The sequence below is a fragment of the Halogeometricum sp. S3BR5-2 genome, from assembly GCF_031624635.1.
Lineage (GTDB): Archaea > Halobacteriota > Halobacteria > Halobacteriales > Haloferacaceae > Halogeometricum > Halogeometricum luteum.
This window is the reverse complement of record NZ_JAMQOQ010000006.1, coordinates 1-109,478: the sequence shown is the minus strand read 5'-3', so window position 1 is coordinate 109,478 and position 109,478 is coordinate 1. Positions and strand designations below refer to the sequence as shown.

At 68.8% G+C, this 109,478-nt stretch carries 109 protein-coding genes, 6 tRNA genes and 1 pseudogene (1 of these 116 running past the window's edge); 57 read left to right on the top strand and 59 right to left on the bottom strand.

Going from position 1 to position 109,478, the window contains the following annotated elements; translation table 11 throughout:
- Positions 1-629, bottom strand: partial view of an aminopeptidase gene (locus NDI79_RS19335; RefSeq protein ID WP_310930333.1) — the 5' portion only. The gene continues 331 nt to the left of window position 1, outside the view; 629 of the gene's 960 nt are visible here — the first part of the coding sequence; the start codon lies at positions 627-629; the stop codon falls past the left edge of the window.
- 190 nt (positions 630-819) lie between these two features.
- On the opposite strand from NDI79_RS19335, the gene NDI79_RS19330 reads away from it, so the two are divergent.
- Complete coding sequence (locus tag NDI79_RS19330) at positions 820-1,905, top strand: type II glyceraldehyde-3-phosphate dehydrogenase (protein WP_310930331.1); 1,086 nt, start codon at positions 820-822, stop codon at positions 1,903-1,905.
- 10 nt (positions 1,906-1,915) lie between these two features.
- Here NDI79_RS19330 and NDI79_RS19325 read toward each other — a convergent pair whose 3' ends face one another.
- The 3 genes from NDI79_RS19325 to gap all read right to left on the bottom strand — a co-directional run bounded on the left by NDI79_RS19325 (position 1,916) and on the right by gap (position 4,828).
- Positions 1,916-2,404: a metallophosphoesterase family protein gene (locus NDI79_RS19325; protein ID WP_310930330.1), complete on the bottom strand. Its 489-nt coding sequence runs from the start codon at positions 2,402-2,404 to the stop codon at positions 1,916-1,918.
- 90 nt (positions 2,405-2,494) lie between these two features.
- Positions 2,495-3,706, bottom strand: coding sequence for a phosphoglycerate kinase (locus tag NDI79_RS19320; protein ID WP_310930329.1), 1,212 nt, complete (start codon positions 3,704-3,706; stop codon positions 2,495-2,497).
- Between the two features lie 75 nt (positions 3,707-3,781).
- Positions 3,782-4,828 carry a type I glyceraldehyde-3-phosphate dehydrogenase gene (gap, locus tag NDI79_RS19315; protein ID WP_310930328.1) on the bottom strand — a complete coding sequence of 349 codons (1,047 nt, stop codon included), beginning with the start codon at positions 4,826-4,828 and terminating at the stop codon, positions 3,782-3,784.
- A gap of 284 nt (positions 4,829-5,112) precedes the next feature.
- Here gap and NDI79_RS19310 point away from each other — a divergent pair, with 284 nt between their 5' ends.
- Positions 5,113-5,475 (top strand): Hsp20/alpha crystallin family protein, encoded by a 363-nt coding sequence (locus tag NDI79_RS19310; protein WP_310930327.1) that lies wholly within the window; start codon positions 5,113-5,115, stop codon positions 5,473-5,475.
- Positions 5,476-5,532: 57 nt separating this feature from the next.
- On the opposite strand, the gene NDI79_RS19305 is transcribed toward NDI79_RS19310, so the two are convergent.
- Positions 5,533-6,396, bottom strand: coding sequence for an ATP-grasp domain-containing protein (locus NDI79_RS19305; RefSeq protein WP_310930326.1), 864 nt, complete (start codon positions 6,394-6,396; stop codon positions 5,533-5,535).
- An 89-nt stretch (positions 6,397-6,485) separates the two neighbouring features.
- Complete coding sequence (locus tag NDI79_RS19300; protein ID WP_310930325.1) at positions 6,486-7,016, bottom strand: 50S ribosomal protein L16; 531 nt, start codon at positions 7,014-7,016, stop codon at positions 6,486-6,488.
- Between the two features lie 136 nt (positions 7,017-7,152).
- On the opposite strand from NDI79_RS19300, the gene NDI79_RS19295 reads away from it, so the two are divergent.
- Positions 7,153-7,815, top strand: coding sequence for a type 1 glutamine amidotransferase (locus tag NDI79_RS19295; protein WP_310930324.1), 663 nt, complete (start codon positions 7,153-7,155; stop codon positions 7,813-7,815).
- Between the two features lie 14 nt (positions 7,816-7,829).
- Here NDI79_RS19295 and nucS read toward each other — a convergent pair whose 3' ends face one another.
- The gene (gene nucS, locus NDI79_RS19290; RefSeq protein ID WP_310930559.1) at positions 7,830-8,582 is read right to left on the bottom strand and encodes an endonuclease NucS; all 753 of its coding nucleotides are present in this window, start codon (positions 8,580-8,582) and stop codon (positions 7,830-7,832) included.
- 115 nt (positions 8,583-8,697) lie between these two features.
- On the opposite strand from nucS, the gene NDI79_RS19285 reads away from it, so the two are divergent.
- A complete protein-coding gene (locus NDI79_RS19285) occupies positions 8,698-9,153 on the top strand; it encodes a pyridoxamine 5'-phosphate oxidase family protein (protein ID WP_310930323.1) in 456 nt (151 codons plus the stop codon).
- Between the two features lie 66 nt (positions 9,154-9,219).
- Here NDI79_RS19285 and NDI79_RS19280 read toward each other — a convergent pair whose 3' ends face one another.
- The 4 genes from NDI79_RS19280 to gvpH form a co-directional block, all read right to left on the bottom strand.
- Positions 9,220-9,600 (bottom strand): VanZ family protein, encoded by a 381-nt coding sequence (locus tag NDI79_RS19280; protein WP_310930322.1) that lies wholly within the window; start codon positions 9,598-9,600, stop codon positions 9,220-9,222.
- A 54-nt stretch (positions 9,601-9,654) separates the two neighbouring features.
- Positions 9,655-10,470 (bottom strand): aldo/keto reductase, encoded by an 816-nt coding sequence (locus tag NDI79_RS19275; RefSeq protein WP_425499637.1) that lies wholly within the window; start codon positions 10,468-10,470, stop codon positions 9,655-9,657.
- A gap of 180 nt (positions 10,471-10,650) precedes the next feature.
- On the bottom strand, positions 10,651-10,845 hold the full coding sequence (locus NDI79_RS19270) for a cold-shock protein (RefSeq protein ID WP_008387196.1): 195 nt from the start codon (positions 10,843-10,845) through the stop codon (positions 10,651-10,653).
- Between the two features lie 184 nt (positions 10,846-11,029).
- Positions 11,030-11,515 (bottom strand): gas vesicle protein GvpH, encoded by a 486-nt coding sequence (gvpH, locus tag NDI79_RS19265; RefSeq protein ID WP_310930320.1) that lies wholly within the window; start codon positions 11,513-11,515, stop codon positions 11,030-11,032.
- 498 nt (positions 11,516-12,013) lie between these two features.
- On the opposite strand from gvpH, the gene NDI79_RS19260 reads away from it, so the two are divergent.
- On the top strand, positions 12,014-13,168 hold the full coding sequence (locus NDI79_RS19260) for an MBL fold metallo-hydrolase (RefSeq protein ID WP_310930319.1): 1,155 nt from the start codon (positions 12,014-12,016) through the stop codon (positions 13,166-13,168).
- Positions 13,169-13,178: 10 nt separating this feature from the next.
- On the opposite strand, the gene NDI79_RS19255 is transcribed toward NDI79_RS19260, so the two are convergent.
- Positions 13,179-15,167 carry an alpha-amylase family glycosyl hydrolase gene (locus NDI79_RS19255; RefSeq protein ID WP_310930318.1) on the bottom strand — a complete coding sequence of 663 codons (1,989 nt, stop codon included), beginning with the start codon at positions 15,165-15,167 and terminating at the stop codon, positions 13,179-13,181.
- 250 nt (positions 15,168-15,417) lie between these two features.
- On the opposite strand from NDI79_RS19255, the gene NDI79_RS19250 reads away from it, so the two are divergent.
- The 4 genes from NDI79_RS19250 (at position 15,418) to NDI79_RS19235 (ending at position 20,056) form a co-directional block, all read left to right on the top strand.
- Complete coding sequence (locus NDI79_RS19250; protein WP_310930317.1) at positions 15,418-16,341, top strand: UbiA family prenyltransferase; 924 nt, start codon at positions 15,418-15,420, stop codon at positions 16,339-16,341.
- Positions 16,342-16,451: 110 nt separating this feature from the next.
- Positions 16,452-18,143, top strand: coding sequence for a histidine kinase N-terminal 7TM domain-containing protein (locus NDI79_RS19245; RefSeq protein WP_310930316.1), 1,692 nt, complete (start codon positions 16,452-16,454; stop codon positions 18,141-18,143).
- 34 nt (positions 18,144-18,177) lie between these two features.
- Entirely contained in the window at positions 18,178-19,050 is an 873-nt protein-coding gene (locus tag NDI79_RS19240; RefSeq protein WP_310930315.1) for a DUF5995 family protein, read from the top strand.
- Positions 19,051-19,153: 103 nt separating this feature from the next.
- Positions 19,154-20,056, top strand: coding sequence for a DUF502 domain-containing protein (locus NDI79_RS19235; RefSeq protein WP_425499635.1), 903 nt, complete (start codon positions 19,154-19,156; stop codon positions 20,054-20,056).
- 126 nt (positions 20,057-20,182) lie between these two features.
- Here the strand turns inward: NDI79_RS19235 and NDI79_RS19230 are convergent, their stop codons facing one another.
- The 4 genes from NDI79_RS19230 to NDI79_RS19215 form a co-directional block, all read right to left on the bottom strand.
- Complete coding sequence (locus NDI79_RS19230; protein WP_310930314.1) at positions 20,183-20,605, bottom strand: DoxX family protein; 423 nt, start codon at positions 20,603-20,605, stop codon at positions 20,183-20,185.
- A gap of 317 nt (positions 20,606-20,922) precedes the next feature.
- A tRNA-Phe gene (locus NDI79_RS19225) sits at positions 20,923-20,996 on the bottom strand.
- A 57-nt stretch (positions 20,997-21,053) separates the two neighbouring features.
- Positions 21,054-21,560: a hypothetical protein gene (locus tag NDI79_RS19220; protein WP_310930313.1), complete on the bottom strand. Its 507-nt coding sequence runs from the start codon at positions 21,558-21,560 to the stop codon at positions 21,054-21,056.
- Positions 21,561-21,912: 352 nt separating this feature from the next.
- Positions 21,913-21,985 (bottom strand) — tRNA-Val (locus NDI79_RS19215).
- Between the two features lie 90 nt (positions 21,986-22,075).
- Here NDI79_RS19215 and NDI79_RS19210 point away from each other — a divergent pair.
- From NDI79_RS19210 to NDI79_RS19200, 3 genes are all read left to right on the top strand, one after another.
- A complete protein-coding gene (locus NDI79_RS19210) occupies positions 22,076-22,576 on the top strand; it encodes a DUF192 domain-containing protein (protein WP_310930312.1) in 501 nt (166 codons plus the stop codon).
- An 87-nt stretch (positions 22,577-22,663) separates the two neighbouring features.
- Positions 22,664-22,939: a DUF7538 family protein gene (locus NDI79_RS19205; RefSeq protein WP_310930310.1), complete on the top strand. Its 276-nt coding sequence runs from the start codon at positions 22,664-22,666 to the stop codon at positions 22,937-22,939.
- Positions 22,940-23,071: 132 nt separating this feature from the next.
- Positions 23,072-25,018: an ABC transporter ATP-binding protein gene (locus NDI79_RS19200; RefSeq protein ID WP_310930308.1), complete on the top strand. Its 1,947-nt coding sequence runs from the start codon at positions 23,072-23,074 to the stop codon at positions 25,016-25,018.
- A gap of 41 nt (positions 25,019-25,059) precedes the next feature.
- Here NDI79_RS19200 and NDI79_RS19195 read toward each other — a convergent pair whose 3' ends face one another.
- Entirely contained in the window at positions 25,060-25,359 is a 300-nt protein-coding gene (locus tag NDI79_RS19195) for a DUF5789 family protein (RefSeq protein ID WP_310930307.1), read from the bottom strand.
- A 125-nt stretch (positions 25,360-25,484) separates the two neighbouring features.
- On the opposite strand from NDI79_RS19195, the gene NDI79_RS19190 reads away from it, so the two are divergent.
- Entirely contained in the window at positions 25,485-26,231 is a 747-nt protein-coding gene (locus NDI79_RS19190; protein ID WP_310930306.1) for a creatininase family protein, read from the top strand.
- A 47-nt stretch (positions 26,232-26,278) separates the two neighbouring features.
- Here NDI79_RS19190 and NDI79_RS19185 read toward each other — a convergent pair whose 3' ends face one another.
- Together NDI79_RS19185 and NDI79_RS19180 are read right to left on the bottom strand one after the other, a co-directional pair.
- On the bottom strand, positions 26,279-26,809 hold the full coding sequence (locus tag NDI79_RS19185; RefSeq protein WP_310930305.1) for a DUF5790 family protein: 531 nt from the start codon (positions 26,807-26,809) through the stop codon (positions 26,279-26,281).
- Positions 26,810-26,893: 84 nt separating this feature from the next.
- Complete coding sequence (locus NDI79_RS19180) at positions 26,894-27,238, bottom strand: dihydroneopterin aldolase family protein (protein WP_310930304.1); 345 nt, start codon at positions 27,236-27,238, stop codon at positions 26,894-26,896.
- A 93-nt stretch (positions 27,239-27,331) separates the two neighbouring features.
- Between NDI79_RS19180 and azf the strand changes: the two genes are divergently transcribed.
- Positions 27,332-28,132 carry an NAD-dependent glucose-6-phosphate dehydrogenase gene (gene azf / locus NDI79_RS19175; protein ID WP_310930303.1) on the top strand — a complete coding sequence of 267 codons (801 nt, stop codon included), beginning with the start codon at positions 27,332-27,334 and terminating at the stop codon, positions 28,130-28,132.
- A gap of 4 nt (positions 28,133-28,136) precedes the next feature.
- Here azf and NDI79_RS19170 read toward each other — a convergent pair whose 3' ends face one another.
- Positions 28,137-28,757, bottom strand: coding sequence for a DUF309 domain-containing protein (locus NDI79_RS19170; protein ID WP_310930302.1), 621 nt, complete (start codon positions 28,755-28,757; stop codon positions 28,137-28,139).
- 147 nt (positions 28,758-28,904) lie between these two features.
- On the opposite strand from NDI79_RS19170, the gene NDI79_RS19165 reads away from it, so the two are divergent.
- Positions 28,905-29,126, top strand: coding sequence for a DUF7564 family protein (locus NDI79_RS19165; protein WP_310930301.1), 222 nt, complete (start codon positions 28,905-28,907; stop codon positions 29,124-29,126).
- Positions 29,127-29,239: 113 nt separating this feature from the next.
- On the opposite strand, the gene NDI79_RS19160 is transcribed toward NDI79_RS19165, so the two are convergent.
- Positions 29,240-29,312 (bottom strand) — tRNA-Arg (locus NDI79_RS19160).
- A 628-nt stretch (positions 29,313-29,940) separates the two neighbouring features.
- On the opposite strand from NDI79_RS19160, the gene NDI79_RS19155 reads away from it, so the two are divergent.
- Together NDI79_RS19155 and NDI79_RS19150 are read left to right on the top strand one after the other, a co-directional pair.
- Entirely contained in the window at positions 29,941-30,207 is a 267-nt protein-coding gene (locus tag NDI79_RS19155) for a hypothetical protein (RefSeq protein ID WP_310930300.1), read from the top strand.
- Complete coding sequence (locus NDI79_RS19150; RefSeq protein WP_310930298.1) at positions 30,204-30,869, top strand: helix-turn-helix domain-containing protein; 666 nt, start codon at positions 30,204-30,206, stop codon at positions 30,867-30,869. Before NDI79_RS19155 ends, NDI79_RS19150 begins: the two co-directional genes overlap by 4 nt.
- A 249-nt stretch (positions 30,870-31,118) precedes the next feature.
- Here the strand turns inward: NDI79_RS19150 and NDI79_RS19145 are convergent.
- A tRNA-Arg gene (locus tag NDI79_RS19145) sits at positions 31,119-31,191 on the bottom strand.
- A gap of 161 nt (positions 31,192-31,352) precedes the next feature.
- On the opposite strand from NDI79_RS19145, the gene NDI79_RS19140 reads away from it, so the two are divergent.
- From NDI79_RS19140 to NDI79_RS19125, 4 genes are all read left to right on the top strand, one after another.
- The gene (locus tag NDI79_RS19140) at positions 31,353-31,727 is read left to right on the top strand and encodes a hypothetical protein (protein WP_310930297.1); all 375 of its coding nucleotides are present in this window, start codon (positions 31,353-31,355) and stop codon (positions 31,725-31,727) included.
- A gap of 222 nt (positions 31,728-31,949) precedes the next feature.
- On the top strand, positions 31,950-33,440 hold the full coding sequence (locus tag NDI79_RS19135; RefSeq protein WP_310930296.1) for a single-stranded DNA binding protein: 1,491 nt from the start codon (positions 31,950-31,952) through the stop codon (positions 33,438-33,440).
- A gap of 159 nt (positions 33,441-33,599) precedes the next feature.
- On the top strand, positions 33,600-34,031 hold the full coding sequence (locus NDI79_RS19130) for a histone family protein (RefSeq protein ID WP_310930295.1): 432 nt from the start codon (positions 33,600-33,602) through the stop codon (positions 34,029-34,031).
- Entirely contained in the window at positions 34,032-35,048 is a 1,017-nt protein-coding gene (locus NDI79_RS19125; protein WP_310930294.1) for a histone deacetylase family protein, read from the top strand.
- Positions 35,049-35,057: 9 nt separating this feature from the next.
- On the opposite strand, the gene cca is transcribed toward NDI79_RS19125, so the two are convergent.
- On the bottom strand, positions 35,058-36,461 hold the full coding sequence (cca, locus tag NDI79_RS19120) for a CCA tRNA nucleotidyltransferase (RefSeq protein WP_310930293.1): 1,404 nt from the start codon (positions 36,459-36,461) through the stop codon (positions 35,058-35,060).
- A 145-nt stretch (positions 36,462-36,606) separates the two neighbouring features.
- On the opposite strand from cca, the gene NDI79_RS19115 reads away from it, so the two are divergent.
- Positions 36,607-36,679, top strand: a tRNA-Asn gene (locus tag NDI79_RS19115).
- Between the two features lie 104 nt (positions 36,680-36,783).
- Positions 36,784-36,858: transfer RNA gene (locus NDI79_RS19110), tRNA-Ile, on the top strand.
- Between the two features lie 101 nt (positions 36,859-36,959).
- Here NDI79_RS19110 and NDI79_RS19105 read toward each other — a convergent pair.
- The 9 genes from NDI79_RS19105 to NDI79_RS19065 form a co-directional block, all read right to left on the bottom strand.
- The gene (locus tag NDI79_RS19105; protein WP_310930557.1) at positions 36,960-37,766 is read right to left on the bottom strand and encodes an energy-coupling factor ABC transporter ATP-binding protein; all 807 of its coding nucleotides are present in this window, start codon (positions 37,764-37,766) and stop codon (positions 36,960-36,962) included.
- 68 nt (positions 37,767-37,834) lie between these two features.
- On the bottom strand, positions 37,835-38,647 hold the full coding sequence (locus NDI79_RS19100) for an energy-coupling factor transporter transmembrane component T family protein (RefSeq protein ID WP_310930556.1): 813 nt from the start codon (positions 38,645-38,647) through the stop codon (positions 37,835-37,837).
- A gap of 2 nt (positions 38,648-38,649) precedes the next feature.
- Positions 38,650-38,973, bottom strand: a complete 324-nt coding sequence (locus NDI79_RS19095; protein WP_310930292.1) for a cobalamin transport operon protein — start codon at positions 38,971-38,973, stop codon at positions 38,650-38,652.
- The gene (locus tag NDI79_RS19090) at positions 38,973-39,653 is read right to left on the bottom strand and encodes an energy-coupling factor ABC transporter permease (protein ID WP_310930291.1); all 681 of its coding nucleotides are present in this window, start codon (positions 39,651-39,653) and stop codon (positions 38,973-38,975) included. Before NDI79_RS19090 ends, NDI79_RS19095 begins: the two co-directional genes overlap by 1 nt.
- A gap of 262 nt (positions 39,654-39,915) precedes the next feature.
- The gene (locus NDI79_RS19085; protein WP_310930290.1) at positions 39,916-40,716 is read right to left on the bottom strand and encodes an ABC transporter ATP-binding protein; all 801 of its coding nucleotides are present in this window, start codon (positions 40,714-40,716) and stop codon (positions 39,916-39,918) included.
- A complete protein-coding gene (locus tag NDI79_RS19080) occupies positions 40,713-41,552 on the bottom strand; it encodes an ABC transporter permease (RefSeq protein WP_310930289.1) in 840 nt (279 codons plus the stop codon). Before NDI79_RS19080 ends, NDI79_RS19085 begins: the two co-directional genes overlap by 4 nt.
- Positions 41,549-42,619, bottom strand: a complete 1,071-nt coding sequence (locus NDI79_RS19075; protein ID WP_310930288.1) for an ABC transporter substrate-binding protein — start codon at positions 42,617-42,619, stop codon at positions 41,549-41,551. Before NDI79_RS19075 ends, NDI79_RS19080 begins: the two co-directional genes overlap by 4 nt.
- A gap of 273 nt (positions 42,620-42,892) precedes the next feature.
- Positions 42,893-43,321, bottom strand: coding sequence for a CopG family ribbon-helix-helix protein (locus tag NDI79_RS19070; protein WP_310930287.1), 429 nt, complete (start codon positions 43,319-43,321; stop codon positions 42,893-42,895).
- A gap of 236 nt (positions 43,322-43,557) precedes the next feature.
- Positions 43,558-43,818, bottom strand: a complete 261-nt coding sequence (locus tag NDI79_RS19065) for a HalOD1 output domain-containing protein (RefSeq protein ID WP_310930286.1) — start codon at positions 43,816-43,818, stop codon at positions 43,558-43,560.
- Between the two features lie 220 nt (positions 43,819-44,038).
- On the opposite strand from NDI79_RS19065, the gene NDI79_RS19060 reads away from it, so the two are divergent.
- Complete coding sequence (locus tag NDI79_RS19060) at positions 44,039-45,970, top strand: ABC transporter ATP-binding protein (protein ID WP_310930285.1); 1,932 nt, start codon at positions 44,039-44,041, stop codon at positions 45,968-45,970.
- 51 nt (positions 45,971-46,021) lie between these two features.
- Here NDI79_RS19060 and NDI79_RS19055 read toward each other — a convergent pair whose 3' ends face one another.
- Complete coding sequence (locus NDI79_RS19055; protein WP_310930284.1) at positions 46,022-47,272, bottom strand: molybdopterin molybdotransferase MoeA; 1,251 nt, start codon at positions 47,270-47,272, stop codon at positions 46,022-46,024.
- A gap of 193 nt (positions 47,273-47,465) precedes the next feature.
- On the opposite strand from NDI79_RS19055, the gene NDI79_RS19050 reads away from it, so the two are divergent.
- The 7 genes from NDI79_RS19050 to NDI79_RS19020 all read left to right on the top strand — a co-directional run bounded on the left by NDI79_RS19050 (position 47,466) and on the right by NDI79_RS19020 (position 55,835).
- On the top strand, positions 47,466-48,113 hold the full coding sequence (locus NDI79_RS19050) for an SRPBCC family protein (protein ID WP_310930283.1): 648 nt from the start codon (positions 47,466-47,468) through the stop codon (positions 48,111-48,113).
- Positions 48,114-48,115: 2 nt separating this feature from the next.
- A complete protein-coding gene (locus NDI79_RS19045) occupies positions 48,116-48,721 on the top strand; it encodes a (2Fe-2S)-binding protein (RefSeq protein WP_310930282.1) in 606 nt (201 codons plus the stop codon).
- Positions 48,718-51,174, top strand: coding sequence for a xanthine dehydrogenase family protein molybdopterin-binding subunit (locus NDI79_RS19040; protein ID WP_310930281.1), 2,457 nt, complete (start codon positions 48,718-48,720; stop codon positions 51,172-51,174). The genes NDI79_RS19045 and NDI79_RS19040 overlap by 4 nt, the downstream gene beginning before the upstream one ends.
- Entirely contained in the window at positions 51,174-52,064 is an 891-nt protein-coding gene (locus NDI79_RS19035) for an FAD binding domain-containing protein (RefSeq protein WP_310930280.1), read from the top strand. Before NDI79_RS19040 ends, NDI79_RS19035 begins: the two co-directional genes overlap by 1 nt.
- Positions 52,065-52,273: 209 nt before the next feature.
- On the top strand, positions 52,274-53,305 hold the full coding sequence (locus tag NDI79_RS19030) for an AAA family ATPase (protein WP_310930279.1): 1,032 nt from the start codon (positions 52,274-52,276) through the stop codon (positions 53,303-53,305).
- Positions 53,302-54,678, top strand: a complete 1,377-nt coding sequence (locus NDI79_RS19025) for a VWA domain-containing protein (protein WP_310930278.1) — start codon at positions 53,302-53,304, stop codon at positions 54,676-54,678. The genes NDI79_RS19030 and NDI79_RS19025 overlap by 4 nt, the downstream gene beginning before the upstream one ends.
- Complete coding sequence (locus tag NDI79_RS19020; RefSeq protein WP_310930277.1) at positions 54,675-55,835, top strand: XdhC family protein; 1,161 nt, start codon at positions 54,675-54,677, stop codon at positions 55,833-55,835. The genes NDI79_RS19025 and NDI79_RS19020 overlap by 4 nt, the downstream gene beginning before the upstream one ends.
- A gap of 27 nt (positions 55,836-55,862) precedes the next feature.
- Here NDI79_RS19020 and NDI79_RS19015 read toward each other — a convergent pair whose 3' ends face one another.
- Positions 55,863-56,288 carry a Tfx family DNA-binding protein gene (locus NDI79_RS19015; protein ID WP_310930276.1) on the bottom strand — a complete coding sequence of 142 codons (426 nt, stop codon included), beginning with the start codon at positions 56,286-56,288 and terminating at the stop codon, positions 55,863-55,865.
- Positions 56,289-56,348: 60 nt separating this feature from the next.
- Between NDI79_RS19015 and NDI79_RS19010 the strand changes: the two genes are divergently transcribed.
- The 8 genes from NDI79_RS19010 to NDI79_RS18975 all read left to right on the top strand — a co-directional run bounded on the left by NDI79_RS19010 (position 56,349) and on the right by NDI79_RS18975 (position 62,428).
- A complete protein-coding gene (locus tag NDI79_RS19010; protein WP_310930275.1) occupies positions 56,349-57,323 on the top strand; it encodes an extracellular solute-binding protein in 975 nt (324 codons plus the stop codon).
- Positions 57,298-58,104, top strand: a complete 807-nt coding sequence (locus NDI79_RS19005; protein WP_310930274.1) for an ABC transporter permease — start codon at positions 57,298-57,300, stop codon at positions 58,102-58,104. The genes NDI79_RS19010 and NDI79_RS19005 overlap by 26 nt, the downstream gene beginning before the upstream one ends.
- Position 58,105: 1 nt before the next feature.
- Positions 58,106-59,188: an ABC transporter ATP-binding protein gene (locus NDI79_RS19000; RefSeq protein WP_310930273.1), complete on the top strand. Its 1,083-nt coding sequence runs from the start codon at positions 58,106-58,108 to the stop codon at positions 59,186-59,188.
- Positions 59,189-59,327: 139 nt separating this feature from the next.
- Complete coding sequence (locus tag NDI79_RS18995) at positions 59,328-60,608, top strand: L-lactate MFS transporter (RefSeq protein ID WP_310930272.1); 1,281 nt, start codon at positions 59,328-59,330, stop codon at positions 60,606-60,608.
- 113 nt (positions 60,609-60,721) lie between these two features.
- Complete coding sequence (locus tag NDI79_RS18990) at positions 60,722-61,720, top strand: DUF7551 domain-containing protein (protein ID WP_310930271.1); 999 nt, start codon at positions 60,722-60,724, stop codon at positions 61,718-61,720.
- Positions 61,717-61,887: a hypothetical protein gene (locus tag NDI79_RS18985; protein WP_310930270.1), complete on the top strand. Its 171-nt coding sequence runs from the start codon at positions 61,717-61,719 to the stop codon at positions 61,885-61,887. Before NDI79_RS18990 ends, NDI79_RS18985 begins: the two co-directional genes overlap by 4 nt.
- A gap of 77 nt (positions 61,888-61,964) precedes the next feature.
- Positions 61,965-62,138 carry a hypothetical protein gene (locus NDI79_RS18980; RefSeq protein ID WP_310930269.1) on the top strand — a complete coding sequence of 58 codons (174 nt, stop codon included), beginning with the start codon at positions 61,965-61,967 and terminating at the stop codon, positions 62,136-62,138.
- Entirely contained in the window at positions 62,135-62,428 is a 294-nt protein-coding gene (locus tag NDI79_RS18975; protein WP_310930268.1) for an amphi-Trp domain-containing protein, read from the top strand. The genes NDI79_RS18980 and NDI79_RS18975 overlap by 4 nt, the downstream gene beginning before the upstream one ends.
- Before the next feature lie 11 nt (positions 62,429-62,439).
- On the opposite strand, the gene NDI79_RS18970 is transcribed toward NDI79_RS18975, so the two are convergent.
- The 4 genes from NDI79_RS18970 to NDI79_RS18955 all read right to left on the bottom strand — a co-directional run bounded on the left by NDI79_RS18970 (position 62,440) and on the right by NDI79_RS18955 (position 68,314).
- Positions 62,440-63,468 (bottom strand): halocyanin domain-containing protein, encoded by a 1,029-nt coding sequence (locus NDI79_RS18970; RefSeq protein ID WP_310930267.1) that lies wholly within the window; start codon positions 63,466-63,468, stop codon positions 62,440-62,442.
- A gap of 2 nt (positions 63,469-63,470) precedes the next feature.
- Positions 63,471-64,619, bottom strand: a complete 1,149-nt coding sequence (locus NDI79_RS18965; RefSeq protein WP_310930266.1) for a multicopper oxidase domain-containing protein — start codon at positions 64,617-64,619, stop codon at positions 63,471-63,473.
- Between the two features lie 164 nt (positions 64,620-64,783).
- Complete coding sequence (locus NDI79_RS18960; RefSeq protein WP_310930265.1) at positions 64,784-66,604, bottom strand: thermonuclease family protein; 1,821 nt, start codon at positions 66,602-66,604, stop codon at positions 64,784-64,786.
- A 627-nt stretch (positions 66,605-67,231) separates the two neighbouring features.
- The gene (locus NDI79_RS18955; RefSeq protein WP_310930264.1) at positions 67,232-68,314 is read right to left on the bottom strand and encodes an iron transporter; all 1,083 of its coding nucleotides are present in this window, start codon (positions 68,312-68,314) and stop codon (positions 67,232-67,234) included.
- A 94-nt stretch (positions 68,315-68,408) separates the two neighbouring features.
- On the opposite strand from NDI79_RS18955, the gene NDI79_RS18950 reads away from it, so the two are divergent.
- Entirely contained in the window at positions 68,409-68,591 is a 183-nt protein-coding gene (locus tag NDI79_RS18950) for a hypothetical protein (RefSeq protein ID WP_310930263.1), read from the top strand.
- A 48-nt stretch (positions 68,592-68,639) separates the two neighbouring features.
- On the opposite strand, the gene NDI79_RS18945 is transcribed toward NDI79_RS18950, so the two are convergent.
- The 3 genes from NDI79_RS18945 to NDI79_RS18935 all read right to left on the bottom strand — a co-directional run bounded on the left by NDI79_RS18945 (position 68,640) and on the right by NDI79_RS18935 (position 72,399).
- Positions 68,640-69,872 (bottom strand): outer membrane protein assembly factor BamB family protein, encoded by a 1,233-nt coding sequence (locus tag NDI79_RS18945; protein ID WP_310930262.1) that lies wholly within the window; start codon positions 69,870-69,872, stop codon positions 68,640-68,642.
- Positions 69,873-69,973: 101 nt separating this feature from the next.
- Positions 69,974-71,446: a hypothetical protein gene (locus tag NDI79_RS18940; protein ID WP_310930261.1), complete on the bottom strand. Its 1,473-nt coding sequence runs from the start codon at positions 71,444-71,446 to the stop codon at positions 69,974-69,976.
- Positions 71,447-71,508: 62 nt separating this feature from the next.
- Positions 71,509-72,399: a ZIP family metal transporter gene (locus NDI79_RS18935; RefSeq protein WP_310930260.1), complete on the bottom strand. Its 891-nt coding sequence runs from the start codon at positions 72,397-72,399 to the stop codon at positions 71,509-71,511.
- 172 nt (positions 72,400-72,571) lie between these two features.
- Here NDI79_RS18935 and NDI79_RS18930 point away from each other — a divergent pair, with 172 nt between their 5' ends.
- Entirely contained in the window at positions 72,572-73,015 is a 444-nt protein-coding gene (locus tag NDI79_RS18930) for a DUF7575 domain-containing protein (RefSeq protein WP_310930259.1), read from the top strand.
- 69 nt (positions 73,016-73,084) lie between these two features.
- Here the strand turns inward: NDI79_RS18930 and NDI79_RS18925 are convergent, their stop codons facing one another.
- Positions 73,085-73,915 carry a winged helix-turn-helix transcriptional regulator gene (locus tag NDI79_RS18925; RefSeq protein ID WP_310930258.1) on the bottom strand — a complete coding sequence of 277 codons (831 nt, stop codon included), beginning with the start codon at positions 73,913-73,915 and terminating at the stop codon, positions 73,085-73,087.
- A gap of 352 nt (positions 73,916-74,267) precedes the next feature.
- On the bottom strand, positions 74,268-75,374 hold the full coding sequence (locus tag NDI79_RS18920) for a response regulator (protein ID WP_310930257.1): 1,107 nt from the start codon (positions 75,372-75,374) through the stop codon (positions 74,268-74,270).
- Positions 75,375-75,630: 256 nt separating this feature from the next.
- Between NDI79_RS18920 and NDI79_RS18915 the strand changes: the two genes are divergently transcribed.
- The gene (locus NDI79_RS18915) at positions 75,631-76,605 is read left to right on the top strand and encodes a C-terminal binding protein (RefSeq protein ID WP_310930256.1); all 975 of its coding nucleotides are present in this window, start codon (positions 75,631-75,633) and stop codon (positions 76,603-76,605) included.
- A gap of 1 nt (position 76,606) precedes the next feature.
- Here the strand turns inward: NDI79_RS18915 and NDI79_RS18910 are convergent, their stop codons facing one another.
- From NDI79_RS18910 to NDI79_RS18885, 6 genes are all read right to left on the bottom strand, one after another.
- Complete coding sequence (locus NDI79_RS18910; RefSeq protein ID WP_310930255.1) at positions 76,607-77,269, bottom strand: DUF6663 family protein; 663 nt, start codon at positions 77,267-77,269, stop codon at positions 76,607-76,609.
- A gap of 164 nt (positions 77,270-77,433) precedes the next feature.
- The gene (gene arcD, locus NDI79_RS18905) at positions 77,434-78,912 is read right to left on the bottom strand and encodes an arginine/ornithine antiporter ArcD (RefSeq protein WP_310930254.1); all 1,479 of its coding nucleotides are present in this window, start codon (positions 78,910-78,912) and stop codon (positions 77,434-77,436) included.
- 142 nt (positions 78,913-79,054) lie between these two features.
- Entirely contained in the window at positions 79,055-80,458 is a 1,404-nt protein-coding gene (locus tag NDI79_RS18900) for a dihydrolipoyl dehydrogenase family protein (protein WP_310930253.1), read from the bottom strand.
- Between the two features lie 68 nt (positions 80,459-80,526).
- Positions 80,527-81,486 carry a bifunctional 2-dehydro-3-deoxygluconokinase/2-dehydro-3-deoxygalactonokinase gene (gene kdgK1, locus NDI79_RS18895; protein ID WP_310930252.1) on the bottom strand — a complete coding sequence of 320 codons (960 nt, stop codon included), beginning with the start codon at positions 81,484-81,486 and terminating at the stop codon, positions 80,527-80,529.
- An 81-nt stretch (positions 81,487-81,567) separates the two neighbouring features.
- Positions 81,568-83,871, bottom strand: a complete 2,304-nt coding sequence (gene mutL / locus NDI79_RS18890; protein ID WP_310930251.1) for a DNA mismatch repair endonuclease MutL — start codon at positions 83,869-83,871, stop codon at positions 81,568-81,570.
- Complete coding sequence (locus NDI79_RS18885; RefSeq protein WP_310930250.1) at positions 83,868-84,272, bottom strand: NUDIX hydrolase; 405 nt, start codon at positions 84,270-84,272, stop codon at positions 83,868-83,870. The genes mutL and NDI79_RS18885 overlap by 4 nt, the downstream gene beginning before the upstream one ends.
- A gap of 214 nt (positions 84,273-84,486) precedes the next feature.
- On the opposite strand from NDI79_RS18885, the gene NDI79_RS18880 reads away from it, so the two are divergent.
- Positions 84,487-85,494 carry a metallophosphoesterase family protein gene (locus NDI79_RS18880; RefSeq protein ID WP_310930249.1) on the top strand — a complete coding sequence of 336 codons (1,008 nt, stop codon included), beginning with the start codon at positions 84,487-84,489 and terminating at the stop codon, positions 85,492-85,494.
- Positions 85,495-85,540: 46 nt separating this feature from the next.
- Here the strand turns inward: NDI79_RS18880 and NDI79_RS18875 are convergent, their stop codons facing one another.
- Together NDI79_RS18875 and mutS are read right to left on the bottom strand one after the other, a co-directional pair.
- A complete protein-coding gene (locus NDI79_RS18875; RefSeq protein ID WP_310930248.1) occupies positions 85,541-86,296 on the bottom strand; it encodes an ATP-grasp domain-containing protein in 756 nt (251 codons plus the stop codon).
- Positions 86,297-86,446: 150 nt separating this feature from the next.
- Positions 86,447-89,182 (bottom strand): DNA mismatch repair protein MutS, encoded by a 2,736-nt coding sequence (gene mutS / locus NDI79_RS18870; RefSeq protein WP_310930247.1) that lies wholly within the window; start codon positions 89,180-89,182, stop codon positions 86,447-86,449.
- A gap of 344 nt (positions 89,183-89,526) precedes the next feature.
- Here mutS and NDI79_RS18865 point away from each other — a divergent pair, with 344 nt between their 5' ends.
- Positions 89,527-91,179 carry a methyl-accepting chemotaxis protein gene (locus NDI79_RS18865; RefSeq protein WP_310930246.1) on the top strand — a complete coding sequence of 551 codons (1,653 nt, stop codon included), beginning with the start codon at positions 89,527-89,529 and terminating at the stop codon, positions 91,177-91,179.
- 37 nt (positions 91,180-91,216) lie between these two features.
- On the opposite strand, the gene ubaA is transcribed toward NDI79_RS18865, so the two are convergent.
- Positions 91,217-92,026: an SAMP-activating enzyme E1 gene (gene ubaA / locus NDI79_RS18860; RefSeq protein WP_310930245.1), complete on the bottom strand. Its 810-nt coding sequence runs from the start codon at positions 92,024-92,026 to the stop codon at positions 91,217-91,219.
- 138 nt (positions 92,027-92,164) lie between these two features.
- On the opposite strand from ubaA, the gene NDI79_RS18855 reads away from it, so the two are divergent.
- On the top strand, positions 92,165-92,485 hold the full coding sequence (locus NDI79_RS18855) for a rhodanese-like domain-containing protein (protein WP_310930244.1): 321 nt from the start codon (positions 92,165-92,167) through the stop codon (positions 92,483-92,485).
- A 162-nt stretch (positions 92,486-92,647) separates the two neighbouring features.
- Here the strand turns inward: NDI79_RS18855 and NDI79_RS18850 are convergent, their stop codons facing one another.
- Together NDI79_RS18850 and NDI79_RS18845 are read right to left on the bottom strand one after the other, a co-directional pair.
- Positions 92,648-93,238 carry a 50S ribosomal protein L15e gene (locus NDI79_RS18850; protein WP_310930243.1) on the bottom strand — a complete coding sequence of 197 codons (591 nt, stop codon included), beginning with the start codon at positions 93,236-93,238 and terminating at the stop codon, positions 92,648-92,650.
- Between the two features lie 190 nt (positions 93,239-93,428).
- The gene (locus NDI79_RS18845; protein ID WP_310930242.1) at positions 93,429-93,941 is read right to left on the bottom strand and encodes a quercetin 2,3-dioxygenase; all 513 of its coding nucleotides are present in this window, start codon (positions 93,939-93,941) and stop codon (positions 93,429-93,431) included.
- A 216-nt stretch (positions 93,942-94,157) separates the two neighbouring features.
- Here NDI79_RS18845 and NDI79_RS18840 point away from each other — a divergent pair, with 216 nt between their 5' ends.
- From NDI79_RS18840 to NDI79_RS18815, 6 genes are all read left to right on the top strand, one after another.
- Positions 94,158-95,210, top strand: a complete 1,053-nt coding sequence (locus tag NDI79_RS18840; RefSeq protein ID WP_310930241.1) for a TrmB family transcriptional regulator — start codon at positions 94,158-94,160, stop codon at positions 95,208-95,210.
- 80 nt (positions 95,211-95,290) lie between these two features.
- A complete protein-coding gene (locus NDI79_RS18835; protein WP_310930240.1) occupies positions 95,291-96,307 on the top strand; it encodes a zinc-dependent alcohol dehydrogenase family protein in 1,017 nt (338 codons plus the stop codon).
- A 214-nt stretch (positions 96,308-96,521) separates the two neighbouring features.
- Positions 96,522-97,460, top strand: coding sequence for a glycine betaine ABC transporter substrate-binding protein (locus tag NDI79_RS18830; protein ID WP_310930239.1), 939 nt, complete (start codon positions 96,522-96,524; stop codon positions 97,458-97,460).
- Position 97,461: 1 nt separating this feature from the next.
- Positions 97,462-98,175 (top strand): ABC transporter permease, encoded by a 714-nt coding sequence (locus NDI79_RS18825; protein WP_310930238.1) that lies wholly within the window; start codon positions 97,462-97,464, stop codon positions 98,173-98,175.
- Positions 98,172-99,164: an ABC transporter ATP-binding protein gene (locus NDI79_RS18820; RefSeq protein WP_310930237.1), complete on the top strand. Its 993-nt coding sequence runs from the start codon at positions 98,172-98,174 to the stop codon at positions 99,162-99,164. The genes NDI79_RS18825 and NDI79_RS18820 overlap by 4 nt, the downstream gene beginning before the upstream one ends.
- Entirely contained in the window at positions 99,161-99,835 is a 675-nt protein-coding gene (locus NDI79_RS18815; RefSeq protein ID WP_310930236.1) for an ABC transporter permease, read from the top strand. Before NDI79_RS18820 ends, NDI79_RS18815 begins: the two co-directional genes overlap by 4 nt.
- A 208-nt stretch (positions 99,836-100,043) precedes the next feature.
- Here the strand turns inward: NDI79_RS18815 and NDI79_RS18810 are convergent, their stop codons facing one another.
- A complete protein-coding gene (locus NDI79_RS18810; protein WP_310930235.1) occupies positions 100,044-101,411 on the bottom strand; it encodes a RimK family alpha-L-glutamate ligase in 1,368 nt (455 codons plus the stop codon).
- 295 nt (positions 101,412-101,706) lie between these two features.
- Positions 101,707-102,618, bottom strand: a complete 912-nt coding sequence (locus tag NDI79_RS18805; protein WP_310930234.1) for a serine/threonine-protein kinase RIO2 — start codon at positions 102,616-102,618, stop codon at positions 101,707-101,709.
- Positions 102,619-102,850: 232 nt separating this feature from the next.
- Here NDI79_RS18805 and NDI79_RS18800 point away from each other — a divergent pair, with 232 nt between their 5' ends.
- Together NDI79_RS18800 and NDI79_RS18795 are read left to right on the top strand one after the other, a co-directional pair.
- Positions 102,851-103,579: a hypothetical protein gene (locus tag NDI79_RS18800; RefSeq protein WP_310930233.1), complete on the top strand. Its 729-nt coding sequence runs from the start codon at positions 102,851-102,853 to the stop codon at positions 103,577-103,579.
- The gene (locus NDI79_RS18795) at positions 103,576-104,958 is read left to right on the top strand and encodes a hypothetical protein (RefSeq protein ID WP_310930232.1); all 1,383 of its coding nucleotides are present in this window, start codon (positions 103,576-103,578) and stop codon (positions 104,956-104,958) included. The genes NDI79_RS18800 and NDI79_RS18795 overlap by 4 nt, the downstream gene beginning before the upstream one ends.
- Positions 104,959-104,971: 13 nt before the next feature.
- On the opposite strand, the gene NDI79_RS18790 is transcribed toward NDI79_RS18795, so the two are convergent.
- Positions 104,972-105,457, bottom strand: coding sequence for a DUF4112 domain-containing protein (locus NDI79_RS18790; RefSeq protein WP_310930231.1), 486 nt, complete (start codon positions 105,455-105,457; stop codon positions 104,972-104,974).
- 190 nt (positions 105,458-105,647) lie between these two features.
- Here NDI79_RS18790 and NDI79_RS18785 point away from each other — a divergent pair, with 190 nt between their 5' ends.
- On the top strand, positions 105,648-106,007 hold the full coding sequence (locus NDI79_RS18785; RefSeq protein ID WP_310930230.1) for a hypothetical protein: 360 nt from the start codon (positions 105,648-105,650) through the stop codon (positions 106,005-106,007).
- A 63-nt stretch (positions 106,008-106,070) separates the two neighbouring features.
- On the top strand, positions 106,071-106,943 hold the full coding sequence (locus NDI79_RS18780) for a lipoate--protein ligase family protein (RefSeq protein ID WP_310930229.1): 873 nt from the start codon (positions 106,071-106,073) through the stop codon (positions 106,941-106,943).
- Positions 106,944-106,945: 2 nt separating this feature from the next.
- Here the strand turns inward: NDI79_RS18780 and NDI79_RS18775 are convergent, their stop codons facing one another.
- Positions 106,946-107,476 (bottom strand): redoxin domain-containing protein, encoded by a 531-nt coding sequence (locus NDI79_RS18775; RefSeq protein ID WP_310930228.1) that lies wholly within the window; start codon positions 107,474-107,476, stop codon positions 106,946-106,948.
- A gap of 119 nt (positions 107,477-107,595) precedes the next feature.
- On the opposite strand from NDI79_RS18775, the gene NDI79_RS18770 reads away from it, so the two are divergent.
- Positions 107,596-108,468, top strand: a complete 873-nt coding sequence (locus NDI79_RS18770) for a deoxyribonuclease IV (protein ID WP_310930227.1) — start codon at positions 107,596-107,598, stop codon at positions 108,466-108,468.
- An 88-nt stretch (positions 108,469-108,556) separates the two neighbouring features.
- Positions 108,557-109,357 carry a hypothetical protein gene (locus tag NDI79_RS18765; RefSeq protein ID WP_310930226.1) on the top strand — a complete coding sequence of 267 codons (801 nt, stop codon included), beginning with the start codon at positions 108,557-108,559 and terminating at the stop codon, positions 109,355-109,357.
- A 6-nt stretch (positions 109,358-109,363) separates the two neighbouring features.
- Here NDI79_RS18765 and NDI79_RS18760 read toward each other — a convergent pair.
- Positions 109,364-109,478 (bottom strand): annotated as a pseudogene (locus NDI79_RS18760) (IS630 family transposase); the annotation flags it as partial.

Genomic DNA, 109,478 nt, shown 5'->3' with positions numbered 1-109,478 from the left:
CCCCCCTCCAACAGGCCGTGCGGCATCATCGTCCCGTCGACGACGTAGGTGCCGTCTGCCGTCACGGGCGAGACGAACACCTCGCCCGCCGGGAGGTTCGAGAACCCGCCCGCCTCGTGGACGATGCCGGTGTCGGCGCGCCACTCGCGCGCGCCGGGTTCGAAGGTGATGTCGGTACCCGACGGCGTCTCCACGCGGATGACGCTGGCCTCGGTCACCTGTTGGAGCACGTCCAGACAGTGCTGGGAGATGGCGTCGTAGTCGGCGTCCAACCCGGCGAGGAACACGTCCTCGGTGATACCGGGGAGCGTCGCGCCGCGCGCGCCGCCCTCGCAGGCGTCGCTGCGGGCGCGGGTGTGGCTCAGGCTCTTCGTCGTCGGCGCGAGGAACACGTCCGCCGCGGCCATCGCGGCGGCGACGGCGGCGGGCGGTTCCTCGCCGTGCTGGTTCCCCGGCGGGTAGCGCAGGAGCGTCGCGTCGTCGGTCACGTCCGAGGCGGCGTCGTAGAGCGCCTCGCCGATGCTGAGACGCTTGTCGTCGGTGACGACGACGCAGGACTCGTCCGGTTCGATGGCCATGCACTGGCCGACGGCCGTCTCCGCGGCGTCGCGCAACTCGTCGTCCGTCATGCCGCGAACTGGGTCGGCCGACCGGTTAGGCGTTCCCATCCGCCCCCAGTCTCGCGGTACCGTCCGATTCGACGAACGCGCGAGTAGTAACTCGCGCGCGTGCGAATCCTCCGCGTTACTCGCCGCAGAGTTAATTTCCGCCAAAAAATCCCCGAAATAACTATTGTCCTCGGCCGTCGAGACCCCACCGATGATACGAGTGGGTGTCAACGGCTACGGCACGATCGGCAAGCGAGTGGCCGACGCCGTCGACGCACAACCGGACATGGAACTCGTCGGTGTGGCGAAGACCCAACCGAACTTCGAGGCCCACACCGCCGTTCAGCGAGGATACTCGATGTACGCCGCGATTCCGGAGCGGATGCCGCTGTTCTCCGAGGCGGGTATCGACGTCGAGGGCGCCGTCGACGAGATGGTCGCCGACGCCGACGTCGTCGTCGACTGCACGCCGTCGGGCATCGGCGCGAGCAACAAGTCCCTCTACGAGTCGCACGACACGCCCGCCATCTTCCAGGGCGGCGAGGACGCCGACATCGGCGACGTGAGTTTCGTCGCCCGCGCGAACTACGACGACGCTCTCGGCGCCGACTACGTCCGCGCCGTCTCCTGCAACACGACGGGGCTCTCGCGCATCATCGCCCCCCTCAAAGAGGAGTACGGGGTCGAGAAGGTGCGCGCGACGCTCGTCCGCCGGGGCGGCGACCCCGGGCAGAACTCCCGCGGCCCCATCAACGACATCCTCCCGGACCCGATCCACATCCCGAGTCACCACGGCCCCGACGTGCGGACCATCTTCTCCGATCTGAAGATAGACACGCTGGGGCTGAAGGTGCCGGCGACGCTGATGCACGTTCACAGCCTCAACGTCACCCTTGAGGACGACGTGACGGCGGCGCACGTCCGCCAACTGCTGGAGGACGAGTCGCGCGTCTTCGTCGTCTCCGAGGGGATGGGCATCGACGGCGCGGGCAAACTGAAAGACTTCGCGCACGACGCCGGCCGCCCGCGCGGGGACCTCTGGGAGAACTGCGTGTGGGGTGAGTCCATCGCCGTCGAGGGCCGCGACCTCTATCTGTTCCAGGCCATCCACCAGGAGTCCGACGTCATCCCCGAGAACGTCGACGCCGTCCGCGCGATGACCGAGTCGGCCAGCAAGGCCGAGAGCGTGGCGACGACCGACGAGTACCTCGGCGTCGGCATCACGGGCGACCCCTCCGGGTTCGACGGCGAGGACCGCTCCGACCGCGTCCCCGGCACGGAGACGGCGGACGACTGAGAACCGGGACTCACACCTCGTAGAACGCTACTTCCCTCTCTTCGGTGTCCAACAACGCCACGTGGTAGGTGTCGTCCGCGCCCGGAATCGGGAGTCCACCGGGGTTGACGTGGACGGTCTCGCCTCGCTCCTCGTACGTCCGCTGATGGGTGTGTCCGCGGAAGACGTAGTCGTACGTTCCCGAATCGACGAGTCCGTCGACCAGCGTCTCGTTCGTCCCGTGGTACACCGCGACCGATGTCCCGTCGAACTCGAACGTCGCGCACTCGCCGTGGTAGGTGCCGAACGACTCGATTATCGACTGGAGATTCCACTCGCCGTCGTTGTTGCCGCGGACGGCGTGAAAGTCGAAGTCGGCGTCGAAGACGTTCGCCGTGAACGGCGAGACCACGTCGCCGCAGTGAAGCACGGCGTCGACGCCGGCCTCCTCGAACGTCTCGACGGCGCCGCGGGCGAGGTCCAGGTTGTCGTGCGTGTCCGAACAGATGCCGACTCTCATGGCTCCGTGTTCGGCGGACGCGGGCAAGAAGGTTGGAGGTCGTTGGCAGTCGACGCGGCGGAGGCGTCGTCGGTCCCCGCTCCCCGTCACTCAGTTCCGTTCGAGCACCTCGACGCCGACCAGCGACGCGCCGGTCAGCGCGCGGATGTAGGCGCCGCCGGCGATGGAGACGTGGCCGAAGTCGTCCTCGTCGAGGCCGTACATCTCGATGGCGCGGGAGGTGTCGCCGCCGCCGACGACGGAGAAGCACTCCGTCTCCGCGATGGCGCGCAGGACGCCCACCGTCCCGTTCGAGAACCGCTCGTCCTCGAACAGTCCCAGCGCGCCCTTCACGAAGACGGCCTCGGAGTCGTGGATGACGGGTTCGTACTCGGCGACGGTGTCCGAGCCGATATCGAGGTACGAGCGGTCCTTCTCGTCGATGTCCTCGACGCTCACTTCCGCGCGACCGCCTTCGGGACCTTCGTAGGCGAGGTCCGCCGCAAGGGAAATCTGGTCGCCGCGTTCCTCGATGAGCGACTCGATGGTCTCGTGGTTCTCCTCCCACTGGTCGTCGAAGAGGTCCGCGTCGTCCACGTCGAAGCCGACGTCGTGGCCGGCGGCGCGGAGGAACAGTTCGCCCGCGATGCCGCCGAGGAGGAACCGGTCGACTTTCTCCCCGAGATTGTTCATCACGTCGATGACGTCCGTCGCCTTCGTCCCGCCGACGACCATCGTCACCTGCCCGTCGAACTCCCGCGTCGCGATGGCGGAGTTGGCCTCGTACTCCGTCTGCATCACGCGCCCGGCGTAGGCGGGCAGTTCGAGGGGGAAGCCGACGAGCGAGGCGTGCGAGCGGTGCGCCGCCGAGTAGGCGTCGTTGACGTAGGCGTCGAACAGGGGGGCCAGCGTCTGGACGAACTCGGTCTTGGCCTTGTCGTCGGGGTGCTCCTCCGGCAGTTCGTCCTCGCACATCCGGGTGTTCTCCAAGAGGAGTATCTCCCCGGACGCCAGCGATTCGATGGCTTCTATCGCGTCGTCGCCGTCGGTGTCGGCGACGAACGACACGTCGCGGCCGACGTGCTCCGCGAGGATGTCGGCGTGCTGGTCGAGCGAGACGAAGTCGTCGTCGCCGGGTCGTCCCTGGTGGGCCATCAGGACGACGCGGTGGCCGGCCTCCGCGAGTTCGCGGACGGTCTCGGCGTGGCGCTCGAAGCGGCGGTTGTCCTGCACCTCGCCGTCTTCGACGGGCGAGTTCAGGTCGAGGCGGACGAGGACGCGCTGGTCGGGGTCGAGGTCGTCGAGGGTCTTGAACGTGGACATGGGTGTGGGTGTGTCGGGTCGAAAGACGGCGAGGTGTTACTTAGTGGTGGTTGGACCGCGAGTCGCTCCGGACGTTCACTCGTAGGTGACGTACTGCGCCACGTCGAGCATCCGGTTCGAGAAGCCGTACTCGTTGTCGTACCACGTGAGAATCTTGTACAGGCCGCCGTCGTTGACCATGTTGGTCGACTGGAGGTCGACCGTCGAGGAGAACGGCAGGCCGACGATGTCCGAGGAGACGACTTCGTCGTCGGTGTAGCCGAGGACGCCCGCGAGGGGGCCGGAGTCGGCGGCGTCACGGAAGGCGTTGTTTACCTCCTCGGTCGAGGGCGTCTCGTCGAGGGAGACGACGAGTTCGGTGATGGAGCCGTTGGGGACGGGGACGCGCATCGCCATCCCGTCGAGTTTGCCCTCCAACTGCGGCAGAATCTGTGTGGCGGCCTGCGCGGCGCCGGTGGAGGTGGGGACGATGTTCTCGGCGGCGGCGCGGCCGCGGCGCTTCTTCGATTTGGGGCCGTCGATGAGGTTCTGCGACCCGGTGTAAGCGTGGACCGTCGTCAGGAGACCGGAGTCGATGCCGAACTCCTCGTCGAGCACCTTCGCGACCGGCGTGACGGAGTTCGTCGTACAGGAGGCGTTCGAGACGACGTCCTCGCCGTCGTACTCGTCGTGGTTGACGCCGTAGACGATCTGTTTTATCGGGTCGTCGCCCTTCGGCGGCGCGGAGATGAGCACCTTGTCGGCGCCGGCTTCGAGGTGCGCGGAGGCGTCCTCTTTCGTGCGGAAGATGCCCGTACACTCCAGCGCCACGTCGACGTCGAGTTCGTCCCACGGCAGTTCGGCGGGGCTCTGGACGTTGTAGAGGGGGACGGAGCTATCGCCGGCGACGAGTTCCTCACCGTCGAGCGACACGTCGTCCATCCGACCCATCACGGTGTCGTATTTCGCGAGGTACTCCATGTCCTCGAAGTCCATCACGTCGTTGACGCCGACGAGTTCGACGCTCGGATTCTCCATCACCGCGCGGAACACGTTCCGCCCGATTCGGCCGAACCCGTTCAGTCCGACGCGGACCACGTCGTCCGCGTCCTCAGCCGAGTCGAAGTACGACTTTTCACTCATATCCGAGTATCGGCGGCCGAGCTACTTGAATCCCTGTGTCTCCCCCCAGGGGCGGAAACCCTCGAAATCGGTGTCGTAGGTCGTCGCCACTGTCGTTTTAGCCTGAACGATGATTGAGGACGCGACGCGGGAGGGCGCGGCGACACGAACAGAGACGAACACCGGCGTTCATCTTCGTGCAGCGGTTCGACCCGATGCGTTTCGAGGCGGACCGCGCGTCGACGCGGCCCGCGCCGCCGCCGGGGGAGAAGGCTTTTGATGAGAACACACTAAAGAACTCCTGCATGAGAGATGAGCGCGACGATCCGTTCGACAACATCTTCGACGAGATCGAACGGATGATGAGCGAGATGACCGGTGGCGACACCACCGGATTCGCCTCGGAGACCCACATCGACGTCTACGATGAGGGCGAGGCGGTTCGACTCGTCGCGGACCTGCCGGGAGTGGAGAAAGACGCCATCGACCTGAAGTGCGACGGCGAGACGCTCACCGTGAGCGCGGCGAGCGACCGGCGCGAGTACGACGAGCGGATTCGTCTCCCCGTTCGTGTAGACGAACACTCCGCGTCGGCGTCGTTCAAGAACGGCGTCCTCCAAGTCACGTTCCAGAAGGCCGAGGACTCCGCCGCCATCGACGTCGAGTAGCGCGTCCCGCGCGAGGACCGACCGGACTCGGATTTTCGCGGTTTCGGTTTCTGGCGCCTACCGGTCGGGCCGCCCGGCGGCCCGCCGTATCAGCGCCGCCAGTCGGTCCCAGAAGTCGTCGTCGTACTTCTCGTGGTCTATCGTCGCCCGAGCGTTCGTCTCCGAGACGAGCGTCCGGTCGGGCGAGACGAGCAGGTCGACGCCGAGGTAGTCGATTCCGAGCGTCTCGGCCACCGAAACGGCCAGTTCGCGGTGTTCTTCGGAGACGTCCACCGCCGTCGCTGTCGCGCCCCGGTGGACGTTGTGTTTCCACCGCCCCTCGCCGAGCGACTCGGGGAGTCGGCGCTCGACGCCGCCGACCACCTCGCCGTCGACGACCATCACCCGGTAGTCGCGCGCGTCGGCGACGAACTCCTGTACCAGGTAGGATTTGTCGCCCGTCGACCGGAAGTCGTGGACGAGGTTCAGGTAGTCGACGACGCCGAGTAGCGAGTCCGCGTCGGCCACCTTGGCGACGCCGACGCCGCGCGTCGCGGAGTTGGGTTTGACGACCAGTGGGTAGGAGAGGTCCGCGACGGCGTCGAGGACGACGCCCTCGTCGACGGGGTTCGAGAGCATCCGCGTCTCCGGCACCGGCAGGCCCGCCCGCGAGAGGGCGGCGACGACGCCCGCCTTGTTCCGGGATGTCAGTACCGCATCGCGTCCGTTCACCCACGGTATCGGCGCGCGGGCGTCCAGCGCGCCGCCCTCCATCAGCCGCGTCGGGTAGACGAAGCCGACGTCGAACGACTCGCCCGTCCCGGCCAGCCGAATCGACCGCTCCTTCGCCGGGAGGTGTTCGACGGCGATTCCGCGCGCTTCCAGCGGGTCGCGCATCCGCTCGAACGTCTCGCTGTCCGTCGTCACCGCCAGTCGGAGCATCCGCTCCGAAGTCGGCGCGTCGAGAGTAAAAGTGGGCCGGGTCCCGGTTGGGTCGGACCGACCCTGACCCGCGTTCGCGTGTTACTCAGTTACGAGACGAGCAGTTCTTCGCCCTTCTCCACGTCGATGCGGCAGGGCGGCGACATCTTGTTGTAGGCGCGGCGAAGCGCGTCCTTCGCGATGGCCGCGTCGTCGACGCTGCAGTAGATGGTGAACACGCGCTCGTTCTTGTGGATTCGCGCGGCGGTCCCGACGACCTTTCCGAACGACTGGCGCATCCCGTCGGAGACGCGGTCCGCGCCCGCCCCGGTCGCCTGCTTGTTCTCGCGCAGGACCTGGTGGGGGAACTTGCGGAGCACCATCTTGTAGTTCTCCTGTCCGACCTGCTTGAGCATCACGCGGTTGGCGGACAGACGCGCCGATTCGAGCGACCCGTGGCGGACCTGACAGTCCTCTTCGAGGCGGAGACTGATCTGGACGGGGTAGTCCTGCGGACCCGTCTGCAGGTTGCCCATGTTGTGCTGTGCGATCTTCGAACCGGGGATTCCGGTGATGTACTCGCGTCGGGTGTACGACGGCTTGTCGATGTTGCGGTACATCGAGGCGGGTTTGTCTGCCATGGTTACTTGTGCAGAAGAACGGTCATGCGGCCTAAAAGCGCTTCGAACATCGACCGCCTCGGCGGCCGTGTGCTCCGTTCGCACTCGTCGCCGTCGCCACCGACGGATTCTCCTCGCGCGCCGACGAGTGTCGCGCATGATACTCGTCCTGGAGAACGAGGTGGACCCGCCCACGCGCTACTTCGTCCCCGAGATTCGCCGCCTGCTCGAAGCGGCCGGCGCGACGGTCCGCGTCTACCCCTACGCCGACCGCGGGGGCCGGCCGGACCTGCTGGACGAGGCGGACGCCGTCGTCCTCTCCGGAAGCACCGCGGGCGTCTACGAGACGGAGACGTACCCGTGGATGGACGAGTTACGGGACCTCGTGCGCGAACTCGTAGAGGCGAGAACGCCGACGCTCGGCGTCTGCTTCGGCCACCAACTCGTCAACGACGCCCTCGGCGGAGAGGTGGAGCACCGCGGCCTGCACGCCGGCCTCGACCCGGTCCGCTTCGCCGACGACCCCCTGTTCGACGGCGTCGGGACGCGCGTCCCCCTCGTCCACGGCGACTTCGTCACCGAACTCGGCGAGGAGATGGAGGCCGTCGCCTCGGCCGACTACTACCCGAACCTCGCTAGCCGGCACCGCGACGCGCCGCTGTGGACCGTCCAGTACCACCCCGAGTTCACGGAGCGCCTGCTTCCGAACATCGAGGAGGACCTCGAGTGGCCCGACGACCCCGCCCACCGCGACTTCGGCGGCGTGACCGCCGCGCGGACGTTCGAGAACTTCGTCCGCCTCGTCGACGCGGAGCGGTAGGCGACAGAGTCCGCTCAGGTCGCTTCGTCGCCGCCTTCCTCCTCGTCCGCCTCCGCCACGGGTTCGGCGGCGACGAACGACAGGCCCTTCTCGTCCAGTAGCTCTCTCGTCCGGTCGGTCACCGACGGCGCGACGAGTATCCCGCGCACGCCCTCGTCGGGGAACTCGGCGTCGACGGCCTCCACGTAGCGCCGGAGTTGGCTGGCCGCCGAGGGACCGACCCGTCGTCGCTTCAACTCCACGACGAGGGGACGGCCCTCGGCGTCCTCGCCGAAGATGTCGACCGGCCCCGCCGCCGTCTCCCGTTCGGTCGCCCGCGGGACGAACCCCTCTTCGACCAAGGCGGGGTCGTCCAGAATCCGCTGCCGCAGGTCCTCCTCGCTCCCCGTGAGGCGCAGGTCGCTCCGGTCCGTCACCTCGTAGGCCGACACCTGTTCGAGTCGCTCGAACCGCACGTCGAGGCGCTCCGTCGGCGTCGAGCGCTCGCTCCTGACCCGCAGGCGACCGTCGCGGACGCTCGCGCGGTGGGTACACCCCGGCGGCTGCCAGTTCACCGGCTTGCGCTGCGAGTCGGTGTGCACGAGGATGGTCCCGTCGGGTTTGCAGACGACGAGTCGGTCGCCCGGCCCGAGACTCGACTCGGCCCGGCCGTCGTACTCGACGGTGCAACGCCCGAACATCGTCACCATCCGCCCGTCGCCGAACGCCTCCTCTAACAAGGCGAGGGCGTCGCGGTGCGTCGGGCGGTGGAGCGTCGTGACCGTCATCGGTGCTGTCTGCCCGAGGTTCGCCGTCGCCGCGTAAAAAGAGCGCGTCGGCGGCGACGGTTCGAGAATCGGAAAGAAGCGACAATATTTGCTGGTTCGGGTCGTAGCGTGACGCATGGTGGTGAGAGATGCGGACGAGTTCGAACCGCTTCAGGGCGACCCGATGGACGACGAGGAGGTGGACGCGTTCCTGCGCGAACACGGCGTCGGCGTCCTCTCGCTCGCGGACGGGGGCGACGCGTACGGGGTGCCGATATCGTTCGGCTACGACGGCGAGCGCCTGTACTTCGTGTTCCTCCGCGGGGAGACGAGTCGGAAGGAGTCGTTCGCCGAGGCGACGGGGAGAGCGACCCTGACGGCGTTCGACGTGGCGGGGCGCCACGAGTGGGAGAGCGTCGTCGTCGCGGGACGTCTCGAAGCGGTCGAAGAGGGCGAGTGGGGTGCGCTCGTCGACGCGATGGAGGACAACGCGTGGTTCCCGAGCCTGTTCTCCGAGTCCGAACCGATGCGGGGCATCGCCGGGTGGACGCTGGAGATAGACGCGGCGACGGGACTCCGCAATCGGTCGTGAGCGCCCCTCGACGGTCGGTTGAGGGGTCGACGCCGTTCGCTCCGTCCGGTCCGGATGCGGGGTCCGTCAGCCGCGCTCGCTCGTCCGGAAGCGCCCGAGGACGGCGTACGCCGCCGCGCCGATGACCGCCCCGACGGCGTTCGCCGCGGCGTCCGCGAGGCCGGCGTGACGCGCCGGGAGCGTCGCCTGCAGGAGTTCCACGCCGCCGCCGAGGGCGACGGCGACGAAGGTGGCGAGCGCCAGTCCGCGGGCCGTCCGCGCGCGGAGGGCGAACGCCGCGAGATACGCCGTCACCGCGTACGCTCCGAGGTGGACCCACTTGTCGACGCCGAGTCCGAGCGGTGCGGCGCTCAGTCCGTCGCCGGGCGGCGTCGCGGCGGAGGCGACGACGACGCAGAGGCTCCAGAGGAGGAGGGGCGCGACGCGGCGGCGCCGTTCTGCGACCATGGGTTCCCTCGTCGCCGCGGCCGCCTCAGCGTTTCTCTTTTCTTTTCCTCTCGACTACCGCAGCATCCCCTTCACCATCGACGCCCCCGTCTTCAGCAGCGAGGGGCGGGTCACCTCGTCCACCTCCTCGCGAGTGAGTTTGAAATCGAAGATGGCGAGGTTGTCCGCGAGGTGCTCGCGGCTCGTGGACTTCGGGACGACGGCGACGTTCCGGTGCTGGGTAGCCCAGCGCAGGGCGACCTGCGCGGGCGTCTTGTCGTACCGCTCGCCTATCTCGCGGAGCGTCCCGTCGTCGACGAGTTCGCCCTGCGCCAGCGGACTGTACCCCGTGAGTAGCAGGTCCTCGGCCTGACAGTACCGGAGGAGTTTCCGCTGGGGTCGGTGCGGGTGGAACTGCACCTGGTTCGTGAGTACCGGAACGTCGGACACCTCGCGGGCCTTCTTCAGCATCGGCACCGGGAAGTTGCTCACGCCGACGTGGTGGACGCGCCCCTCGTCGACCAGTCGCTTCATCGCGTCCATCGTCTCCTCGATTCGGACCAGCGGGTTCGGCCAGTGGAGGAGCAACAGGTCGACGTACGGCGTGTCGAGACGGTCGAGGCTCGCCTTCGTCGACTCGACGACGCCCTCCCGGTCGGCGTTCCGCGGGTTCACCTTCGTCGTCAGGAACACGTCCCGCCGGTCGACGTCGGCGTCGGCCAGCGCTCGACCCACCTCGGTCTCGTTGTCGTACATCTGCGCGGTGTCGACGTGGCGGTAGCCGAGTTCCAGCGCCGTCGACACGGCGTCGTAACACTCCTCGCCCTCCATCCGCCACGTCCCGAGGCCGACTTTCGGGACGCGCACGCCGCGCACCTCGCAGTACTCCATCTCGTCGGACATACCCGAGTCTACGTCAGAGGGGGGCCTGAACGTACTGGCTGGCGGCGCGACGACCGAACCGCACGGCTCAGAAAGATAGGTAGTTCAGAGAACTGCCGCATACGGACCGAACTCAATCGACCGCGGCGTCGTCAGCCTCCGTCCGCTACGTTTGATGTCTGCGTCGACTTACAGGCGGGTGACGTTCTTCGCTCGGGGACCCTTGGGGGCGTCCTCGATCTCGAACTCGATCTCCGTACCCTCTTCGAGGTCCGGGCCGCCGACGTCTTCCATGTGGAAGAAAACGTCCTCGTCGTGGTCCTCGGTCTCTATGAATCCGTAGCCGCCCGTGTCGTTGAAGAAGTCGACTTTGCCTTTTGCCATAGCCTCTGGATTAAGCCGCGCCCCACTGATAACCCTTCCGAGACCGAACGCTCGCTCGAGAAAACCCGAATCGGTGCCGTTCGGGTCCGTAGGGCCGGATAACGGGCGAATCGAGTCTCTGTAGTGTGGTGTCCGACCGCACGGTCCGCGGCGGTCGCGTCGTCGGCGGACGGTCCCGCCCGCCTCAGGCCGCGCCGTCGACCGGACCGAGTCGGACCTGCAGGACGCCGTTGTTGAACGTCGTCTCGGTCACCTCGACGGGGTCCCACGGGAGGGGCACCCGCCCGGCGACGCGCCCGTCGACGGCGACGACGAACTCGCCGCGGTCGGGGTCGATGCCGGCGGTCACGTCGTCGCGCGCAGCGTCCGCGAGGTCGGCGACGACGGTCAGTTCGTCCCCCTCGCGGTGGTGGTCGACGCGGTAGTCGGCCCGCGCGTCCGCCCCCTCGGGGTCGGCGCTCCCGTCGGGCTGTCGCTGCGCGCCGGGTCTCCCGCGACTCGGCCGACCGCCCGGTCGTTCGCTCAGCGACCGGCGGTCCGAATCCCGCTTCGCCTCGCTCAGCAGGTCGCTCAGCAGGTCGGTCACTGAGAGGTTGATGTCGATGCGCGTCCGCGGTCGCTCGTCGTCGGGTCCGTGCTGGTCGTCGTCGTCTCGGTGTGAACGTGTCATAATGTCGAACCTCGCCGACCGCGCTTCGAACGGTCGTAGACCCCGCGGGCGGATAAGCGCGATGCCCGTTGACGAGGGGCGCGGACGACCGCGCGGAAACGCCGGGCGGCGCGCCCGCCTCCCTCTCGCCTCCGCCCGCACCCGACGTGTGTAGCCCCAACGGCTACTCGCCGAGGACCGGTACCGACGCCTATGCTCGGAACCATCCGCTCGGCGCTCCGCGGCGTCATCAATCTGATTATTGCCATCGTCACGTTCCCCCTCCGACTGCTCCGGTCGCTCCTGTAGTTCCCGTCGTCCCCGAAGCCGCGGCGACCGGGCTTTCGTAAGTAGTATTCGAACGGTATCCCACGTCTATTGCACCCGGAATCACTACATCACCCGCCCAGACGGCACTATCTTCACATCCTCTCTATCTCGAACTGCCCGTATTTCTCATAGAATTGCGCAATTCTCACAAGTCTTATTCCGTTCGGAGACGAATCGTGGGGACGAACGATGTACGCGAAGATCACCGCTCGCGAACTCGCGGACGCAATCGACCGAGGGGAAGCGGGGACGATACTCGACACGCGCCCGGCGGACAGTTACGAGGCGTGGCGCGTCCCCGGCGCGGTGAACGTCCCGTTCGGACTGAACGAGACGCTCGACGACGAGCGGAAGTCCGAGATAGACGGCCTCACCGACGGCGGACCGATAACCGTCATCTGCGGGAAGGCCGCCACCTCGGCGGCGCTCGCCGCCGAACTCGACGCGGCCGGCTACGAGGACGTGCGGGTCGTCAAGGGCGGGATGCGAGACTGGAACGGCCTGTACGAACGCGCCGACGTGGCCGTCGGCAACGGTGCCGAGAACGCCGACGTCGACGTGGTCCAGTTCCAGCGGCGCGGCAAGGGCTGTCTGAGCTACCTCGTCGGGTCGGACGGCGAGGCGGCCGTCGTCGACCCGACGCGGCACGTCGAGCAGTACGTCGTCGCCGCCGCGGAACGGGGGTGGGAGATAACGCGCGTCCTCGACACGCACGTGCACGCCGACCACATCTCCGGCGGGCGCGAACTCGCCGACCGGTTGGACGTGCCGTACCACCTCGGCGCCCGCGCGGCGGACCGCGACCTGGCGTTCGACTTCGACGCCGTCGAGGAGGGCGACGCCCTCCCCGTCGGCGGCGTCGACCTGACGGTCCTCGCGGCGCCCGGCCACACCTCGGAGATGGTCGCCTACCGCGTCGGCGACAGGGCGGTGCTCACGGGCGACGCCCTGTTCCTCGATTCCGTCGGTCGGACCGAACTGGAGTTCGGCGAGGAGGGGGCCGAGGAGGGCGCGCGGATGGCGTACGACACGCTCCACGATACGCTGTTGGACCTGCCCGAGGACCTGACGGTCTTGCCGGGTCACGTTACCGTCGAGAGCGACGGGGAGTACGCCAACGGGTCGCCCGGGGAACCGGTCGCCGCGTCGCTCGGCGAGGTGGCGTCGCGCCTCGACCTCCTCGGACTCGACCGCGAGGCGTTCGTCGAGCGCATGGTCGAGAACGTCCCGGAGAAACCCGCGAACTACGAGACGGTCATCGCCATCAACACCGGTCGCGAGGGGTACGAGAACGACCGGAAAGCGACGGAGCTGGAGACCGGCGCGAACAACTGCGCGGCTTAGCTGGCCGAACTCAGGTCTCGAACACGCGCACCTGGAACGGCGCCAGCGACATCGTCGCCTCGCCCGCCTCGGGGTCGAACTCGGGGGCCGACCCGCGGATGGACGCGCCGCGTTCGGTCGCGTCGTCCCACTCCCACGGCAGTTCGTACCCGTCGAACTCCTGCGGGCCGAGGTTGGCGACGACGACCACCTGCCCCTCGCCGCCGAGTTCGCGGCCGGCGGTCCGGCAGTAGGCGAACACGCGGGACGCGTCCGGGTCGTCGAACTCGTGGTGGGTGTAGAAGAGGTCGGTCTCCTCCCGTTGGAGCGCCTCGGTCGAGGTCCGCAGGTGGATGAGGTCGCGGACGGCCGACAGCAGGTCGTCGTGTCCGGGGTACTCCCGGCGGTGCCACCGGATGGGGTCCTCCATCTGGCGCTGCCAGTGGCCGTAGTCGAGGTCGTGTATCTCCCCGAACTCCTCGCCCGCGAGGAACATCGGTACGCCGACGGACGTGAGGAGGAGCGCGAACGACCCGCGAACCCGGTCGAGCGCCTCCGTGTGAGCGTCCATCCGCACGCTCGGTCCGGCGGTGGCGACGTCGTCGAGGAGGTACCGGACGTTCTCGACGGAGCCGTCTCCCAACCCCTCGGATTCGATGAGGTCGCCGAAGAAGAGGTTCATCAACCGCCGCTCGTGCGGTTCGCCGATGTCGTGCGAGGTGAGGTAGTTGACCGCCTTCGAGAGGTCGCCGAACCCGTCCTCGAACGCCCGTTCGCGGTCGTCCCACGTCCGGTCGCCCGTCACGAGGGCGCGGACGCGGTCGGTCCGCGTCGCCTCCTCGGGTTCGCTCTCCACGTCGTCGCGGAGGAACCGGCGGGCCTCGTCACGGTAGTCGAAGTTCCACATCCCGTCGACCACGTCCCGGTCGTCGGGGTTGGCCTCGTCGTCGCGGACGATTTCGGTCCGACCCCACGAGTCCTCCGCGACCACGAAGAACGGGCGGTCCGGAAACGCCTCCTCGTGGACCGCCCGCGCCCGGTCGCGGAACTTCTGGACGAACGCGCGGTGGTCCATCCCCTTGAACTCGTCAATCCGGAAGCCGTCGACGTGGTACTCCTCGATCCAGAAGGCGGCCATCCGGTGGCAGAACTCCCGCGCGGGGTGGTAGCCGTCGACGGACGCCTCGAAGTCGAACCGGCGGCCGCCCCACTGGGGCCGGTCGGGTTTCTCCTCGGGGTCGAGGAAGAATCGGTCGCCGGCCAGCGTCACCAGGGGCGTCTCGGTGGCGTGGTTCATCACCACGTCCATCAGCACGCGGATGCCGCGCCGGTGGCACTCCTTTATCAGGAACTTGGCGTCGACGGGACCGCCGAAGTCGAGGTCGGGCGCGAAGAAGAAGCGCGTCCCGTACCCCCAGTTGATGCTGACGGGGGCGTCCTGTATCGGCAGCAGTTCGATGGCGTTGACGCCGAGGTCCGCGAGTCGGTCGAGGTGGTCGGTCAGGAGCGTCTGGAAGTCGCCGTCGGGCACGTCCCGCCGGTGCTCCCCGGAGGCCGACGCCGCCCACCGGAGCGGCAGTTCGTAGACGACCAGTTCCTCGTTCGCCGGTAGCGAGCGCTCCTCGCTCTCCTCGCCGTCCGGCGGGGTCAGTTCGTCCTCCCAGGAGAACGGCGGCCGGAACCGCTCGCCGTCCCGGATGCGGAACGCGCCGCGGTGTCCGCGGAAGCGGGTTATCTCCTCGGCGAACGGGTCCGCCGCGACGACCGGTTCGTCCTCGCCGTCGCGGTGGACGACGAACTCGTACTCGTAGCGCCCGTCCGGGAGGTCGAGGTCGGCGAGGTCGATTCGGTACCACTCGTCCGCGTCGGGGTCGGCCGAGAGCGCCTCGCGCCGCCACTCGCCGGGGTCGAACCGGTCGCGCGCGAGTATCGGGGCGAACCGCATCTCGACCCGCTCGGCGTCCAGCGCCGGCACACGGAGGACGCTTCCCTCTCGAACGTCGGGAAATCCACTGCTCATGTAATCAGTCACTCCCGACTACCCGGAAACGAGGAAAAAGCGTGCCGGCCGATTTCCTCGCCGTAGACGCGCTGACGCCGCATCTGACACGTTCTTTCGGGTCAAACGTCTCGTTGAGCGGCCTAAACTAACAGTTAAGGATTGTGTCCGTTCGGATATGTAACCAGTAACTAACCGGTCATGTCATCGCGGTTAGGGCAGCGGTAACCGGGCCGGGTCGACCCGCGCGGTTCCCGAACCAACCCAACCCATGTCCAACGAACCCTACCACGCGTCCGCCCCCGCGGACGGCGTCGACCGCCTGCGTCGCACGGTGTCGGAACGCTACCGACAACTGAAAGACCTCCTCGTCTACGGCTCCCTCTACCTCGTCGTCGTCGCGGTGGCGGAGGTGCTGACCGCGATGGTCGCGCTCTCGCTTCCCCTGTCTCTCGCACCGGTCGTCGTCGGCCTCGTCACGTTCGCCGTCTACGTGGGCGACCGAATCGCCGACGCGGACACCGACGAACTGTCGAACCCCGAGCAGTCGGCGTTCGTGCGCCGACACGGACGGACGCTCTCGACGCTCTCGGCGGCGGCGTACGGCCTCGCGCTGGCGCTCTCGCTGACGGGCGGACCGCTCGCCCTCGCCATCGCCGTCCTTCCCGGCGCGTTCTGGGTGCTGTACGCCTCCGATTGGCTCCCCTCCGCGGGCGCCCGTCTCACCCGACTGAAGGACGTCCTCCTCGTCAACTCCGCCGTCGTCGCCGGGGCGTGGGCCGTCGCGCTTCTCGGCCTCCCCCTCGCCTTCGCCGACGCGGCGCTCACCCCGACGGTCGCCGTCGTGTTCGTCTACTTCTTCGTCGACACGTTCGTCAACACGGAGATTCCGAACGTCGGCGACAGGCACGCCGACGCGGCCATCGGCGTCTCGACGCTCCCGGTGGTGTTCGGCGTCGTCCGCACCCGGCGAATCCTCTACGTCGTCGTGGCGTCGCTGGGCGCGTTCGTCGCGTGGGCGTTCTCCGAGGGACTGCTCTCCGGCCCCCTCGCCGGCGGCGTCCTCGCGGGTCTGGCGTACACACTCGTCGTCACCGCGTTCGTCGGCCGCACGGAGAACTACGGGCGCCTCGCCATCGCCGGCGAACTGAAGGCGCTCGTCGTCCTGACCGTCGCCGTCGCCCTCGCCGTCTGAGTCCCGGCGGAACTGTCGGCGGACAGCCATTTTAGATCGTTCGCGTGAATTTCCCTCCTCGCCGGATACTTCATATGGCCTGAACGGGATGTGTGCGGTATCGAGTTCCCGTGAACCCGCTCGTCCCCCTCCTGTTCGTCTCCGTGGCCGTCGGCGCAGCGGCGGCGGTGCTCGCGTGGCGAGAGCGACCGGAACCGGGTGCGACGCCGCTCGCCGGACTGCTGCTCGGCCAGTGCGTCTGGTCGGTGTCGATAGTGTTCCAACTCCAGGCGACCGACATCGCCTCGAAACTGTTCTGGTCGCGCTTCAGTTGGGTCGGCGTCGTCGTCATCCCCGTCGCGTGGCTCCTGTTCGCCCTGGAGTACACCGGCCGCGACCAGTTCGCCCGTCCCCGCTACGTCGTCCTCCTCTCTCTCGTCCCCGCCGCCACCGTCCTCCTGGCCGCCACCGGCGGCGTCCACGACCTGCTGTACGCGCGCGTGTACACCACCGCTTCCGGCGCCGTTGAGATTCGAGAAGGGGGGGTCTGGTACTGGTTCATCGCGGGGTACACCTACCTCCTGGGGCTCTCCGGCGTCATCCTGCTCGTCGACCTCCTCGCCAGCGAGGCGGTCACGTTCCGCACACAGGGGTTCGCCCTCGTGGTCGGTCTGCTCGCCCCGTGGGTCACCAACGCCCTCTTCATCGTCGGAGTCCTCCCCGTCGGCGCCGTCGACCCGACGCCCGTCGCGTTCTCGCTGTCCGGCGTCATCTACCTCGGCGCGCTCACCCGGTTCCGCCTGCTCGGGACGAGTCCGGCCCCGAAGAAGCGCGCCCGCCAGTTCCTCTTCGACCGGATGCAGGCGGGGGCCGTCGTCGTCGACATCAACGACCACGTCGTCGACATCAACGACAGCGGCATCGAAATCCTCGGCGTGGACGCCTGCGAGGCGCTCGGCTCCCCCGCGGAAACCGTCATCCCCGAGTACGAGCGCTTCCCCGAGGAGGGGGCGCTCTCCGGACACCTCACCGTCGGCGACGCGGCCGGCGGCCACCCGTACGACGTGACGGTGACGCGCATCACCAACGTCCGTGGCGTCCCCATCGGCCGGGTCGTCACGTTCCACGACGTCGGCAAACACCTGCGCCAACAGCAGCGACTCGAAGTGCTGAACCGCATTCTTCGCCACAACATCCGCACGGAGACGAACGTCATCCACGGCTACGTCGACCGCTTCGCCGACGACGGGGACGCCCGCGTGGTCAAGCGCCGGGCGCTCCGGATCGAGGAGATCAGTCGGAAGGGACGGGAGGCCATCGAACTGTTCGACGAGGGGCGCGAGGACGGCGAACCGAAACCGCTCGCCGACCTGCTCGAACGCTGCGTCGACGGCGTCCGCGAGTCCCATCCCGACGCCGTCGTCGACTGCGACACGCCCGACGGGGACGTCGTCGTCGCCGGACTGCTCAAGTCCGTCTTCTCGAACGTCCTCGCTAACGCCGTCGAGCACAACCCCCGCGACCGCCCGCACGTGTGGGTGACGACCCGTATCGAGGGCGACCGCGTCCTCGTTTCGGTCGCGGACGACGGTCCAGGCATCGACGACTACGAACTCCGGGTGCTCGAGGAGGGCACCGAGAGCGCACTGGTGCACGGGAGCGGCCTCGGACTCTGGATCGTCAAGTGGGGCGCCGAGATAGCGGGCGGGGAGGTCCGATTCGCCGAGAACGACCCGGACGGGTCGGTCGTCACCGTCGACGTCCCCCGTCTCGACCGGAGCGCCGACGGCCGGTCCGCCGGGGACGCGCCGCCGGAGGTGTGAACGGTTATGCCGTCCGGCGGAGATGCTCTACGGTATGCAACCGACCGCGCGGTCGTCCGGCCCCGCGCGGCGCCGCAGACGGGTCCGCGCCGCCGCCGAGGGCGTCCGCAGGCGCCCGCCGACGCCGTCCGCCCGGCAGAGTGACCCCGAACTGCTGGCGCTCTCGGCCGAACCCTACGCCGACGCCGACGAGGCGCACGACCGACTGCGGGCGCTCTGCGCGGCGTTCGAGGCGCGCGGGGACCGCCGGGCCGCGTTCCTCTCGGTGTACGTGCGGATGACCGGCGCCGTCGCGGAGCGCATCCGACGCGGAGCGTTCGAGGACCCCGAGTGGGTCCACGACTACCTCGTCGCCTTCGCGAACCTCTATCGAGTCGCCGTCCACGACTACGAGTCGGGGAACTTCGCGTCGCTGGCCGACCCGTGGCTGCTGGCGTTCGACGCCGCCGAACGCGGCGACTCGCTCGTCGTTCAGGACGCGGCGCTCGGCGTGAACGCCCACATCAACTACGACCTCTCGCTGGCCGTGGCCGCCGTCGACGTCGACCCCGACCGGGCGATCAAGCGCGCCGACCACCGCGCCGTCACCGACGTCATCCGCGACGTCGTCGACGCGACGCAGGACGCCCTGGCGGCGCGGGACGCCGCCGGACTCCGGGCGCTCGACGAGTCGCTCGGACCGTTCGACGAGCGGTTTCTCGTCTTCACCGTCGACGAGTGCCGCGACAGCGCGTGGCGGACGGCCGTCGCGCTCCGGTCGCGTTCGCGCCTGCGGCGGCGACTGGCGCGCTGGACGAACGCCGTCACTTCGACGGGCGCCGCGCATCTCATCCTCTCCTCGCGGGCGAACGACCGGGTCCACGAGTCGCTGCGGGCGCTCGAACGCGCCGCCGAGGAGGAGCGCTGACCCCCCGCCGCGTTCGGGTCCCCGCGACGGTGTGGTACTGGTGCTCTCGGCGGCCGGTGGCCGAGCCGTTGATATGAGTGCGGTGTTATGGACCGATACTTGAATGTCTGGTTCGGACTCATCCACCCCGTCCCATCCGAGTGCGAAGGAGGCCGGCGAATCCCTCTACGAAGGAACGCTTGACGTGTTGATGCGAGGTATCGGTATCATCATTCCGTTCATCGTCACGCTGTACATCCTCAACGTCGCCCTCGAGTTCGTCACGAACGCTCTCCGTCCGGTCATCGACCTGCTGCAGTGGCTCGGCGTCATCTCGTTCGTCAAGAGCGCCGGGTTCATCCAGTTGCTCATCGAACTGGAGATATACTCGGTAGTCATCGACTTCTTCACGGAACTGGTCGCGATTCTGGTTCTCCTCGGCGTCATCGTCCTCGTCGGCTCCGTCGGTCGGAACCGCTACGGCGAACGCGTCATCAGTTTCGTCGACCTCGCCATCTCCTCTATCCCCGGTCTCGGAACCGTCTACAAGAGTTTCCGGCGGATGGGCGACGTGATGCTCGACCAGGAGGCGGAGAACTTCCAAGAGATAAAACTCGTCCAACTGCTCGGCGACGACGTCTACGTCATCGGCTTCGAGACGGCCCAGTCGCCGACGACGGTCGAGGAGACGACGGGTCACGACGAGATGGTGACGATGTTCGTCCCCCTCGCACCGAACCCCGTCACCGGCGGCTTCCTCACGCACGTCCCGCGAAGTCAGGTGTACGACGTGGACATGACCATCGAGGAGGGCGTCCGGAGCATCCTCACGAGCGGCGTCGCCACCGGCGACAACAGCCAGCAGAAGACCGAACTGACGATGGGCGACTTAGATAAGATCACCGACATCGACAACCTCCAGAACGCCATCGCGCGCGACGAGGAGGATACCGAGCGCGAGAACGAGAGCGAAGATACAACCGGAGACGAACCCCGTCGAGACGGTACCGACTCGAACGGTTCGTAACTCTGCGGAGTTCTTTTCCACCGACGCACTTTGTGTGCCGAGTGGCAACTCAAACCACGGGGGTACTCGGCATCGTTCGGGACGTGCTCTTCCCGGGCACCCGAGTCGTCGGGTTCGAACGGGAGGTTACGACGACTCGCCCGTCGGGTCGGACGCCGGGCGCGCGTACCGCAACGCCCACAGCATCAGGACGCCCTGTAGCGGGAGCCGAACCCACGCCGCGACGCGGGCGACCCCCCGGAAGCGGTCGGGAACCACGTCGCCCAGCGTGTCGTTCGTCGCCATGTAGACGTTCGCCGGAAAGACGGCGAACAACAGGGCCACGAGACCCCACGCCGACGGGCGGCGCGTCCGTCGGAAGAGGACGCCGACGCCGAGAACCACCTCCGCGACGCCGGAGACGTAGACGAGGGCGCGCCGCCGGGGGAACTGCGGCGGGACGATTCGCTCGTACGTCTCCGGGACGACGAAGTGCATCACGCCGGCGAACGCGTAGAAGGCGCTCATCAGGTACAACAGCGGCCGCTCGATCCGAGAGGACGTGGACATTCGTCCGGGGGTCGGAGCCGCGGGTGAAGAGTGTTGTTCTCGCGGTGGTGACTCGGGAGGAGTCGCACGCTCGCCGCGTCCGCTTCGCTCGTTCGCGTCGTCGCCTCCCGGATTCGTATCTCGCTCGTTCACTGCGTTCGCGGCGACGGGGACAGCTCGGCCAGCTCTCAAGTGCAGATCGCGTAGAATCGTGATGTCGCCCCGGATTTGAACCTCACTCGCTCCTTTCAGTCGCTCGCTGGTTCAGAATCCGCTCGGGGAACATTTTCACTGCTCACGACTCGGTCGCTCCGCTCCCTCGGTAGTTCGCAGGAAAATGCCGCCTCCCGGATTTGAACCGGGGACAGCTCGATCTTCAGTCGAGTGCTCTCCCAGTCTGAGCTAAGGCGGCGCGTTTCGAGAGAGGCCGATGATTCAAAAAAGCGTTTCGATGTGCTACCGCCGCGCCCTACGCGACTTTTCGACGTTCGGTGAACGTCTCGCTCCCGCCGTTCCAAGTCACCGTCGTGACCGCGGCCACCGTCCCGCCGTTCCGCTGGATTCGGTAGGCGTCGAGCGGTCCCACTCGCACGCGCTTCGTCACCGTCTTCGACTCGCCGGGTTCCAGCGCCCGGGCGGCGTCGTTCCCCTGCCAGACGACGCTGTTTCCGGCTTTCAGACGCGAGTTGACGCGCACGTTCCGCACCGGGTCGTCTCCGATATTGGTCACCCGGACGGTCACGTCCCGGCAGGCGATTCCGCAGTTCGACGTCCGGACGAGGTCGAAGTCGAACTGCTGTTCGCTCCCCTTCGCCGCCGCGGCGTTCGTACCGCCCGGCTGTCGGGGGGCCTGCTGTGCCGCGAGCGTGGAGGCGTCACTCGACGGGGCGGGAGACGCCGCCGCCACGGACGCGACGCCGCCGACGCCCGACGCGACGAGGAGAAGCGCGATTCCGAGGGCGAGTGATCGGTGCATACGCATCCGGCTACGACCCCGCGACGGGTGTAGTTGTCGGCTGTGTGTCAGAAACGGCGAATGTAGCGCGTCTCCGTAAGTCGCGTCGCTCGTGGATTCTGATCGGCTCGGGCGGAGTCGAACCTCGGTCGCTCCGTTCGCTTCGCTCACTTCGTTCCCTGATTCGACTCGCCCTCGATATACGGATTTGTGACTCACCGTTCGATTCGTCACAAAATCCAATGGGCTCGGGCGGAGTCGAACTATCCTCGTTCCGCTCACTTCGTTCGCTCCACTCCCGAGTTCGACTCCACGTCGCCCATTTCGACTCCACGGACGACTCGCTTCGCTCGTCGCTGCGTGTCGTCAGAAATGGGCTCGGGCGGAGTCGAACCACCGATCTCTTCCTTGTAAGGGAAGCGTCATAACCACTAGACCACGAGCCCGCAACACGAACGAATCCGCACACGCGGATAACCGTTTCCAATCGCCGCGCGCGGGGGAACCGTTAGGTCGGCCGCGTCCGTTCCTCCGGTATGGTCTCGCGGTACTCGCTCGGGTCGGCCGTCCTCGTCGTCCTCGTCCTCGTCTCGGCGGGCGCACTCGCCGTCGCCTCGAATCCGACGCTGCTCCCCGGCGACGGCGGCGACTACAACCGAACCTCCGTCTCCGTCGTCTCCGACGGCGAGGTCCTGACCGAAGTCGACGTGCGCGTCGCCGACACCTACGAGAAGCGTTACACGGGTCTCAGCGACACCGAATCGCTCGGACCCGACGAGGGGATGCTGTTCGTCCACGACTCCGAGGGCGAACACGCCTACGTGATGCGGGAGATGGCCTTCCCGCTCGACATCGTCTTTATCGACGCCAACGGAACTATCACGCGGATACACCACGCCGAACTCCCGCCCGAGGGCTCCGAGGGCGACCTGACGCGCTACCGCGGCACCGGGAAGTACGTGCTCGAAGTGCCGTACGGCTACACCAACGAGACGGGCGTCAGCGCGGGCGACACGGTCAGAATCGACGGTTACTGACGTCCGACCGCATCGCTCCGACCGTACTCCCGCCCGACCATCGCCCGGAAGCGAAACACCGAGGGCCGAGGAGGGACCAGTCTACGTATGAGTGACGCCGCAGACGCCGCCGCACTGGCCGACTTGGAGGGGTGGCGCGCCGAGGGGTTCGCCGCCCGCGTCCACTACCGCGGCGCCGACGACCGATACAGCATCGAGTACTACGAACCCTCCGCGTGCGTCCTCTACTGGAAGGTGAAAGGCGACGGCGAGACGGCGGTTCCCGTCGGCCGGGAGACGGTTCCCGACCCCCTCCGCGCCCGCGTCAGAGAGGACCTCTCCGAGGCCGGTATCGACCCCGAGGTGGAGTCGCGGCAGCTTTGAGGTGCGAAGCGTGGTCCGGGGTCCGAGTACGAGTCGACATCCGGCCCCGTCGGACCCTCCGGGACGCGCCGGATTCCGGAGTGTTTCGGTTCGTAACGAACGCTTTAGTGCGACCGTCCCCTGAGAACTCCAATGGCTCCTCCTGTAGACGAAGACGACCCCTTCGAGGACCAACGGGCGAACGTCGACAACCCGATGGGGCGGCTGTTCGCCGAGTACGGGCGGGAGAACTCGTTCGCGTTCGTCGTCGGTCTGCTCTCCAGCGTCCTCGCCCGCCTCCTCGACCTCATCCCGCCGGTGTTGCTCACCGTCGCCGTCGACGCCATCTTCCTCGACGAGCGGGCGTTCGACCTCTGGCTCGTCCCCGACGCGTGGATTCCGAGCACGCAGACGGGACAGCTCTACCTCTCGACGGCGCTCATCGCCGGCGCCTTCTTCGGCGGCGCGGCGTTCCACTGGTCCCGCAACTGGGGCTGGAACTCCTTCTCTCAGCACATCCAACACGCCGTTCGGACCGATACCTACGACAAGATGCAGCGGCTCAACATGGACTTCTTCGCCGACAAGCAGACCGGCGAGATGATGTCCATCCTCTCGAACGACGTCAACCGGTTGGAGCGATTCCTCAACGACGGGATGAACTCCGCGTTCCGCCTCGGCGTGATGGTCGTCGGCATCGCCGCCATCCTCCTCTACTGGAACTGGCAGTTGGCCGTCGTCACCCTGCTGGTCGTCCCCCTCATCGGCTACTTCACCTACCGGTTCATCCAGACCATCCAGCCGAAGTACGCCGACGTCCGCTCGTCGGTCGGCCGCGTCAACTCCCGACTGGAGAACAACCTCGGCGGCATCCAGGTCATCAAAACCTCGAACACCGAGAGCTTCGAGTCAGACCGCGTCGAGGACGTCTCGGGCGACTACTTCGACGCCAACTGGGACGCCATCGGCACGCGCATCAAGTTCTTCCCGGCCCTCCGCGTCATGGCGGGTGCCGGCTTCGTACTCACCTTCCTCGTCGGCGGCGTCTGGGTGCTCACCTACCAGGCGACCGAGTCCGCGCCGCTCTTCTTCAGCGGGGCGCTCACCCCCGGCGAGTTCGTCGGCTTCATCATCTTCACCCAGCGGTTCATCTGGCCGATGGCCCAATTCGGTCAAATTATTAACATGTATCAGCGGGCGAAGGCCTCCAGCGCCCGCATCTTCGGGCTGATGGACGAACCCTCCCGCATCACCGAGGACCCGAACGCCGACGAACTCGCCGTCGGCGAGGGCGGTGTCGTCTACGACGACGTGACGTTCGGCTACGACGAGGGCGAGACCATCGTCGAGGACGTCTCCTTCGAGGTCGGCGGCGGCGAGACGCTCGCCCTCGTGGGTCCAACGGGCGCCGGGAAGTCGACGGTCCTCAAGTTGCTCCTCCGGATGTACGACGTGGACGAGGGCGCCATCGAAATCGACGGCACCGACGTCCGCGACGTGACCATTCCGAGCCTCCGGCGGGCCATCGGCTACGTGAGTCAGGACACGTTCATGTTCTACGGCACCGTCGCCGAGAACATCAAGTACGGGTCGTTCGGCGCCGACGACGAGGAAGTCGTCGAGGCCGCGAAGGCCGCCGAGGCCCACGGCTTCATCTCGAACCTCCCCGAGGGCTACGACACCGAAATCGGCGAGCGCGGCGTGAAGCTCTCGGGCGGGCAGCGCCAGCGACTCTCCATCGCCCGCGCCATCCTCAAAGACCCCGAAATCCTCGTCCTCGACGAGGCCACCTCCGACGTCGACACGGAGACGGAGATGCTCATCCAGCGCTCCTTGGACCGCCTCACGGAGGACCGGACGACGTTCAGCATCGCCCACCGTCTCTCGACCATCAAGGACGCCGACACCATCCTCGTCCTCGAGGACGGCCGGGTGGTCGAGCGCGGCGGACACGACGAACTGCTCGCCGAGGACGGCCTCTACGCGCACCTGTGGGGCGTGCAGGCCGGCGAGATAGACGAACTGCCGGAGGAGTTCGTCGAACGCGCCAGTCGCCGCGCCTCGCGGACGGCGGTGGAGTCCGAGTCCGGCGGCGACTGACAGCGAAAAGAGTCCGGGACCGCGCGAATCGGGCCGACCGCTCAGAACGAGTCGGTGTCTTCGTCGGGGGCGGTACCGGCGCCGCGTCCGCTGTGACCCTCGTCGGTGGCCTCTTCGCCGACCATCATCATCACCGTCTCGAACACTTCCTCGGCCGACTGGAACTCGTCGACGCCGACGCCTTCGAGGGCGTTCGAGAGGGTCTCCTCGCCGTCGTTGTACTCGACGGTCCAGTCGCCGTACTCCTCGGTCAGTTCCTCGGCGGTCGCGGGGTAGTCGTGATTCTCCAGTTCGTCGCCCAACTCGCCGAAGTCGACGCCTTGGCTTCGTTCGTCGCTCATACTTCCGCGTTCTCGGGCCCGCTTGAATGGTCTTTGGGCCGCCCCGTCTCTCGGTCTCACCTCGCATACGGGGTCGACTCCAAGGCTCCGCCGGTTACAAGCGACTCCGACGCGGACGGCGAAGCATGCGACTCACGGAGGCGACGTGGACGGACGTATCGGACCTCGCGGGCGAGACGGACATCGCCTACCTGCCGGTCGGCAGCACCGAACAACACGGCCCGCACGCGCCGCTCGGAACCGACGCGTTCACCGCCGAAGCCGTCGCCGAGGCGGGGGCGGAGGCGTACGACGGCGAGGTGGTCGTCGCGCCGACGCTCCCCGTCGGCGTCGCCGCCGAGCACCGGCAGTTCCCCGGGACGCTGTGGCTCTCGCCGGACACGTTCCGCGATACCGTCCGCGAGACGGCGACCAGCCTCGCCTCCCACGGCTTCGACCGCGTGGTCGTCGTCAACGGTCACGGCGGGAACGTCGACGCCCTGCGCGAGGTGACGGGGACGATAACGCGAGAGGACGACGCCTACGCCGTCGCGTTCACCTGGTTCGAGGCCGTCGGCGACTACGGCGCGGAGATGGGACACGGCGGCAAACTGGAGACGGCGCTGCTCCGACGGGTCGCGCCCGAACTGGTCCGCGAGGACCGCATCGAGGAGGCGCGCGACGGCGGGAGTCCGCGCTGGGGCGACTGGACCGCCGGGGTCAACCTGGCCCACGACTCCGCGGAGTTCACGGAGAACGGCGTCGTCGGGGACCCCTCGGCGGGGAGCGCCGAGGTGGGCGAGGAACTGCTCGAACTGGCGGCGTCGTCGCTGTCGCGACTCACCTCGGCCGTCGCCGAACGGGACGTCTCGCGACCCGAACGGCGCGAGTGATGCGAGCGAGGCCGCGCGTCCGCGCCCCCGGAGGGACGACTCCGGCGTCAGTCGTCCGCTTCGGCCTCGTCCGCCGACTCCTCGTCGGCGTCGACGTCAGCCTCCGCTTCCTCCTCTTCTTCTGCTTCTTCGTCGTCGGCGTCGGCTTCCTCTTCTTCCTCCTCCCCGGCGTCCGCCTCCGAGGCGTCCTCGGCCTCCTGCAACTGACTCCGCAGTTGCGGCATCGCGCTCGTGAGTTCGCCCACGAGTTCGCCCGTCTCGCGGACGGAGTCGAGCAGTTCCGTCATTGACTCTATCTCCTCTTCTAAGTCGTCGGCGTCCTCGAACGCCTCGGCTCGCTGGCCGATGATGAACGTCTTCTTGGCCTGTCGCAGGTGGTCGTCGGCGTCGCCCACGTCCAGCGAGGAGCGCAGGCCGTTGAGAACGCCGAGAACGTTGTCGGCCTCGGCGTCCCAGACGTCGTCGGCGGCGGGAAGCGCGCTTCGGGCGGCGTCGAGATGGTCTTCGACCTCCGCGCGCATCTCCTCAGCAGCCTCTCCGAACAGGTCGTCATCAGCGAGTGTGCTCTGGCTACTCATACCTCCGCTTCGCGTCCGAGCGGTTTAAATACACGCCCGAAAGTGAAAGTGAAATCCGGTTCGAGGGGGCGTCTCGACACCGATTCACTCTTCGACGGAGACGAGTTTCATCAGCGGGTAGCCGTCCTCCATCTCCATTCGCGTCTCCGCGGTCAGTCCCTCGTACTCGATTTCCATCTCGACTTCGAGGAACCGGCCCGTCAGTTCCGTGTAGTCGGCCGTCGACGCGGCGAGTTCGGCCGCCAGTTCGTCCTCGAGCATCGTCACGCGCACGTCCTCGCAGTGGGGCTGGTTCTCTATCGACTCCTCCATCGCTCGCGCGAGGCTGTCGGCGCTGTCGGGACTGACGGGCGTCCCGGCGAACTGGTGGTACAGCGACCCGAACTTGATTCCCGCCTCGAAGCAGGCGTTCTCGGCGTCGGTGGGCATGCCGGTGGCTTCCGGGGAGCGGGCATAGGTGTGTCGCCTCGCGGCGGCGCGAATCGGATATTTCTTAGCCGTCCTTCGCAGAGTACGTATCGAATGGACGAACCGGTTCTGCTGACAGGGGCTGGCGGGCGTGTCGGACAGGCCATTCTCCGGCACATCGGGGACCGATTCGAGTGGCGACTGCTGGACCGCGAACAGTTGGGGGAGGAGAAACGACCGGACTCGGTCGCCGAGGACGACGTGTTCGCGACGGACATCACCGACGAGGCGGGCGTCCGCGAGGCGATGGACGGCGTCTACGCCGTCGTCCACCTCGCCGGCGACCCGCGTCCGGAGGCGCCGTGGGACAGCGTCCTCCGGAACAACATCGACGGCACGCACGCGCTGTTTCAGGCGGCGGTGGACGCGGGCGTCGAGAAGTTCGCCTTCGCGTCGTCGAACCACGCCGTCGGCGCCTACGAGACGACCGACCGGAAGCCGGACCTCTACCGGCCCGAGGACGAGTTCCGCCTCGACGGCACCGAACTCCCCCGCCCGAGCAACCTCTACGGCGTGAGCAAGGCGACCGGCGAGATTCTCGGTCGCTACTACCACGACCACTACGACCTCTCCGTCGTCAACGTCCGCATCGGCAACCTGACGGAGGGACATCCGCCCATCGACTACGAACGCGGGCAGGCGATGTGGCTCTCCTACCGCGACTGCGCGCACCTGTTCGAGCGCTGCGTCCTCGCCGACTACGACTACGAAATCGTCTACGGAATCAGCGGCAACGACCGCAGGTACTACTCCATCGACCGCGCGCGGTCCGTCCTCGGCTACGAACCCACCGACAACTCCGCCGAGTACGAGGGCGAAGGCGAGAACGAACCCGAGTCCGCCGACGAGGCGTGACGTTTCACTCGAACAGCCCGGACACGTCTTCTTCCCGCCCGCGCCGCCGTTCCGTGTGCTCTCGCAACCGCTGGTAGACGAGGCCGCGCCGTTCCCCGCCGCCGACGAACTCGAACAGCAGGGCGACGAACCGCGTCGTGGAGGCGTCCGCTTCGACCTCTTCGCGCCCGTAGCGCGCGGCGTCTTCGACCACGCCCTCGTCCCACCGCTCTCCGTCCGCCGCGAGGAGTCGCGCCGCCTCGGCGACGCCCTCGAACGAGAGGTCCTCGGCGCGCACGGCGACGCCGCCGACGGTCAGCGGGACGGGCGACGCTCGCTCGGCGAACTCCGGGTCGGCGGCGAGGCGGCCGAGGTACGCTCGAACCGCCCCGACGTTCACCTCGCGGTAGTCGGGCGCCACTCCGCCGAGGTACTCGCCGGCGCTCTCGGCCAGTCCCCGCGCGCCGCTCCAGTTGCGGTTCCGCGCGTGGTACACCGCGGCGGTGTACTGGATGAGTCCGTGCAGCAGTCGCTCGTCGGCGGTCCCCGCTTCGAGCGGAAGCCACTCCTCTTCCCACGCGTCGTGGGCGGCGTGGTGGTCCCCCTCGTTGAACACCGCCGCGCCGACGCGGAGCGCTCGTTCCATGCGTTTTCGAGGGCCTTCCGAACCCAAATACCTCACGCGACCGCCTGCTCGTTCGTTCTCGGTGACAAGCTTATCTACTCCCGGAACATATGTGGCTTGATAGCATATGAACAGACTCCAACTCTCGACTCCCGCGGAGGACGTTGGATGAAACGACTCGCCACCTCCACTTGCATCGGGTGCGGCGACCCGTACCTGTTCACGGGCACGTACAAGGGCAACTACTGCGGCGACTGCCACGAGGCGTGGTCGAACCGGCGGTCCGGTCGCGGGCGGCCGAAACCGCGCCCGATGCGCTCGCGCGTCGTCTCCTCGGTCCGACGCATCGTCGACGAGGACGACGCGCCGTCGCGGTACGACCGGGAGTAGTCGGCGTCGACTTCGTCCGTTCCCGTTCGTCGTGCCCCGCTTCGTAGACTCGCCTCACACCGTGTGAGCCTTGCGTCCGGTCGCTACGCTCGTCGGGTTGCGGTGCAGAGAAGCGTCCTGACGGAGATTTGAACTCCGGTCCCTGGCTCCGCAAGCCAGGAGGATAGTCCACTACCCTATCAGGACTCACTCTTCGATACAGCGCATCCACTTAAGACGGTTACGATGTCGTTGGTCGGTCGTCGAGACGACGAGATACCAAGTCATCCCGTAGAACGCTATGCGGCGGAGTGAGCCCTCACTATCTTGCGGGCCGATTGTTCGGAATTACGAGAGAGATGCACTGCGGGAGACGGTCGTCTGTAACGATGGGGTACTGCCCTGTGGGCCCGCAAGAAAGTGACCGCTGGGGGAACCAACAGGCACGCGGCTCAGCAGGGCCGCCGGCACGCTGATTCGGAACGAAGGTGGACGCGCATCGAACTCCCCGCGCGGCGCTCTTTGCGACGACTGCCGTCCTCGATTCGCGTTGCTCGCGCTTACCGCCTCCATCGGGCGACGTGCGGGGCCCCCGGAGAGCACGAACCACCGCGGACGCGGTATAAGTGGGTTATACGGTTAAGATACAAACCGATGCGGTTACGGGCCGTCCTTCGAACTGTATGACACCGCGAACCCGCGCCGACGAGCGGACCGGAGAGACCGAACCGGAAATTTACCTCCCCGCCGGCTCCGACCCGTCGTTCGTGACTAGTCGACTGGAGAGGATGTGGAAGATACTTTTCACCCGCGGAACTGAGATATAGACGTAGCCGTGGACGAACGCGTCGAAACGGTCGGCTCGGAGGGAGACTACGCTACCTCCCGGCCGACGAACCCGAACCGCTCGACAGATCCGAGACGCGGAGCGTCGACGAAGAGCCTCGTGTTCACGACTCGCGGCCGGCCGGTGCAGGTAAGCCGTTTCACGCCCGGTGCTACGACCCCGGTAGCGAGCACCGCGATGTCGAGTGCCGTCGAGCGTCTCGAAAACCTCCGCGCGACATTCGACACGGTGAAATCGAGACTCCAGAGACCATGACCGACGTCAAAGCGGTCGTCCGAGCCGAGCATCCGGATATCGTCCTCACACAGACCGTCGCACACGACAGAAGCTCGAAGGTCAGGTCGGTGTCCGAGGCGGGAACCGACCCGACGTCGGGGAAGTTCTTCTATCAGATAGAGTCCTCCGACTTCTCCCGGTTCGAGGACGGGTTGCGGGACGACAGCACCGTTCGCGGGTACGAGCGAGTCATCGAAACGAGAGGCGAGAAGGCTATCTACAGCTTCGAGTACACCGACGAAGCGAAGGTTCTCTCGCCGGTAATCTCGGCCGCCAACGGCGTCGTCCTCGACATGGAGAACGACGGAAGCGCTTGGATCCTCACGGTGTGGATTCCCGAGCGAACGGATCTAGTGCACCTCTGGGACTACGCGCAACAGAACGGCATCGACCTCGACCTCCTGCGCGTGAACGAGTACGATAGTTTAGGTAGCACGGACGCCGGATTGACCGACAGCCAACGAGACGCGCTTCTCGTCGCACTCGAAACCGGGTACTTCGAGGAACCCCGGGACGCGACGCTCGGCGAGGTCGCCGCCGACCTGAACATCTCTCAACCCGCAGCCAGCGGTCTCCTCCGACGCGGAATCAGACGACTCATCGTGTCGTCTCTGATGGACGACGGCGAAGCGCCGGAGTGACCGACGGCTACCGGCGCAGTGGCGGCGGCGTATCCCCGATGGCTCGACCTGTGTCGCTTCCGGTGACGAAGTGAGCGTCCTGACGGAGTCTCACACGAGCGAAGCGAGTGTGAGGCACGTCGGGCCGATGGCCCAACGGAGATTTGAACTCACTCGCTCACTTCGTTCGCTCGCTGCTCAAATCTCCGCTGCGTCCGTTCCTGTAGCGCGGCCGACTCGCTACGCTCGTCGGGTTGCGCTGCAGAGAAGCGTCCTGACGGAGATTTGAACTCCGGTCCCTGGCTCCGCAAGCCAGGAGGATAGTCCACTACCCTATCAGGACTCACTCGACTGTAACCGCCACCCCTTGAAATCGGTTCCGATACGGCGCCCCCGCGGGCCGTGCCACCCCGCCGCGCGGCGTCCGTCGAGCGTCTCTCCCGGCGAGCGGTCGTCCGCCGAACGCGCGGTGGCTCTAACTCCGCGGAGCGCGTTAGGTCGCCCATGACCGATAACTCGACGGACGGCGCGGGCGACGCGCCGACGGTTCGGTCCGCGACGCTCTCCGCCCGCGAGGACCGTCCCGACGCGACGATAGAATCGCACGACGACACCGTCGTCTGCCGCGGACACGTCCGCGGGCGCGACGGCGCCGCGATGGCCGCCCTCGGCGGCGCGACGTACGACGCGGAGGCGGACGAACTCCGGGTGGTCGTCGTGACCGAACGGGACCCCGACGCCGGTCCGATGAGCATCCAAGCTATCGCGGAGTTGGGATACGATGTCGCCGTCGAGTTCGCCGGCGGGCTACCGGGGACGGTGACGCTCGTCGAAGACGACGCCGACGGGCGACGGGAGGCGTTCGTCGCGTCGCTCTGAGCGGGCCGGCGAACGTTTTTGTCGGGTGAGGAGGCCAGCCTCGACGTGCCAGACCGAGACGCCGAAATCGGGGGACTGCGGCCGGATACTCCCGACAAGACAACGCTTAAGCGCGGGCCTACCTTGAACCCGTGTATGATTGTGGTCGCTCCGCTCCGAACCCCGGACAGTCCCGTCCGGACCGAAGCGCGTCGCCGGAACCGCGACGGGGGTGCCGCGTAGATGGGTGCCATCGAGGAGGTGTACGACGACCTCGACACCGACGTCCCGTTCGAAGAGTTCGAGGCCGCCGTGAACGACAAGGTCGAACAGATGGGCGGCCTCGCCGACGAGGAGACGGCGGCGATGCTCATCGCCCACGAACTCCGCGACGAGGAAGTCGAGGGCGTCGCCGACATCGAACCCGGCATGGACGACGTGAAGTTCCTCGCGAAGGTGATGAGTATCGGGGAACTCCGCACGTTCGAACGCGACGGCGAGGACGAGGACGGCCGCGTCGTCAACGTCGAAGTCGCCGACGAGACGGGCCGCATCCGCATCTCGCTGTGGGACCAGATGGCCGAGCAGGCCTTGGAGAACCTCGAAGTGGGACAGGTGCTCCGCGTCGCCGGTCGGCCGAAGGACGGTTACAACGGCGTCGAGGTCAGCGTCGACAAGGTCGAACCCGACTCCGAGGCCGAGATAGACGTGCAGACGCAGGACAGTTACCGCGTCGAGGACCTCTCGCTCGGTCTCTCGGACGTGAACCTGAAGGGTCGCGTCCTCAGCACCGACACCGTCCGCACGTTCGACCGCGACGACGGTTCCGAGGGTCGCGTCGCCAACCTTACGCTGGGCGACCCGACGGGTCGCATCCGCGTGACGCTGTGGGACGAGAAAGCCGACCTCGCGGAGGCGTTCGACGCCGGCGTCACCGTCGAAGTCGTCGACGGCTACGTCCGCGAACGCGACGGCGACCTCGAACTCCACGTCGGCAACCGCGGAACCGTCGAAGAACTCGACGAGGACGTGGAGTACGTCCCGGAGACGACCGACATCGCGTCGCTCGAACTCGACCAGACGGTCGACATCGCCGGCGGCGTCATCGAGACGGACCCCAAGCGGACGTTCGACCGCGACGACGGGTCGGAGGGACAGGTCCGCAACGTCCGCGTGAAAGACGGCACCGGCGACATCCGCGTCGCGATGTGGGGCGAGAAGGCCGACGCCGACATCGACCTCGCGGACTACGTCGTCTTCACCGACGTGGAGATACAGGACGGCTGGCAGGACGACCTCGAAGCCTCCGCCGGATGGCGCTCGACGGTCTCGGTGATGGACGAGGCCCCCGAGGGGGCGACCGGCGCCAGCGCTGGCGCCGGCGCCGACAGCGACGCCGGGAGCGGCGGACGGCAGTCGCAGTCGCGCGGCCTCGACGCGTTCGAGAATGGCGCGTCGTCCGCCGACGCGTCGAACGGCGGCGACGCGGGAACGAAGGCGGACGCGACGGAGACGGACGCGGAAGGCGCGGCCGTCGACGCCGGAGACGGCGCCGTCGAGGAGTTCACCGGCACCGTCGTGCAGTCGGGCAGTCCCGTCGTCCTCGACGACGGGACGGAGACGCGGAGCGTCGAGACGACCGAGAGCCTCCAACTGGGCGCCGAGGTGACCGTCCGCGGACCGGTCCGCGAGGGTCGCATCGACGCCACCGACGTCAAGTCGGTCACGCGCTGACCGCCGTCGTCTCCTCCGACCGTCAGTTCGGTGTTCGACCTGTCGTGCGTCCGAGCGTTCGGCCGCGCCCCCGCGAGCGTCCGCGCCGCCACGCCCGCGGAGAGACGCCGAGAGCCGTTACGGAAAGGATTATACGCCGCACGCCCGGCATATGTGGGTATGAGTGTCGAGCTACCGTTCGCACCGGTCGACACGATCATCCGCCGCAACGCCGGTGACCTTCGGGTCAGCGCCGACGCGGCGGAGGAACTCGCCCGCCGCATCCAGCGGCGCGGCTCGGAGCTCGCCATCGACGCGGCCGAACGCGCCCGCGCGGACGGTCGGAAGACCCTGATGGCGTCGGACTTCGGCGTCGAACAGGTCGTCCGGCGGAACGAACTCGAACTCCCCATCGCCCCCATCGACCGCATCGCACGCCTCGACGTCGACGACCGCTACCGCGTCTCGATGGACGCCCGCATCGCCCTCGCGGACATCCTCGAAGACTACGCCGACAACGTCGCCGGCGCCGCGGCGAAACTCGCTCGACACGCCGACCGCCGGACGATACAGGCGGAAGACATCGAGACGTACTTCTCCCTCTTCGAGTAGATGCAGTTCGGCTACAGCGAGACCTGCCTCGCACACGACACCGGCAAGCGGCACCCCGAGACGGCCGACCGTCTCCGGGCCATCCGCCGGGCGCTGGCGAAGCGGCACGGCGCGGAGTACGTCGACGCCTCGCCCGCAACCGACGAGGACGTCGCGTCGGTCCACGACGACGACTACGTGGCGGAGATTCGGGAGTTCTGCGAGTCCGGCGGCGGCAACTGGGACCCCGACACCGTCGCCTCCGAGGAGACGTGGGACGCCGCTCTCGCCTCGGCCGGCCTCTCCCAGTGGGCCGCCCGCACGGCCGTTGAGGGCGCCGACGCCCGTGAGACGCCGTTCGCGCTCGGCCGCCCGCCGGGACACCACGCCGTCGAAGACGACGCCATGGGTTTCTGTTTCGTCAACAACGCCGCCGTCGCCGCCCAGACGGTCCTCGACGCCGACGGGGTGGACGTCGACCGAGTCGCCATCTTCGACTGGGACGTCCACCACGGCAACGGCACGCAGGACATCTTCTACGACCGCGGCGACGTGTTCTACGCCTCGGTACACGAAGACGGCCTCTACCCCGGCACCGGCGAGGTGGACGAACGCGGCGCGGGCGACGGCGAGGGGGCGACGCTGAACGCCCCGCTGGCGGCCGGCGCGGGCGACGCCGACTACCAACTGCTCGTCGAGGACGTGCTCCGACCGACGGTCGAACGGTTCGACCCCGACCTGTTCATCGTCAGCGCCGGGTTCGACGCGCACCGGCACGACCCCATCTCGCGGATGCGCGTCTCCACTGAGGGGTACGCGCGGATGACCGGCGGCGTCCGGAGCATTGCGGACGACGTCGACGCCGGCCTCGCGTTCGTCCTCGAAGGCGGCTACGGCCTCGACACGCTCTCGGAGGGCGTCGCCATCGTCCACGAGACGTTCGACGGCCGGACGCCGTTGGAGTTAGAGGAAGAGCCCGACGAGGAGACTGTGTCGCTGGCCGACGAACTGCGCGACGCGCACGGCCTAGACGACTGAGTTCTCGAATCAGGGCCGCGGGTCGAAGTACCGCGCGAGTTCGACGCCGAACTCGTCGGCGAGTTCTCCGACGTCTTCGTCGGCCAGTATCTCGTATCCGTCCGCCAGCGACGACTCGACGTGCGAACCGAGCCCCACCTCGAACAGCGCCTCGCTCTCCAGCAGGTCGACGGCGTCGGTGAACTCGCGTTCGCGTTCGACGGCGTAGCGGTCGCCGTCGAGGAACGGGCCGTAGGTGTTACTGTCGTCGTCACCGTCTCTTTCTCCGTTACCGTCAGCGTCGCCCGCGTAGGCGTCGTAGAATCCCTCGGCGTGCTCCCGGACGTGCACCGGCGGGCCGCCGTGGCGCTCGACGTTCGGGAGCGTCCGGTGGGCGAGTTCGACGAACAGGACGGCCCGGTCGTCCGCGAACGTCGCCGTCCGCAGGGGGTCGAACCCCCTTCGACCCAGTTCCGATTCGACGCCCGCGATGGACTTGTACAGTTGCGGGTAGAGTTGGTCTTCGACCACGTCGGGGGCGTCGAACGCTATCGCCAGCGGTTCGGTCCCCCGTCGGCGGACGTGTTCGCGCACCTCCTCCGCCGAGAGCGGGTCGGGGTCATCGCTGAAGAACACCTCGACGCGCGGGTCGGCGAGGAACTCGCGCGCGTAGTGTTGCAGGCGGGCGACGTTCTCGGCCGTACAGACGGCGGCGACGTTCCGCGTCGGGTCCGTCGGGTCGACGACGACGAGGGGGTCGTCGAACGACCGCGTGCCGTGTCTCTCGGGGTCGAACTCGACCGGCGGATGCCAGTCGGCGGCGGCCCGAAGCAGCGACTCGAACCCCCCGTGTTCGAGGACGAGCAACTCCGTGAGGTAGCCGGAGAACCCCCGCGTTCGTAGGTCGCTGCCGTACGCGCCGATGCCTTTCAGGAACCGCTTGAACACGCGCACCTCGGCGGCGAGTTCGTCGTCCAAGCGAGCCTCAAGATACCGGTTGTGGTGCGGCGTCCGGTCGACCGCCGACCGGAGCGACGCGCCGTCCTCGACGTCGAAACAGGGGACGAGGTCCACGTCGAACCCCTCGAACTCGCCGGTCACGTACGGGTGCTCGGCGTACTCCTCCCGCCCGTTCGGAAGGACTTCGTTGCCGAGGGCCAACCCGTAGCGCTCTAGCGACTCGCGGTCCGTCTCCTCCGGAAAGCGCACGAACAGGTCGATATCCCTGTCACCGGAGACCCACGTCCCGCGCGCCGTCGACCCCACCTGCACGACGTCGGCCGCGACGCCCAACTCGTCGAGCGCCTCCTCGACGCGAGCGGAGAGCGCGTCGACGGCTTCGGAGAGCGCCGCCCGTTCGGTCGCGTCCGGGTCGATCCGCTCGCGAACGCGGGCGACGACGCGCGAGAGTTCCTCGGTGTCCGACTCGGGCATGTCGCTCGCCGGTTGTCCGCCGGCGGGCGAAAGCGTGTCGGTGCGAATCGCACCGGTCGTACGCTCACACCCCGCATCCGTCGGGTAAAAACGAAAGCCCTATCAAACTTCCTCGGTGTACAACTGAGTGCAGACGCACGCCCGAGCCGTCGTAGCTCAGTTGGTAGAGCACCTCGCTGTTAACGAGGTGGTCCCAGGTTCGAGTCCTGGCGACGGCGTCGTTTCCTCCCGAACCCGCCTCCGAAGCGGTCGCTCCGTCCTGCGGTCGGCCGATGGCAACGGTAACGCTAAAGAGGCGCCCCCGGGAACGTGAGGACGAATCGGGCCCTTAGCTCAGTCTGGTTAGAGCGCTCGGCTCATAACCGAGTGGTCGATGGTTCGAATCCGTCAGGGCCCACTTCTCGACTGTACTCTTCGAATCCGCCGTACTTCTCGACCCCCGTCTTCGGCGCGAGTTTACGGAACGGCTGTCGACAGCGCCGGGGAAGCAGGCTGGGGTCATTCACTCGCCTCACTTCCACCGGCCGGGGTGGCCTGTAGGGTCTCCACTTCGCCGGTTCCCGCGAGCAGAGCCACGAGTTCGGCTTCCGTCACGGGCCGCGCGGCGGCATCCAGTCCGGCGTCGCGGGCCACTCGGACGGCGGTCGGCGGGTGAAGATTCGCTTCCGCCAACAGCGCGTCGTCGTAGAACACCTCCCGCGGCGTGCCGCTCCCGACGACGTTGCCGTCGGCCATCACGCACACGCGGTCCGCGACCTCGGTGACGAAATCGAGGTCGTGGGTCGAGAGGACGACGCTGATTCCGTCCCGGTGAATCTGCCGGATGCGGTCGGCGACCAGCCGGGAGCGCTCGGGGTCGAGTCCCGCGAGGGGTTCGTCGAGTACGACTACGCTCGGGTCTAAGACGAGCACGCCGGCGAGGCCGACGAGGCGTTTCTCGCCGCCGCTCAGGTAGTGCGGAATCCGCTCTTCGAGGTGGCTCGCGTCGACGGTCGCGAGCGCCTCGCGAGCGCGCTGCTTCGCTTCGTCAGCGGGGACGCCGTAGTTCCGGAGACCGAACATCACGTCGTCGAGGACCGTGGGCGCGACGAGTTGCGTGTCGGCGTCCTGAAACACGAAGCCGACTTCCTTCCGCGCGTGAGCCCTGTTGTCCCCGGTAATCGGCGTGCCGTCGACGACCAGTTCGCCGTCGTCGGGGACGAGCGTCGCGTTCAGATGTTCGAGGAGCGTCGATTTCCCCGCGCCGTTACCGCCGACGAGGGCGACGACCTCGTCGGGGTGGATGTCGAACTCGACGTCGTGCATCCCGACCGTTCCGTCGGGATACGTGTGCGCCTCACACCGGAGGCGGACGAGCGGCGTCTCGTCTCGGCTCACACTCCCACCCCGTAGACCGCGACCGCCGCGTAGCCGACGACGGCGACGTACGAACCGACCACGACGAACAGTTCGCGGGCCGGCGGCCGGGGGACGTCGCCGTACAGCGTGATGTCGCCGTTGTATCCTCTGGCTTCCATCGACTTGACGAGCCGTTCGGACTGCTCGATGGCCGACAGCATGGTCATCCCGAGGATCCTCGCGTACAGCCGTTTGTTCGACCAGAACTCCGAGAGGTTCGCTCCCCGAGAGCTGACGGCCTTCACCAGGTCTTCGAGCGTCTCGATCATGACGAACGTGAATCGATAGGTGAGAAGCGCGATCTGGTCGATCGGTCGGGGCAGCAATCGCCCGAGCAGGTACGCGACGTCGGTGTACTTCGTGGTCATCGACGCCGTCAGCGTGAACGTGACGACGACGAGCGACCGACAGCCGAGTTCCGCGAAGAGCGCGAGGCCCGCCCACGTGACCGAGAGTTCGCCGAGCGGCGTCGAGAGCGCGCCGCCGATCGGTACGCCCGGTTCGAGGAACGCCAGCGGTCCGGCGACGGAGACGATGAACAGGAGCGGAAGCGTGTACCAGCCGATCAGGCGGCGGTACGGGAGTCCAGCGAGGCCGTAGACGAAGAGCACCGTGCCGTACAGTCCGGCCAGGAGCGCGAGGCGGTCGAACACCGTGACCGCGAGGACGAGTGCGCCGACGACCCCGACCTTCGTCCACGGGTTGACGCGGTGCAGCGGTCCGTCCCGACGCTCCGCGAACGCGGTGATGAGGCGGGGGTCCGGAACGTGATTCGAGAGTGCCGTCACGGTCACCGGGACGGGCGTTCCCCGTCGTCGAGGCCGCCGTATCGGTCGACGTAGACGTACAGCCCGGCGCCGAGAACGACCAGAACGGCGATGAGTGCCCCGTACTCGAACATCATGCCGCCCTTCCGAATCGGCCCGGCGACGACGACGCCGCGACCGAGGTCGACGAGTGCGCCGCCGCTCTCCTGCACGCCGCGCTGTAGGGCCTGCGCGGAACGCTTCGCCCACGGGAGCGCGCCGCCGGTCGACGTGAAGCCCCACAGTCCGGCGGCGAAACAGGCCGCGAACAGCCCGAGGAGGCCGCCGTACTGCTTCCAGCGCTGCATCAGGCCGTCACCCCGCTCGATTCCTCGCGGGCGCCGCGGTCCGCGAGGCCGACGAGATCGGGACGAACCGACGCGAGGAACTGGACGATGAATCCGGTCAGGATCCCCTCGACGACGGCGACGCCGAGATTGAGTCCGACGAGACCGGCGACCGCGATGGCCAGATCACCGCGAGGCAGCGCGCTCCCGTTCACGCCGCTGACGACGATGATTGCCCCCATCAGGAACGCGCCCGCCGAGAGGCCGAGCGTCGCGGCGCCGGCGCTCGCGGGGAAGACGTCCCAGTCCTGTCGCATCAGCGTCTTGAAGGCGTAGTAGGCGACGACGGCTTCGGTGGCGTTGACGAGCGTGTTCGCGCCGAGGAGACCGACCGCGCCGTGTCCGAGTGCGGCCGAGAAGATGTTCACGACCAGCGCGATGAGCGTGCCGAGCAGCGGACCGGCGAGGATTCCCACGAGACCGGTGAGGTTCATGTGGATGCCGCCCCAGACGGGGATGTTCAACTGGAAGATGGCGAAACTCGCCGCCGCACCGATTCCCGCGAGCGCGATCTGGTGCGTCTTGAGACCGCCCTTCCGGACCCGGTAGACGACGGCACCGACCAATCCGACGCCCAAAAGCGTCCAGAGAATCAGTGCCCAGAGCGGGAACGCCCCTTCTCCGAGATGGATGTGTGCCATGGGTACTTGCTAATAATCCGAGATAGCATAATAAGGTTACCATGGGCTCTTTTAGAAGATAACAACTATGATGGACAACTGGGAATATACTTGGCAGGAAGACCGCCGCCTCTTCGATCGGCCGACTGCTATCGGACACGGTTCACCGATTTCCGCATTCGCCGCGTCGACGGCGCGTCTCGACCGGAATTGACTCGCTTGTCTCCCGACGGTCTCGATACATCGCACGATATCGCCGTGGAAAGCCTCGACGACGACCGGATCAGTCGCCAAGACGGCGCTTGCCGCCGACGTCTGCCGGGCCCCCGAGTTCGTCCCTGATCCTCGCCACGTAGTCGACGAACTCGTGCGCCGTCCGTTCGCGGGGGCGTTCTACGTCGATAGAGAGGGTCGACCGCACGGTCCCCGGGTCGGCGTCCATGACCACGACGCGGTCCGCCAACGTCACCGCCTCGTCGATGTCGTGCGTGACGAACACGACGGTCTGTTCGGTCTGCGCCCAGATGTCGAGCAGTTCGGCGTGCAGACGGTCGCGCGTCCGCGCGTCGACGCTCCCGAACGGCTCGTCCATCAGGAGAATCTCCGGGTCGACGGCGAGGGCACGGGCGATTCCGACGCGCTGTTTCATGCCGCCCGATAGCTCCTTCGGGTACGCGTCCTCGAACCCGTCGAGACCGACGAGGTCGACCAACTCCCGGACCCGCGCCTCGCAGTCCGCACACTCGCAGGCGGGCCGGTCCAGACCGAATCGGACGTTCCCCCGGACGGTTCGCCAGGGGAACAGCGCGTACTCCTGAAAGACCATCCCTCGGTCTAGGCCCGGGTCGGTGACCGGGTTCCCGTCGACGAGGATCGAACCGCTGTCCGGGTCGTCGAGACCGGCGATGGCACGCAACAGGGTCGTCTTTCCGCACCCGGACGGGCCGACGATGCAGCAGAACTCTCCCTCCGAGACCGACAGTGAGACGTCTTCGAGCGCCCGCGTCGACCCGTAGGACTTGCCGATGTCTCGAACGCGTATCTTCCCACCGGACTCCCGGTCTGCGGTCGCTCGCTCGCTCATCGCCACGCGAGCACCCTCCGTTCGACGAGTCGGAAGCCGACGTCCATACAGAGGAACGCGAGGCTGATGAGGAACATGTACGCGACGCTGGTCGCCATCGCGAGGTTGTTCGACGCGTTGATGATTTCGTAGCCGACGCCGGGCGCGCCGAACAACTCGGCGCCGACGACGATCATCCAGCAACGACCGATGCTCGTTCGGAACCCCGTCAGTACCTGGGGGGCCGCACTCGGAAGCGCGACGAGTTTCAGCATCGAGAGGTCGCGTTCCACGCCGAGCGTCGACGCGGCGTCGGTCAGGTCGCTCGAGACGCCTTCGACGCCGCCGTACGCCCCGTAGAAGTTGATCCAAAACGCGCCCACGAAGACGATGAACGCCGCGCCAGTGTGGCCGATGCCGAACCAGACGATGGCGAAGACGACCCAGGCCAACGGCGGAATCGGCCGCAGCACCCGGACCAGCGGGCGTAACCAGTCGTCGAGCGCGCCGTTCCAGCCCATCGTCAAGCCGAGACCGATTCCGCACCCGGCGCCGACGAGGAGGCCGGGGACGTAGTGAAACAGCGTCTCCGCGAGGTGCGCGAGCCCCGTCGGGAGGGTCAGACTCGAGCCCCAGACCGGGACTACGACGGCGGTCGAAGTCGCGAACAGGTCGAGAAACGCGCGCGCGGAACCGAGCGGACTCGGAACCAGATACGACGGCTGGGTCGTCGTCGCGCCGACCCACCAGACGAGGAGGAACGCCAGGAGACCGCCGCATCCGCGGAGGTACCGTTTCGCGTCTCCCTCCGCGGCGGCGACCAGGGCGTCCGAGTCGGTGTCGGTTCCGAGGCTCATCGCTGGAGTGCGTCGTAAGGCCCGAACGCGAACAGGTCCTCGGTCGCGACCGGTTCCTCGATGTTCCCGACGCTCGCGACGAACTCGCCCATCGTCGCGGTCTGGCCGGTGATCGCGTGCGGGTCGGAGATGAACTCGGACGCCCGCGAGTCCATGGCGGCCCTCGCGAGTTGCTCGCTCACTCCGGACCCGATTACGGACGCGGCGTGCGCGGCGGCCGCGTCCGGCGAGTCCGCCGCGAACTCGGTCGCCGCGGCGTGCTGTTCGACGAGCGACCGGGAGAGGTCGCTATCGTCGAGCACCCGGCGGTTCGCGAACAGCACCGTGACCGGGTGATTCTCGAGGACGTCGCCGGACCAGACGAGTTCCTCGAAGCCCTCCTGCCGGCCGATAATCGTCGCGAACGGCTCCTGAACGATCGTCGCGTCGATATCGCCCGACCGAACCGTCTGGACCGCCTTCGCCGGCGGGACGTTCGATTTGCTGACGACGCGCTCCATCTCGCCCGCGCCGAGGTCCTCCTGAATCCAGTATCGAAGCACGACGTCGGGCACGCTCCCGTCCGGAGGGGCGCCGAACCGCACCTTCCGACCGTGTTCGCTCTCGAACGCCTCGAACGCGGTCTCGCCTTCCCGCTCGTACAGGTCGGCGAGTTCGCTCGTCCCCATGATTTTGAACCCGTTCCGCGAGTTCGCCGCGAGGATGCCGGCGTCCGTGCCCTTGTCGGCGAGGACCATCGCGGGAGAGATTCCGAAGAACGCGGCGTCGACGTCGCCGCTGGCGAACGCCTTGACGACGCTCGGCCCCGAACTGAACCGCTCTACCGTGACGTCCGCCGGGACGTTCTCGTAGTAGCCCTCCTCCGTCATCACGTACTGCTGCATGTTCGGATAGATCGGAACGTACGCGACGGTCAGAGAGTCGACTGACCCGTTCCCGGCATCCGACGATTCGCCCGTCGTGCGAGACGACTCGTTCGCTCCGCCGACGCAACCGGCGATTCCCGCGGTCGCGACCGCACTCGCACCCGCCCTCCGGAGCAGCTTTCGGCGCGTAAATCGAACCATCGTGTTGGTAACACTAAGCTAAGAAATAATAACAGTTGTGATTTAGAGGGTAGATTTTAATATTTCACGCTCTACCGCGATTGCCGTCTGGCGGATTAATAATAGAGTTCGACCGTCACTACGACCCGTCAGACGAGAGAGAACCGACCGCTCCGTCGCCTGCCTATCCCGGCGGCCTCCCCCGTCGCTCGTCGGACAGTCGGCGCTCCCGTGCGGAAGCCGCCTACGCGTCCGTCCGGGGTCGCACCGAGGCGCTCGGATGCTCGGGCGAACTCAGTCCATGCCCGCGAGCGGTCCGAAGTCGTCCACGGGCAGCACCGAGTAGTCTATCGTGAGCGTGTCCTTCGTCGCTCTGATCTTCCCGACGAACGTCGATATCTCCTCGAGTGAGCCCTCCAACACGAACAGTTCCATGCAGTGGTGGCCGCCGACGTGGCTGTGGAAGTTCGAGGCGACGATGTCCTCGTGTTCGTGACGGAGGTGCATCATCTTCTCCTCGACGCTCGTCGTTTCGTAATCGAAGACGACCGTGACGATTCCCATCAGTTCGCGGTCCTCCAGTTTCTTGTCCTCGAACTCGCCGAGGAGATTTCGGCTCGCCTCGCGGAGGACTTCGCTCCGCCCGGTGTAGCCGTGGTCGTCCGCGAACTGGTCGATTCGGTTGAGAAGCTCCTCAGGCATCGAAACGCTGACGACCGTCATATAACAACCGAGTCGCCACGATATATTAAAGATTAGTACACGGCCGTTTTCCACCGCGTCTATCGACACCGCACGCCGACGCTCGAACGTCGGGACGGGTTCGCCGCGTCCGTCCGTCCGTCCGAGGCCGTTTCCGGACGGTAGGCGGACAAGGAGTCGACGGAAAGAAAAATGGCGTGGTGCCGCATACCACTGGCTTCGATTATCTCCCCGCCCGCGAGACGGACCCCGGCGCGCTACTCGTCGGTCACTTCGTACTCGACGCCCGCCTCGCTCACCCGCACGAGGCCGCCCTCGTACTCGAAGCCGAGGGAGATGGTGACCTCCGGGTTCGAGAGCACGGTCTCGACGGCCTCGGTGTTCATCACCTCGGCGATGGGGCGCAGGGTCGTCGGGTCGCAGCCCTTCGCCTCGGCGACCGTCGCGACGATTTCGTACATGATGTTCTCGCTGGCGCTTCGCGGACTGGGCGTGACCGTCGAGTGTGTGTCGGACATCGGGAGGGGTGCGGCGGGACCGGGTACGTCTCCGAACGCGTCGCGGGGGGTAGTCCGTGAGGGCTAAAGTGATAGGTGCGGCAAAGCGCTTGGGGCCCCCGGGGATGGGTCCCGAGCGACGAACGGGACCGGTCGTCCGTCCGCGCTCGGACCGCTCCCGTCCGCAGACCGCTTCGCCGGAGCCACCGGATACTTGAGCGCGCGTCCGATACGGACGGCAATGCCACCGGACCACGGCGGTTTCGAACGCGTCCGCGACAACGTCGACGGTCACCCGATGGTGAGCCTCCTCGCCTACGCGCGGACGTACTGGGTCCGGCTGACGTTCGGCGTCCTCGCCGCGTTCCTGACGCGGTTCGCTCGACTCGTCCCGCCCATCGTCGTCGCGGCGGCCATCGACCGGGCCATCCGCCAGTCGGGGGAGACGGGGATGCTGACCGACCTCGGGGTTCTGCCGGCGGCGCAGATAACCACGCAGGCGGCGCGGCTCGCCCTCCTCGAACGCCTCGTCGCCGTCGCCGTCCTCGCGTATCTCGTCCGGTCGGTGACGCGGTTCGTCTCCCGATACCTCCTGCAGGCGACGGCGCAGAAGGTCCAACGGGACCTCCGGAACGACACCTACGACCACATCCAACACCTCTCGATGTCCTTCTTCGTCGACCACCAGACCGGCGGGCTGATGTCCATCCTCAACAGCGACATCAACCGGCTGGAGCAGTTCCTCAACACGGAGTTCCGTCAGCTCATCCGCGTCATCGCCACGGTCGGCGGCATCGCGTTCGTGCTGTGGACGTACTCGCCGAAACTCGCTCTGGTGGCGCTGGCGCCCGTCCCGATAATCGGCGTGGCGAGCGGTCGCTTCCTCACGTGGATCGAACCGCGGTACAAATCCATCCGCGAGACGGTCGCGCGGCTGAATACCCGGCTGGAGAACAACCTCGGCGGCGCGGCGGTCATCAAGGCGTTCGACCGCTACGGCTTCGAGCGCGAACGCGTCGCCGAGCAGAGTCAGGCCTACCACGACGAGAAGGTCTCGGCGCTGCGGATTCGCCGCGGGTTCTTCGCGGCGCTTCGACTGCTCACCGGCGTCGTCTTCGTCGTCGTCCTGTTCGTCGGCGGCACCGACATCATCACCGGCGTGCCGGGCGAGAACGGCGCGCTGACGCTCGGGGGATTCACGCTCTTTTTCCTCCTGCTCCGTCGTCTGTACTCGCCGATGCGCCGGGTCGGCAAGTCCGCCAACAAGTACCAACTCGCGATGTCCAGCGCCGAGCGAGTGTTCGGCCTCCTCGGGCGCGACCCCGAGGTGACGAGCCCCGAGTCGCCGCACCGCCCCGAGACGGTCGCGGGCGACGTCGAGTTCGACTCGGTCACGTTCTCCTACGGCGACCGCGACCCCGTCCTCCGAAACGTCTCCCTCGACGTGCCCGCCGGCGACACCGTCGGCCTCGCGGGGCCGACGGGCGCGGGGAAGTCGACGCTCCTGAAACTCATCGCCCGCTTCCACGACGTCGACGGCGACGGCCCCGCCGACGGCGCCGTCCGCGTCGACGGCGTCGACGTCCGCGACTACGACCTCCAGGCGCTCCGCGACGAAATCGGCATCGTCGAGCAGGACCCGTACCTGTTCTCCGGGACGGTGGCCGAGAACATCGCCTACGGCGACGCCGACGCCTTGGAGGCCGAGTGGTACGGCGAGGACGACGAGGCGACCCGCGAGCGAGTCGTCGCGGCGGCGGAGGCGGCGGAGGCCGACGCCTTCGTCCGCGACCTCCCCGAGGGCTACGACACGCGCGTCGGCGAGCGAGGGGTGAAGCTCTCGGGCGGCCAGCGCCAGCGCATCGCCATCGCTCGAGCCCTGTTGAACGACCCCGCCATCATCGTCTTCGACGAGGCCACCTCCGACGTCGACACCGAGACGGAGGAACTCATCCAGGAGAGCCTCGACCGACTTGTCGAAGAGCGGACCGCGTTCGTCATCGCCCACCGCCTCTCGACCATCCGCGACGCCGACCAGATAATCGTGCTGGAGGAGGGCGAAATCACCGAGCGGGGTACGCACGACGACCTCGTCGCCGCCGACGGCGCGTACGCCGACCTCTGGGGTCGGCAGGCCGACGCGGCGGCGCCGGAGGCGACGGCGGACGACTGAACGCGGCGACGCCGGCGGTCTCTCATCGGAACGAGCGACGGCCTGCCTCGCTCACTCCACGACGCCGTACGGGACGACGGCGACCCGTTCCCCCTTCTCGACGGCCGCGCGGGTCAGGACCACGCCGTCGGCCAGCGCGATTCGCGTGCTCGACGCGACCCGTCCCGGCGCGAACCGCTCCCCGTACAGCGGAAACGACGAGGCGGCGTGTCCGAGGGGGGTCGCCGTCGGCGGGTCCGTCAACTCCGACCCCGCCCCCGGCCCCACCGCCGGACCTGAGCCGTCTTCCAGCGTCACCGGAATGGCGTACTCGTATTCGTTCTCGCCCCCCGGCAGGGTCACTCGCGCCGCGCACGTCGCCTCGACGGTCGGCAGTCGGTCGCGTCCGACGAAGTAGGGCCGGAGCACCAGCGTCGCCGCCGCGTGGGCGGCCATCGGTTTCCCCGGCAGGGCGAACACGGGCGTTCCCCTCACCGTCGCCGCGGCGACCGGTCGGCCGGGCCTGAGCGCGACGCCGCGAAACAGCGTCTCGTGTTCGGCGAGCACCCCGACGACGTGGTCCGCGTGCCCGACGCTCGTGCCGCCGGTCGTCAGCACGGCGTCGTGGTCCGCCGCGGCGGCCTCGATTCCCTCGCGGACCGCCGCCTCCTCGTCGGGGACGGCGTCGAGAATCGCCGCGCGGTGACCCCACCGGCGGACGAGGTTCGCCAGCATCTCCGAGTCGCGGTCCGGTTGCCGCCCCTCGCGAATCTCCGTTCCTGTGGCGAGGACGCCGACGCTCAGGCGTCGCTCTGCGGTCACGGCGTCGGCGCCGACGTCCCGGAGGAGCGCCGCGTGTCGCGGGTCGACGGTCTCGCCCGCCGAGAGCAGACGCTCGCCGGCCGCCGCCGTCGCGCCCGCCGGGTAGACGTTCGTCCCCGACGCGAGCGAGGGACCGGACAGGCGGCCGTCCCCGACGGTCGCGTCCTCGCGCATCAGCACCGCGTCCGCCTCGGGGGGAAGCGGCGCGCCGGTGGCTATCTCGACGGCTTCTCCCCGCCGTATCGTCGGCGCGTCGTCCTCGGGAAACACCTCGCCGACGACGGTCAGCGGGTAGTCGTCGTCGGCCGCGAGGGCGAACCCGTCCATCGTCGCCCGGTCGCGTTCGGGCACGTCACGCCCGGCGACGACCGGTTCGGCCAGCGTCCGACCGGCGGCCGCGGCGAGTTCGACCCGTTCCGTCGGCGCGTCGGGCCGCGCGGCGCGCAGTTCGAGCAGGCGTTCGACCGCGGCCGCCCGCCGAATCGGCTCGGCGTCGCTCACGCTCGCCGCCCGCGCCCGCCGCGCGTCCGCACGGACGCGACTCGTTCGCGGGAGCCTCGCTCGCTCGCGTCGCCGCCGTGTCGTCGAATCGGGGAGTGCATATGACCTTATATAATCATAAGGGCAAAGCATTATAAATACACGCTCGAACCGTTTTCGTGGACTATGATGACACGTGCCAAGAGGTGGCGGTATGGAGTTTAGCGGGACGTTCGAGCTGGAGGGTTCGTCCGTCGAGGAGGTGTGGCTCGCCCTCTCGGACCCCGTCCTGGTCGAGGAGTCGCTCCCCGGCTGTCAGTTCTTGGTCGAAGTCGACGACCCGGACCCCGACTTCGACGCCCTGCGCGAACGGACGGCCGACCGGGACGTCGAACTGACCGGCGACCCGGAGGTCATCGCCGGGCGAGCGTTCGAGGAGGGCAACCACTACGCCGCCCTGATGCAGATAAGCGTCGGTCCGGTGAACCCGACGTTCGAGACGGTGGTCACCATCGACGAGCGCGACTACCCGGAGATGTCCGCCGTCGGCGAGGGCTCCTCCAGCAACAGTTCCTTCGAGATGTCCTCCGGAATGACGCTCTCGGAGACCGAGGACGGAACCGCCGTCGACTGGGAGACGGAGGCCGACGTGTTCGGCAAGGTGGCGCAGATGGGCCAACGGGTCGTCAACCCCGTCGCCAACCGCGTCGTCAAGCGGTTCTTCTCGTCGGTCGAGGACAAATTGGACGAACAGCGGCTCTCGGACGTCGATACCGAGGGCGACGCGGCGGAGTCGGACGGGGCGGAGAGCGACCGCGGACTCGTCGACCGGGTGCTCGGTCGGTCGAGCGATTCGGACTAACCATGGCAGAACACGACATCACGCTGACGGTCAACGGGACAGAACACGAACTCGAAGTCGAGTCGCGGACGCTGCTCGTCCACGCCCTGCGGGACCAACTCGGCTACACCGGCGCGAACGTCGGTTGTGAGACCAGCACGTGCGGCGCGTGTACGGTCCACCTCGACGGCGACGCGGTCAAGTCGTGCACGCTCTTGGCCGTTCAGGCCGACGGCGCGACGCTGGACACCGTCGAGGGACTCGCGGACCACGGCGAGTTCCACCCTATCCAGACCGGCTTCCAACAGGAGCACGGCCTCCAGTGCGGCTACTGCACGCCCGGGATGATGATGACGGCGACGGACCTCCTCGAAGAGAATCCCGACCCCTCCCGCGAGGAGATTCGGGAGGGCCTCGAAGGCAACCTCTGCCGCTGCACGGGCTATCAGAACATCGTCAACGCCGTCGAGAACGCCGCCGAGACGATGGGTTCCGGCGCCGTCGCCGACGGCGGGTCCGTCGAGGAACGCGCGGAGGGCGACGCCGGATGCGCCTCGGGACCGAGTCCCGGCGCGGAGACGGCCGACCGCTGCGAGGTCCGCTGGCCCGACGAGGGTGAGAGCCGATGAGCATCGACTCGCTTGACCCCGACGACGTCGACGCCGCGGACATCCTCGGCTCGGCCATCGAACGCCGGGAGGACCCCTCGCTCCTCACGGGCGACGCGGAGTACACCGACGACATCCAACTGCCGGAGATGCTCCACATGGCGATTCTCCGGAGCCAGCACGGCCACGCGGAAATCGAGGACGTGGACGCGAGCGCCGCCGAGGAGATGGACGGCGTCGTCGCCGTCTACACCCACGACGACGTGGCCGACGAGGCGGTGTCGCGCGACGGGTCGCTGCTCATCCCGACGGGGTGGCTCCTCGAAAGCCTCCGGCAGGTCGACCATCCGGTGCTGGCGAAGGACCGCGTCCGCTATCAGGGCGACGCCATCGCCGTCGTCGTCGCCGAGGACCGCTACGTCGCCCACGACGCGACGAACGCCGTCGACGTGAGCTACGACCGCCTCGACGCCTCGGCCGACCCGGCGGCGGCGCTCGACGGCGAGGCGGGGCAACTCCACGACGACGCAGAGGGCAACGTCGCCTTCGACTGGGAGATCGGCGACGAGGAGCGAACGGCAGAAGCGTTCGACGACGCGGCCCACACCGTCTCGCTCGAACTGGAGAACCAACTGCTCATCGCCAACGCGATGGAACCCCGCGCCGCGGTGGCCGACTACCACCCCGGGTCCGACGAACTGGACGTGTTCATGACCTCGCAGAACCCCCACCTGCACCGCCTGCTCATGTCGGGGGTCATCGGTCACCCCGAGCACAAACTGCGGGTGAAGGCGCCCGACGTGGGCGGCGGGTTCGGCTGTAAGATACACCACTACGCCGACGAGGCCCTCGTCGCCCTCGTCGCGCGGGACCTCGAACGCCCCGTCAAGTGGACCTCGCGGCGGACGGAGGGGTACAAGACCGACGCCCCCGGCCGCGGCCACATCACGACGGCGGAGTTGGCGATGGACGACGACGCGAACATCACGGGCCTGCGCGTGGACACGAAGGCGAACCTCGGCGCGTACCTCTCGACGTTCGCGCCCGCCGTCCCGACGTATCTGTACGGGACGCTCCTCTCCGGGCAGTACGACATCCCGGCCATCCACGCTTCGGTGACGGGTGCGTACACGAACGTCCCGCCGGTCGACGCCTACCGCGGCGCCGGCCGCCCCGAGGCGTCGTTCCTCGTCGAGCGACTCGCCTCCTTGGGGGCGCGCGAGGCGGGGGTCGACCCTGCGGAGTTTAGACAGAAGAACTTCGTCCCCGACGACGCCTTCCCCTACCAGACGCAGGTGGCCGTCGAGTACGACAGCGGCGAGTACGGCAAGCCGATGGCGAAGGCCTTGGAGGCGGTGGACTACGACGCCTTCCGCGAACGGCAGAAGGAGGCCCGCGAGGAGGGCCGATATCTCGGTATCGGCTTCTCCTGTTACATCGAGGCGTGCGGCCTCGCCCCCTCGGAACTCGCCGGGCAACTCGGCGCGCAGGCCGGCCTCTGGGAGTCCAGTCTGGTCCGGTTCCACCCCTCCGGCACCGTCACCGCCTTCTGCGGGACGTCCGGGCACGGGCAGGGCCACGGGACGACCTACGCCCAAATCGTCGCCAACGAACTCGGCATCCCGTACGAGGACGTCGAAGTCGTCGAGGGCGACACCGACGAGATACCGCAGGGGATGGGCACCTACGGCTCTCGCTCCGCCGCGGTCGGCGGCAGCGCCCTCGTGAAGAGTTCGCAGAAACTGGTCGAGAAGGCCCGCGAGATAGCGGCTCACCAACTCGAGGCCGACCCGGCCGACGTGGAGTTCGCGGGCGGGGAGTTCGCCGTCTCCGGCACCGACCGCTCGCTCGGCATCAAGGAGATAGCCCAGCAGTCCTACCTCGCGCACGATATGCCCGACGACATGGAACCGGGGCTGGAGGCCACCTCCTTCTACGACCCGGACAACTTCGTCTTCCCGTTCGGCACGCACGTCGCAGTCGTGGAGGTCGACCCCGAGTCGGGCGAAATCGAGTTCGAGAACTACGTCGCCGTCGACGACGTGGGCAACCAGATCAACCCCAAAATCGTCGAGGGGCAGATTCACGGCGGCGTCGCGCAGGGCATCGGACAGGCGCTCTACGAGGGCGCCGTCTACGACGACAACGCGCAGTTGCTGACGGGGTCGATGCAGGACTACGCGGTGCCGAAGTCGCTGCACATCCCCGACATGGAGACCGAATCGACCGTCACGCCGTGCCCGCACAATCCTCTGGGCGTGAAAGGGGTCGGCGAGGCGGGCACCATCGCCGCGCCGCAGGCCGTCGTCAACGCCGTCACCGACGCCCTCGAACCGTTCGGCGTCGACACCGTCGAGATGCCGATGACCGCCGAACGCGTGTGGACGGCCGTCAACGAGCAGGCGACGGCGGACGGCGGCGACGGGGCGAGAGATGCCGACGCCGCGACCACCGAAGAGGGAGGTGAGAACTGATGTTCCCCGACGAGTTCGACTACTACGAGGCCGAGTCGGTCTCGGAGGCGGTCGACCTGCTCGAAGAGCACGCGATGGAAGAGACCGAACTGCTGGCGGGGGGACACAGCCTGCTCCCGGCGATGAAGACGGGGCTGTCCAGCCCCGACGTCCTGATAGACATCAGCGGCGTCGAGGAGTTGCGAGGGGTCTCCGGCGACGGGGACACGCTGACCATCGGGGCGATGACGCGCTACAGCGAGGTGCTCGACGCCGACGACGCGCACGAGCACGCGCCGGCGCTGACGGCGGCCATCGAGCAGTTGGGGGACAGACAGGTCCGGAACAGAGGAACAGTCGGCGGAAACCTCTCGCACGCCGACCCGGCGTCGGACCTGCCGGGGCCGGCGCTCGTCTCGGACGCGACGCTCGTCGTCCACGGTCCGGACGGCGAGCGCTCGGTCCCCGCCGAGGAGTTCTTCTTCGGCATGTACGCGACGGACCTCGGCCCGAGCGAACTGCTGGTGCGCGTGGAACTGCCGTCGGCGGACGGCGCCGTCGGGACGTACGCGAAGAAACCGAGTCCGGCGTCGGGCTACCCGATGGTCGGCGTCTCGGCGCTCGTCGCGACGGACGGCGACGCCGTCTCCTCCGTCAAGGTGGCCGCCAACGGCGTGATGGACCACGGCGTCCGACTCGAACCCGTCGAGGACGCCCTGACGGGCGAAACCCTCGGCGACGACGCCATCGAGGCGGCCGCGAGTCGCGCGGCGGACGACCTTGACGAGGCGATGATGATGGACGACCTGCAGGCCTCGGCGGCGTTCCGCGCCCAACTGCTGGAGGTGTACACGAAGCGGGCGTTGCAGGACGCGAGCGAACGCGTCTCGGCGTCCGCCGCGGCCGACTGAGCAGACGGACGGGACCCGGACCGTCGCGGGCGAAGGCGGGGACGCTCCCCCGAATCGCTCGCGGCCGCCGCGACGACTCACCTCTCGCGGGGAGCGCCGCCGCGGTTCGACCCCCGACTCGGACGCAGACTCAGACTCCGACGCGAACCGCGGACGAACGACCGACGAACCTACTATCACGCCACGACTATGACCACCCGACCGACGAGATGACGGACCGACCGACGACGGCGTTCGCCGACGTGACCGAGGCGGAGATACGCGCGGCGTTCGACGCGGAGGACTACGTCGCCGAGGACGACATCGTCACGACGGTGCTGTTGGCGCTCCGTCTCGGCAAACCCCTCCTCGTCGAGGGCGAACCCGGTGCGGGGAAGACGGAACTCGCCAAGGTGCTGGCCGCGCGCTTCGGCTCCGAACTGGTTCGACTCCAGTGCTACGAGGGACTCACGGCCGAACACGCCCTCTACGAGTGGAACTACGCGAAGCAGTTACTCGCGGTCCAGTCGGGCGGCAGTCCGGTCGACCGGGCTGACGGCGGTTCTCCCACGACGGACGCCGACGCCGACCCGCGGGACCCGTCCGTCTTCACCGAGGAGTATCTGCTCGAACGCCCCCTCTTGCGGGCGCTCCGCGCCGACGCCGACCGCCCGCCGGTGCTCCTCGTCGACGAGATAGACCGCGCGGACGACGAGTTCGAGGCGCTCCTCCTCGAAGTCCTCTCGGACTTTCAGGTGTCGGTGCCGGAACTCGGCACCGTCCGAGCGGAGCGCCCGCCCGTCGTCGTCGTCACCTCCAACCGCACCCGGGCGCTGAGCGACGCGCTCAAGCGCCGCTGTCTGTACCTGCACGTCTCGCCGCCGTCCTTCGAGAAGGAGACGGCCATCCTCGAACGGAAGGTGCCCGAACTGGACGGACTGGTGGCGAGCGAACTCGCGGCGATGGCCGCGCGACTCCGCGAGGAACCGCTCCGGAAGCCGCCGGGGGCGGCAGAGACCATCGACTGGGCGCGGGCCGTCGCCGCCCTCCGCGACGGAGGCGGGGACGGCGCCGTCGGTACCGCCGACGCCGGTTCCGCCGCGGACGCCGACGGACCCGGAACCGACGGCGAACTGGCCCCCGAGACGGTCCGCAACACGCTCGGCTGTCTGCTGAAGGAGGTCGAGGACGTCGAACGGGTGGACGACCGCCTCTTGGAGGAACTGCTGGCGGCGGCCGAGCGAGCGAGGTCGGAGGCGTGACCCGACCCGACGGCGGCCCCGACATCGACGCCGCCGGCGCGGACGGGAACGGTCGACTCGAAGACGCGGTGGCCGACCACCTCCGCGTCGAACTCGTCCGGTTCGTCAGGGCGCTTCGGCGCGCGGGGGCGTCCGTCCCGGCGAACGCGGCGACGACGGCGGGTCGCTCGCTGACCGTCGTCGGCCTCGGGGACCGCGACCGGGTCCGCTCGGCGCTCCGGGCGGGCCTCCTCGCCGACCGCGCGGACTTCGAGGCGTTCGACCGTCTGTTCGAGGAGTTCTGGCGGCGACTCGCCGCCGGCCCCGACGACGGGGCCTCGCCGCTCGACGACGTGGACGGGGCGCTCGCGCCGTTCGCCGACTCGGCCGACGAGGCGGGTGAATCCGACGACGCCGCGGACGGCGACGACGGCGGCGGCGCGGACGACTCCGCGCGCTCGCTGACCGAGTCGTTCGCCGCGGCGGTCACCGACGAGAGTTCCGACGACGGCGACGGGGACGAGAACGAGGAGGCGGCGGCGCGGTACAGTCCCGCCGGCGCGGCCGAGGCCGTCGCCGGCGGCTTCCCCCTCGGCTCGACCGACCTCGACGACGCGTTCGCCGACCTGACGCGCGCGCTGGCCGACGTGCAGGGGCGCCGGTTCGGCCCCGGCGACGACCACCCGAACGTCCGTCGCGCGCTCAGAACCAGCGTCGCCGCCGGCGGCGCCGTCCTCTCGATGCCGCGGCGGGAGCGACGCCGGACGGCGGTCAGGGCGCTGCTTCTGGTCGACGTGAGCCGGTCGGTGCTGGACGCCGTCGACCGGGGGTTCCTCGTCGAGTTCCTCCGCCGCGCCCGCGCGGCGTGGGGCGACAACCGGGTGTTCTTCTTCGACGAGGACCTCCGCGAGGTGACCGACGCGGTGGACGCCCCCACCGCCGCGGAAGCGACGGACGCCCTCGACGCGGCGGAGGCGAGGTGGGGCGGCGGCACGCGCATCGGCGACTCGCTCTCGCGCCTGCGCGAGACGGCCCCGGAGGCCGTCGACCGCAACACCGTCGTCTTCGTCGTCAGCGACGGCCTGGAGATGGGCGACGTGGCGGGCCTCGAACGCGAACTGTCGTGGCTGCGCCGCCGCGCCGACCGGCTGCTGTGGCTGAACCCGCTGGCGACGGCGGCGGCGTACGAACCGACCGCGCGGGGGATGGCCGCCGCCCTCCCGTTCGTCGACGGCCTGTTCGCGTTCGCCGGCCCGGACGACGTGCGCGAGATGGCGCGGCAACTGCGCCGGCAGGGCGCGGGCGGCCGCGTCGGCTACGAGTTCGACCCGAGACGGACGGAGACGCAGCGGCGGACGACCGAATCACCGGCACACACCACGAACGACCCATGAGCACGACCGACTGGAGCCTCCCGGAGACCGACGTTTTCGACCAGATACGCGCAGCGCTCGACGACGACGCGGACGCCGTTCTGTCGACCGTCATCGACGTCGAGGGGAGCGCCTACCGCAGACCGGGCGCGAAGATGATACTCAGACCCGACGGTAGCGGCGCGGGCAGCATCACCGCGGGCTGTCTGGAGGACGAGGTGCGCGCCCTCGCGGCGGACGTGCTGTCCGACGGCGACCCGCGCGTGGAGACGTGGGACCTCACCGGCGAGGACGACGTGTGGGGCCTCGGCGTCGGCTGCAACGGCGTGATAACCGTCCTGTTGGAACCGCTCGACGACTCCTATCGCCCCGTGGTCGAGGCCCGACTCGGCGGGGACCCAATCGGCGTCGCCACCGCCGTCGGCGGCGAGAGCGCGGGCCTCGAACCCGGCGCCCGCGCGTACTACGACGGGGAGGGCTTCTCGGACGCCGCCGACGGCGCCCTCTCGGACCCGGACGTCCTCGCCGAACTCGAACCCGCGATGGCGACGCTGTACGAGGGCGGCAAGGCCGAGACGGTCACCGCCGAGACGGACGGCGGGACCGTCGAGGTGTTTCTGGAGGGCGTCCGCCCGCCGCCGGAACTCGTCGTCTTCGGCTCCGGACCGGACGTCGCGCCCGTCGTGGAGTTGGCGAAACTCGTCGACTTCCGCGTGACCGTCGTCTCGTTCCGCGGCGGGAAGGCGGGCGGAGAGCGGTTCCCCCGCGCCGACGAGGTGGTCTCCGCCTCGCCGGCCGACGTGGGCGAGATGCGCGAGTGGGACGGGGACACCTACGCCGTCGTGATGACGCACAACTTCCTCGACGACCGCATCGCGCTCGAAGCGCTGTTGGAGACGCCCGTGCCCTACGTCGGCCTGATGGGTCCGCACGACCGCTTCGAGGAGATGCGCGAGGACCTGGCCGCGGACGGCCGGACGCTCACCGAGGCCGAACGCGAGCGAATCTACACGCCCATCGGGCTGAGCCTCGGCGGCGACTCGCCGTACCAGATCGGCTACAGCATCGTCGCCGAACTGCTGGCCGTCGCGAACGACCGGACGCCCCAGCATCTCAGTCGGCGCGCCGGTCCCATCCACGACCGAGTCGACGTGGACGCAGACGGAAGGACGGACTGAGGGCCGCGTCGCCCCGGCGCGACCGGGTCAGGGGGCGGCCGTGAACACCTTCGCCTCGCCGCTCTCGGTGAGGCCCATCTCGACGGCGGTGTCGAGGTGGTTCTGACTGGAGTGCCCTTCGAGCATCCCGTACAGGTGCGCGTACAGTTCCGGGCGGCAGTAGGCCACCTTGACGCCGGCGTCGTCACCGCGGGCGTACACCTCGTCCACGAGGGCGTCGAACGACGTCCCCGACGGGACGGTGAAGCGCACGGGCGCGCGGAGCGTCCGCACGAGTTCGAGCGTCCGGCGCGCCTTCTCGACGTTCGTCTCCGCGGCGCGTTCGACGGCGCTCACGTTCGCGTCCGTCGTCCCCAACCGCTCGGCCACCTCCTTCTGCGTGTACCCTTTCTCGCGGAGTTCGAGCACCTCTCGCTGGCGGTCGGTCAGTATCGTCGCCTCGGTCGCCACCATGCGGACTCAAACAGAACCGTTTGAGATAGTCTTATTGGTCGAACGACTCTCTTTGACCGCATGCCTGACGCTGACTCGTCGGTCCGTCGCCGGTCCGTCCTCGCCGGCGCGGCGGCGGCGATGGGCGGCCTCGCCGGGTGTGCCCGCGTTCTCGGCCACGCCGGCGACGGCGCGGGCGGCGCCGAAAGCGGGGACGCGACGGTCGGCGGAACGGGCGACGGCGGGTCGGCGACGGTGTCGATGCTCGCGGCCGGGAGTCTGAACAACGCCCTCGAACACGGGCTCAAACCCGCCGTCGACGCGAATCTGGAGGTGGAGGCGCACGGCTCCGCCCGCGTCGCCCGCCTCGTCGCCGAGGGGCAGAAGGACCCCGACCTCGTCTCCGTCGCGGACGTGGCGCTGTTCGACTCGCCGCTTCGCCCCGAGTGGTACGCCGAGTTCGCCACGAACTCCCTCGTCGTCGCCTACAACGCCGACACCGAGGGGGGCCGGCGCGTCGCGGACGCCGGCGCCGACGGCTGGTACCGGCCGCTTCTCTCCGAGGAGGTATCGCTCGGCCGGACCGACCCGGACCTCGACCCCCTCGGCTACCGGACGCTGTTCGCCCTCGAACTCGCCACCGACCACTACGGCACGGAGGCGGACCTCCGCGCGGCGATACCCGAGAGGAGACAGATATACCCGGAGACGCAACTCGTCAGCCAGTTCGAGACGGGGGCGATAGACGCCGCGTTCACCTACCGGAACATGGCCGTCGAGCGCGGGTACGACTACGTCGAACTCCCGCCCGAAATCGACCTGAGCGACCCCGACCGCACGGAGGCGTACGCGGCGGCCGACTACGAACTGCCGAGCGGCAAGGTGGTCGAAGGCGGCCTCATCAGCTACGGGTCGACGCTCCGGCGACCCTCGCCGGCGGCCCGCGCGGTGTTCGACGCGCACGTCGCCGGCGACTACTTGGCCGATTTCGGGTTCGTTATCCCCGACGAGTACCCGCGGTACACCGGAGATGTTCCCGACGCCGTCGCGGACTGACGCCGCCGGCCGGTTCGACTGGCTGTCAGCGACGCTCCTCCTCGGCGCGGTGCTCTTGTGCTACTACCTCGTCCCCCTGCTCTCGCTCTTCGTCGCCCAGTCGCCCGCGACGGTCCTCCGCCGCCTGTCCGACCCCGTCGTCGTCTCCGCGGCGACCACGTCTCTCGCCGCCTCGACGGTCAGCGCGGCCGTCGCCACCGTCTTCGGCCTCCCCCTCGCCTACTGGCTGGCGCGGGCCGAGGGGCGCGCCGCGACGCTCGTCACCGCCGTGGTGGTTCTCCCCCTCGTCCTCCCGCCCATCGTCAGCGGCATGGTGCTTCTCACCGTCGTCGGCCCCGGCACCGTCCTCGGAAGCCTCGGCGCGTCCGTCGGCGTTCCGCTCACCCGCTCGCTCGCCGGCGTCGTGCTGGCGCAGACGTTCGTGGCCTCGCCGTTCGTCGTCGTCACGGCGAAGTCGGCGTTCGAGGGGGTCGACCGGAGCCTCGAACACGCCTCGCGGTCGCTCGGAAAGAGTCGCCTGTCGACCGTTCGGCGCGTGACGCTCCCGATGGCCTGGCCGGGCGTCGTCGCGGGAATCACGCTCGCGTTCGCCCGCTCGATGGGCGAGTTCGGCGCCACCATCATGCTCGCGTACTACCCGCGGACGATGCCGGTCCAGATATGGGTCTCCTTCTCGACGCTCGGTCTGGAGAACGCCTTCCCCGTCGCCGTCGTCCTCCTCGGCGTCGCCGTCGCCACGCTCGTCGCGCTGAACGCCCTCGGCACCAATCCATTGGAGTGAGATGCTGGAACTGACCGGACTGCGGAAGTCCTACGCCGGGTTCGCGTTCGGACCGACGGACCTCTCCGTCGGCTCCGAGGTGCTCTGCGTGCTCGGCCCGTCCGGGAGCGGGAAGACGACGCTCCTCTCCCTCGTCGCCGGCATCCTCTCGCCCGACGCGGGGTGCGTCTCGCTCGACGGCAGGCGACTCGACGGCCTGCCGCCTGAGCGGCGCGGCGCGGGAATCGTATTTCAGGACGGCGCGCTGTTCCCCCACATGACCGCCCGCGAGAACGTCGCCTACGCGGCGGACGACGACGCCCGCGTCGAGGAACTTGCGGCCCGCTTCGAGATACGCGACGCGCTGGACCGCAAGCCGGCGGCGCTCTCGGGCGGGGAGCGACAGCGCGTCGCCCTCGCTCGCACCCTCGCCGCCGACCCGGACGCCCTCCTCTTGGACGAACCGCTGTCGAGCCTCGACGCCCCCATCCGCAACCGCCTCCGCGACGAACTCCGCGACCTGTTCGACTCGCTCGACATCCCCGTCGTCTACGTCACGCACGACCAGCGCACGGCGACGGCGCTCGGCGACCGAATCGCTGTCCTCCGCGACGGGACCGTCGAGCAGGTGGGGACGCCCGCGGACGTGCTCGACCGCCCGAAGAGCGAGTTCGTCGCCCGGTTCACCGGCACCGACAACCTGTTCGACGCGACGGTGGTCGGGGGCGCGAACGGCCGGACGGGCGACCCGAGCGACGGGGTCACACTCCGCGTCGGCGACCTCCGACTGCGAGCGGCGGTCCCGGCCGACGCGCCGGTCGCCGGCGACGTCACGGCGTGCGTCCGCCCGTCGCGGGTCCGACTTCGGTCACCGTCCGGGGCTCCCCCCGACGAGGCCCACCCCGGCGACGAGAACGTCCTCCGGGGGACCGTCCGCCGATGGCTGAACGAGGGCGACGGCTACCGGGTCGTCGTCGACGTCCGCGGCGCCCCCGCCTCGCTGACGGCGCGGGCGACGCCGCACCGCTTCGAGCAGGCGGAAATACGAGACGGCGCCGGCGTGGCGGCCGTCGTTCCGGCGGCGGCGATTCACTTGATTCGGTAAAACGCCCTCGTTCCCGTCCGCCCCGACCGGCTTCGGGCGAACAATTCTCGCTCAAGCGGCAACATTATCTCCAATACGTCTAACATCCTTTTTCTGACTGCCAGCAGGCTTTTGAATTAACAAATTATTATTATAGAGCATGTCTCGAACGACGGCGGACAAAAACCGGTGGCTCATCGCCCTCTCGGCGGTGGCGATTCACCTGTCCATCGGGAGTATCTACGCGTACAGTATCTACCAGATACCGCTGAACGAGACGCAGGGGTGGGGGACGTCGAGCGTCACGCTCGCGTTCTCCATCGCCATCTTCGTGCTCGGAATCACGGCCGCCTTCCTCGGCAAGTACGTCGAGGAGTACGGACCGCGGCTGGCCGGGTTGTCCGCGGCCGTCCTGTACGGTCTCGGGATGGTCGGGTCGGGCGTCAGCGTCCTCCTCGGAAGCCTCCCGCTGTTTCTCGCCACGTTCGGCGTCGTCGGCGGGATGGGACTCGGCCTCGGCTACATCTCCCCCATCGGAACGCTCGTCGAGTGGTTCCCCGACCGCCGCGGGATGGCGACGGGCCTCGCGGTCATGGGCTTCGGCGCCGGCGCCCTCCTGACCGGTCCGCTCGGGAACTTCCTTATCCAGAGCACCGACGTCGCGACGACGTTCTTCGCCCTCGGCGTGCTGTACTTCGTTCTGATGTCGCTCGGCGCGAGTTACCTCGCGAAGCCGCCGGAAGGGTGGCTTCCGGCGGGGATGGAGGACGAGGAGAACGCCCACGAGAAGGCCAAGAGCGCGCTGTCGGGACTGGACAACCTCACCGCGAAGCAGGCGCGGACGACGCCGCGCTTCTGGATGGTGTGGCTCATCGTCTTCATCAACGTCTCCGCGGGCATCATGCTGCTCGCGTTCGCCTCGCCCATGCTCCAGCAGGTCGGCGGCGCGACGGCGACGACGGCGGCGTTCATCACCGGCTACATCGGCATCTTCAACGGCGGCGGCCGCATCTTCTGGTCGACGCTCTCCGACTACGTCGGCCGGACGACCACGTACGGGGCGTTCATGGTCATCCAGATAGTCGCCTTCTTCGTGATGCCGGCGATAACGGCCGTCTGGACGCTCGCGGCGGTCATGTTCCTCGTCATCACCTGCTACGGCGGCGGGTTCGCCTGTCTCCCGGCGTACCTCAGCGACCTCTTCGGCACCGACGAGGTCAGCGCCATCCACGGCTACGCCCTCACCGCGTGGGGCGTCGCGGGCGTCGCCGGCCCGCAACTCGCCTCGTTCGTCCTCGAGGCGACGGGCAACTACACGAGCGCGCTGTACGTCATGAACGCGGCCCTCGTCCTCGGACTCGTCACGGTCCTCGTCCTCCGCTGGCGCATCGGACGCGTCCAGTCGTCGAATCGGACGAGCGAGACGGCCGCGAGCGACTGACTCGCCGAGCGAAAACGTTTTGATGTTTTAGGCTAGCCTAAAGAGTATGCTCGGCGAGGCGACGAACGGAGCGGAACCGACGCGGCGTTCCGACGCGGGGCGGAGGTAGCCGGATGGTCGGAACGACGCTGGTCGAGATACGCGAACACGTCGAAGCGCTGGCGGACGACGAGGGGGAGTTCGCCCTCGTCTGCGGGCGCACCGGCGAGCGGCCGGTTCCGGTCGCGGGCCGGCGTTTCGAGAGCCGCGCCGTCGCGCGGAACGCCGCGCGGGCGGCCGAACAGTACCGCACGGCGCTCCGCCGGTACGACCCGCAACTCCCCTTCTACGACCTCGTCGTCTGCCAGCGCGTCGGCGCACCCGGCCGTCCGCGAACCGACGCCGCGAACGGGAAGCGGACGCCGTTCGACGCCGCGGGTTCCGCCCCGCGGGAAGCGGCCGCGGGCGACGCCGTCCGGTCGCGGCGCGTCGAATTCTGTCACGGCGTCGCGGCGGCGGTGTTCGAGACGCTCTCCGACGCGGGGTACGGCGCCGTCGAGACGGCGGTGATGGACGCTTACTTCGAACTCGCCGAGTGCGTCCCCGACCCCGACGACCTCTGTCTGTGCCTCCTCGAGAGCATGGCGACGGAACTCGACGGACGGCTCTCGCCCGCCGAGCAGGCGGACGTGCTCGCGCGCGCCGCCGACCGACTCGCCCCCGACGTTCCGACCGACCGGGCCGGCGCCGCGGCGCCCGCGCCGGCGGAGGGGGACGAGACACGCGACGGAACCGACGCGTCGGTGACGGCGACGCTCGCCCGCCTCCGCGAGTTGGGCCTCGTCGGCGACTACAGCCGTCCGTCGGCGCCCCCGGCATCCGCGGCGTCGACCGACGGCGCGCGGACCGTGGTGGCGGACGTCTCCGGCTACGCGCTCTCGGCGCGGGACGGCCGACTCCCCGTGCTCCCGGTCGTCCTCGAACTCTCGCGTCGCCGGCCCGACCGCCCGCCGTCGGCGCTCCGCGTGACCGAGACGGACGAGGGCTGGCGGGTCGCGTTCGCGTTCTCCGCGACGGACGAACCGGCGGGGCTGACGTGCGCTCGGATTCGACCGGCGGGTGAGAGCCGATGACGAGCGACGCGCGGCGGACCCGCGGCGACGCGTGGGCGTGGGCGTTGCTCTCGCTGTTCGGGTTCTCCGCCGGGGGCGAGGCGACCGACGGCGGAGGCGACGACAGCGCCGACGGGGAGGAATCCGACACCGACCTCGACACCGGCACCGACACGGACGCTCGGTGACCGTCCTCTCGGCCCCGCCCATTCCCGCCGACTCGAACCGCTTCCTTTTTCACTTTAGGCCCGCCTAAACACTCGCGATGAGCGTCGAACGACGACTGTCAGAGGAGGGGACGACCGAGTCCGAATCGGCCGCTGCGCCCCAGGTATCCGTCTGCGAGAGCCGTCCCGGTCGGTCGGTGTTCCTCGAATCGGGGAACGCCGACGGCTGGATAGCCAGCGACCTCACGCTCGACGTGGGTGAAAAACGATGAGCGACGACCCCGAGACCGACTCCGAGCGGACCGTCATCCGGTCGGGACGCGACTTTGAACAGGAGTTCCGACTCGACGCCATCGAGGCGGGAGAGTTCCTCGTCGCACTCGGCGAACAACTCCGCGACGGCGACGAACTCACCCTCTCGACCGACGAGTGGGAGCTTCCCTTCGCGTTCGGCGAACCCGTCGAACTGGAGATAGACTTCGAGGGCGTCGGCGAACCGGAGCTCGAAATCGAGATAGAGCTGCCGGGTCGGACCGACGAAAAAGCGCCGAACGTCGACTGAGCCGACGCCGCTCAGCGGTCGCCGGCGTCGGCGTTCGGGTCGTACTGCGACGACGTCTGTAGGTGCAGTCTGAGTCCCGCGGCCCCGACGGCCGCGAGCAGTCCGGTCGCGCCGGCGACGGCGGCGACGCCCCGCGGCGTGAGCGTGTCCACCGGCCCCTCGCCGACGATGACGACGCCGCGCATCCCGCGGTCGGCGTACGTCGTGCACTCGTACTTCGAGAGGCCGTCGCCGTCGAACGCGAGGGCGAACTCGTGGCCCGTCCCGCGGACCCGTTCGCTCGCGTAGCCGAGTTCCTCGTCAACCACGTCGTAGGCGCCGGCGGTCCCCGTCCACGCCCAGACGACGGTCGTGCCCGGGTCGACGCGTATCGCCGCGGGTTCGAAGGCGAACTCGCCGCCGTTACCCATCGCGCCGACTTCGACGGTCACCTCCGACTCGCCGCGGCGGTCCGCGACGCCGTCGTAGTTGTCCGTGCCGTCCAACCAGCCGTCGAACGACGGTTTCTCCGCGTTACCGTCTCCGCCGCCAGCGCCGGCATCGGACCCGCTCTCCCCTCCGGCTCCGCCGGGAAGCGTCACCGCGGCGTCGCCGACGACGAGGGCTCCCCGCATCCCCATCGCCGAGTGGGGTACGCAAGCGTAAGGGACGACGCCCGACGAGGGGGCGTCCGCCGAGAACGTCGCGCCCGCTTCGGAGTGGTACGCCGACTCGAAGGACCCGTCCTCGGCGACGACGTTGTGGCTGCCGCCCGCCCCCGTCCACTCCCACGTCACGGTCGCGCCGGGGTCGACGCGGACGACGGGGGGCGAAAACCCGAAGTCGCCGCCGTTGCCGGGCGAGCCCACTTCTACCGCGACTTCGCTCTCGCCGGTAGCGTCGACGACGGCGTCGGCGCCGTCGGTCTTCGCGAACCACTCGGTCAGGTCCGTCTCCTCCGCGGCGCGGACCGGACGCGCGAGGAACGGTCCGCCGACGAGTCCCGCCCCGACCAGCGCGCCGGTGCCGGCGAGCACGTCCCGCCGCGTGCAGTCGGTCATGGCTACGCCTCGTACCCCGCGTACGCCATCACCCGCTTGAACAGGTCGGTGTCCATGACGGGCGTGTAGACGACGGCCGTGAGCATCCCGCCGGGGTACGACGACCCGTTGCGGACGTGGTCGACCTTGTGGCAGTGGACGAGGTAGATGCCGGGGTCGGCGTCCGCCTCGAACTCTATCGTGTAGCGCTCCGCGGGCGCGACGTTCACCACGTCCTGTTCGATCTGCATCGCTTCGGGGATGGGCGACCCGTCCTTCTCGACGACGCGGAAGCGGTGGTTGTGCAGATGCATCGGGTGCGCCTGGAAGCCGCCGTTCACCCAGTGGATGCGGACCGTGTCGCCGGGGTCGACGATGAGGGGCGACCCCGTCTCGGGGTGGAACGTCGCCGGCGCCGACTTCCCGTTGACGGTGAACGTGTCCATCTGTCGACCGGTGATGTCGTAGACGACGTCCTCGCCGCCGTACTGCCGCGAGAGGCGCGTGTCCCACTCCTTGACCGTCATGTAGTACTCCTTGTCGGCGCGCTCGTACCCCTCGGGTTCGACCCGCAGGACGCCGTACATCCCCATGTCCATGTGCCGCGGCGTCTGGTAGTGGCAGTGGTACAGGTGCGTCCCCGCCACGTTGGCCGTGAACTCGTAGGTGTGCTTCTGCCCGGGTTCGACGGTGACGCCCGTCGTCGTCGGCACGCCGTCGTTCTCCCACGTCTTCCGCAGGCCGTGGACGTGGAACGTGTGCGGCATGTCCATCCCCGTGTTGTCGAGGGTGACGCTGAACTCCTGTCCCTCCGTGACCCGGAGGATGGGTCCCGGCACCGACGGCGTCCCGTCGTCGGCCTGCCACGCCCACACGACGGGGAGTGTGATGGGTCCGTTCATCGTCTCGCCCGGGTGCACGTGGTGCACCGCGTTCACCGCTCTCAGCGTCACGTGGTTGCCCCGTTCTTCGAGGTCGACCACCTCCGGCCGTCCGGTCGTCGGGAGGTCGCTCGCGACCTGCGCCGCGGCCCCCGCCGGGTCCACCTTCGTGACCGTCGGCGTCGAACTGGTCAGACACCCGGCCGCGGCGGCCACGCCCGTCGACCCCGTCGCGGCGAGGAACTGTCGTCGCGAGATTCCGTCCCCGGGAGCACCGATTTCACCCTTCATCACTTCACCCTCGTCGCCGCCGCTACATATCGGATACCGGTAACTCCCGCCTGCCGAGAACGATGTGTGCGAATCACACGCACACTCCGAACAGAGACGCCGCTCGCGGGGCGTCGGTGCCGTAAAAATCGAATTCGTTCTTCGGCCGGACGCCGTCCGCGTCCTCACGCGCTCGCGTTCGTCGGCGCCTCGGTCTCGGACGGGGTCGACTCCGCGGCGGTCGCCGTCGCCGTCTCGTCGCTCTCCGTCTCGCTCTCGGTGACGGTTTCGGTTTCGACTGCCGTCTCGGTCGCGGTCTCGGTGGCGGTCTCGGTCTCGACCGCGGTCTCCGTCGTGGTCTCACTCGCCGTTTCGGTTTCGGTCGTCGATTCGACCTCGGGTTCCGTCTCGGTCTCTGTTTCCGTCTCCGTCACCGTCTCCTCGCTCGTCTCTTCGTCCGACTCGGGAAGACCGGCGAGCGGGTTCGGTTCGTAGAAGCGCCAGAGGCCGTTGTAACCCTGATACGCGTTCTGCTCTTCCTGCTCGAACTCGTCCTCCTTCGAGAACGGGTAGTCGGCGACTTGGGCGTAGCCGCGTTCGACCAAGTCGGCGTTGAGCGTAGCGGTGTCGCCGTCGTCGACGTACACCTGAAGGGTGCCGGAGTCGTCGCGGCGGTCCGCGACCGAGTCCACGTAGATGGTGACTTCTCGGCCCTCGACCTCGCGGGCGACGAATCCGGTCGCCTGTCCGCCCCAGTCGTTCAGCCACGCCTCGCCGCCCTCTTCGGTGGCCATGCCGCGGTAGTCGTCTTCGCTGTAGTCGCCGTCGGGGGCGTCGACGCCGACGAGGTCAACTTTCTCTAGGCGACCGTCGGGGAACTCCACGAGGAGACTGTCGCCCGTGGCGGCCATCGTGACCGTCACGGTCCACTCGGTCTGCGGTTCGGGTTCAGTTTCGGTCTCAGTCTCAGTCTCAGTCGGCGTTTCGGTCTCGGTCTCAGTCTCAGTCTCAGTCGGCGTTTCGGTCTCGGTCTCGTCGTCCGCGTCGGGGAGGCCCGCGAGGGGGTCCGACTCGTAGAAGCGCCAGAGGCCGTCGTAGCCGTGACGGGCGTTCTGCTCTTCCTGCTCGAACTCGGTCTTCTTCGAGAACTGGTAGTCGGCGACTTCCGCGTAACCGCGCTCTATCAGGTCGGCGTTTAGCGTGGCGGTGTCGCCATCGTCGACGTACACTTGGAGGGTGCCGGAGTCGTCGCGGCGGTCCGCGACCGAATCCACGTGGATTCGCACCTCTCGCCCGCCGATTTCGTCGCTCACGAAGCCGGTGGTCTTGCCGCCCCAGTCGTTCAGCCACGCTTCGCCGCCGTCCTTCGTCACCATCCCGTTGAAGTCGTCTTCGCTGTAGTCGCCGTCGGGGGCGTCGACGCCGACGAGGTCAACTTTCTCCAGGCGACCGTCGGGGAACTCCACGAGGAGGCTGTCGCCGTCGGCGACCGTCGTGACAGTCACGTTCCACTCGGTCCGCACTTCGGTCTCGGCTTCGAGGGCGCTCGCGGACGACGCAGCCGTCTCGTCGCCGGTAGTCGCCGTTTCACTCTCGGACGTGTCGTCGGTTTCGGCGTCAGCGTCCGACGTGCCGTCGGAGGTGGAGGAGTCCGACGCGCCGCCGTTCGACGCACTCGACTCGTCGTCGGAGGAGGACTCGTCGTCCGAGTCCGAGGAGGGGTCCTCGTTCGACTGCGACTGCGTCTGCGTCGTCGTCTCCGCGTCATCGCTCGCCGTCGTTTCGCCCGCGTCCGTCGCGGGAGCGGTCGCGGACCGAGCGTCCGTCGCCGTCGCGGAGGCCGCGGAGGCGGCGGCCTCCTCGCCCGCCGATTCGGCCGCCGTGCTGTCTACCGATTCGTTGCTCCTCACGATATCGCGGTCGGAGGATGCCGATTGCGTACCCGCAGCGGTGCAGCCCGCCGTGACGAGCAGGAGGGCGACCACGAGTGTTGCCAGCCGGGACATTCTGTCTGAAATCACTTCGTCACGGGACATATAATTCAGCATAATTCTCCGTGATATAATATCGTGTAAGACAGAGTTTCACTATTTACTACTATTTTAACCGCGGTTGTAAGCGGCTAACTCCGGGGAATACGGGCGTTAGGACGAAACTTCCCACCGAACCGACGGAACGGCTCCGGCCCGGTGTTCGCCCCGGTCGAGGGCCCTATCCGGTCAGCGATGTTTCAGATACGTTCTCTCGAGGGTCGGATTAACGGTTCGGACGTGGTACGGTTTCCGAGGCGTATCTCGCTCCCCGCCTCCGCTGAACGACCCCGCGAACCCCCGGTTACGAACCCCATTCCACGCTTGTTCCGTCAAATCTGTCCGTGCAGTAAGGTCAATATTCGCGTCGAAAAAAGGCCGCGCGCACCGTCGCGCGCGGAACCGTCGCGGAGGGCGAGAATCGGTAGTACGAGGCCCCAGAATCCCGTTCGTTCGCTTCGGTGTCGATTCGGACGCGACGGGGGCCTCGCGCGTGCGCACGCTCGAATCGAACAACGAGCGACGCGCCCGGAGAAGCCGAGGCAGTGGTTCCTCCGTCTCTCCCGGTCTTCCGTCGCTTCACTCGGGCGAGTCTCGGAACCGCTACGTCAGCGTGACCGGCGGCATGTCGAGGAACGCCGTCTCGTAACCCTCGTGTCGGGCCACCTGCGGCGGCACGTCGACCGCGATTTCGAGGGTCTCCGACCCCGTCAGACCGGGCGCCGGGGCGCCGTAGTGAAAGCCGACGTCGGGGTCCAACCCCGCCGTCAGCGACCCGGAGAACGACGCGCCGCCGTCGGCGGAGGCACTGAGCGCCATGCCCGGTATCACGAGTCGGTTGTACGGCGTCCGCGGCGAGACGGCGAGATAGGGGTCCTCTCCGAACCGTTCGTCCGTCACGACGGACGCGAGGAACACCGCGTCGCCCGTGCTCCCCCGCTCGAACGACGAACCCGGGAGTCGCTCCGGCGCCCGCCCGACCGGCATCGCCTCCATCTCCATCGGTTTCACGGCGGCGCGTTCGCCTTTTCGCTCGTCGAGCGTTCGGTAGCTGAGGTCGTTCAGCGCCCGCGAGGAGAACTCGAAGCGGACGGTTCCCTCCGCCGGGGAGCCGAACTTCCCCTCGTAGGCGCCGAACCGGTTCGCGTCGAGGCCGCCGACGCTCACCGACACGTCGTACGTCCCGTCGCCCGGCAGGGGGAAGTTCGCGCCGTAGTGAAAGCCCATCCGCTGGGAGAGCATCGGATAGACGACTTCCTGACTTACGAGCGCTCCGTCCCGCGAAATCTCTATGGACAGCCCGGTGTTCGGGACCACGCGGCCCGTCTCCGGGTCCCAGACCGAGGCCATGAGGTGGACGCTGTCCGCCTCGGTTATCGCCGTCTTCCGGGCGACGAACGCGTCGTCGTCGCCCTTCTCGACGACCCAGAAGCGGTGCGGGTAGGAGTACATCACCCCCACTTTCAGGTCGCCCACGTCCGCCGCGCCGGCCATCTCCGTCCCCTCGACGTGCGTCGGGACGTACACCGCGTCCGGGCGGTTCTCCACTAGCGGCGGTTCGCCGCCCGCCCCCGTGGCCGCCGGTCTCGTCTCGAACAGGTCCGACCCGCCGAGACAGCCGCTCACCCCGGCTACTCCGCAGACGCCCGCGGTTCTCGCGGCGGCGAGGAACCGTCGTCGTTCCATGTCCGAGAGAGCCGGCCGGCGCGGATACCAGTTCTGGTGTGCCCTGCGAACGCGCGTCGGATAGGCTCTTACCCGCGGAGCGCCGACCCGTCGCATGGACGAACTGGACGGGCCACCGCTGGATGCGGTCGTCGCGGGTGCGGGCCTCTCGCTGCTCCCCGTCGGCGTCGGCGCGGTGACGGGCGACCTCCTCTTGGGCGTCGGCGCGGCGTGCTGTCTCCTCCTCGCGTTCGGACTCGCGTACCCGTTCGCGAAGTTCGCCGCCGAGGCGGACTGACCGCGCGTCCTCCGGACGGTTCGCCGCTCTTCGCCGCTCTTCGCCGCCTTACGCCCCGTAATCCAGTCGCACTACCCGGCCGTCGCCGTACATCACGAACGCCTCCGCCCGCCCGTCGTCGTCCGCGTCGGCCAGCGTCGCGTGGGTGTAGATGGGCGACTCGCGCGCGTACGAACCCGCGACCGACCCGTCCTCGGCGTTCAGGAGCGTCACGCCGCCGTCGTTGCCGGCGACGACGAGTTCGAGTCCGTCGTCGCCGTCCACCTCGCCGAGGGTCGGCGGCGGCATCATCTGGACGCGTTCGGTGACCACGTCGGTGGTCCACTCCTCGGTCCCGGCGGCGGCGTCGAGGGCGCGGAATCGCCCGTCGCGCGTCGTCACGTACACCTCCGCGTCGCCGTCGCCGTCGCCGTCGCCGAGGGCGTGGACGGCGGCGAACTCGTCGTGGGAGTCCCGCCACTCCACCTCGCCGGACGCCCCGTCGACGGCGACGACGGCGCCGTCGACCGTGCTGAAGACGGCCTCCAGCGCGGGGTCCCCGTCGGTCTGCCCGGTCGCGCCCCACGTGATGGCGTCGTTCGTCACGACCTCCGAGCGCCACTCGACGGTCCCGTCCCCCGCGAACAGGACGGCGCCGCCGCTCCGACCGGCCGCCAGCAGTTCGGGTCGCCCGTCGCCGTCGAAGTCCGCGACGGCGGGTTGCGCCCACACCTCCTCGCCGAACTCGTGCGTCCAGAGCGTCTCGCCGTCGGCGGAGAAGACGAACGCGGTCCCCCTCACGTCGACCACGACGAGTTCGCGTCCGGGCGACGCCGCGAGGTCGGCGACGACGGGTTTCGTGTAGCCGTACGCCGAGAGGTCGTAACGGAACTCCTCCTCGCCGCCGGCGGCGTCGAAGCCGAGGACGACCCGCTCCGTGGAGGTGGCGACGACTTCGGTCGTCCCGTCGCCGTCGACGTCGGCCAGCGTCGGGTCGGCGACGGAGTGGAGCGTGCAGTTGGCCGCCGGGACGCCGTCGCTCCACAGGGTCGACCCGTCCGCGGCGTCGAGGGCCACCAGCGCGCAGTTCCCGCTCCGGTCCTCGCCGCTGATCGGCGCGTAGACGCTCCCCCCGCCGACCGCGACCGCGTGGTGGTTCGCGGCGATGTCGCGACCCGTGTCGCTCGTCCACGTCGCCGAGAACCCCTCGCCACCGAGGCCGTCGCCGAGCAGACCGTAGCCGACGACGCCGAGGAGGGCGGCCGCGACGGCGAGAATCACCAGCACCGTCGCCGTTCTCATCGCTCGCAGTTTCCGACCCCGTCGAGATAAGCCGTCCGTTCCGCGCGCGGGTTCGACGCGCGCTCGGTTCGGTTCTTCGGGGACGGACTCCCCCGACCCGCTCAGGTCGCGACCGGCAGCGAGACGACCCACAGCGACAGGACGGTGTAGCCGACCATGAGGAGGACCAGCGGCGCGTGCGACGCCAGCGCCCACCGCCGCGTCGGCGTCCGCCGCCGGGCGACGGCCTCCGCGGCGACGACGGCGACGACGTGCCCGAGGACGACGAGGAGGACCTGCGTCCCCCAGTACGTCGGCGTCGACAGCCACCAGAGCGGGTCGACGCTCGGCCACCCGACGACGGTCGGCAGTCGCCCCAGCGTCGTCGCCACGTACGCGAGGTTGTGCGCGACTTCGTAGCCCGCGGCGATGGGCACCAGCGTCGCGGCGAACGCGAGCGTCCCCGGCGTCGTCGGAGCGCTCCCGTCTCCGGTACACCCCGACTCCGCTCCGCCGTCCGTCTCCGCCGGCGAGGGGCGCCCCGCCGTTCCGACGCGTCTCCGTCCCGCCGCCGCGACGCGTTCCGCGACGGCGACGACGGCGGCGTACCCGAGGAGGAACCCGAGCAGGCCCGCCTCGTAGAGGACGACGCTCACCGACGCGCCGACGCCGAACGCCTCCCGAACGCCGAAGTAGGCGTCCCAGTACGGCGGCGACTCGGCGAACCCGTCGAACGTCACCGTGTACACCGCCGCCACGACGAACGCGGCGGCGGTCCGGGTCGGCACCGGCGCCGAGCACGCCGACCACGGCGCGCGCAGGCGGACGACCCACCGCCCCGCCTCGCTCCGAGTCGCCGAGAGCGGCGCCGCGCGACCCAACAGGTCGTAGAGAACGTGGAAGGCGTCGCCTCGCTCGAACCACTCCCGGCCGAAGAGGAGGGCGCCGACCAGCATCGAGAGGGCGTAGCCGGCGACGAGGACGGCCGTCGCCCGCGGGAGCGTCGGCACGCGCGTGAGATTCTCCGCGACGCCGACGAGGAGGAGGAAGCCGACGAGGGCGGGCCAGTGGCCGAGGGCGGCGGGGTACGCCCGGAGGCGAATCTCCCCGCCCTCCACACGACAGAGCGCGTCGTACAGCGTCCGCCACGGCGACAGCGTCCGCCAGGGGCTGCCGGCGACGACGCTGACGAGGGCGAGGCCCTTCAGCCACGGCGACCACGCGAACAGGGTGGCGAAGTTCTCCGCGGGGGCGCGCGGACCGCTCACGCCGTCGGCGAGGACGGCGACGAACGCGAGGAGGAAGCCGACGCGGGCGACGGCGGCGAGGGCGTCGCCGGCGGCCGCCGGAACGGAACCCAGTCGGCGGTCGACGGCCGGTATCTCGGGCGCCCGCGCGAGGAGGAGCGCCGTCGCCGCCACCGTCGCGCCCGCGCCGGCGAAGAGCAAGGAGAGGGGGACGGGCGAGTCGAACCGGGAGGTGAACTGGTGGGCGGCCGCGGGACGGGCCGCGAGGGCGAGAACCGCACAGGGGACGGACGCGGCGAGGAGCGTCCGTCGGACGCTCGGCCGCGCGGGGGTCGCTCCCGGACGCATACCCGTCGGTTCGCGCGACGGCACAAAACGGAGTCGGAACGACCGCCGGGTTCGACGCGCGACTACCCGAGCACCACGTCGAGCGTCAGCATGACGATGGCGCCGGCCATCATCCCGAGCGTCGCGAGTCGCTCGTGGCCGTGCATGTGCGTCTCGGGGATTATCTCGTCGCCGATGACGTACAGCATCCCGCCGGCGGCGAACCCCATCGCGTAAGGGAGGACGGGGGCGGCGACGACGACGGCCCACGCGCCGACGAACGCCAGCGGAATCTCGACGGCACCCGCGCGGATGCCGGCGACAGCGGCGTAGTAGCGCCGACCCATTCCGGCGTTGACGGCGGCCACGGAGACGGCCAACCCCTCCGGGATGTTCTGGATGCCGATTGCGAGCATGAGGGCGATGGCGTTGCTCACGTCGCCCGACCCGAACCCGACGCCGACGGCCAGCCCCTCCGGCATGTTGTGGAGCGTGATGGCGACGGTAAAGAGGAGGACGCCGAGGACGCGCGAGTCGGCGTCGCGCGCCATCTCCTCGGCCCGCTTTATGCCGCCGTCCGTCTCGGCGCGCTCGGACAACCGCCCGCTGACGAGGGGGCCGACGTACCGAACCCAGTGTTCGGCCTGGTCGAGGAGGGCGACGCCGAGGACGAACCCGACGAGCACCGGGACGATGCCGGCGAACTCGAATCCGCCGAGAGAGAAGGGACGGTAGGAGGGGTCGGAGGCGAACTCGATGCCGGGCAGAAGGAGGCTCGTGAAACTCGCCGACAGCATCACGCCCGCGGCGACGCCCAGCGCGCCGTCCAACGCGCGCTCGGTCGGGTTCCGCCACACCAGCACCAACACCGCCCCGAGCAGGTTCATCCCGGCGATGACGACGCCGCCCGCGAGGCCCTGCACCACCGGGTCGGTTCCCACCAACTCGACGAACGTCTGCTCTACGGACGCCACGCCCGATATCCTCCGGAGGCGACGAAAGTCGACATACCCTCTCTGTGGCCGAGCGGAACGTAAAACTATAGCGGGTGTACCGGCGATTCCGGTCGAGCCCGCCGGATTCGGGCGGTTCGGCCCTCCGAACGACCCCGCAAGAGTTATCCTGACCGAACGTTCACGTTTCCGTATGGAGCGGAACTCGCGGAAGCGGCCGTGGCTCGCGGCCCTCTTCGGACTCATCACGGGCGGCGGCCACCTCTATCTCCGCCGGTGGAAACGGGCGGTGGGATGGATCGGTCTCTCGTTCGCCACGTCGCTGCTGGTCGTCGACCCCGCCGCGCTACGGGCGTTCTACGAGGGGACGGGCCCCATCGAACCCGTCCTGCCGGTGCTCATCGTCGGGTTCGCCAGCCTGTTCGACGCCTACTTCCTCGCGCGCGCGCAGAACGAGGCGGCGCGTCGCGCCGTCGGCGCGGACGGCACCGTCACGCACTGTCCGCACTGCGGGAAGGAACTCGACGGCGACATCGACTTCTGTCCGTGGTGTACGACCGAACTCGACGGGTTCCGGGTCGCCTCGCCCTCCGCCGCCGACGGCACCGATTCCGACCGCGCCGACGCGCGCGAGTAACTCTCACTTTCTTCTCTTTTCTCTTCGCTTCCCTCCGATTCGACCGTCCGACGGCCGTTCTTCCGCGCGTCACTCCCCGCCGCCGAGTCCGGCGTCGGCGGCGGCGCTCTCGGGGTCCTGCAGTTCCTCGGCCAACTCGTCACGTCGACGCGCGAGTTCCCGATAGGCGTCGAGGCTCGTGTCGCCGTTGAACGCCGCGGTCTTCGCGAGCGTCGAGAGATATCGACGGACCGTCTCCTCGCGGGGGGTCAACAGGTCCTCGACCGTCTCCGTCAACCCCGTCGCCGTCACCGGCTTCCGGAGGTAGCGGTCGAACGGGACGGTCAGCGCCGCCTCGTCCAGTCGGTCCGACGCGAGCAGCACCACGCGGACCGACGGGTACTCCTCGGCGATGCGGCGGGCGACCCGTTCTCCGGCGACTTCCGGCATCTTCCGGTCGAGGAGGACCACGTCCACGGTGTCGTCGACCATCGCCAACCCCTCGCTCCCGTCGTTGGCCGCGCGGACCTCGTACCCCTCCAGCATCGACGCGTAGAGTTCGGTCAGGCGCGCGTCGTCGTCGACGACCAACACGACGGGCGCGCCCTCCGCGCGGTAGCGCTCGGACCACCGGCCGAGGTCCGACAGCACCTCGGCCAGAGAGCGTCCGGCCTCCGTCGGGGCGTACTCGACGCGGAGCGGTCGCTCCTGTAGTTCGCGTCGTTCGACCACGCCGGACTCGGTGAGGTCGGCGAGAGTTTCGTTGAGCACCTTCGAGGACACGTCCAGTCGCCGTTCGAGTTCGGAGAACCCCGCCGGCCCCTCGGCCACCAGCGAGTAGACGACGGCCGGATGCCACTTCTTCCCGACGACGGTCGCTCCGTCGAGGACGGCGCGAAGCGGCGGTTCTCGGTCGCTCATCGTCGGCACATCTGCCAGCCCGACTGATAACGATTTCTCTCGTCGGTCGTAGCGTCGGGAAAAGCGCCGCGCGGCGGAACGTGGCGGAGGGGGGATGGATGGGGGTGCGCCGGTGAAGGCGCGTCGCCGTCGCAGCCACCGAAAGGGGGGGAGACACCGCGCGAACGCGGTGTCGGATGACCGGTGGATGCGAGTCCCGCCGTGTCGAACGCTTCGTGTGCCGGACGACACAGTGACGCTTCGCAGTGGGGGTCCGTTCGACGGGACCCGGTCGCCCTGGCGACTACCGCTACTCTCGGCAGATAAAAGACTCTTAGCTAACCCTCCGGTCTGCGTCCCACTTACCTCTAGGTTAGTCCAGCGCGCGGAGTTCGACGACGAACGCGCCGTCGTCGGCTTTCACCGTCCCACCGTAGGCGCCCACGAGTCGTTCGACGAGGTACCGGTGGACGTCGGCGTCGGAGCGTTCGAGGTCGGTTCCCCTCCCGAACGGCGGTTCCGCGCGGACGCCCGCGCCGTCCGGGTCCGCGTCCGCCACCCGGACGCGGACGGTTTCGCCGTCGCGTTCGGCCGAGACGCGGAGCGACGGGACGTCGCCGCGGTAGTCCGACACCGCCTCGTTCAACAGGCTCCGAAACACCGCCCCGAGGAGGTGATTGGCGGCGACGCGGCACCCCGGCACCGCGCCGAGTTCGATGCTCGCCTCGGGGAACGCCTCGCGCCGCGACTGCACCGCCTCCCGAAGCGCCTCGCCGAGGTCGGTCGGTTCGACGGCGGTCGCCGCCTCGTCGGTGACCGTCGCCGCCGCGTCCCCCGCGGCGTCGGTCAGTTCCAGCGTCTCCCGGCCGTTGTCGAGGATTCTGTCGAGGATGTCCTCCCCCTCCTCGGTGACATGGTCGCGGAGGACGTCCGCCCACCCGACGATGACGGCCATGTCGTTGCGGATGTCGTGCCGGAAGAGGCGGTCGAGCGCCGCCAACTCCGCCACCCGTTCGGTCGGCGTGAGTTCCCCGACGACCCGGTCGGCCTCCGAGACGGCCGCGCGGACGCGGCTTTCGAGCGTCGCCGCCTCTCGCTCCGCGACCGCTTCCGGGTCCGCCTCGCCCGATTCCTCGGTCTCGTCGTCGGACCGGCCGTCGGTCCCGCGGGCGACGACGTAGTCCGCCGCGCCGGCGCGGAGGGCCGCCCGCGCCGTTCGCTCGTCGCCGACGGCCGTGTACAGCACCACCGGCACCCGCGGCGCCGCGGCGCCGACCGCTCGCACCACCTCGACGCCGTCGCCGTCGCTCAGCGCGTGGTTCGTGACGACGCAGTCGTACGCCTCGGCGTCGCGTCCGGCGGCCGCCCACTCCGCGACCCGTTCCACCTCGATTCCGTCCCGGCCCGCGAACCGCGCCGCCGACACCGGCGTCGGATCGCCGTCACCCTCGACGAACAGCACCCGCACCCGTCTCTCCATATGTCATAGATGGTGAAGGAGTACAAAAGTCCTCGCGCCGTTCGCTCGCGGCGGGCGGCGGTCCGGGATATCGAAGCGAGTGTCGACGCCGCCGTCGCCTCCGAGCACGTGGCGTCCGTACCGCGCGAGGTCTCGTGCTCGTTTTTGTGCGCTTACTGCCATTATCTGTCACACACTCGAACAGATAGGTTCGTTTCCGCTCGTCCTCCCGGAATCTAACGCGGAACTAAGTCCCGCGGGGGCGAACCGCCGGGCGATGACCTACCAAGTCGTCGCCAGCGACTACCACACGGTTCGCCCGGACGTCCTGCGCGAGACGCTCGACGGCGTCGCCGACGTGACCCTCGCCGAACTCGGGTCGACGGAGCGTCTCGTCGACGCCTGTCGGGAGGCCGACGCGGACGCCCTCATCACCGACATCGCCACGCCCGTCACCGGCGAGGCCCTCGACGAACTCGACCTGTCGGTCGTCGCCCGCGCCGCCGTCGGGTTCGACAACGTCGACGTGGCCGCCGCCGAGGAACGCGGCGTCGTCGTCACGAACGTCCCCGGCTACTGCACCGACGAGGTGGCGACGCACACCGTCGCGCTCCTGTTGTCGGCGGTCCGCGCCGTCCCCGAGGTGGACGACCGAATCGGCGCGGGCGAGTGGCCGACCGCCGACTCGGTCGCCCACGAGGTGCATCGATTGGCGGGGCGGACGATAGGCTTCGTCTCCTTCGGCGCTATCGCCCGCCGGACCGCCGAGATGGTCTCCGGGTTCGGCCTCGACGCGGTGGCCTACGACCCCTACCTCGAACCCGAGGACTTCGACGACTCGGACCCGGACCTCGTCGACTTCGAGACGCTCTTAGAGCGCTCTCACTACGTCGTCGTCAACGCCCCCGCAACCGAGGAGACACGCGGGATGTTCGACGCCGCGGCGTTCGAGCGGATGCGCGAGGAGGCCGCCCTCGTGAACACCGGCCGCGGGGCCGTCGTCGACGAGGATGCCCTCCTCGAAGCGCTCGACGACGGCGAGATAGACTGCGCCGCCCTCGACGTGTTCGAGTCGGAACCCCTTCCTCCCGAATCGCCGCTCCGAGACCGCGCGAACGTCGTCGTCACCTCGCACACGGCGTGGTACTCCGAGGAATCGAGCGCCGAGGTGAACGAGACGGCCGCCGCGGACGTGCGCCGCGTCCTGACGGGCGAGACGCCGGCGCACCCCGTCGACCCCGACTGGGAGTGACTCAGTCGCGGACGTAGGTGTCCCGAACCGTCGTCGCCAACATCCCCTCCCGGTCGAAGACGATGTAGACGGCGAGAAACGGTTCGTCCGCCGGTCGCAGCACGAACACCTCGCGGGCCTGCTCGGACTCCGGCGGTACCTCCACCTCCCCCTCGCCCACGTCGACGCGGCGGACCAGCGGTTCCAGCGGCGTGACGCCGTCGCGGAACTCCTCGAAGAGGTCGCGAGCGCCCGACTGCTTGGCGAAGACGTACAGCGCGCCGTTCGGGTCGCCGTCGGTGTTGCGGGTGACGCGGGCGTTCATCCCCTCGTTCTCCGCCTCCGCGACCATCCACGTCTGCTTGGCCGCCTCGAACATCCCGGTGACGCCGTCGGCGAAGGTGAACGTCGTCTCCGCGACGACGGAGACGTCCGCGAACCGCGGGTCGCCGTCGCGCCACGTCAGGTCGGCGTCGACGACGTTGCCCGCGGCCAGCGAGTCGACCGCCGCGGCGAGGTCGCCCTCGTAGCCCGTCGCGTCGACGTACGTCGGGTCGTAGGACTCGTCGGGCGGGGTACCGCCGTCCGAGTCCGAGGCGTCCGCGGACAGTTCCACGAGGAGGAGTTCGTCGGGGTCGCGAGGGCGTCCGAGGACGCGGTAGCGACCCTCGGTCGTCAGGTCCATGCTACCGTTTTCGACCGAATCGAGAAAAGGCGGGCGGTTTGCCGGCATCGGTCGCCCCGGTCCGGGCCCGGGAACACGACGCCGTTGCCGTCGGGTTCGAGCGCCCGCGCCACCGCCGAGAACGAGAGCGGCGTCGCGGGCGATAGAGGGGTCTTCGACGCCGCTCAGTCGTCGCCGAGCGACTCGACGGCGCCCTTGAGGCCCGCCGTCGTCTCCTCGGACTGCTTCGTGATGCGCCACCCGGTCACGCCCATGAAGACGAGGATGGCCGGAGAGAGGAAGCCGAGGAAGTAGTACGGCGCGTACTGAAGCGTCGGCACGCCGAGCACCGTCGCCATGTAGACGCCGCCCGCGTTCCACGGGACGAGCGCGCTCGTCGTCGTCCCCGCCGCCTCGACCGCTCTGGAGAGGTTTCTGCTGTCCAGGTCGAACTCGTCGTAGAGGCCGCGGAGGCTCATGCCGGGGACGACGATGCTCATGTACTGCTCGGCGGCGAGGACGTTCATCCCGAACGCCGAGAGCGCCGTCCCGGCGGTCAGACCGCCGACGCCGCGGATGGACTGCCCGAGGCGGTGGGCGACGACGGCGAGGACGCCCGTGCGTTCGAGGATGCCGCCCAAGGAGAGGGCGGCGACGACGACGGTGATGGTCCACGCGGACCCGACGAGGCCGCCCGAGGAGAGCAGGCCGTTCACGAGTTCGACGCCCGTCTCGGCCGTCGTCCCCGACTGCGCAACCTCCATCGCGGCGACGACGCCCTCGACGGAGCGCGGTCCCTGCACGAGAATCTGCGTCGCCACGCCCGCGAACACGCCCGAGGTGATGGCCGGCAGGGCGGGGTAGCCCCGAATCGCCAGCGCGAACGTCAGCGCGAGGGGGGCGAACGTCAGCGGCGAGACGACGTACGCCCCCGAGATGGCCGACTGAATCTCGGCGATGCGGCCCGGCGGGATGGCCCCCGTCGCCGCGAACCCGAGGTAGGTGTACAGGCCGAGCGAGATGAGCATCGCGATGCCCGTGCCGACGCGCATCGTCCGCACGTGCGTCATCAGGTCGGTGTTCGTCACGGCCGCCGCGAGGTTCGTCGTGTCCGACAGCGGCGACACCTTGTCGCCGGTGTACGCGCCGGTCAGGACGGCGCCGGCGGTCATCGGTTCGGGGACGCCGAGGCCCGCGCCGATGCCGATGAACGCGACGCCGAGGGTCCCGGCGGTGGTCCACGACGACCCGATGGCGAACGCGACGACGGCGGCGAGCAGCGTCGCCACCGGCAGGAACACCCGCGGCGTCAGGAGTTCGAGTCCGTAGTAGATGAGCGAGGGAATCGTCCCCGCGCCCGTCCACGTCGAGATGAGCATGTAGATGACGAAGATGATGAGTATCGCCTGCATGCCCATCCGGAGGCCGTCGACGATGCCCTCGTACATCGTCTCCCAGGAGACGCCGTACCAGTACCGACCAACGAGGCCGGTGAAGGCGATACCGAACAGCAGCGGTATCTGAGGGTCGAGACCCAGGGCGATGGCGCCGACGCTGAGGAAGACGAGCATCCCCACGATGGGGACGAGCGCCTGTCCGAGAGAGGGGCGCACCTCCGCCGGGATGTCCTCGTACGTCAGCGGTTCGAACGATAGTGTCGCCATTACGACGCCGGATATGCAACTAGAGCATTTGTAGCCGTCGCATCTATGCGCCATAGGCATCCGTTCTCGTGGGTTCCCGTCACACGCGACCGAGACGCGTGCGACCCGACCGACCGCTTCGCCGCGGCGCGCGTCGGTTCCCTTACTCCAGTCGCTCCGCGGCGAGTCGGAGGAGTCCGTCGAGTATCTCCGGCGTCGTCGGGTGGTACGCCCGGTCGGGCACCTCGCGCACGTCCATCCCGCGTTCGACGACCACCTGCATCGTCTTCGCCATCGCGTCGGCGTGGAGGTGCAGGCCCTGATAGCCGAGGACGGTGCCGTCGGCGCCGACGACGAGCGTCGCCCGCCCGCGAGGGGCCAGTTTCGTCTTGAACACGCCGTCGCGGGCCGCCTCGCGGCGGACGGTGACGTGGTCGAGACCCGCCTCCTCGGCCGACGCCTCGGAGTGGCCGACCCGCGCGTACGGGTAGACGGCCGCCCCGGAGAAGACGACGTGGTGGTGGACGTTCTCGTAGACCTCGGGCGACTCGTCCCGTTCGGCGGCGAGGATATTATCGGCCGCCACCTGTCCCTGCTCTTTGGCCACGTGCAGAATCGGCTCCTTCCCGTTCGCGTCGCCGACGACGGACACCCGGTCGTTCCCCCGCGTCCGCATCGTGTCCTCGACCCACTCATCCTCCCCGGCGTCGATGCCCGCCTCCGCCAGTCCGAGGCCGTCTAACGCGGGGCGACGCCCGGTGAAGAGGAACAGCGACTCGGCGTCGAGGGCGTCCGGGCCGTCCGGCCCGTCGACGTGCACCCTGACCCCGTCGTCGGTCTTCTCTATCCGCTCTTCGGTCGTCTCCGTGCGAATCTCCACGTCGAACTCCTCGCGGTACAGCGAGAGTACGTCGTCGCCGAACGCGGGGTCGGCCTCGTCCAACGGCCGTTCGTCGTGTTCGACCACGGTGAGGTCCACGCCCGCCTCCGCGAGGTAGGGGACGAGTTCGAGGCCGACGTAGCCGAACCCCATCACGACGCCGGAGTCCGGCAGGTCGGTCGCGTCCAACACGTCGGCGCTGGTGAGATAGTCGACCGAGTCGAGACCGGACACGTCGGGCACGTTCGGCGTCGACCCCGTGGCGACGACGACGTGGTCGGCCTCCACCTCCTCGCCGCCGACGCGGAGCGTCCGGTCGCCGACGAACCGCGCCGTCTCGTGGCGGAATTCGACGCCGTCGCGACTCGCCATCTCGCGGACCGCCTCGCGGCGGTGCGCCGCGAAGTTCGAGACGTGTTCGTCTTTCGTCCTCACGACCGCGTCGAGGTCTATCTCCGGCGGGTCGCCGCGCAGGCGGTGGTCGTGGCGGGCCCGGTAGCGGTGCTCGGCGGCCGACAGCACCTCCTTGGAGGGCATACAGCCCCGGAGGATGCAGAGGCCGCCGCCGGGTTCGCCGTCGTCGACGAGCGTCAATCGGTCTATCTCGGAGCCGACGGCGTCGAGGAGTCCCTCGGCGGCGGCGACGCCCGCACTTCCGTAGGCGCCGACGATGACCACGTGCGTCATATCCGATAGGAGGACTGCGGAGGAATAGTCGTTCGGGCGTCGGCCGGCGCGGTCGGTCCGACCCGTCGCTACCGCGAGATGCCGCCCGCGTCCTCCTCGACGACGGCGTCGACTTCCGCGGCCGTGACGACGGCCAGGTCGCCGTCGACGGTCCGCTTCAGCGACGCCGCCGCCGCGCCGTAGGCCAGCGACTCGGGCACCTCGCCGCCGTCGAGTCGCTTCGCGAGGAAGCCGCCGACGAACGCGTCGCCGGTGCCGATGGCGTCGAACGTCTCGGACTCGTAGACGCCCTGTTCGTGCAGTTCCCCGTCGTGGTACGCGAGCGACCCCTCGGAACTCAGCGTCACGACCACCGTCTCGAAGCCGTACTCCTCCGCCAGGTCACGCGCGACGTCCGCCGGGTCGCCCTCGCGGCCGAGGCAGGTGGCGATGTCGCGTTCGGCCCCCACCAGCACGTCCACGTCCGGGAGCAGCGACCGGTACGTCTCGCCGGCCTCCTCGGGCGTCCACAGCTTCGACCGGTAGTTCAGGTCGAACGCCGTCGTCGTGTCGGCCGCCGTCGCCGTCTCCAGCAGCGACGCCGTCGTCTCGGCCAGCGTCGGGGAGAGTGCGGGCGTGATTCCGCTGGTGTAGAACAGGTCGGCGTTCCGCACCGCGCCGCCCGGCAGTTCCGAGGGCGTCGCCGTCGTCACGGCGGCGTCCGAGCGGTCGTAGACGACGTTCGTCCCGCGCGGCGCCCCGCCGTGTTCGACGTAGTACGTCCCCATCCGGGTCGCCTCGGGGTCCGCCCACGCGACGCCCGTGCGCACGCCGTGGCTCCGCAGTTCCGAGACGACGCGGCGGCCCAGCGGCGAGTCCGGAAGCTTCGAGAGCCAGACGGCGTCGGCGCCCAGTCGGGACGCCGTGACGGCGACGTTGCTCTCCGCGCCGCCCGGGTGGACGTCCAGCGTTCGCGTCCGTTCCAACCGTTCCCCGCGGGGCGGCGAGAGGCGTAGCATCGTCTCCCCGAAGGTTACGATGTCGGTCATGCCTCCCCGTTCTGCGAGACGGTACATAAGTTCGGTCGGTCCGCTCGCGACGACGGCGGGACCCGCGACGACGGCGTCCGCTCACTCCGCCCGTCGCCCGCCGTGACCCGGGTAGTCCCGCTCGAACCGGTCGGCTATCTCCTCGTCGCCCAGTTCGATAAGAACCGGCCGGCCGTGCGGGCAGGCGTAGGGGTTCTCGCAGTCGTCCAGCGCCGAGAGCAGGTCCACGACCGACCCCTCGGTCAGCGACGTGTTGCCCGTCACCGACGGGTAGCACGCGAGGTCCGCGAGCAGTTCGTCCGCGACGGCGTCCACCGTCTCGCGGCCGCCCGACTCCCCCTCGCTGACGCACGCCGTGAGCGCGTCCCGGAGGAGTTCGGGTCGGAGCGCCTCCGCGAACACGGCCGGGACGCTCCGCACCTCGACGGTCCGCTCGTCGGTTCGTTCCGCCCGAAACCCCGTCTCCGAGAGCGCCTCGCGGTACTCCTCGAATAGCGCCGCCTCGCGCGCCGTGAGTTCTACTTCGACGGGGTCGGCCAGCGCCTGCGTCGCCACGTCGCCGGCGAGCTTTGCCTGCAGACGCTCGTAGTTCACCCGCTCGTCGGCCGCGTGCTGGTCGACGAGCACCATCCCGTCGGTCGTCTCCGCGACGACGTAGGTGTCGTGCAGTTGGCCGAGCACGCGCATCGACGGCAGCGAGTCGAACTCGGGTTCCAGCGCCGCCGCATCGCCCGACAGGTCGCGCTGGACCGTCGGCGCGCCGAGTCGCCGCGAGCGGTCGCTCCCGTCTCGGGCGTCGTCGATGCCCGTCGCTTCCTCGCCTCCCGCACCGCTCGACGCGCCGTCCAGCGACGACTGCGTCGCCTCGGCCGCCGTCGGTGACAAATCGGCTCCGGACGCCGGCGACGACTCGCTCGCCGTCTCGGAAGCCGTCGATTCGCCTCCGACGGACGCGCTCGGCGTCCCCGGCGCGCGCTCGGGCCGCGAGCGGGTCCGGCCGGCCGAGACGGACCACGCCTCGTCGTCGGTCACGTCGGTTCCGTCCCCGTCGGGGAGGCTCGATTCGTTTTCGCCGTCGGAGTCGGCCGCCGAGTCGACCGATTTCGGTACTTCGGCAGATTCGGCAGATTCGCCCGCGCCCGACTCCGACGCCTCGGCTTCGACCCCTCCGGCGTCGTCTCCGTCGCCGCGGCCGGCCGCCTCCGTCTTCGATTCCGACCGGTCCGGCGGGGCGTCCGACGACGACGGTGGCTGGGGACTGTGCCCCTTCCCGCCGCGGGCCTCCGTCTCCGGCGCCTCCGGCGCGGGTTCCACCTCGTCGGGCGCGGAGCGACCCCGCGGCGCCGAGGAGCGAATCAGCCCCTCGCCCAGGAGCGCGGACTCGACGGCCGACTCGACGGCGCGCTTGACGCCGGACTCGTCGTCGAACCGCACCTCCATTTTGCGGGGGTGGACGTTCACGTCCACCGTCTCCCGCGGCACGTCGGCGAACAGGACGGCGAACGGGTAGCGGTCGGGGGCGAGTTGCCCGCCGTAGGCGTCTAAGACGGCCTCACGGAGCGGTCGGGCGGTCACGTAGCGACCGTTGACGAACGTCGAGAGGTAGTCGCGCGCGCTCCGGGTCGTCTCGGGGTGGCTGACGAGGCCCGTCACCGAGTCGACGGGGCCGGCGTCGGGTTCGGCGTCGACGCGGACCATCGACTCCGCCACCTCCCGCCCGTACACCGAGAGCACCGTCGACGCCAGACTGCCGCGGCCCTCGGTGGCGAACACCTCGCGGTCGTCGTGTTCCAAGGAGAGCGCCACGTCCGGGTTGGCGAGGGCGTACTGCGTCGCCACGGTGTTGACGTGGTCGAACTCCGTCGCCGTCGTCTTCAGGAACTTCCGACGCGCGGGCGTGTTGTAGAAGAGGTCCTCGACCTCGACGACGGTGCCCTCCGGACACCCCGCGGGGCGCACGTCGGCCACCTCGCCGCCCTCGACGCGGAGTTCCGTCCCGGCGCCGTCGCCGCCGCGCGGTTTCGACCGGACGGTGAGGCGGGAGACGGCGCCGATGGTGTGCAGCGCCTCCCCCCGGAAGCCGAGCGTCCCGACGCCGGATTCGAGGTCGTCGACGTCGGATATCTTGCTCGTGGTGTGCTCCTCGACGGCCATCTCGACGTCGTCGCGGTCCATCCCGACGCCGTCGTCGCGGACGCGGACGCCCTCCGTCCCGCCGGCGTTGACGGCGATGGAGATGCGAGTCGCGTCGGCGTCGAGGCTGTTCTCGACGAGTTCCTTGACGACCGACGCGGGTCGTTCGACCACCTCCCCGGCGGCTATCTGGCGGACGGTCCGGTCGTCGAGGGCGCGTATCGCCGGGCGGCCCTCGCCCCCGTCGCTCACTCGTCGTGCACCTCCCGGGCGTTGCTCACGGCGTCTCCCTGCGGACCGCTCAGTCGGCGCTCGGCCTTCCGCGGCGAGAGCCACTCGTAGCCGACGTGCTCGTGGCTCAGAGACACCGTCCGCTCGGTGACGGTGGCGTAGTAGTAGACGCCGAACCGCCCGTTGTCGTCGTCGTTCCGCCACGCGAGGGCGTGCACTGGTTGCCCGAGATTCACGTCCAGTCCCGTCTCCTCGACGATTTCGCGCTTCACGCCCTCGTTCGCGTCCTCCTGCGCCCCGAGGCGGCCGCCCGGCAGTTCCCATCCCTCGTCGCTCGTCCGCTGAACGACGAGAACGTCGCCGTCAGGAGCGAACAGCACTCCTCGAAGACTCACCGTCGCCCGGAGTGGTCTCTCAGTCATTGTAACACAGTCGGCGCTCCCGCCCTTGTAGTTTCGCCATGGTATCAGGCGCTGGGGGTGTCCGCACGACCGGAACAGCGTCCTCCTCCCCCTCGTTTTTCCCCACCTACTGACGACGCCGACTCCGCATTTGTTGGCGAGTATATATCGATACGGTGATGACTATATAGGAAATTCACTACGCTTATCAGTCGGACCCCGCTATCTCAGGTCGATGAGCGTCGAAGAACTCGCCGAACGACCGCAGTTCGCGGAAGACGATGCCGCCTCGGCGGCGGCGTTGCGTGCGTTCGCCGCCTCGGAGCGTCCGCTCGCACGCTTCGACCGGCCGCGAGCCGCGACCCCGACGAGAGTCGCCGTCGTCTCGGACCCGCACGTCTCCGTCGACGCGGAGGGAACGTGGAAGGTGTTTCACCGGACGCAAGAGCTGTTTCGAGAGACGCTGGCCGACGCCGAGCGCCGGGGAGCGGACGCCATCGTCGTCTCCGGCGATCTGACGAAGGACGGCGAGGAACGCGACATCGCGTGCGTGCGTTCGATTCTCGACGACGTCGGCGTCCCGGTTCTCGTCGTTCCGGGCAACCACGACGTCAAGGAGCGACGCGTCGCGCGCTTCGAACGACTGTTCACCGACGGCGGGTTCCCGGTGCGCCTCTCACTCGGCGGACTGGACGTCGTCGGCCTCAACAGCGCGACGGCGCTCGGCCCCGACGGGGAGGAGGCGGCGACCGTCTCCGACGCGCAACTCGAACGCCTCGACGGGATGCTCGCCGACTCGGCGGAGGCAATCGTCGTCAGCCACCACAATCTCCCCGGACTCGCGGCCCACGTCGGCGACGACTGGGCGCCCCACCCGCCGGTCGAGAACGCGGACGCGCTGCTCGACGTGCTCTCGCGGCACGACGTCCCGCTTCACCTCTCCGGGCACGTCCACCTCCTCTCGCTGGTCCGCGAGCGCGGCGTCCGCGGACTCGTCTCCCCCGGACTGTGCTCGTTCCCGCAGTCGTACCTCCTGCTCGACGTCGACGAGACGGGGACGACGGTCCGCTCTCGGACCGCGGCGACCCGCGAGCAGGTCGCGGCGGCCTACGAGGCGTCGCAGTCTCACTCCGCCCGCAGTTCCGTCATCTCCGGGCTGAACGCCGAACAGTTGAGCAACCTCCCGCTCGTCGACGAGCGGGCCGACCCGACGGGCGAGATACGCCCGATTCGCTCGGACTGACCGGAACTGCCGACCGGCCCGCCCCGCGGGCCGTACGAATCGCCGGTCAGCCGACTCCGCTGGCCGTCCGGAGCAGTTCCTCGTAGACGTCGACGCCGTCCTCGACGCCGTCGAGGCTCACCACCGGGTTGATATCGATGATGTAGTAGTTCTTATGAACGAGTATGTCGAGCTCGAACAGCCGCAGGTCGAACAGCGCGGCGACGTCGGCGGCGAGTTCGGCGAACCGGCCGGCGACGTCGACCTGCTCCCACTCGCTGTCTTCCGACACCCGTTCGGTCGCCCGGACGTTCTCGCCGACGTTGAACACCTTGAAGCTCCGCGCGGGGACGACGTACCGCTCGACCATCCGCTCGCCATCGAACTCTATCGGACCGGTGAACACGCGGTGGAAGTCGTGCCCGTCGTCGTCGAGTTCGTGGCGGGCCTTGACCAACACCGGCGGGTCCAGCGTTATCTCCGCCGCGGTCCCGTACTCGAAGTCGACGAACGGGAGGCCGGCGTCGACGCAGGCCCGGGCGGAGGCGAGTCGGTCCTCGGTGGCCCGCGCCCCCTCGTAGGAGTTGACGGTCGGGACGCCGGCGTCGCGGGCCGACTCGAAGTCCGCGTACGCCGACGGCGACCAGCGGGCCATGTGGTAGAGGTCGAGCCCCATCTCCGGTAGGTCCGGATGCCGGTGCTCCGACTTCAGCAGTATCAGGTCCGCCCACGTCCGCACCCGCTCGAACAGGCGGAGCTTCACCGGGTTGCCGCCGCTCGCGGCGTACGAGATTCCGATCGTCGGCCTGGCGTCACGTGTCATCGTCTTCGTTCGTCGCCCCGCCGCCGACGCCGCGCGTCGGGGTCCGTGGGTCGGACCGCCGTCTCGTTTCGGGGGGGCGATGCGGTGCTCCCGTGGACGCTCCGCTCCGACAAATAGTCGCGCCCGATTCTCAGCCGGCGGAGACGGCGCCTACGACTCTTCGTCCAACCGCGACTGCCACTCCTGCACCCGTTGCATCAGCTCCAGCGGCGACGTCCCGTTCACGTCCGTCTCGCGCAGTTCCGCGACGACGGCGTCGCGTTCGGGGTCCGCGGCCTCGCCGCCGTCGGCATCGGTATCGGCGTCGGCGTCGGTGCCGCCTCCCGACCCGGCGTTCGACGCCGGCCGCGACCGCTGGACGGCGGCCGCCTCGTTGTTCTCTCCGCCGCCGTTCGTCTCGCCGCCGTTTCCGCCCCCGCCGAACTGCCCCGACGAGAGGTCGAACACCGCCTGCACGGGTTCGTTCGTCCCGCCGCCCTTCGCTTCGATGGCCTTCTCGGCGCGGAGTCGCCCCAACACGTCGTCGGCGCGGGAGACGACGGGTTCGGGCACGCCCGCCAAGTCGGCGACGTGGATGCCGTAGGAGCGGTCGGTCGGTCCCTCCTGCACCGTTCGAAGAAAGGTCACGTCGCCGTCGCGTTCCTCCGCCGCGACGTGGACGTTCGCCACTCGGTCGAGGTGGTCCGCGAGCGACGTGAGTTCGTGGTAGTGCGTCGCGAACAGCGTCTTCGCCTTCACCTCGTTGTGGAGATACTCCGTGGCGGCCCACGCGATGGAGATGCCGTCGTACGTCGCCGTCCCGCGGCCCACCTCGTCGAGAATGACGAGCGAATCCTCCGTCGCCGAGTGGAGGATGTTCGATAGCTCCTGCATCTCCACCATGAACGTCGAGCGCCCCTGCGCGAGTTCGTCCAGCGCGCCGACGCGGGTGTAGATGCCGTCGACGACGCCTATCTCGGCCGAGCGCGCGGGGACGAAGCTTCCCACTTGGGCCAAGAGAACGATGAGCGCCGCCTGCCGCATGTACGTCGACTTCCCGCTCATGTTCGGCCCGGTGACGATGAGGAAGCCGCGCTCTCGGTCCATGTGGAGGTCGTTCGGGACGAACTCGGTCGTGCGCTCGACGACGGGGTGCCGCCCGGCGTCGATGCGGAGCGGTCCCGACTCGGTCAGCGTCGGGCGCACCCAGTCGTTGCCGGCGGCGTGCGTCGCCAGCGACGCCAGTACGTCCACCTCCGCGAGGGCGCGCCCCACGTCCTGCAGGAGTTCGGCCGCCTCCGCCACGCGTTCGCGCAGGTCGCAGAACAGGTCGTACTCTAACTCCCCGCGGGACTCCTCCAGTCGGAGGATGTCGCGCTCTCTCTCCTCCAACTCGTCGGTGACGAACCGCTTGGAGTTCTTCAGCGTCTTTATCTCGCGGTAGTGTTCGGGCACCCCGTCGGCGACGGACTTGCCGACCTGAATGTAGTAGCCGTCGGTCTTGTTCCGGTCGACGGTGACGTGCGAGAGGCCGTGCTCGCGTTTCTCGCGGTCGGCCAGCGCGTCTATCCAGCGCTCGGCCTCCTCGTGGCCTTCGATGAGTTCGTCGAGTTCGTCGTCGTAGCCTCTTTTAAATAGGCCGCCCTGCCGCACCGTCTTTGGCGGGTCCTCCGCGAGGGCACCGGCGAGTTCCTCGCGCAGGGCCGCCGCCGCCTCGCGGTCCGGCCGCGCCACCACGTCCGCGAGGGGGGAGTCCGCCAGCGGTCCGTCCTCTATCGCCTCGGCGACGGCGGGGAGGACGGCGAGGGTGTCGCGCACCGACAGCAGGTCGTTCGCGCCGGCGCTTCCGGAGGCGGCGCGCGCGGCGAGGCGTTCGAGGTCGTACGCGTCCCCCAACTCCTCGCGCACGCGTTCACGCGCGAGTGCCTCCCGCGCCAGCGCCGAGACGGCGTCGAGTCGGCGTTCGAGTTCCCCCCTGTCCCGGTGCGGGCGGGTGACCCACTCGCGGAGGAGGCGGCCGCCCGGACTCGTCACCGTATGATCGATGGCGTCCACGAGCGACCCCTCCGTCCCCCCGTGCATCGTCTCCGTCAGTTCGAGGTTGCGCTGGGTCGTCGCGTCGAGTTCGAGGTGGTCGCGCGTCTCGTACGTCTGCAGGCGGGTCATCGACCGGCGGACGCCCGTGCCCGTCTCCTCGACGTACCCGAGGAGGGCGCCCGCGGCGCGGACGGCCAACTCGGAGTCCAGTCCGACGCTCGACAGCGTCTCGCGGCCGAACTGCTCGCGGACGACGTGTTTCGCCCGGCCGGGCGCGAAGGCGTCCGCCTCGAACAGCGACAGCGAGGCGTCCGTCTCCTCGCGGAGGCGGCGCAGGAACTCGTCGTCGCCTCTGACGACGGGACCGGGGAGGAGTTCGACGGGCGCGAAGCGGTAGAGTTCCGAGTGGGCCGCGTCGGCGTCGGCCGTCTCGGTGACGAAGAACTGCCCCGTCGTCACGTCGGCGAACGCGAGTCCCACCCGGTCGCCGCCCTCCTCGGCGACGACGGCGGCGATGTAGCGCGCCTCGGCGCCCGACGTCTCCAACAGCGTCCCCGGCGTGACGACGCGCGTCACCTCGCGGTAGTGGCCGCCGTCGTCGCCGTCGAACTGGTCGGCCACGGCCACCCGGTAGCCGCGTTCGACGAGCACCTTCAGGTACGGCGTGAGGTCGTCCACCGGCACGCCGGCCATCGGGTACGACGACCCGTGCGAGGACTTCTTCGACACCTTCAGGTCCAACTCCTCGGCCACCAACTCCGCGTCGTCGGCGAAAAATTCATAAAAATCGCCGCACTGCATCGTCAGAACATCCGCCTCCGTGTCGGACTTCAAAGAGAGAAACTCCTCGACGATTCCCTGCGAGGTCATACCTCCTCTCCGCGTCGCGGCCGATAAAACGCTGCGGTCTGCGGGACTCGCCGTCGGCTCTCGACCGAACGTTCACATCCGATGACGAGACCACGCCCGTCGTGACCTGAGAGTCGCCGCGGACGGGCGCGCGGAGCGCGGCACACCCGTTCGCGGACGCGTCGGTGCCGCCGTGTTCGCCACACTCCTCAGAGCGGTCCGCCCCGCGGTACTGACGAGTCGTCCCGTGCCTCCCACTCTCGTTCGACTCCGTCCCGGCCCCTCTCGTTCGACCGACGGTGGCTATTATCAACCGTGGAAATCAGCTAGAAAGAATTATCAACTATCTGTTGAAATGGGTGACGATGTCGAATTCGTTGCTCACCCGCCTCTCGAACGCGCTTTCGAGCGGTGGTGGCGCCCGTCCCGACGGCGGGACCGTCGCCGACGCCTCGGAGACGGTCACCGGCGTCGCGCGTTCGCTGACCAGCACTCAACTGCTCGAAGGCGTCGGCGCGCCGGCGTTCGTGCTCGACGCCGAGGGAACGGTCGTCGCGTGGAACCGGCAGATAGCGGCGCTCACCGCGGTCCCCTCGTCGGACGCCCTCGGGTCCCGGCACGCCAGCGAGGCGTTCTACCCCGACGGCCGACGGGCCAAGACCTTAGCGGACAAAGTGCTCGAAGCGCCCGCCGACGCCGACGAGGCGTTCGGCGTGGCGGCCACGGGCGACGGCGGCTTCGAGGACCGGAGCACGATGGTGACCGGCGACGGCGTCGAACGCCACATCCGGTTCGTCGCCCGCCCCGTCTTCGAGGGAGGGGAACTCGTCGCGGTGATAGAGACCATCTACGACCGCACCGACGTGGTCGCCCGCGAACGCGCGTCGACGCGACTCGTCGAGGAACTGCTCGACACGGTCGGCGCACTCGCGGACGGCGACCTGTCGGCGCGCATCGAATTCGAGGACGACGGTGGCCACCTCCCCGAGACGACGCTCCGCGTCGTGCCGGAGTTCAACGCGATGGCCGGGCGCTTCGAGCGACTGGCCGACGAAGTCGACGAGACCGCAGTCCATCTCGGCGAGGCCATCGAACGCGCCGCCGACGCCGCGACGCGCATCGACTCCCACGTCGCCGAGCAGGCCGAACTGCTCGACACGGGCGCCGCCGAGATGGAGGACCTCTCGGCCAGCATGGAGGAGATAGCCGCCACCTCCGACGAGGTCGCCGCCTCCGCCGCGCAGGCGCAGACGGCCGCCGAGGACGCCCGCGGGGCCGGCGAGTCCGTCCGCACGGCGACCGACAACGTCGTCGAAATCTCCGAGGATCTCCTGGAGACGGTCTCGGAACTCCACGAACGGATGGAGGCAATCGAAGAGGTCGTCGAGGTCATCGCCGAGGTGGCCGACCGGACGAACCTGCTCGCCCTCAACGCCAACATCGAGGCCGCGCGGGCCGGCGAGGCCGGGTCGGGGTTCGCCGTCGTCGCCGACGAGGTGAAGCAACTCGCCAACCAGACGCACGAGCACACCGAGGAAATCGCCGGGAGCATCGCCGAGATACGCGAACAGGCCGACGAGACCGTCGACGCCTCCGCGCAGTCCCACGAGCAGATTCGGGTCGCCTCGGGGGAGATATCGGACGTGCTGACCGCCCTCGACGAGATAGCCGAGGCGACCGGGACGGGCGCCGACGGCATCGCGGAAGTCGCCCGCGCGACGGACGGACAGGCGGAGAACATCGAGCAGGTGACGACGACCATCCAGAGCGCCCAGTCGCGCGCTTTCGACGCCCGGGACGCCTCGACCGAGATAACCGACGCCACGGCCGACCAGACGGTGACGCTCGGCGAACTGACCGACCGGGTCGCGCGCCTCTGCGGCGGCGACGTGTCGGCCTCGTTCGACGTCGACGCCTCCGTCTCCGAAACGTCCGACACCGACGCGCGCGGGAGCGGCGGGTCCGACTCCGCCGCGGCCCCGCGCCCCGAGTCGGCCCGACCGACCGGCGGAGAGTAGGAGCGACGGCGACCGCACGGGCGGCCGCGGAGCCGACCTACTCGACGGACACCGCGCAGGCGTCGGTGTACTCGACGCCGTCGAGGGAGTCGATGGGGTCCTCGCCGCACACCGGGCAGTCGGGGTTCCGTCGGTAGGGAACCGTCTCGAACGTCATCTCCATCGCGTCGTAGAACAGGAGGCGGCCCGCGAGCGGTTCTCCCGCTTCCAGAACGAGTTTCACCGCCTCGGTCGCCTGGATACAGCCGAGAGTGCCCGGGAGGACGCCGAGGACGCCCGTCGTCGCGCAGTCGGGGACGGTGCCGGGTTCGGGCGCCTCGGGGAACAGACACCGATAGCAGGGGCCGCCGGGGACGAGCGTCGTCGCCTGCCCCTCGAACCGATAGATGGCGCCGTGGGCCACGGGGATGTCGCGAATCCGGCAGAAGTCGTTGACGAGGAATCGCGTCGGGAAGTTGTCCGACGCGTCGACGACCACGTCGTACTCCCCGAGGATGCCGACGTTCCCCTTCTCCAACCGCGTCTCGTGGGCGTCGACGTCCACGTCGGGGTTGAGGCCGCGGACGTAGTCGGCGGCGCTGTCGACTTTGGGTCGTCCCACGTCGTCGTCGCCGTGCACTACCTGTCGCTGGAGGTTGCTCCGCTCGACGGCGTCATCGTCGACGATTCCGAGGCGGCCGACGCCCGCGGCGGCGAGGTACTCGACGACGGGCGACCCGAGGCCGCCGGCGCCGACGACGAGCACCGAGGCGTCGAGCAGTCGTTCCTGTCCCGGCGGCCCCACCTCGTCCATGATGATGTGTCTGGAGTACCGGTCCAGTTGGGTGGCGTCGAGAGAGAGGGTCACACCGGACGTTGGGGGCTGCCGCGAATAAATCCGCGCCCGCCGGAAAGACGGCCGGCGGGCGCGCGGCGTCCCTCACGATTCGTCGTGAGGAGTAGTCGGAACCGAAGAGGGTTTGCCGCGCGCGACGAAGTCCCGGATATGGTGACGGAGACGACGCCGGAGACGCTCGTGGCGAGACTCGAAGACGCGGACGCGGACACCACCGTCGTGGACATCCGCGACCCGTCGTCGTTCGCCGCCGAACATATCGAGGGGTCGGTGAACCTCCCGACCGACCGCCTCTCGCTGGCGAACGTCGACCCCGAGTGGGGCGACGACATCGTCGTCGCCTGCTACATCGGACAGAGTTCCCGTCGGGTCGCCTCGATGCTCGACTCCCATCTCGACGCCGACGTGACCAGCCTCCGCGGCGGTTTCGACGCCTGGGACGGTCCCGTCGCGTCCGGACACGACGCCTGAGGTTCGGTCGTCGAACCGCGCTCGCCGCACGCCCGTTCTCTCGTTCTCCTGCCCGACTCCGACGGTGAGCGGACGCGCCGCTCTCCGTCCGTCACGTTCGTCGCTCAGTATTCGAAAGAAGAAATCGAGAATCGAATCTCGTCGGTCGCGGTCGGCCGAGGCTTACTTGCCGCGGCGCCGACCGCTACCGATGCTGGGGCGCGTGTGCTCGGCGCCCTTGCCGCGGGCGTTGAGACCGCGGTTGGACGTGCCGGCGTTCGTCAGACCGCGGAAGGCGCGGCCCTTGTGGTCGTCGCTGCAGATCCAGTTGAGTTCGTCGTCGTTCTGGATGGCCGGGTGCTCGGGGTCGACCATGATCACCTCGTGCCACTTCTGGGAGCCGTCCTCGCCGACCCAGTAGGAGTTGAGCACGCGCAGGTTCGGGTGCTTGCGCGAGGCTCGCTCCTCGGCGATGCGCTGGATGCTCTTGCGGCGACCGATGCGGTTGACGCCCTGCCGCTTCGAGCGTCGTCCGGCCTTGTGTCGCTGTTTGCGCGCGCCGCCCTTGCGGACGGAGACGCGGGCCACGACGATGCCCTGCTTGGCCTTGTAGCCGAGTTCGCGCGCCTTGTCGAGGCGCGTCGGGCGGTCGATGCGGACGATGGCGCCCTGGTCGCGCCACTCCTGCTTTCGCTGCCACTGCAGTTCGGCGAGTTTGCCGTCGCCGGGGTTCTTCCACGCGTCCTTGATGTGGGAATAGAAGCTTCGTGCCATAGTTTCACCACGGGCGCTTGCGATTCGGAGGCGCTCTGTCGTCGACCGCACTCCACATGTCGTCCCGAGTGTTCGGGTGCCCGCTGGCGTCCCGTCCGACCAGCGAGTTGCCGAACCTACCGCCGGTTCGCCTTTAACGACTTCGAATCGGTCGACGCTGTGCCGGACGGTGACAGGGTCGAACGCGGCGTCAGGCGTCGAACGGCGACGGGCCGAGAATCTCCACGTCCGACGCCGCGACGAACGCGTCGAGGCGGTTCAGTTCGTCGCCGTCCGGGCCGTCGGCGGGCACCGTCGCTTCCGCGACGCGCGTCCCCACCTCGCGGAACATCGTCTCTCCCGGCGAGACGAACAGCAGTACTCGGGTATCGTCGGCCGCGATGCGGAAGGCGTGCGGGACGTTTCGCGGGGCGAAGACGGTGTCGCCCGGCCCCGCCGACAGCAGGTCCCCGGCCGCGAACAGTTCCACCGCGCCGTCGAGGACGTACCAGAGTTCGTCCGTCGACCGGTGGACGTGCAGGGGCGTCATCACCCGATTCTCGTCGCCGCGGCGCTCGACCAGTTCGAAGGCTCCGCCCGTCTCCCCGCTCGTCGCCTTCCGCAGCGCCAACGCGCCCAGCGCGTGGTACGCCTCGCCTTCGTCCCGCCGGCGGACGAACGGCCGCGGTCCGTTGGCTTCGTCTCCGTCTTCCGTGTCTGTCACTCTCTCGCAGTATGCGGTCGAAGGCTAAAGCGTGGCCGGGTTCCCGTGCGCGTGCGGGAGAGACAGAACGCGGAGCGAAGGAACCGAGGCCGAGCGGTCGGACCGGGACCAAGCGGGGACCCGACCGAGAACCGCGAAACGGCCGCCGGACGGCGGAACGACGCCGCTCGGCGGCGTAGCCCACAGTATAAGTGACCGTGTTCTGCATGTATCCGCATGGACGACGCGGCCCTCGTGGACCTACTCAAGCGGTTCGGCTTCTCCGACAAGGAGATCGACACCTATCTCACCATCCTCGAACTCGGCGAGGCGAAGGCGAGCACCATCGCGGACGAGGCGGACGTCTCGAAGCGCTACGTCTACAGCATCGCCGAGAAACTCGAGGCCCGCGGGTTCGTCGAGGTGAACGACCACGCCGTGCCGACGACCATCCGCGCCCGTCCCCCGGCCGACGTGATCGACTCGCTGTCCTCCGATTTGGACGACATGGGACCGGCCCTCGAAGCGCGCTTCTCCCGCGCGGCCCCGCGCTCCGAGCGGTTCGAGGTAGTGAAGTCGCGGGTGACCGTCATCAAGCGCGTCTCCGAACTCGTCGCCCGCGCGGAGACGGAGGTGACGCTCGGGATGCCGTACTCGCTGGTCGACGAGGTGGCCGACGAACTCCGCGCGGCGGTCGACCGCGGCGTCCTCGTCCTCCTCATCGTCACGGGCGTCGGCCCGACGGACGAACTCGACCTCTCGGGGCTGGCATCGGTCGCCCGCGCGTGGGAGGCGCCGATGCCGACGATGCTCACCGTCGACCAGGGCGCCGGCCTCGTCGCGCCGACGGAGATGGTGACGCGGTCGAACACGGGCGCGCAGGCCATCGTCTTCGCGCAGGAGCAACTCGGCCCGGTGCTCGTCGGGTCGTTTCTCGGCAACTACTGGCCGATGGCCGCCGAGACGTACACCTGCGACCCCGACGCCCTCCCGGCGACGTACGACGACTTCCGTCACGCGGCGCTGCAGGCGACCATGCACGTCCGGGCGGGCCGCGAGGTGGCCGCCCGCGCCGTCGGACGGTCGATGCACATCGAGGACGGCCGGACCGAACTGGCGGGAGTCGTCGTCGACATCCGGCAGGGCCTCCTCGAACCGTCGAACAACTCCTTTCCCGTCGAGAACGCGCTCATCGTCGAAACCGAAGACGGGACGTTCAGCGTCGGCGGAAGCGGGGCGTTCATCGAGGACTTCGAGGCCGAGACGGTCGAACTCCGGGCGGTCGAATAGCTTCTTCGGGCCGCCCGAAGAGGCGGCCAGACCGTCGGACAAACCGGGGTAAAAGTGGTTCCCGACCCTCCTTCCGCGTGATGCGAGCCTACGAAGTCACCGCAGAGGACGCCGACTACGACGGTGTCGAACTGGTGGACCGGGACCGACCGACGCCCGACGACGACGAGGTGCTGGTACGCGTCCGCGCCTGTTCGCTCAACTACCGGGACCTGGCCATCGCGAGCGACGAACTCGCCTACCCCGGCTCGGACCTCCCCGTGATTCCGCTCTCGGACGGCGCGGGCGACGTGGTCGAAACCGGCGACGACGTGGACCGACTGGCCGAGGGCGACCGCGTGGCGACGCCGTTCGCGCCCGACTGGGTGGACGGGCCGGGGACGCCCGAGAAGACGGCGCGGACCACCGGCGGCAACTTCCCCGGCGTGCTGGCCGAGTACGCCGCCTTCCCGGCCGACGCCGTCCCCCGCCTCCCCGATAGCCTCTCCTACAAGCAGGGGGCATCGTTCTCCTGCGCGGGGCTGACCGCCTGGCGCGCCCTCGTCGAGGACGGCGGACTGCACGCCGGCGAGACGGTGCTGGCGCTCGGAACCGGCGGCGTCTCGACGTTCGCGCTTCAGTTCGCGGCCATGCACGGCGCGCGACCCGTGGTCACCTCCTCCAGCGACGAGAAACTCGAACGCGCCGAAGCCCTCGGCGCGGCGGAGACGCTCAACTACGAGTCGACGCCCGACTGGGGCGAGGCGATTCGGGCGCGCACCGGCGGCGTCGACCACGTCGTCGAAGTCGGCGGCCCGGGGACGCTCGAACGCTCCCTGACCGCGGCGGGCGCGAACGGACACGTCCACCTCATCGGCGTCCTCGCGGGACAGGCGGGCGAAGTCGACCCCGGACCGGTCCTCGCGAAGTCGCTGAACGTCGAGGGCGTGATGGGCGTCGGGAGTCGCGCGATGTTCGACCGGATGCTCGACGCCGTGGAGACGACCGGGATGGAACCGGTCGTCGACCGCGTCTTCGACTTCGAGGACGCCCGCGAGGCCTACCGGTACGTCGACCGCGGCGAGCATCAGGGGAAAGTCGTCGTCGCGGTCGAGTGAGCGGTCCGCGAGGCCGGATTCTCACCGGCCGCACTGCCGGGGCAGTGCGGGTCTGAGTACGCGGACGTTGTACTAACAGCCATAGTTTTTTTCAGCAGAGAACTTGATTATTGGAGTGCATCTTTAAGGCGGTGCGAACGACTGCGCCGTCGGTGCCATCGATTCGGCCGACGCGGACGCGCGGAAACCTCGGACTCCGGACGGAGATACGACAGTGACCAGGACACGACGCGCCTTTCTGAAGCGCGGTGGTGCAGCCGCCGGGATAGCCGCGACCGCCGGCTGCACGAGCGTGCTCGGTATCGAGTCGACGAACACGGTGCAGGTGAGTTCGATGCGCTTCACCGAGGACATCATCCTCGGGTACATGGCGCTCGAATCGCTGCGCGAGAACACCGACCTCAGCGTCCTCGACGAGACGGGACTCGGGGGCGTCACCATGAACTTCCGCGCCGTGAAGAACGGCGAGGTGACGCTGTACTGGCTGTACTCGGGCGGCGCGTGGGCGACCATCCCGCCGAAACACGACCGGGTCATCCCCGACGCCGAAGAGCTGTATCAGGCGGTGAAGCGGGAGTTCGAGCGCGTGTACGACCTCGAGTACCTGAACCGTGCGCCGTTCAACAACACGTACGTCCTCATCGCGGACCCCGCGTGGGCCGAGCGGACGGGCGTGCAGACGATGAGCGACTTCGCGAGCTACGTCGCCGAGGGCAACACCGACTTCACGGTCGTGATGGGGCCCGAGTTCCAGCAGCGAGCGGACGGCTGGCCGGGGCTGGCGAAGCACTACGGCTTCGACCAGATGCGCGGGAACCTGAACGTCCGCAACGTCGGCTCCTCGCTCACCTATCAGATCGTCGGCGAGGGGGGCGCCGAGGTCGGAATGGGGTTCAGCACCAACCCGAAGATCCGGCAGTACGGGCTGACGACGCTCGAAGACGACGAGCGGTTCTTCCCCATCTACAACCCCGCGCCCCTGGTGAACGGCGAGGCGCTGGAGGCGATGCCGGAGATGCGCGAACCGCTGAACGCCATCGGGCCGACGCTCGACACCGAGACCATCCTCCGGCTCAACGGACTCGTCTCGCTGCAGGGTCGGGACCCGCAGAACGTCGCGCGCGAGTACCTCCGGTCGGAGGGGTTGATCTGACGTGATTCCCGCCGCCTCGTTCCTCGGCGAACTCCTCTCGTTCGCCGCGGAGAACGCCGGTCGCCTCGCGCGACTGTCGTACGAACACGTCGCCATCACCCTCTGGACGCTGGCCATCGCGCTCCCCGTCGCCGTCTCGCTCGGCGTGGTCATCAGCTACCACGAACGCGCCGCGACGGTCGTCCTCTGGGTCGCGGGGGTGTTGATGACGATTCCGGCCATCGCCTTCTTCGGCGTCCTCGTCCCCGTGCTCGGCATCGGCAACCCGCCGACCATCGCCGCGCTGGTCGCCTACGCCCAGTTACCGGTCATCCGGAACACCTACATCGGGCTCACCCGGGCCGACGACGCCGCCATCGAGGCCGGGACGGGACTCGGGATGAGCCGGCTCGAACGCCTCCGGCGCGTTCGACTCCCGGTCGCGCTGCCCGTGGTGATGGCCGGAATCAGGAACGCGGTCGTCATCCTCGTCGGCCTCGCCGCCATCGGCGCGTTCATCGGCGCCGGCGGCCTCGGCGACTTCATCTTCTACGGTATCAGCGCCGGCGACACGGCGATGATAGTCGTCACCACGGTCGTCCTCTCGGCGCTGGCGCTCGCGTTCGACTACGCCTTCGGGGTGCTCGAACAGTGGCTCAGGCTCCGCAACGGCGAGGAGGTCGACCGGGCGGCCCTGACTCGAACGCTCGCTGCGGTTCACGCACGACTCTCATGATCAGATTCGACGACGTCCACAAGAAGTACAGCGACGGAACGCACGCGGTGCGAGGCCTCGACTTCGAGGTCGAAGCGGGAACGACGACCGTTCTCGTCGGCCCCTCCGGCTGCGGGAAGACGACGACGATGAAGCTCGTCAACCGGCTTGAGGAGCCGACCGACGGCACCGTCTACTACGACGGCACGGACGTGAGCGAGCTCGAAGCGACCGAGCTCCGCCGGCAGATCGGCTACGTCATCCAGGACATCGGGCTGTTCGACCACATGACCGTCGGCGAGAACGTCGCCACCGTGCCCGAACTGAAGGGATGGGACGAGGAGCGAACCGACGAGCGAGTGGACGAACTGCTCGACCTGATGGGGCTCCCGCCCGCGGAGTACCGGGACCGACACCCCTCGGACCTCTCCGGCGGCCAGCGTCAGCGCGTCGGCGTCGCCCGGGCGCTCGCGGCCGGCCCCGACGTGATGCTGATGGACGAACCGTTCGGCGCGCTCGACCCCATCACCCGTGAGGAACTGCAGGACGAGTTCATCGACATCCAGCGGGAGATAGAGACGACCATCATCTTCGTCACGCACGACATCAACGAGGCGCTGAAGATGGGCGACCGAATCGCCATCCTGCGAGAGGGCCAACTCGTCCAGTACGACACGCCGACGGCGCTGCTGAACGAACCGAAGACGAAGTTCGTCGAGGAGTTCGTCGGCCCCGACCGGACGCTGAAACGGCTCCGCGTGCTCCGCGTCGAGGAGGTCATGCAACCCGAGGTGCCCGACGAACACGCCGACATCGTCGACGCCTTCCGCGGTGACGACGCCGTGATGGCCGACGGGGGCGAAATCGTTCCGGTGTCCCCCACCGACAGCGCGCAGGTCGCGCTCTCGCGGTGCATCCAGGCCGGCGTGGAGGCGCTACCGGTCGTCGAGGACGCGGAGGTGGTCGGCGTCATCACCGAGTCGGCCATCCGACGGTCGGAGGGCGCATGACGGGACTCCTCGGACTGCTCGCGGAGACGTGGGCGTACCTCCTCGCGAACTCCGACCGCTTTCTCGAACTGTTCCGCGAGCACCTCCTGTTGGTGTTCGTCTCCGAGGCGCTGGCGGTGGCCGTCGCGATTCCGCTCGGGATACTCGCGACGCGGAACGACCGGGCGAAAGGCGTCGTCGAGACCGTCGGTAACGTCGCCCAGACGATTCCGACCCTCGCCATCATCGCGCTCATGTTCCCCCTCTTGGGGCTGGGTTTCCTCCCCGCCCTCGTGGGCCTGTTCGTCTACGCGCTGTTGCCCGTACTGACGAACACCATCGTCGGCCTCGAGGACGTCGACGACGGTACCGTCGAGGCGGCGCGCGGGATGGGGATGTCGGAGTGGACGGTGCTGCGGAAGATTCGACTGCCGCTCGCGCTGCCCGTCATCTTCGCCGGTATCCGCACCAGCACGGTGCTCAACGTCGGCACCGCCTACCTCGCGTTCTTCATCGGCGGCGGGGGCCTCGGCGTGTGGGTCATCGGCGGGATTCAGCTGTTCAACACGCCCCAACTCCTCGCCGGGGCCGTCAGCGGCGCGCTGCTCGCCGTCACGCTCGACGGTCTGCTCGCGCTGGCGGAGCGACGGCTCGGAACCGGGACGAGCAGCGGTCAGGCCGCGGCGAGCTAACCGGTCGAATCGCGGCCGACGGACCGACGCGCTCTTTTCGGACGCGAAAAACTCGATGCGGTCTCCCGTCAACGAGTACGAGGACGAGCACTAGGCGAACCAATCGAGCGACGGGTTCGGTTTTATTTCGCGCTCCGCTGCGACGCGTCCGGTCTCGGTCGCCCTCTCGTCGAGTTGCGCCCGATTGGTGTCTGGATGGAGCCGTCGCTCACTCTTCGCTGGCGATCTCCGCGTGACTTTCGACCCGACGACCGACGTCGAGGTGGTAGTTCTTCAGCACGTCTCGCCCGAGCAGAAGGGAGTGCGTCATGTGGGTTCGGTCCTCGATATTCGCGGCGACGGTGTACTGTTCACCGCCGATTCCGATGACGAGGTCGACGACCGGTCGCGTCTTGGACTGCTTGGAACTCCCCGACCGCACCCGTGAGACGGTGTGAATCGGCCCCGCTCCGATGTCCGCGGCGAGTCGCAGGTCGATACTCGTTCTGGCGGCGCCGGAATCGGACTTTGCGACCACGGTCTTCGTTCCGCTGGTCCCGCTGACGACGACCTGCTCGGTGAATCCGATCGTAATCGCCTCCTCCGACCCGACCGGCTTCGGAGCCGGTTTGCAGCGGGGGACCGAGTCGTCGAGGGTCGATGCGAGCCCCTCAACTCGGTCCGCATCGACCGACCCGCCCGCGTACTCGATGGCCTGCTGGGCGATGTACGGGGCCGGACTCCGCCCCGTCGCCTGATAGAGACCCCTGAACCCGGCCGTCGGGTTCACCTCCAAGATGTACCACTCGCCGTCGCCCTCGATGAGGTCGACACCGGCGTAGTCGAGTCCGAGCGTCGCCGCCGCGCGGCGAGCGAGGTCGAGCACCGCTTTCGGTGTGGAATCCGTTACGTCTTCGACGCTGCCGCCGCGGGCGACGTTCGTCCGCCAATCTCCCTCGGCGGCGTGTCGGTGCATCGCCCCGATCACCCGATCACCGACGACGTACACGCGGAGGTCCCGCGGCGTCTCTCCGTCGCATCCGATCAACTCCTGGAGGAACGCGCGGCGTTTCCCGACGCGGGCCGTGAGCGGGTCGGTCGTCAACACCTTCCACGCTCCGCCCCCGTGCGTCCCGATCGCGGTCTTGTACACCGCCTCGCTCCCGAACTCCTCGCGGACGTGTTTGAGTTGGTCGTTGCTGAGCGCGAGAGCGGTCTTCGGGACGGGGAGCCCCTCGTTGACCAGCGCGATCGCTGCGGCGGTCTTGTGCGCGGCCCGTGCCGTCGCATCCGGTGTGTTTAGCATCGGGCGAATACCCTCCAGCGTTCGGGCCAATCCCAGTTCTTCGGCCGGTTGGTCCGTATTCGACAGGAGCAGTCGATTGGCGATCACGTCGACGTCGGGGCTGAGTTCGGCGTCCCTCTCGCGGATGCGGACGACCGTATTCTCCGCTCGCAGCCACTCCGGTTCGTGACCGAGCGCCTCCACTGCATTCAGGATCGCCTTCGTCTCCTTGCTGTTGTGGAGGCTCAAGACGCCGACACGAACGGGAGACTCACTTCTCGGTTGACTGGAACGTTGATCGGTTCGAGTCATACATCACACGGAGGTAAGGCACGGACGGATATGACTCGTGCTATCGTTCCACATATCAGACACTCTCTGTACTCCTCTGGATTAGCGAAAACCAGACGTTGATTCCCTCTACTCACCGGCGACCCGCAGAACCGTCGCGAGTCGTGGGAACCCGGTCTCGTCCGGATTTCGTATCGCGGAATCTGGTTTATCGGTGTGTCCCGGACGAGCAGGTAGAAGTGCCGAACCCAGCGGTAAGAGATTCGAGAACGGTCGATTCAGAAGCGCACGGCGACCTAACGAACGATAACGGGACTCACACCGCAAACGCGCGGAGTGTCTCGAACTCGTCGGCGGCAACCGCGTCGCACAGCGACGAGGAGTCCACCTCCTCGGGCATCGCGGCGGGGTACTTGCGGCGGAAGTAGTCGAGGAGGTTCTTCACGTCGCGTTCGAGCAGTTCGCGCGCGTTGTCGTGTTCGGTGGCGACCGCCTGCGGCCAGTCGAAGACCGTCACCCCCTCCTCGCCGACGGCGACGTTGTACTCGCTCATGTCGGCGTGGACGTACCCCGCCTCGTAGGCGCCGGCGACTTCCCGGACCACGAGGTCGAAGACGCCGACCACCTGCTCGGACTCCAGTTTCGCCCGGTCGAGTTCGACGCCGGCGAGTTTGTCCATCACGATAGCGTGGCGGTTCTGGTCGATTGGCCGCGGCACCGCGACGTCGGGGTAGAGGTCTTCGAGCACCTCGTACTCCCGTTCGGCCGCCTTCCGGGCGGTGTAGAGCCACGAGACGTGCTGGTTCTCGGAGGTGTACTCGCGTTCGCGCATCACCTCGCGGAAGTTCGTGTACCCCTCACGGTGGAACTTCAGCGCCAACGGTTTGTACGACTGCACCTCGAACACGTCGCTCTCCTTGCCGACGCCGAGGGGGGCGCCGACCCCCTGAATCGTATCCCGCTTCGAGAACGTGCGGAGTGCGAGGGCGTCGTAGCCCTCGACGGCGAGTTTGTACCCCTCGTACTGGATGGTCTTGCGTTCGACCAGGTCGCGGCGCATACAGCGGTTCAGTCGGTACTCCACGTTCTCGGCCGTCAGACCCGAGAGTTCGGGGAGTTTGCCGCGGTTCACCCACTCGCCGAAGCGCATCCCCTGTTCGACGCCCGACAGGAGGTAGAAGTCCTCGGCTTCGAGTTCCGCCATCACGCCCGCGACGTTCCGCACCATACCCGACCGACGCCCGCGACGCCTAAAAGGGCCGCGAGTCGAGGCAGTAAATTGAATAACGCTATATCGAATTCCGGCGCTCGGTCATTTCGGCTATGCTCACGCCACGACGCGGGCGTCGCCGCGAGTTGCCCTCTCCCATCGAATCGCCGTTCTGTGGCGGCGTATCGGCCGCACGCGTCGCCGCCGCACCACCAAGCATTTACGAATGTCACTGAACGTTGATGATACGATGCCCTCCACGCGCAGACGATTTCTCCTCGGTGCGGCCGCGACTCTCCTTTCCGGCCTCGCCGGGTGCAACGGCGAGTCGTACGGATCCTCGACGGCGGTCGAGAGGTCGAACCGCTCCGACCCCGGCCCCGTCCCCGACCACTACGTACTCAGGAACGCCGGCAACGAACCGCCGGCGTGGTTCGTCGACCCCGACGAGGAGACGACGACGGAACGAGGAACGGTGCCGGACCGGATGCGCGAGACGCGCGGGTTCGTCGCCAGCGAGACGACGGCCGACCGCCTCCGGTTCGCGGACGTCGACGGCGCCGACGCGGCCCGGGAGTTCGTCGCCGCGACCGACTTCGAGAGCGAGACGGTGTACGTCGAGACCGAATCGGTCTCGGAGTGTCGCACGCTGTCGCTGTGCGGGGTCTCGTGGACCGGTTCGAGCATCCACACCGACTACGGAAGCACCTACCGCGACGCCGACGTCGCCTGCGAGGCCGACGCGAGGGACGGCGTCTCGACGTTGATTCGCATCCCCGAGGCGCTCGATCCCGACACCGTCAACAGCTACGGTTCCGGGTGGAGCAGCAGGGGATGTCGTCTCCGACGGCCGCCGGAAGAGGAGCGGACGACCGAGCCGCCGAACTTCGGTCCGGCGACGGCCGACGACGGGGGGTCGGCGGGGACCACAGAGACGCTGAATCGAACGGCGAACCAGACGACGGAGGTCGACCGATGAGCGACGGGGGCCGACCGAAGAACGACGACGCGCGGAACGGACCGAGTCGCTCGCGCCGCGGCCTCCTCGCTCTCGCGGGGAGCGCGGCGCTCGCGGGTCTCGCCGGGTGTACCGGTCTGGACGACCTGAATCCGCTCGGGGCTGACGAACCGCCGACGATAGACGGCTCGGCGCTCGAAGCGGCGCTCTCGGGGGAGACGCCGACGGTGACCGAACCGCTCCCGGTGGACGTGGAGGCCGCCTACGTCGACCGGCGGGTCGGCGCGCTTCGGGAGGCGCTCTCGTCGGTCCCCGCACCGTTCGACGCCGAGGCGGTTCCGAACGGGATGGTAAGAGAGGAGTTCGGAAGGCTGTACGACCGGGCGACCGAGGCGCTCGGGCGGGTGTCGGAGGCGGGGTCGCCGGCCGACGCGCTCGAACCGCTCAGGTACGCCCGCCGCTCGGTCCGGGAGGTCAAGGCCGCGTGGGCGGCGGTCGATTCGGGGCTCACCGTCGCCGCCGTCGAGTCGTCGGTTCCGACCGTCCGACGGGCGTACGAGTCGTTTCGCGAGCGGTGGCGGTACGTTGGTGAGGACCCCGTCCGGGCCGCGTTGGTTCACGCGAAACTGGAGGAACTGGTCGCGGACGCTGGGCGGCGGCTGAACCGGGCACCCGGCCGGACGCGCCACCCCCGCGAGAGCGCACTCGGCGTCGGCGAGTTCGCGGCCGACCTCGAAGCGGCGCGCGCGGCGGTGGAACAGGCGGCGTACCTCTTCGGGCGTTTCGAGTCGTCGCTGAGGAGTCCGCGCTCGGTTCGGGACGAACTGACCGCCGCGGGGGAGCAACTGTCGTCGATGCTCGCGGACCGGCGCGGCGCGCTCTCGGCCCCCGGTCCGGGGTCGGAGGCCTCCGCGTACGTCGAGGGGGACGCCGACCTGAAGCCCGTCGCTCACGCGGCCGCGGACCTCCGGCGAAGCATCGAGTACGCCGACGACATCGACGACGAGCGGAAAACGGGTCAGCGAGCGCGCGTCGTCGTCTCCGCGCTCCGTACGCTAACTCGCGTCCGGGCGTTCGAATCGCTCCGCGAACGCGTCGAGAACGGAGCGTACGTGACCGTCGAGAGCGCCGCGGACGTCCGCGCGATTCGCGAGGCGGCGGTCGAGGCGGTCGGCAACGCTCTCGACTCCGAGACGAACCCGCTTCTCGTCCGAAGCGCCCTCGGGACGGTGGGGTTCGAGTACGTCGCGGACCGACTACACAGATACGAGGGGCAAGAAGAAGTGTCCGTCACGTGGTTAGCGGACGGGCTGAGCGGGTACGTGGTCGTCGAGGCGACGGCGCTGGCGACGCCGGAGACGACGGCCGAGGTGGCCGAAGTGCTCCGCCCGAACCGCTGACCTCGGAAGGTCTCTACTCCACGTCGATGACGACGGGGCCGTCGCCGTCGTCGTCCTCGGGGAAGTCGCCGGGTCCGCCGCCGCCGAAGTCGTCGTCGAAGTCGAACTGGTCCTGCAGGTCCGACATCGCCATCTCGAAGTTCCACTGGTTCGCCTTCCACACCGCGTCGAACAGCGTGCCGACGTACGGAACTGCGCCGCCGGCGGTGTCGATGGCGACGTTGGCGAGCATGGCGACGAGCGTCTTGTACGAGACGCCGAGGCGCGCCGACTCCGCGACGATGTACAGCGAGAACGCCGCGCTGGCGAGGTCACCGACGACGGGGACGACGCCGAGTATCGGGTCGAGACCGATACTGCTGTTGGTCCCGGGAACGTCTATCAGGTCGTCGAAGGCGTGCGCGACGGTTCGCATCCGCTCGACGGCCGCCTCGTCTACTCCCTCGGGAATCTCTCCGTCGTAGCCGTCGAACTCGTCTGCGAAGTCGTCTCGTTCCATACGCACGCGTAGGGAGCGAACACTCAAAAAGACGGTGGCGGACCGTCTCGCAACCGTTTCCCTCCGTTCGGACGGACTGTCCGGACGCCTGGACAGCCGTCGGCGGACGGCGAGAGGTCGACGCACCGACTCCCGCCCGAACCGCGGCGACGGAGCTACGCTTATCACTGTTCGAGAATATCTCCAGATGATGGTGGACGGAATCGAGATACCCGACGAGAAGCTTCGGGCGAAGGTAAAGGGGGAACGAGCGGGGGCGGACGTCGGCGGGATGCAGTACATCGGCTACGAGGTCGGACTGACGACGAACAGCCTCCACGTCTACGGGAAACACTGCAACGCCGACATCGCCGACGAGGACTTCCGCTACGTGGTGGTCCCCCTCGACAGCGTCCGGGCGGTCAAACTCGCGGACCTGAAAGACCGGGGTCGGTCCGTCGAGATTCACCTCGGCGAGTCGGACGACATCGTCCTCTACAGCGAGAACCAGAAGACGCTCGGAACGAACCTTCGGCGCCTCTTCCTCCTCGTCTCCCGCCTGCTCTCCTGAGTCGGCGCGCGCGCGGCCGCGGGCGACGAAACCGCTTTCCCGGACTCCCGCGTAGCCCGCGACATGAGCGACCCCGACTCCGACTCTGACGCCGAACTCGGGCCGGACGAGGCGCGCGGTCCGTTGGCCGACCGCGAGTGGCGACTCGTCCGCGAGGAGGCGCGGGACGGCCCGATGCAGATGGCGCTGGACGAGATAGCCGCCGAGACGGCCGCCGCGGGCGGCCCGCGGACCGTCCGCGTCTATCGGTGGCAACCGAGCACGCTCTCTCTGGGCTACCATCAAGACCCGGAGACGGTCGACTGGGCGCACTGCGAACGCGAGGGCGTCACCGTCACCCGCCGGCAGACCGGCGGCGGCGGCATCTACCACGATTCCGAGGGGGACATCTCCTACTCCATCGTCGCGCCGAAGGCGGAACTGCCGGGCGACCTGATGGAGAGCTACCACCTGCTCTGCGCGCCCGTTCTCGACGCCTTCGCCCGCCTCGGCGTCGACGCCGACTTCGTCGACGAGTCGGTGCCGGAGATATGGCACCCCGCGTGCTACCTGCGCGAACTCCACCCCGCACACGACGTCGTCGCCGGCGGCAAGAAGGTGAGCGGCAACGCCCAGTACCGCCGGAACGACTCGGTCGTCCAGCACGGGTCGCTGACTTACTCGGTCCGGGCGGCCGAGCATCTCGCCGTCTTCGACGGCCACGACGTGACCCCCGACGCGTTCGCGGACAGGGTGGGCGGCGTCGACGAGTTCTCCGACGCCTCCAGCGCCGAGGCCGTCTCGGCCGTCGAGTCTGCCCTCGAATCATGGGCCGACGCCGACGAGGGCGGGTGGACCGACGACGAACTCGCTCGCGCGCGCGAGCGCGCGGAGGAGAAGTACGCCGACGACGAGTGGGTCCGGCGCGACCCGCGGGAGCGGGCGTCCCGAAGCTAAAACTAGAACCCGAACGTCTCGACGTCGTCGGCGTCCAGTTCACGGACGACGGCGTCGTGAATCTCGCCGACCGGCGGCGTGTCGCGCGTCGGGTCCAACCAGTGCTCGCCGACCCACTTGTAGCGGACGCGCATCTCCCCGTCGACGAGGAAACAGGAGCGGTGCGCGCGGTGGGAGACGCCGAACGCCCGGTAGCGCACGTCGAACGCGTCGGCGAGTGCGAGGCGCGTGTCCGCGAACAGCGGGAATCCGAGGCTGAACTGGCTGATGAACTTGCGGTGGAGTCGCTCGCCGGACTTGCTCGCGCCGACGACCTGTACGGTATCGCCCGTGGCGAACCAATCGAAGTCGCGGAACTCGCACCACTCGGAGACGCAGTCGGGGCTGAAATCCATCGTGTAGAAGTTCAACAACACCGGTCGTTCGGCCGTGAGTTCCGACAGCGCGACGTCCGCCGTCTCCCCGTTCGACCGGACGATTCGCTCGCGCACGTCCGGCACCGTCTCCCCCACTGCGAGTCCCACCTCGGACATATACCGTAGACACACGCTCCAATTACATAGACTTTCTTGAACGAATGGTAACCCGGACTGCCTCCGGACGACGACCGTCGTCCGAAGTCACTATACGCCCCTGCCTCCTGCGGTCTGCCATGCGCGTCGGAGCACACGTCTCGATGGCCAGTTCGAAAGTCTCCTCGGACGAGGAGACGCCGCCGCACGGCAACGTCGCCAACGCGGTTCACCGGCAGGTCGCCTTCGGCGGCAACTGCGGGCAGATATTCACCACCTCGCCGCAGGTGTGGCGCGACCCCGAGATAAGCGACGAGGAGGCGGAACTCTTCCGAAAAGAGACGGCGGAGAAACTCGACGGTCCGTGGGTCATCCACTCGTCGTACCTCGTGAACCTCTGCACGCCGAAGGAGGACCTCCGGCGGAAGTCGCTCGAATCGATGCAGACGGAGGTGGACATGGCGGAGAAACTCGACATCCCCTACGTGAACGTCCACCTCGGCGCACACACCGGGGCGGGCGAGGAGCAGGGACTCGACAACGCCGTCTCGGTGCTGGACGACCTCGCCATCCCCGACGGCGTCACCGTCCTCGTCGAGTCCGACGCCGGAAGCGGAACGAAGATGGGCGACGAGTTCGAGCACCTCGCCTACGTCATCGAGGAGTCCGAACAGGACCTCGATATGTGTCTCGACACCGCCCACGCGTTCGCCGCGGGGTACGACCTCTCGACCGAGGAGGGGGTGTACGACACCGTCGCGGAACTCGACGACGTGGTCGGTCTCGAACACCTCGCGTGCGTCCACCTGAACGACTCCAAGCACGAGTGCGGGACGAACAAGGACGAACACGCCCTCATCGGCGAGGGTCTCATCGGCGAGGAGGGGATGTCCGCGTTCGTCAACCACCCGGACCTCGCGGACGTCCCCCTCGTCCTCGAGACGCCCACCGAGGACGGCAAGGGGTTCGCGTGGAACATCGCGCGCGTGAAGGAACTCCGCGAGGGCGAGTAACGCAATCGGTCCGACCGTCGCCTCTCTTCTCTCTCACCTCCCTGTCAGGTAGGAAGATTGATATCCGGGAGGCCGCTACCCGGCGACGATGACCCACCGCGACCGGACCGCCCTCTCTCGTCGCTCCGCCCTCCGCGCCGGCGCCGGTGCCGCCGTCGGACTCGGACTCGCCGCTCCGACCGTCGCCCGCCCCGCCGCCGCCCGCGCGGACGACGACACCGTGGCCGCCGCGGCCGACGCGGCGGGGGCGACCGAACTCACCGTCGCCACGCGCAACCTCGGCCTCGGCGCGAACCTGTTCGCCCTCTTTCTCGTCGAGTCCGTGCAGGGCCTCGCGCGCACCGTCGGCGACCTGTACGCCGACATCGAGCGGAGCGCACCGACCGAGCGAATGACCGCGATAGCGGGCGAACTCGTCCGGACGCGACCCGACGTGGTCGGCGTGCAGGAGGCCGCACTCGTCCGGACCGACGACGCGGGCGACGGCGGCGCCGGCGACCCCGACGCCGAGACGGTCGCCTTCGACTTCCTCGCGGACCTCACCACCGCCCTCGACGCCGCGGGCGAACCGTACGAGGTGGCGGGGGTGACGACGAACGCCGACGCGGAGTTCCCCGGACTCGTCGACGGCAAGGAACTCGACGTGCGCCTCACCGACCGCGACGCCGTCCTCGTCCGGGCCGGCGCCGACGTCGAGGTGACGGGGACGTCGTCCGCGACGTTCGAGGAGGCCCTGACGGTACCCGTCGGCGACGACCGGACGTTCCGCGTCGACCGCGGGTACGGCGTCGTGGACGCGACGGTTCGGGGCGCCGCGGTGACCGTCGTCAACACTCACTTAGAGTCGTCCTCCGAGAGCGTCCGCGGCGCGCAGGCCGAGGAACTATAGTAGACACTAGAAGTAATTGCTCACTTTAGGGACGGAGAGTTTGTCGAGAGCGGTGTCGATCGCTGTTGTTAGCTCGTCGAGTGAGTCAAAGAATCGGTTGCTCAGTGCCTTTTGCAGCTGT

Excerpts from the sequence above, each read along its gene's own strand:
- NDI79_RS19330 (WP_310930331.1), top strand. The coding sequence starts at position 820 with ATGATACGAGTGGGTGTCAACGGCTACGGCACGATCGGCAAGCGAGTG.
- NDI79_RS19325 (WP_310930330.1), bottom strand. The coding sequence starts at position 2,404 with ATGAGAGTCGGCATCTGTTCGGACACGCACGACAACCTGGACCTCGCC.
- NDI79_RS19320 (WP_310930329.1), bottom strand. The coding sequence starts at position 3,706 with ATGTCCACGTTCAAGACCCTCGACGACCTCGACCCCGACCAGCGCGTC.
- gap (WP_310930328.1), bottom strand. The coding sequence starts at position 4,828 with ATGAGTGAAAAGTCGTACTTCGACTCGGCTGAGGACGCGGACGACGTG.
- NDI79_RS19310 (WP_310930327.1), top strand. The coding sequence starts at position 5,113 with ATGAGAGATGAGCGCGACGATCCGTTCGACAACATCTTCGACGAGATC.
- NDI79_RS19305 (WP_310930326.1), bottom strand. The coding sequence starts at position 6,396 with ATGCTCCGACTGGCGGTGACGACGGACAGCGAGACGTTCGAGCGGATG.
- NDI79_RS19300 (WP_310930325.1), bottom strand. The coding sequence starts at position 7,016 with ATGGCAGACAAACCCGCCTCGATGTACCGCAACATCGACAAGCCGTCG.
- NDI79_RS19295 (WP_310930324.1), top strand. The coding sequence starts at position 7,153 with ATGATACTCGTCCTGGAGAACGAGGTGGACCCGCCCACGCGCTACTTC.
- nucS (WP_310930559.1), bottom strand. The coding sequence starts at position 8,582 with ATGACGGTCACGACGCTCCACCGCCCGACGCACCGCGACGCCCTCGCC.
- NDI79_RS19285 (WP_310930323.1), top strand. The coding sequence starts at position 8,698 with ATGGTGGTGAGAGATGCGGACGAGTTCGAACCGCTTCAGGGCGACCCG.
- NDI79_RS19280 (WP_310930322.1), bottom strand. The coding sequence starts at position 9,600 with ATGGTCGCAGAACGGCGCCGCCGCGTCGCGCCCCTCCTCCTCTGGAGC.
- NDI79_RS19275 (WP_425499637.1), bottom strand. The coding sequence starts at position 10,470 with ATGGAGTACTGCGAGGTGCGCGGCGTGCGCGTCCCGAAAGTCGGCCTC.
- NDI79_RS19270 (WP_008387196.1), bottom strand. The coding sequence starts at position 10,845 with ATGGCAAAAGGCAAAGTCGACTTCTTCAACGACACGGGCGGCTACGGA.
- gvpH (WP_310930320.1), bottom strand. The coding sequence starts at position 11,515 with ATGACACGTTCACACCGAGACGACGACGACCAGCACGGACCCGACGAC.
- NDI79_RS19260 (WP_310930319.1), top strand. The coding sequence starts at position 12,014 with ATGTACGCGAAGATCACCGCTCGCGAACTCGCGGACGCAATCGACCGA.
- NDI79_RS19255 (WP_310930318.1), bottom strand. The coding sequence starts at position 15,167 with ATGAGCAGTGGATTTCCCGACGTTCGAGAGGGAAGCGTCCTCCGTGTG.
- NDI79_RS19250 (WP_310930317.1), top strand. The coding sequence starts at position 15,418 with ATGTCCAACGAACCCTACCACGCGTCCGCCCCCGCGGACGGCGTCGAC.
- NDI79_RS19240 (WP_310930315.1), top strand. The coding sequence starts at position 18,178 with ATGCAACCGACCGCGCGGTCGTCCGGCCCCGCGCGGCGCCGCAGACGG.
- NDI79_RS19235 (WP_425499635.1), top strand. The coding sequence starts at position 19,154 with ATGTCTGGTTCGGACTCATCCACCCCGTCCCATCCGAGTGCGAAGGAG.
- NDI79_RS19230 (WP_310930314.1), bottom strand. The coding sequence starts at position 20,605 with ATGTCCACGTCCTCTCGGATCGAGCGGCCGCTGTTGTACCTGATGAGC.
- NDI79_RS19220 (WP_310930313.1), bottom strand. The coding sequence starts at position 21,560 with ATGCACCGATCACTCGCCCTCGGAATCGCGCTTCTCCTCGTCGCGTCG.
- NDI79_RS19210 (WP_310930312.1), top strand. The coding sequence starts at position 22,076 with ATGGTCTCGCGGTACTCGCTCGGGTCGGCCGTCCTCGTCGTCCTCGTC.
- NDI79_RS19205 (WP_310930310.1), top strand. The coding sequence starts at position 22,664 with ATGAGTGACGCCGCAGACGCCGCCGCACTGGCCGACTTGGAGGGGTGG.
- NDI79_RS19200 (WP_310930308.1), top strand. The coding sequence starts at position 23,072 with ATGGCTCCTCCTGTAGACGAAGACGACCCCTTCGAGGACCAACGGGCG.
- NDI79_RS19195 (WP_310930307.1), bottom strand. The coding sequence starts at position 25,359 with ATGAGCGACGAACGAAGCCAAGGCGTCGACTTCGGCGAGTTGGGCGAC.
- NDI79_RS19190 (WP_310930306.1), top strand. The coding sequence starts at position 25,485 with ATGCGACTCACGGAGGCGACGTGGACGGACGTATCGGACCTCGCGGGC.
- NDI79_RS19185 (WP_310930305.1), bottom strand. The coding sequence starts at position 26,809 with ATGAGTAGCCAGAGCACACTCGCTGATGACGACCTGTTCGGAGAGGCT.
- NDI79_RS19180 (WP_310930304.1), bottom strand. The coding sequence starts at position 27,238 with ATGCCCACCGACGCCGAGAACGCCTGCTTCGAGGCGGGAATCAAGTTC.
- azf (WP_310930303.1), top strand. The coding sequence starts at position 27,332 with ATGGACGAACCGGTTCTGCTGACAGGGGCTGGCGGGCGTGTCGGACAG.
- NDI79_RS19170 (WP_310930302.1), bottom strand. The coding sequence starts at position 28,757 with ATGGAACGAGCGCTCCGCGTCGGCGCGGCGGTGTTCAACGAGGGGGAC.
- NDI79_RS19165 (WP_310930301.1), top strand. The coding sequence starts at position 28,905 with ATGAAACGACTCGCCACCTCCACTTGCATCGGGTGCGGCGACCCGTAC.
- NDI79_RS19150 (WP_310930298.1), top strand. The coding sequence starts at position 30,204 with ATGACCGACGTCAAAGCGGTCGTCCGAGCCGAGCATCCGGATATCGTC.
- NDI79_RS19140 (WP_310930297.1), top strand. The coding sequence starts at position 31,353 with ATGACCGATAACTCGACGGACGGCGCGGGCGACGCGCCGACGGTTCGG.
- NDI79_RS19135 (WP_310930296.1), top strand. The coding sequence starts at position 31,950 with ATGGGTGCCATCGAGGAGGTGTACGACGACCTCGACACCGACGTCCCG.
- NDI79_RS19130 (WP_310930295.1), top strand. The coding sequence starts at position 33,600 with ATGAGTGTCGAGCTACCGTTCGCACCGGTCGACACGATCATCCGCCGC.
- NDI79_RS19125 (WP_310930294.1), top strand. The coding sequence starts at position 34,032 with ATGCAGTTCGGCTACAGCGAGACCTGCCTCGCACACGACACCGGCAAG.
- cca (WP_310930293.1), bottom strand. The coding sequence starts at position 36,461 with ATGCCCGAGTCGGACACCGAGGAACTCTCGCGCGTCGTCGCCCGCGTT.
- NDI79_RS19105 (WP_310930557.1), bottom strand. The coding sequence starts at position 37,766 with ATGCACGACGTCGAGTTCGACATCCACCCCGACGAGGTCGTCGCCCTC.
- NDI79_RS19095 (WP_310930292.1), bottom strand. The coding sequence starts at position 38,973 with ATGCAGCGCTGGAAGCAGTACGGCGGCCTCCTCGGGCTGTTCGCGGCC.
- NDI79_RS19090 (WP_310930291.1), bottom strand. The coding sequence starts at position 39,653 with ATGGCACACATCCATCTCGGAGAAGGGGCGTTCCCGCTCTGGGCACTG.
- NDI79_RS19085 (WP_310930290.1), bottom strand. The coding sequence starts at position 40,716 with ATGAGCGAGCGAGCGACCGCAGACCGGGAGTCCGGTGGGAAGATACGC.
- NDI79_RS19080 (WP_310930289.1), bottom strand. The coding sequence starts at position 41,552 with ATGAGCCTCGGAACCGACACCGACTCGGACGCCCTGGTCGCCGCCGCG.
- NDI79_RS19075 (WP_310930288.1), bottom strand. The coding sequence starts at position 42,619 with ATGGTTCGATTTACGCGCCGAAAGCTGCTCCGGAGGGCGGGTGCGAGT.
- NDI79_RS19070 (WP_310930287.1), bottom strand. The coding sequence starts at position 43,321 with ATGACGGTCGTCAGCGTTTCGATGCCTGAGGAGCTTCTCAACCGAATC.
- NDI79_RS19065 (WP_310930286.1), bottom strand. The coding sequence starts at position 43,818 with ATGTCCGACACACACTCGACGGTCACGCCCAGTCCGCGAAGCGCCAGC.
- NDI79_RS19060 (WP_310930285.1), top strand. The coding sequence starts at position 44,039 with ATGCCACCGGACCACGGCGGTTTCGAACGCGTCCGCGACAACGTCGAC.
- NDI79_RS19050 (WP_310930283.1), top strand. The coding sequence starts at position 47,466 with ATGGAGTTTAGCGGGACGTTCGAGCTGGAGGGTTCGTCCGTCGAGGAG.
- NDI79_RS19045 (WP_310930282.1), top strand. The coding sequence starts at position 48,116 with ATGGCAGAACACGACATCACGCTGACGGTCAACGGGACAGAACACGAA.
- NDI79_RS19040 (WP_310930281.1), top strand. The coding sequence starts at position 48,718 with ATGAGCATCGACTCGCTTGACCCCGACGACGTCGACGCCGCGGACATC.
- NDI79_RS19035 (WP_310930280.1), top strand. The coding sequence starts at position 51,174 with ATGTTCCCCGACGAGTTCGACTACTACGAGGCCGAGTCGGTCTCGGAG.
- NDI79_RS19030 (WP_310930279.1), top strand. The coding sequence starts at position 52,274 with ATGACGGACCGACCGACGACGGCGTTCGCCGACGTGACCGAGGCGGAG.
- NDI79_RS19020 (WP_310930277.1), top strand. The coding sequence starts at position 54,675 with ATGAGCACGACCGACTGGAGCCTCCCGGAGACCGACGTTTTCGACCAG.
- NDI79_RS19015 (WP_310930276.1), bottom strand. The coding sequence starts at position 56,288 with ATGGTGGCGACCGAGGCGACGATACTGACCGACCGCCAGCGAGAGGTG.
- NDI79_RS19010 (WP_310930275.1), top strand. The coding sequence starts at position 56,349 with ATGCCTGACGCTGACTCGTCGGTCCGTCGCCGGTCCGTCCTCGCCGGC.
- NDI79_RS19005 (WP_310930274.1), top strand. The coding sequence starts at position 57,298 with ATGTTCCCGACGCCGTCGCGGACTGACGCCGCCGGCCGGTTCGACTGG.
- NDI79_RS19000 (WP_310930273.1), top strand. The coding sequence starts at position 58,106 with ATGCTGGAACTGACCGGACTGCGGAAGTCCTACGCCGGGTTCGCGTTC.
- NDI79_RS18995 (WP_310930272.1), top strand. The coding sequence starts at position 59,328 with ATGTCTCGAACGACGGCGGACAAAAACCGGTGGCTCATCGCCCTCTCG.
- NDI79_RS18990 (WP_310930271.1), top strand. The coding sequence starts at position 60,722 with ATGGTCGGAACGACGCTGGTCGAGATACGCGAACACGTCGAAGCGCTG.
- NDI79_RS18985 (WP_310930270.1), top strand. The coding sequence starts at position 61,717 with ATGACGAGCGACGCGCGGCGGACCCGCGGCGACGCGTGGGCGTGGGCG.
- NDI79_RS18980 (WP_310930269.1), top strand. The coding sequence starts at position 61,965 with ATGAGCGTCGAACGACGACTGTCAGAGGAGGGGACGACCGAGTCCGAA.
- NDI79_RS18975 (WP_310930268.1), top strand. The coding sequence starts at position 62,135 with ATGAGCGACGACCCCGAGACCGACTCCGAGCGGACCGTCATCCGGTCG.
- NDI79_RS18970 (WP_310930267.1), bottom strand. The coding sequence starts at position 63,468 with ATGACCGACTGCACGCGGCGGGACGTGCTCGCCGGCACCGGCGCGCTG.
- NDI79_RS18965 (WP_310930266.1), bottom strand. The coding sequence starts at position 64,619 with ATGAAGGGTGAAATCGGTGCTCCCGGGGACGGAATCTCGCGACGACAG.
- NDI79_RS18960 (WP_310930265.1), bottom strand. The coding sequence starts at position 66,604 with ATGTCCCGGCTGGCAACACTCGTGGTCGCCCTCCTGCTCGTCACGGCG.
- NDI79_RS18955 (WP_310930264.1), bottom strand. The coding sequence starts at position 68,314 with ATGGAACGACGACGGTTCCTCGCCGCCGCGAGAACCGCGGGCGTCTGC.
- NDI79_RS18950 (WP_310930263.1), top strand. The coding sequence starts at position 68,409 with ATGGACGAACTGGACGGGCCACCGCTGGATGCGGTCGTCGCGGGTGCG.
- NDI79_RS18945 (WP_310930262.1), bottom strand. The coding sequence starts at position 69,872 with ATGAGAACGGCGACGGTGCTGGTGATTCTCGCCGTCGCGGCCGCCCTC.
- NDI79_RS18940 (WP_310930261.1), bottom strand. The coding sequence starts at position 71,446 with ATGCGTCCGGGAGCGACCCCCGCGCGGCCGAGCGTCCGACGGACGCTC.
- NDI79_RS18930 (WP_310930259.1), top strand. The coding sequence starts at position 72,572 with ATGGAGCGGAACTCGCGGAAGCGGCCGTGGCTCGCGGCCCTCTTCGGA.
- NDI79_RS18925 (WP_310930258.1), bottom strand. The coding sequence starts at position 73,915 with ATGAGCGACCGAGAACCGCCGCTTCGCGCCGTCCTCGACGGAGCGACC.
- NDI79_RS18920 (WP_310930257.1), bottom strand. The coding sequence starts at position 75,374 with ATGGAGAGACGGGTGCGGGTGCTGTTCGTCGAGGGTGACGGCGATCCG.
- NDI79_RS18915 (WP_310930256.1), top strand. The coding sequence starts at position 75,631 with ATGACCTACCAAGTCGTCGCCAGCGACTACCACACGGTTCGCCCGGAC.
- NDI79_RS18910 (WP_310930255.1), bottom strand. The coding sequence starts at position 77,269 with ATGGACCTGACGACCGAGGGTCGCTACCGCGTCCTCGGACGCCCTCGC.
- arcD (WP_310930254.1), bottom strand. The coding sequence starts at position 78,912 with ATGGCGACACTATCGTTCGAACCGCTGACGTACGAGGACATCCCGGCG.
- NDI79_RS18900 (WP_310930253.1), bottom strand. The coding sequence starts at position 80,458 with ATGACGCACGTGGTCATCGTCGGCGCCTACGGAAGTGCGGGCGTCGCC.
- kdgK1 (WP_310930252.1), bottom strand. The coding sequence starts at position 81,486 with ATGACCGACATCGTAACCTTCGGGGAGACGATGCTACGCCTCTCGCCG.
- NDI79_RS18885 (WP_310930250.1), bottom strand. The coding sequence starts at position 84,272 with ATGACTGAGAGACCACTCCGGGCGACGGTGAGTCTTCGAGGAGTGCTG.
- NDI79_RS18880 (WP_310930249.1), top strand. The coding sequence starts at position 84,487 with ATGAGCGTCGAAGAACTCGCCGAACGACCGCAGTTCGCGGAAGACGAT.
- NDI79_RS18875 (WP_310930248.1), bottom strand. The coding sequence starts at position 86,296 with ATGACACGTGACGCCAGGCCGACGATCGGAATCTCGTACGCCGCGAGC.
- mutS (WP_310930247.1), bottom strand. The coding sequence starts at position 89,182 with ATGACCTCGCAGGGAATCGTCGAGGAGTTTCTCTCTTTGAAGTCCGAC.
- NDI79_RS18865 (WP_310930246.1), top strand. The coding sequence starts at position 89,527 with ATGTCGAATTCGTTGCTCACCCGCCTCTCGAACGCGCTTTCGAGCGGT.
- NDI79_RS18855 (WP_310930244.1), top strand. The coding sequence starts at position 92,165 with ATGGTGACGGAGACGACGCCGGAGACGCTCGTGGCGAGACTCGAAGAC.
- NDI79_RS18850 (WP_310930243.1), bottom strand. The coding sequence starts at position 93,238 with ATGGCACGAAGCTTCTATTCCCACATCAAGGACGCGTGGAAGAACCCC.
- NDI79_RS18840 (WP_310930241.1), top strand. The coding sequence starts at position 94,158 with ATGGACGACGCGGCCCTCGTGGACCTACTCAAGCGGTTCGGCTTCTCC.
- NDI79_RS18835 (WP_310930240.1), top strand. The coding sequence starts at position 95,291 with ATGCGAGCCTACGAAGTCACCGCAGAGGACGCCGACTACGACGGTGTC.
- NDI79_RS18820 (WP_310930237.1), top strand. The coding sequence starts at position 98,172 with ATGATCAGATTCGACGACGTCCACAAGAAGTACAGCGACGGAACGCAC.
- NDI79_RS18815 (WP_310930236.1), top strand. The coding sequence starts at position 99,161 with ATGACGGGACTCCTCGGACTGCTCGCGGAGACGTGGGCGTACCTCCTC.
- NDI79_RS18810 (WP_310930235.1), bottom strand. The coding sequence starts at position 101,411 with ATGACTCGAACCGATCAACGTTCCAGTCAACCGAGAAGTGAGTCTCCC.
- NDI79_RS18805 (WP_310930234.1), bottom strand. The coding sequence starts at position 102,618 with ATGGTGCGGAACGTCGCGGGCGTGATGGCGGAACTCGAAGCCGAGGAC.
- NDI79_RS18800 (WP_310930233.1), top strand. The coding sequence starts at position 102,851 with ATGCCCTCCACGCGCAGACGATTTCTCCTCGGTGCGGCCGCGACTCTC.
- NDI79_RS18795 (WP_310930232.1), top strand. The coding sequence starts at position 103,576 with ATGAGCGACGGGGGCCGACCGAAGAACGACGACGCGCGGAACGGACCG.
- NDI79_RS18790 (WP_310930231.1), bottom strand. The coding sequence starts at position 105,457 with ATGGAACGAGACGACTTCGCAGACGAGTTCGACGGCTACGACGGAGAG.
- NDI79_RS18785 (WP_310930230.1), top strand. The coding sequence starts at position 105,648 with ATGGTGGACGGAATCGAGATACCCGACGAGAAGCTTCGGGCGAAGGTA.
- NDI79_RS18780 (WP_310930229.1), top strand. The coding sequence starts at position 106,071 with ATGAGCGACCCCGACTCCGACTCTGACGCCGAACTCGGGCCGGACGAG.
- NDI79_RS18775 (WP_310930228.1), bottom strand. The coding sequence starts at position 107,476 with ATGTCCGAGGTGGGACTCGCAGTGGGGGAGACGGTGCCGGACGTGCGC.
- NDI79_RS18770 (WP_310930227.1), top strand. The coding sequence starts at position 107,596 with ATGCGCGTCGGAGCACACGTCTCGATGGCCAGTTCGAAAGTCTCCTCG.
- NDI79_RS18765 (WP_310930226.1), top strand. The coding sequence starts at position 108,557 with ATGACCCACCGCGACCGGACCGCCCTCTCTCGTCGCTCCGCCCTCCGC.